The sequence below is a fragment of the Methanococcoides methylutens genome (assembly GCF_000765475.1).
In the GTDB taxonomy this organism is placed as follows: Archaea; Halobacteriota; Methanosarcinia; order Methanosarcinales; family Methanosarcinaceae; genus Methanococcoides; species Methanococcoides methylutens.
The window spans coordinates 230,687-346,029 of record NZ_JRHO01000014.1; the positions used below are offsets into that span (position 1 = coordinate 230,687).

The window sequence follows — 115,343 nt, forward strand, 5'->3', positions numbered from 1 at the left end:
TCAGACCATGGAAACTCTTGGTAAGAACATGGCATGGCTAATGGAAAAGATAAGAGATTGAAAGTCTGCAAAACAGACATTCTTTTTACGGTACCATAGGGAATGTTTCCCCATCGTCTTTTTTAAGTAATATATTGAAATTTATACATACAGTCATCATGCTTATATGTTTTTAAATATATAAAATGAGTAGCATATATAATTTTGACAGGGAATAAAGCAGGAGGAAAATATCATGGGATGGTTTGATGTCGTTGCGGGTGTTTGTACAGGCGGTTTATACACTCTCGGAAAAGCTGCTTACCAGGCAGGTAATGCTGCAGAGTCTGCCGGAGATGCAGCAGAACAAGCAGGACTGGCGATCGCAGTCATTGGTTCAACAATTGAAGCTGTGGGAGAACAGCTGGAATCAACACTTAAAGAAGCAGAAGAGCTGCTGACAATAAAAAGAATGACCCCAAGGGATGAAGATGATCTCTGGGATGAAGAAAAGGACAGGCTGAGTGCACTTCGACAGGAAGAGACACGTCTTGTGAACAAGCTTACCGAAATGGGAGTCGAAGACACAAACGATTTCAGCTTTGATTTCTGGGACATGATCAGTGATATGCAGAATGTCATTAAGAAGTTCCAGATAATGGCAAGGCTTGCAACTGTCAGGAAAGAGATCCATGACATATTCTATCAGGAACCGGGCGTCCTTGCCAACAGTATTTATAATGCCAAAGAAGCACTTGAGCGCTTCAATACCATTGAACAGCCAATGATCGAGGACATACTGGATTCCCTTGATGACAACTTGGAGGTCAGCGAGGAAGTACTTCAGGAAGTCAAAAAACTTTTTATTACGAAAAAGAAGGTTCCGGTTGCTATCACAGAACTCAGCCCCAGCATACAGGCCCATCTGGAAATGCTCCAGAAGGACAAGCAGTATTATCAAGGCCTGATCGCCAGAAAGGACACGGTCACTGCCCAGCTTTCAAATGTCATCGAGCAGTTCCCGGAGAAGAAGTTCGATATAAACATGGGGTCCATTGGTATCGCCGGAGCAAACATCCATGCAGGAGATATTGTACATGAAGGGACTCATGTAGGAAACCTCGGAGACATAGTAGCAGAAAAGCCATACAAGGATGATATTGTCAGGGAAGAAGATCGAACCGATATTAGAAATGCAGCTACGGATATCAGGCACGAAAGAATAACTGATGAGGATCTCATCGAAAAGGAAGAACCACACCGAGCCGATATCGAAAGAACAGGTACAGCGATCAGACATGAAAGGATAACTGACAATCATTTCATCAAGAGAGCAGAGAGAACCTCCGGAACGGATATTGACAGGGAAATTTCAAGAGACATGGCCGTAGAAGAACGTGAAATGCGTTCAGCAGCAGCCACTTACACTCCCGAGGCAGCAAAAGCCAGCATGGAGAACATGCATAAATTCAACATGGCTGTTGCGAAATCTCCTAAATACTCAATGCTCACAATGCAGCCACATGGTGCGAAAATATCTGCATCCCTTAGCACAAAATTCGATGGATACCAGAGAAACTACGACCTGCTCAAAGCCCAGAAGACCTTCTACTACAGACAGTCCCTGAAGCTCGAAAGGAAGTACGAACTCCTATCAAATAAGTGGGTGGAAGAGCCCGGAATAATCCCGAAGACGCTGGACGAACTTCACGGAGTGCTGGAAAATGTCAGGACAGAAGAGCAACCACGCATAGACCAGCTCCTTGACAACCTGAACGCGAACCTGACAGAGTCCCAGGAGACCCTTTCAAAAGCGAATGACACAATGGATTCCGTCCAGAATGCTCTGTCCTTCCTGAACATGGATACCGGAAAGATCAAGATGGGTGTCATGGTCATTGGCGGACTGGTCGTGCTCAACCTTTTAGTTGGACTGATAGTGCTGATCCGCATGGCACTTGGGTTCTAAGACTTTTTGTGGATTTATGGCGGGTGGTTTTTAGCCATCCGCTTTTCCATAAGGACACACGAGGTTGCAGATGGTGCATGATACAAAACCAAAATTGGAGATCTGTTGAAAGTGTTTTGCCCACTTATCTTCGAGATCCTTGTCAAATTTATGCGCCACCACGCACTTATCGCGGATCACCTTCTCACCGGGAGCTACCCCCTGAGAAGGACCTGGAATTATAGCCTGATATGGACAACTTTTGACACATATTGACCTTTCCTGACAGCGTGGTTGCTCTGCACAAAGATCATGAGCATATGGCTCATCCGGCTCGAGTTCTGCATCGGTCAATACTGCTATCCATCGAACTCTTGGACCATACTCAGAAGTTATTACCTGAGTATTGTGTCCGATAAAACCTAATCCTGCAAGATGTGCTGCTACCTTTATGTGTACATCATGGCTTGGTGTGGCATTATAGCCCATATCTTTAAGCCAGGATACGAGCCTCCAGGCACGAGCTTCGGTTACTTCATAATAAAGGATATGACATTCAGTATTTTCAGCCGATGATGACCCAGTATTCTATATAGCAGTATTCATTCCGTTATCACTTATAGCCATACCCAGAACAAACAGGGACCTTGCATCCGACATGACCTCAGATGGTCGCATAAGTCCGCGACCGGATGGAAATTCAACTTTTTCCAGCTTATTGATATCTGAAACACCAAAGAGCTGGAACCCCTCGGATAAAGCCTTTTTTGAAATCGAGGGCTTGCCCATAAAGTCCTCTTGACCACAAACTACGCAATTTGACCACAAAGTGCTACAGTTGACCATAAAGTCAAGTGGTATTACCATCTATTATTATCGATTCCTGAAAAATGTATCAAATTTCAGCATTTGTAATTCACAGTTGTCATATTTGTCCGATGTATTGATATACTACCAACTAAAATATATTCCCAATGTTGAGGAGTTGTTATAGATGCAAGTGAAATCACATCACATTTTTTACATTATAATGGCAATTGGTTTTTTAACTATGGTCACAGGTAGTGCTGCGGCAGATACGATTATTGTCGACGATAGTGGGACTGTAGATTATACTACCATACAGGCAGCCATCGACGCTGCAAATAATGGTGATACGATCTTTGTTTATCCTGGGAAGTATTCAGAAAACGTTGATGTAAACAAAGAATTAGCAATAGTTGCGGAATCTGGAAATCCAGATGATACGGCTGTTCAAGCCGCAGACTCAAATGATTCTGTATTTCATGTGACTGCAAATAACGTAACAATCAGCGGATTTAACATAAAAGGTGCCAATAGCACTGAAAAAAACAGTCCTGCCTATGGAATATATCTTGATGGAGTTCCTGTATTTGTTCCCGTAAAGGATACTGAGGTCCAAGGTTGTATTATTACTAACAATCGATTGTTCAACAATAGCATAGGTGTCTTTTTGGAGGGATCCAGCAATAATGTACTGAGTAATAATACTGCGTCAGGCAACCGTATCGCCATCTTTTTGTCGAGTTCCAACAACAGCGAACTGAGTAATAATGCTGTACTGAACAATGAAGGAGGCATCCTTATGTATGGAGGCTCTAATAACACATTTAACAATAACAACATTTCGAACAACGGGATTGCTATTGTTTTGCACTTTTATAGCAACGACAATACGTTTATCAATAACAGAGCTTCGGACAACGAACATGGTATCTACATTAGAGAAGCCTCAAATCTCACACTTATAAATAACACTGCAAACTTCAACAAACGTGACGGTATCTACCTTGATTCTTCTCATTACAACGTGCTGGAAGGCAACACAGCAAATTCAAACGGTGAACATGGAATCTATCTTAATGATTTTTCCTGGGGCAATTATCTGGGAAACAACACTGCTTCGAATAATGAGCACGGAATCCTGTTGTATTATTACAGCGACCATAACTCATTGATCAATAATACTGCAAATTCGAACGAACAATATGGTATCTATCTGAATGAAATCAGTAACAACAGTATCGAGGGAAACACTGCAAACTCGAACAAAGTGCATGGGATATACCTTAAGTCTTCCACCTTCAATACGATCATTGATAATACTGCAAACTTGAACGGTTATCACGGTATCAATCTTAATCAATCCAATAATAAAAGAGTGAATACCGATGTCATAACACATGATTTCAAATATTGCAAGTTCCTTGAAGATTCCAGCAATAACAATACCGTGAGTGGAAATCATCTATTCGACAATGGCAAAGGTCTCGTTGCAAATGTTTCTGAAAATAACATCGGTATCAACTACATCAACGACAGGGGAATTGCTGAGATGCCTTTCATCGGTTCCGTGCTGACATTGATTATGGTGGGAATCGCATTCATGATTATGAGAAGAGAATAAGATGCAACAGACTTGATAAAGAGACTGTTGAGAGTATGGGAAATGCTTAATTTGAAAACTATTAGGAAATTTGGTATAATCTTGTTGATTCTTGCATCTTTAGTGACTGCAGGATACATATTCGGAGATCATTTTACGAAAACAACCGAAATTCCAGATGAGAACAGAATATTTGAGAAAATCGATTATGACATAAGAACAATTGATAGATTCTCCTGGTTATTGAATGATTATGAAATTGTAGTTACCAATCCTGAAAAATTTAAGACATCTGCTGCCAATGGTACCGTGGAATTAAGATTGCTGGATGAAGATGTTGAAGTGGAGCTCCAGGAAACGATTACGTCCACTAATCCAGATATATCTTCACGTATCAAGACTTACAAAGGAAAAGTTATTGGAAGCTCAGACAGCTCTGCCCTATTAACAGTAGCAGATGATGTTATATTAGGCAAAATCGATACTGGATCTAAATCTTATTACATAGAGCAAACCAATAAAAAATATGATGGAAAAGTTGTCCATGTCATCTATAGTTCGGGTTCACTCAGAGCACCATTGCTTGGTTATGCGGTTACTTGTTTTGAAAGAACTATGAGTAAATTCATACCAAAAAACCAAAAGGGAGAATTGAATTTCACAGTCATTCCTGAAAAGACAATCGTTCTAAAGAACGAAACATTTGATATTCACTTAACATTGACAAACATTGGAGAAAATACTATCAATGTCTGGAATATGGAAGAACAAGTGAGTTATGATATTCATTTCTATGATTCAAACAATAATGAAGTCTGGTATGAGTGCGGGGTAATTTCAAGGGTTAGGTTAACAAATGAAGCTCTCGTAGAACTTCGACCAGCTCAATCCATCAATGATACGAGAAGCTCAAAATGCTGGAATTTGACAGAGGGAGAATACACACTTAATGCAGTGTACCATACTTCTATGGGCGAATCCATCACTGAGCCTTACTGGGTAGGAGAAGTGCAATCCAATAATGTAACGATAATTGTAGAATAAAAGATGTATTATTGGATAGGATTCACAAAAACACATCAATGGATGTTATGTTTTGCATCTTGTCCGAAAATTTATGTTGTTGTCCAATAAGTGTTCTATTTTTCGGGCAAAGTGGTAATATTGATGAAATTTGAATATCACATTTTACAACCAAATAATGATTTTCTGTCCTTGTAATAGTCGGAAATTGGTTGCCTATATGTAATTTGACCACAAAGTAGGCTATTTGACTATAAAGTGGGGCATTTGACCACAATGTAGGGGACTTTATGGGCAAGCCCTGAAATCGATCCCTTGAGATCCATGAGTTCGGTAGAAGGGATTCAAAATTATAAATGAATTCATTATAGAATTTATTTGGATTGTTGTAAATTGGATGTATAATTTGGGGTATTAATTACATTCTAATTGCCTGAGGTCTTGTCCTTCTTGTCCACTATGTACCAGATAGGGAGGAATGTATATATATATGAAAAAAAATGGTAGGGCGCCAAAGTTCATATTTGTTAAAAATCATACAATCTGAGTTTATTGAAATGGAATTAAGTAATATATCCCTGGGAAAAAAAGTATTTTTATATGTTACCTTAGGTGCTTTTTTAGTTCTGTCTGTATCTGCAATAGTTAGTATTTCTACAGTAACAGATCAACAGGAGGAAATGGCATATCAGCAGTCCATAGAACTTACCAAGAACTATGCAAATTATTTCGATGGTAATGCAAGAACAAACCAAGGTATTGTTAAAACGATCTCAACAGCAATGAGCAATTACGATTCAGCTGACAGGGATGAGGTCAACGATATGCTAAAAGGCATACTTCTGGAAAACCCCCAGCTGGTTGGAGTTTATGTTGGTTATGAACCAAATGCTTTTGATGGGAAGGATGCTGAATTTATAGGAGAGGAAGGTCATGATGAGACTGGACGGTTTATACCATTCTGGAACAGGATAAACGGTCTAATCAGTGTTGAACCTCTTGTGGATTATGAAACTTCAGAATATTACCAGCTTCCAAAAAAACTCAAACAAACCGTGGTCATAGAACCTTACTTTTACCGGGGAATACTGATGGTGAGCTATGATTCTCCTATTATCAGAAATGGTGAGTTCGTTGGAATTAGCGGGGTTGATGTGTCGCTAGAATATTTTGACGAGGTTGTTTCTAATATTGATGCTTTTGAGACTGGTTATGCTTTTGTTACAAGTAATAGTGGAATGCTATTGTCCCATCCGGAGCATAAGGAATGGATTGGTACAAAGACGCTAAATGACTTTGGTGTTCCAGAAATATCGGAGATGGCAACCGACATCAAAGAGGGGAAGAGTGGATACATCGAAACAATGGACCCTGACACGGGCAGAGAAATTGTGATGTTCTATGAACCTATTAATGAAGGGACCTATAGTTTTGTACTCTGTGCTCCAAAAGATGAAATGCTTGCAGGAGTAACGATTTTAAGGAATCGGCTCATCTTTATGTCGCTATTTTCAATTATTCTAGTGGGCGGGATCGCTTATATGATCTCACGGTCGACAGACCAGACCATAAAAAAGATGCTAAATGATTTTAAATTGATATCCGATAATGCATTAACTGGAAATTTTGATACAAGGGCTGATACCAATGTACAGGTTGATTTTAAGAAGATTCCTCTGGGCCTCAATCAAATGCTGGATAATATGAACAAGCTTACAAAGAGCAATGAAAAAGCAATTGTTGCTTTGCAGAGATCGGAATCTAAATTCAAATCATTTTTTAATAATTCTAATGATCCAATTATAATATACGATTCAGAAGGTACCATATTGGAAGTAAACGAAGTTGCTTGTGAATTCACAGGTTACAGCCGGGATGAAATACTGAGTATGACATTAAAGGATCTGGATTCTTCTGAATATGCATCAAAAGTATCCGATAGTATCAAACAATTACACGAGGATGGACATGCTATATTTGAAAGCATGGCTATCCGTAAGGACGGTACTCCCATTCCTATAGAAACAAGCAACCGTATTATTGAATATGCTGGCAAGCCAGCCATAATCTCCACTGCAAGAGATATTAGAGAGCATCAGAATGCAGTGGAAGCAATGCTAAAAGCAAAACTCGCTGCCGAAGATGCAAGCCGGGCCAAGTCAGAGTTCATCTCTAATATGAGCCATGAGCTAAGAACTCCTCTTACTTTGATCATCGGATTCTCTGATATACTTTCCAGTGAAAATTACGGCTCTTTGAATGAAGATCAGAAGAAATACATATCTAATGTTCTTAGACATGGAAACCATCTTTTGGAGCTGATCAATGATCTTCTTGACCTCTCAAATATCGAAAGCGGAAAAATGGAAGTTCAGATTAATGAATTCTTTGTATCCGATGCTATTGATGAAGTAGAAGCATTGATGGTACCTATTGCATCAAAGAAGGACATTGACCTGACATCTGACATCGATATTAAAGTGTCTACCATAAAAGCAGACATGCAAAAATTCAAGCAGATCCTTTACAACCTCTTGAGCAATGCCATAAAGTTCACAGATGAGGGAGGATCAGTGACAATCGAAGGAAAAGTCTCAGAGGACTTTGTGCATATTTCTGTAAAGGACAGTGGTATCGGCATTTCACCAGAAGACCAAGATAAACTGTTCAACCATTTCTATCAGGTGGATTCTTCAACTACCAGAGACTATGAGGGCACCGGCCTTGGCCTTGCACTCGTCAAGAAGTTTGTTGAAATGCATGATGGTGAGATCTGGGTCGAAAGTGAAGTTGGAAATGGAAGTACCTTCACATTCGCAGTTCCTATTGAGGGCAAAGTTCAATAAGATCCTATTCAGGAGTATTAGTGACATTATCACTGATTATCACTGACACTCATCGTTTGTAAAACACCCTATATTGAGATCAGTAATATCACTAAATCTGCTATTGCCATCGATATTGCCTTTAGCTATGCACCACCTGTTGATACCATTGATCTTACCGTGTAAGTTATACATTTACACTGATCCCGTTACCCCCATCCATTCAGCATAAAGCATGTCGATGATCATCTCCCTCAACAGATCCATCTTGGGGTCATCCAATAAATATATATTAAATTGAACACATTTTTTTATTGGGGAAATGCAATTTGGGGTATTTCAGATTTTCTGGATATACTGTATTTACGTTCATATTTATGCTGAGATCTATGCTGAAATATTGACGAAGAGAAATGATTCAGAAGATCAGTATCTGGCAGAAAGGTTATGCCCATTTCATGTGTTATGACCAACCTGTTGCACCCCCTGCAAGCAAACTGGACAAGTAGCTTCAATAAAGCATTGCGTGGAATATAAGTAGTTCATATGTGACAAAGGGAGGGAGACAAATGAAAAAAATAGATTTCAAAGGGCCAAGAGATATGCACAAATCAAAATGTACTAACTGCGGCCAGGAAACACACGTACCTTTCGTACCGGACCCAAAAAGACCGGTATACTGCAAGGAGTGCTTCCAGAAACACAAACCACCTAAAAAAGACTAAGTGGATGTGAATGATAATATTTTTTAAAAGCTCAAAGTGAAATGTGCGGTTAGATAGAACATTTCTATAATGATCGCACGATTTATTTTCGGATTAAATTTTGAAACTATTTTTTAAGCAGTCTTGCTTATGATTTGCAGGAGCCGTTCAGGTTCATTGTGGAATTGCTGTAACATCTTGGTTTTCATGTACATCCTCCACACTAAACATTCTCTTATACTCCAATATCATTACCTACCTCTACCTTCTAACTCATTGTAGCTGTTCATTATGAATTTAACATTTCAGGATTCTAGTTACTCAACATTCTAAGATTCAAAATTTGTGAGGTAAGTATTATATCTCAGAACTGCCTAAAGATTGTTGCTTGCTAACAGATGAAAATAAGTGATCTGTTGTTTTAATATATTCGAATAATAGGCGAGAACAATCATGATGTCTAAATTTAGAAATTTTTTGGCAATTAGTATACCAATAGCGATTATCATATTATTCATATCGTTATCTGAAAGATGGGATACAATTGGTCCTTTAAGCATTCTTTATATCTTAGTAGGTGGACTGTTCTGGAAATTTGTAAAATAAGCAGAACTTAATTGAGATGATTTTTGTATGAAACCTAAAATCGAAGTCTTGGCATATATTGAACAACTTGATAAGATGATTGAAAGATGTATGGAGTTAAAGGAATACAGTAGCTCAGACTTATTCTAGAGTAAAAAGCGCGGTGTGGAATGGACATTAAAAGAGAGCTGCCACAACGATTTCACAATATGGAAACCAGATCCTCACAGGAAAACCGAGGATGAAATCGCTGACCGCATATATGAGCTTAAACGGCTTATAGAACGTTGTAATAGATATGGGGAACCATCTGCAACGACATTTATAAAAAGTCAGCTCGAAGGTTTAGAATGGGTACTAGAAGACAGCAATCGTATGTCATATGAGAGAGGACGACGCTATCTCAAAAATCAAGAAAACAAAGAATGCAAGGATTAAATTTCAACCTTCCTACAATCTCGCACATTAATCGTTCTAAGAATTGTGGTAAAAATTTATTTAACAAATCTAATCATTTTTTAAGTGAAATGAGACCTGATAGATCATTAAGTGATATCATCGAAAGTTTGGTGATTGGACTTGTAGTTAGCAGAAGCCAAAAATATTTGCCGATCATCACATTATGCATTGGTGTGGTTGTACTATTCCTAATTTTAGATTGCTCCTCAAAAAGAGCATTAGATGCTGGTAAAGCTACGTGGGATATGATTATGCTGGCAACAATAACTCCTACCAAGCTTATTGTAAAGTCAATAATTCAGAGCATCTTTGATGTAATTCGTGGTTTTCATGGCTGATAATATTAATGTGCCTAATCTGTTAGACCTATTGAATCAATCCTTAAGCATTTTAAGGAATTCATCTCATCGATTCATGGATGAAACAGAATCGTTTTATTCAGGTAAAATCGAACTGCCAAACGGGGAGAAACAGCAGACATTCATATCATTAAACGAGCTTGGCAAGTACAGAATAATGCTACCAGAAGACTACTAAAAGCAACATAAATCTTCTTTTTTTTGATTTTCTGCATCACAAACATCCATAGAACGAAATCAAAAGCTTTATCAATGTTATGCATTATAATGCATAACTATGGGACGCCCGAGAAAAAGAAGAATGGTTAATTTCGACCACAATGTAAGGCATTTCAAACCATCAGGCACTTGCCTGAAAGATCTGGAAGAGGTCAACATAACTATTGATGAACTGGAAACCCTTAGGCTGAGCTATCTTGAAAAGATGAAGCAGGATAGTGCTGCCCAAACTATGGAAATACACCAGTCCACCTTTCAAAGGACGCTCCAGAGAACACTGCAAAAGATCGCAGATGCTCTTGTACATGGAAAATCAATTCGAGTAGAAGGAGGAGACTATACAATGCCAGGAAAGGACGGAACAGGACCGATGGGCCAGGGACCAGTCGGAGGACAGAATCAGGGTCAGGGTAGAGGACAGAGAGGCTTCCGCGGAGGAAAGGGAGCAGGAACTGCCGGACCCGGAGGAGAATGTAAATGCCCAAGCTGTGGTTATGAACAAGCTCATCAGCCAGGAGTTCCCTGTGCTCAGATGACCTGTCCCGAATGCGGGAAACCTATGATCAGGAAATGATCAGGCAGAGAAGCAAACTTGCAGGATCTCACAGGAACACCGGAATGCCATCAACAAAAGTGATCAAAATGAAATCAAGGATCATCTACGGACCTATACTTTCAAGAAGGCTTGGAAGATCGCTTGGAATCGACATTATCAAAAAGAGAGAGTTCAGGAAGAACTGCAATTTTGACTGTGTATACTGTCAGCTCGGACATGTGGACTGGAAAATATCGACCCCTTCAGACGTTACCGATCCCGTAACAACTGAAGAAGTGATCGATGGCATCACTAACTACCACAAGAAAGTGGATGATCTTGACTACATCACATTTTCAGGAACATGTGAACCTACACTGAACCTGGAACTGGGAAACATGATAGAGCAGATCAGACAGATCAGCGATATTCCCATTTGTGTGATCACGAACTCTTCACTCGTTAACAGGAAGGATGTCAGAGAAAATCTTTCGAAAGCAGACCTTGTGGTCGCGACCCTGGTCTCAGGGAACGAAAAGACATTCCAGGCCATCAACAGGCCAGCGGGAGGGATCGAACTTCAGGACATCATCGAAGGACTTCGGGAACTGCAGAAGATGAAGGGGCCGAAGGTTGCCATAGAGGTCATGCTGCTTGACTCGACCAACGACTATCCTGTTAATTCAAGCGACGAGGAGGTCGGGAAGCTGATCGAAGTCCTCAGATATATCGATCCGGATGAGATAGAAATTCTGACCACAAGCCGACCTCCGGCTGAAGATTTTATCATACCTGTTCCTGAGACAAGGCTCAAGGAGATCGCGCAGAAGTTCGATGAGGAGCTGGGAAGAGAAAGAGTCAGACTTGTACTTAAGGGACTCAAGAGAAAAAGATCGAACATAAAGCACGAGAACCTTGTGGACGAGGTATATGACCTCATACTCCGCAGGCCCTGTACATTTGAGCAGGTGGTGCAATCGCTGGATATCGGTAAGGAGGAGCTTGCCCCGATACTTGAAGGACTGGTCGGAGAACAGAAGATCATTGAGATCTTATCTGAGAACGGGACATACTATCGTCCCACATAACTTATTCAGTTTATTACAATTATTCGGGAGATATGTGGACCTCCGGGTAAATTGCACCCATCACACTCCGTGCAATGAACCTATTAGTCACAATATCTCCCGTCCATTCAAAATTTCCAAAAATTGGAAATTGTTTCATAGATAGGAATCCATAAACTCATAACTTCATATATTGCTCATATAGTATTCACCAAACGAATTTGCTGCTATCCATAGGACTAAATAGCCCGGCACACCACAAATAAAACAGAAATAACTAAGCAGGTGAGATACATGCTATTAAAATTCAAGGACAAGGGACCGATCGTTGCTGAAACTGCATTCATTGCAGATTCCGCAGACATCATCGGAGACGTGTTCGTAGGCGAGAACTCAAGCATCTGGTTCAATGCAGTCCTCCGGGCAGACATGGATAAAATAAAGATTGGAAACCGCACAAGCATCCAGGACAATTCAGTTATCCACACCGACCCCGCAACTCCAACCGAGATCGGGGACGATGTGACCGTAGGTCACGGGGCGGTCCTGCATAGCTGTAAGATCGGGGACAATGTTCTCATAGGCATGAACTCCACAGTACTTGACGAGGTCGAGATCGGAGAGAATTCCATCGTTGGTGCCAATGCACTTGTTCCACCAGGCAAGAAATTCCCGCCTAACAGCGTTATCACAGGAGTTCCCGGGAAAGTAAGAAGGGAAGCCACACCTGAGGATGCTGTAATGATAAGGGAAAATGCAGCAGAATATGTGAGGCTGGCAGCAGAATATAGGAAGCAGAAGAAGAACTGATCGATCATCACATATCCGTTAATTGATCCAAAGGAATGAGGTACTATGGAACAACAACTGAAAGAAGCCCTTCTGGAAAAATGCAGGGAAATGGAGATCCCTCTGGTAGGGGTGGCCAATGTTGAGCTCTGGGAAAAGCCCCGGTTCCATCCATGGATACCTGAAGAATTCCATCCTCAGTCCATCTACCCTGAAGCAAGGTCTGCAATAGTCATCGGACTGCCGGTAACACTCCCTGTGCTGGAGACGTCTCCGTCGATATACTACCGCGAGCTCTACAAGACAGTGAACAACCTGCTGGACCAGTACACCTACCGACTGTCAAACTTCCTTACTGAGAAAGGTTATCCTTCTATCTTCATTCCAAGGGATGGATACGGTTCTATCAAGGTACTTCTGGATAATCCCGTTGCTTTCTTTTCACACCGACATGCTGCATTCCTTGCAGGTCTTGGAAACTTCGGGGTCAACAATACCATCCTCACTCCTGGATACGGACCAAGGGTGCGCTTCGGCACGATCCTGACCACTGCCGAGCTCGAACCGGACAACATCATAGAAAAGCAGCTATGCAACCATTGCATGCGTTGTGTCAGGATGTGTCCGTCAAATACACTTGAGGAAAAGGACTATCCGGAAGGAATAACCGACAAGAAAGCCTGTGCATCCTTTAGCGATGAGCTGAACAAACGAGAGATTTCACCTTGCGGGATATGTATAAAGGTCTGTCCGATCGGAGAGGATCGCAAAACCTACGGAAGGGAAGATGCTTCAATGTATGAAAAGAAGGATAAGTTTAAAGATTACCATCGTGCCTGGGAACATGTCCGATCATATGGCGGAAAATAACTGAAAAATGGAAGGATAGGGAACAACTGACCTGTGCTGAGTGATAAGATCAGAAAGAAAAAAAGGAAAAAGATCAGAGGACATCCTTTAAAGCATTTGCAGCAACATAGACACTTCCGACACCGCAGATGTAATGAGTGACCTTTACTGCCTGCATAACCTCTTCTTTTGTAGCTCCTGCTTCCATTGCCTGTACTGCAAGGGATGTTACGCCGTTCACAGCACCTTTTGATGCATCAAGTACCATTGCCATAAGGAGCTTGTATTTTAACGGGATGCCATCTTCTTCGAAAGAAGTTATACGTGTATCCTCAAGAAGCTGGAAAAAGTCTGCATCGGAATCTATTATGACCTGAAGTGGATTTTCTGACATTTTATGATCACCTTCATTTTAAGACTGACAGGAATATATATGAATTTGTTCATAATCAAAATGGATGAAAAAGTTTCCCTTACCTGAAAAGACGGAGAACATTCTTCGGAAGAACGGGGAAAGCGGTTCCTTCTGGGAGGATAGGAAAGACCGTCACCATTGCGGTATCGACATTTATGCACCTGAAGGTGAACCTGTTATTGCTATTGAGAGTGGGGAAGTTATTGACGTCGGTATAATGACATCACCCGAAATGATATCTTACTGGAATGAAACACATTACATAATCATCAGAAACCATTCCGGACTTTTCTGCAAATATGGAGAACTTGGTTCCTCGAACGTAAAGGTAAGAGATACTGTTGAAGCCGGGCAGCTGATCGGATATGTCGGTACTGTGCTGAACAGTGACAAGATTGACGGGAATGCTCCCGAATACATTCAGAAACTAAAAGATAAAAATCCCAGCATGCTCCACTTAGAGCTGTGGGAAAAAGATCCTGTCGTTGAAGACAAGGATTATCTAGGAGGCAACTGGTTCGGAGACGAACGGCCAAAAAAGCTTCTCGACCCTACTGAATACCTTAGGTCTATTGAAAGTCATTAAAATAGAAAAGAAGGTGAAAATCTCAATAAATAATCACAGAACCCTGACCGTAAGGTCAAGGGTCTGCTCATATCCTGTAAGGTTCACTTCTGGTTGCATGTATATGGCAGAAATATTCTGCTCACCAGCTGCAATTGCCTCTATTTCCCATTCATGCTGTCCATAAAGGGAACCTTCAGATTGCGGGATGAACTCATCCCCTCTTACCTGGAGACCGTCCGTCAAGGTCATGTTCCAGACATAGGTATCTGCTGTTGATTCGAACAGCCTGATAAGCATCCATTCGCCTTCTTTTATCTCGATCGCATCTCCAAAATAGTAGCCATCTACGATGAAGGACGGATAAAATTCATTATCCCCTTCCACGACCAGGGTCATCTCGAAATCGTTCGGGACATAGGAGTCTCCATTCCAGGAATTGTATTCTGCCAATATTGATTTCTCACCAATGGACAATGTCCCAAAGGTCCATCCATATGCAGAATCATCATCCACAGGGCTGTATGTTGATGAGTATCCATATCCTTCTTCCATAATGGAAAGGTCATCGCGATCTGAAAGAGACCAGTAGCCTTCCGATGGTGCATCAACATCAATGCGTACTATACTTCCAGCTTTGACAGATACTGTAGTACCATTGTCCTCTTCTGTGAAAACATAGTCCGCCGGTATTTTCTCGATCTCAGGGAAAGCGAACTGATCATCCTCCGCCGGGGCCATTCCCACGGAAAGTGCAGCTATCACCACTCCAACGAGCATAAGAGGTAGAAGATAGCGTTTTACAGACCTCTTAGTAGAACTGCTGGCATTGTCATAGTAGCGTCCTTTTAACATCATTAGCAGGACAGCAAAAAGACATCCCAGGAAGAACCAGAGACCGATGTTATCGGAAAAGTTCGAAAAGAACGTATGAACGCTGTCCATCAGCTGGGGAGCAGCTTCCTCATGAACTACCTTTGCAACTTCTCCTGCAGCCTCATCAGCAACAAGCGAAGGAGCCATATCCATAGGTGCTTCACGCAGAACTTCCTCTTCCACATCATAAGCCATCATGGCAGGTGCTGAGAGCATGCCTCCATCCTCGATAGCAACAGGCCTTGACAAGTACTGAAGCCCTGCAGCACCAAGGAATGCAGCACCGATAACACCGATATACTGCTGTAGCATGCTGATTATGGAAGCCCTGTTGACATTCATGTTCCCGGGAGCCACTACGATCAGTTTCTGCACAGGCTCGTAGATCTTGACCTCACGACCTTTCTCACTCCATTTGATCCTGTGAACTTTGATAAGATCAGCTTCCAGCAAACTGTCAATGTTGTACTTAATAGTGGTAATTGAAAGACCGAGCTTTTTAGAGATATCCGTTGCAGACATCGGCTCTTCGGAAAGAAGGTCCAGGATCTTCAGGGACTTCTCATTGGAAAGCGTCTGCGTGATCTTCTTTGAATCCTCATTGAGCGGAAGTACAACTACATTGTCCGAACTGTCCTGATCTGCATCTTCAGTTTCAGCCTTGTTCTTATTTTCAACGTCTTTAGTGACCATGTTCGCACCAGAGGTTGATCTCATACAACCATGCTTTTGTCTTCAGAAGAGAATGCTACAAACCTTTTAGCAGGTCCGTAGATATCTTCTTTCCCCTCCAGACCGGAGGATCTGCTCTTTATCTCTACAAGATCGGACTCCATCAGGGCCATGACCTTAGCTTCAGCATCCACAAAGGGAAGACCGGTCTTCCGGGAAATTTCCCTGACAGAAAGCAAATCTTCAGAAAGCACTTCCAGTATCCTGAAAGAGCCTTCTCTTGAAAGCACTTCAGTTACGGTTCTTGACCCTTCAGAAATAGGAAGGATCAGGAACTTATCTACGTTTACGGGATTTGATGCACATTCCATGACGATAGTCCCCTTTTTTCTTTAGACGTTATTATCAGATCATTTCCACATGAACATCCAGATCATGTACTCCAGGTTCATTAGGCACCTTATGTGAAGTAGTAGTGTAGTAGTCACCGTTTGAAAGGCTTCCATCACCATCTACATCTACGTGTACTGAAAGTGAATATGTCATTCTTTCATCAAGCTCAGGATGATAGATCATGTATGGAACTGGCTGAATGTCACCAGCATCCATGGAAACATCATCAATGGTGTCTTCTGACATGACAACTGATGCAACGTCCTGAAGACTTACGTCATTAACCTTCAGATATATGGTAGCATTAGAGAAAGACTCCACAGGTTCGTCAAAGATTATCATTCCCTGAACACCATTTTCTCCCAGTGTCAGATCTCCATTATCTTCACCCGCTTCGTGATCGTTTACTTCATCAGTTTCACTAACGTCATCTGCTGGCCCATCTGAACCGTTTTCCGTGCAGCCCATTGAAAATGCAGCGGCCATTACTAACAAAAGTGTCAGGCTGAATACAAAATATTTTTTCATGTTGACCATTCCTCACTATTAACTAAATGAACAAATGATCCGTAGATATAAATCATTTATTTAAGCTACAAAATAATTCGTAGTCTTGGAATCGGGAAATTTAGTGAAAAAAGAGAGGAAATATCCATATCAGGCCTTTGTTGGCCTGAAGATATCTTCCTTAAGGATACCATAATCATCGAAACTTGAACGCATGGTCATAAATATACCAATGGCAACCGTCATTACGGTGGAAACATAGATCCCAACCATTATGGCCATCTGATATTTGATAGCGAGGATCGGACTGGAACCTGCTATTATCTGACCGGTCATCATCCCTGGCAGTGAGACGATACCAATTGTGGACATGCTTGCGATCGAGGGCTTCAATGCAAGGTTAAGACTTTTTCTGGCATAGGGAAGAATAGCTTCATGTTTTTTCGCACCCAGAGACAGACTGTACAGATAACGATTCTCGTTTCTCCGTATCGTATCATAGAAGTTACTGATGCTTACGAGATTTCCTCTCAGGGAATTTCCAAGGAACATGCCGAATATGGGTATCAGGTACCGGGCATCAAAGAGATTCTCAAGATCTACAACAAACGCATTGAAGTAAACGATTATCAGGAAGTTTCCTACTATAAATGAAGCAAGTGTCGGCAGTAGCAACTTTTTCAGGTCAAGACCAACATCATTTATGGTGGAATGAGTTGCTGCAAGGACCATTAACATTAACCACAAAAGATTCACGACTGAATTGTTCAGGTCAAAAAGCACTGTAAGGAAAAAACCCACAAAAGAAAGTTGTACGACCATTCTTGAAGCCGAAACAACTGTATCATGGATTATCCCGAGCTTAAGATAATGACTTACAAACAGAGGAATTGCAAGTAAAAGGAAACATGCCATGAGGGATAGATAGGTAATATCAACAGCTTCCATTCAAACACCCACCGGCACGATTCTTACATTTTGCTTTTCCCAGACATCATCATGGGATATCACCACGAGTGTCCATTCCTTGCGCTCCAGGAAATAATTAGCCACCTTTTCTTTCAGTGCAACATCAAGGGACGAAGTGATCTCATCGAGCAGGTAGACATCCTTTCCAATCAGCACTGACATGATTATGCCTATTCTCTGCTTCTCGCCACCGGACAGGTCCTCGAAATCCATTTCAAGAACGTCTTTCTCAAATCCCAGATAAACAAGAAGCCTTCTGAGCTTGGTCCTGTCCAGTTTTCCTTCATTGAAAGAATAGGAGAATACTTCCTCGATAAATTCGTTCACCGAACCTTCGTAGATATCAAGGTCCTGTGAAACATAAGCGATCCTTTTCCTTGCATCCCATACAGTATTGCTATCAAGCAACCGGTTGTTAAAATAGAGGCTTCCGCTTGTAGGATGGGCAAAGCCCATTGGCATCTTTAAAAGTGTGGACTTACCTGAACCGGACCTGCCTTTCAGCAGAATCCGATCCCCTTTCTTAATATCAAGGTTGAAGTGAGACAATACCTCCTTCTCCCCATAGCGGATGGAAATATCTTCATATTTCAAAAGTTCTGAGCTCATAAGCTTGTTTTCACCTTATTATTTGGAGATGATATTAGAATATATAACATTCAACAGGGTAACATATAAATCACTGTTGGCAAAGGACATAAAAGCTAGTGTACATGAATATTATATGAAAGTATTTATCCAAAAATTACTCTTTTTACACATCCATTAATACATATTTCACATTTCATGTTATTTTAGTTAAATCAAGATTATAGTAATAACATTAACTCATCAGATGGTTATTTGACAGAAATGAAGAACAATAAGCTTATCCAAATCCTGCTGAATGATCAATTTATCAGCATTTTTGAAATGAATTTGCCCTGACGTTACTTATATATTCCATCTTCTCAATACTTTTTAGTATGACAGCGTGGAAGAAAGCTTCAGAGGAACTTGGGGAACTGATGGGAGAAGCCGTTTCTGAATATGATGTTGAGTTTCGGAAGATGTTCGGCAGCCCTGTCTATTTTGTAAATGGCAACATGTTCATCGGTGTTCATGGTGACGGGATCATGCTGCGCCTGCAGGAAGAAGATCAGCAGAATCTCTATGAAGAATACGATGAAGCAGCACCTTTCACACCAAACGGCAGGCGCATGAGGGAATATGCCCTGATTCCACTGGCAGTATATGATGATGAGATCGAGTTCAGGAAATGGCTGGATATCTCGTATAGCTATGTGAGTTCCTTGCCGAAGAAAGAGAAAAAGGAAAAGAAGAAAAAGCAACTTCCGGGAAAACAAAAAAGAGCGAGAAATGATGCTGTGATCACATCTTTTCTTTTTTAGGTGATGTGAGATGTTTCAAGCCCTGAGAACTCGTAAGAGATTATCTATACTTGTTTTATTGTCCCTGTTAGCTATTTCCATCTATGTAGTATCCACATATCTGATAATTGGCCCGGGATTACCTCCTGCTGAGATCATGAAAGAATGGTATCTACCTGATAGAGCAAGTGATAATGAAGAAGATCTTTCTTTATTCCCAGCTATTTCTGAATACTCAGCAGCCGGAAGGTACTCAAATTCCACGATCATGTGTGTGTGGTATTTTGAAAAGGAATCTTCTTTTCTAGAAGGTGAGCAAAAATTATCAGAATATTTAAAGGAATCAGGACAGGTTGAAATTGTCGAAGTAAATATCACAAACGAGCTGAACAAAGTTATCAATGATCGCGGAAAAAATTGGCAACCTACCAACGGACCACGGGTATTTGATGTAACCAAATACCAAGGAACAAAAACATCAGGTTACTTCATCGTTTATAAAACCCCGTTCCTTGAAAAGAGCGAGGATTATTTCATAGCATATTACGGTACAAAAGACACGAACAATTTCACTACTAAGAAAAATGACCTTTTGTATCTGATAGCCCGGTCATATTATCTCGGAGAAGGAAATGTAACATCTCTGGATATCGAAAACAGCGAGAACAGGAAGAGCTCTCCCCTGTCCTCTTTAAAAGACTTTATTGGCTGGTACTATTGTCCTATTGCAATCTGACCTTGTTTTGCATCACATATCTTCCTTGATGTACTTGATCATCCTCGGCGTAAGCAGTGGAATGATCTGCGGAAGCATGTTAGGCATCAGGTTCTCCATTGACTGTGGCATGAGATCAGGCATCTGTTCCTTCATGTCATCGGACATCTGCACACGTTTCTCCACAGCCTTGAGCATGTCAGGCATGACCTTTGGCATTATGCCTGGTAGAAGCATTGGCATCATGACAGGCATCATTGGCTTCATCATGAGGTCCATACCAGGTACGTACTTGACCATCTTCATCATACCACGCAGTGGAGCAGGCATTGCAGCCATCATCTGTGGGAGGAGTTCCACCATCAGATCGGTCATGTTCTCAGGCTTGAGGAGGGCGATCATCTGGTCGAATGTAACCCATGCTGTGAGTGCGGTGTTCGTTGTATCAGGAATATCATATCCCATGCTACGGGCGACTGTTGCTGAAAGGTCCTGGACATCCACCGGACTGCCACTCTTCTCTGCAGCGATCCTCAGCTGTACCTGGCAGCATGGACAGGCAGCGACCATAATGTCAGCACCGATATCCTCAGCTTCCTTCAGCCTCATGTTACCAACGACGTTAGCGATAGCCGGGTCAGCGACCAGTGTCAGAACTGAACCACAGCAGTGACCTTCTGCCCTGTTGTGCTCCATTTCACGCAGTTCGACACCTGGAACAGATTTGATAAGATCCCTTGGTGGCTCATAGATACCACCGGCACGACCCATGTGGCATGCATCGTGGACTGTGACGACTTTGTCAAGAGGTGTTACGAACTTCTCGGAAAGTACGTCGAGCTTGTCCTGAAGCACCTGTGAGTAGTGCTTTGCCTCGAAATCGTATTCGATGCCAAGCTTCTCCGCCCACTGGCGATAGAAGGTGTCCCATACCAGCCAGCATGCAGGACAGGATGTGATAACGGTCTTTACACCTTTCTTCTTCATGTTCTCGATGTTCATCCTCATGATCTTCTCGAAAACATCCCACTTACCGGCAGCAAGCATAGGGATACCACAGCAGGACTCTTCCTTGCCGAGATATGTGATCTCCATTCCTGCATCTGTCAGCAGACGAACTGAAGCTTCAGCGATGTCCTTCTCAACAAAGGAAGCTGTACAGCCTGCGAAGTAAGCATATTCAGCCTTGTCCTTTATCTTGGGTTTAAGGTCCTCAGGCATCCATTCTTCCCTGTTCTTGAGGTACTCTCCCCAGATGTTCCTTTCCTTGAGCAGGCTGGAAGCCATGATCTCGAACGGTGGGATGGTCATCATGCCACGTTCCACGACAAGTTCTTCTCTCATGGTCATCCAGGAATCGTTGATCGGAAGGTCAAGCTGGCATCTGTGATCACAGAGCTCGCAGGTCGTACAGGCAAGGAAAGTATCCACTTGCTCCTGTGTCATCTTGTCCCTGCCGGCAAGGTATTCCTTGATAAAAAACCACTTACCTCTCGGGGACTGGGATTCCCAGCCGCGACCGTAGTACTGGTCACACTCTTCCACACAGTAACCACACTGTGCACAGGTGTATGCATGTGATACGATGTCTGCAGGGATATCTTTCTGCTTTTTGAAGGTCTCTTCACCTACACCGCTTCTGTTTCCGACGAACCTCATGATCGGCTCGAATGCCTTGGACATTGAGATACCGGCCTTGAGGATGCCTTTACCTGAAATTGTCTCCGGGTTCATGATATCATCCGGATCGACCTGCTGCTTGAGGACGAGCATCTTCTTCAGGCGGTCTCCGTAAACCTTCTCGGCCTCCTTTGCGAAGTAGAGACCTGAAGCGTATATCCTGCCACCATTCTCCTCGGCGATCTTGATGATGCTGATTCCAAGTGTGAATGCAAGGTTGAACTTGAAGGATCTCTCAGAGTGAGGAATGAAACAGAGCAGTATCACGTTTCCGTTCTTCTCCACCATACCTTCTATTAGTACAGGAAGATCTACCTTAGCTTTGATCTCATTGAAGACCTTGCCGACCTTGTCGACAGGAACAATTATCTCCGCAGGGATGAACGAAGGACCAAGCCTCTTGACCTTCATGGAGCGGAACCACTCGCCTGCTTCATGTTTGGATATTTCTTCAGAAAGGATCTTGCCACCATTACTGGTTATGATATTTTCAAGGGCACTAACATCCCTTGACTCAGGATAAATAAAGTTACAAATATATGACGCAGGCAATTCCGGTCTGTCCTCAACAACCGGTTCGCCGTGATGGGTTGAAAATGGCATTTCATTCTTCATGCCTGCCCAATCGGGATTTATAAATGATATTGACCAGAGTGGCACTTTTTCTGCAGCTACTGCCTGAAGGGCCTTCTGCATGGATTCTGAATCAGCAAATTCTGCTGAAATGGATGCAGTATCTTCCATATTGCGGACCTTAAGGGTGATCTGTGTAATGATACCGACAGTACCCATACTTCCGATGAGGCTGTCCATTTCATCGCCTGTGAAATCCCTGACCTCACCGTTTGGCAATACTGCCCTTGCAGATACCATGGTGTCCTGCGACCAGCCGTATTCATAGCTGCCGTATCCTATACCGTTCTGTGCAAGCCAGCCACCTACTGTTGCTGCGGGGGCACTTGAAGGCATGGCACATACAGAAAGGTCCTTTTCATTGAGCTTTTTCTCAAGGCGCTCCCATACGATACCTGCACCGACTGTAACGGTCATGTTCTCAGCATCGATGGATATGATGTCGTTCAACAGGTTGACATCTGCAATGATACCGCCCTTTGTAGGAATGACACCACCGTAACCGGATGATGCACCGGCACGAGGAACAATAGGAATGGAATGTTTACGGGCAAAGCCCATTAGCTTGACAATGTCTTCCTCTGTGCGAAGTTTTACTATCGCTGCAGGGTCGGTATTTCCTAACATCATCTTTGCCATTGACGGAAGTGCACCGACATCATGACAGTAGAAGTGTCTTTCTCGTTTGCTGAAATTCACGCGGTCGCCAAATATGCCACCGAGTTCTTCCTCCTGAGAGGAGGTGAGGTTTGCTGTGTTTTTTGCCATACGTTCTTCCCCCTTATAATGTGGGTCGTTTTTCAATATAAACTTATTACATTAATTGTGAGATTTATCCAATTTTAAAAAAGAAAAAATTGGAAAACATGTTCTTCATTTTAGAATGAAAGTGAATCCTTCGGACATTTGTCAACACATCTTCCGCATTTGATACAGTCAGGGTTGTTGCCGATATCGCGAACCTTCAATTGCATCGGACAGACCTTCTCACAGAGCTTGCAGTCAACACAGGTATCATGATCCATCTGAAGCTGGTATTTGTTACCGCCGATGATCCTCTGCATTGTTCCCATTGGACAGAAGTTACACCAGGACCTTGTGTTGAAATGCCCACCAAGGATTGTGCCGATGATTGTCGTCATAAGACATACCGAGACAAAGATGGTACCGATGAGATCAAAGGTGTTCTGTGCAGCAAATGTGACCGAGATACGATACATCATGAAAGTGATCATTGCTGTGAATACAGGGATCCTGAGCCACATGCTTGACAGGATCTTCGGGATCTTCCTTTTCTTTGATATCTTGATTATGCCGTAATCGAAGTAGCTTCCACGTGGACAGAGATTACCACAGAACCAGCGACCTCTGAAGATACTGGTGATGAACAGTGTTCCCATTACAACGAGCATAAAGTAACCCAGTATAGGATACCAGAGACCTCCAAGGGAGACTATGATGACCAGTGAGCCAAGATAAGGTCGTATTTTATCAAGATATGGTTTTGTGTTAAACATTTACCAGTCCTCCAGTTCCTGTTCGACCTTCGCCACCCATTTGCTGACAATGCCCATAATCAGCTCTTTTATCTCTGCTTTGTTGTTTATCCTGTAAATGAATGAATATCCGCCTCCATCGAGGTTGTTTTGTGATTTTGTGAGTATGCCTTTCTCATGCAGTTTCTTAACAGACCTCTGGACGGTTGAAAGGTCGAGTTCTGTCAGGGTTGCAATCTGTTCCGTTTTGCTCCAAATATCAGGCTCTTCAAAGAAGTACTCCAGCACTTTCATGTCAGCCCGTGTCAGGTTCAGAGCACATTTTATCACATCTTTAATTTTGAATTCCTTACATGCGAAATCGATCATTGAATCACCTTCATTTATTGTCAGTACTGCTAAATTCTCACAGTTGTATATAAACATGGTTAAGTACTGGAAAAAGAGGGATGGTTTTGGCAGTACCGTGGATAACTGCGAGGATCTGGCAGTCTCCAAAATGCACTAGTTATTTAACTTTGAATTGGATCCATATAAAGTGCCTCAAACAGTAAGTTTGTGCATTAGGAAGGCGGCTTAAAAACAACTCATATTTTCATTTACGACTCTAAAGCTGTATATCCCCACCTCATATCTTAAATTGGTATCATCAGACCTGTTCTCGGGTTTTGAATCACAAACACCAGGTTGCTGAAAATTCCAATATTTAAAATATCATCAGACCATGGCGAGATTTTTAAATAGTTATAATCTTATAGATAATTGGGGGTATTGAAATAAACAATCAAGTATCTTCAGATTGTGATTGTGAAAAAAACTCTTTAGAGCCTAAACGCATCGAAGATAAAGATTAGTCCGAAACAGATGTAGATGGGTGTGATTTCTCAGATTACATTATTAAAAATGTAATCTTTTCTAAGGAAGGTCAGCAAGGTAGAATACTTAATAATGTTATATTTAAAGGTGCTCAACTTGAAAATGTAACATTTGATAATGCATTTATAAAAAACTCCAATCTTGATTTATCAAAGATTAAAAATGTTACATTTAAAAAGAGTCAACTTGAAAATGTAACATTTGATAATGCAAATGTATAGGACTGTAATTTTAGTCTATCTAATATTAAAGATGTTACATTTAAAGGTGCTCAACTTGAAGATGTGAAATTTGATAATGCATTGATAAAAGATTGCAATTTTGATTCATCAGAAATCAAACATGTTACATTTAAAGATATACAACTTGAAAATGTAATATTTGATGATACACTTATCGAAGACTGTAATTATGACCCTTCGAATATTTATGATGTTACTTTTAAAAATGCTCAACTTGAAGATGTTACATTTGAGAAATCACTTTTAATAAACTGTAATTTTGATTTATCGGTACTTAAAAAGATTAACTTCAGGAGATGTGAACTAATAGAGTCTAGATTTCGTAAGGCTAAGGTCTCATGGGGTGATTTTAAATATTGTGATATAAATCTGGCAACATTTCAAGATTCAAATATTAAATATTGCGACTTTTATAGAGCTCTTTTTAAAAATGTAGTCGTTTTTCGACATTGTAAAATAAGAAATAGTAGCTTGTATTGTACGTATTTTAGCGAAGGTGCAACTATAAGAAAAGATAATCTTAAAGATGGCAAAATCTTACAGCAAGATGAAGATACTTACAGAGACTTTCTGGAATACTCAAAAGAGCGTGGCATTAAAAATAGAGATTGGAATTTGGAAAAATCATTAAATGATCGATTTTTAGATGCAGAAGATATCTTTAGATCTCTGAGTGGGTTTTGGTTGACTAAAGGTTATATGCACGATTCCAATTGGGCTTATGTACAAGCTAAAAGGATTGAACGCAAACGATTGAAAAACGAATTGGAGATTAAGAAGAAGAAGAGCTCATATTATGTAAAATTTAAAATGCATAATGAAATTTTTTGGAATTATATTGCTGACATTTCATGTAAATATGGCGAAAGTCTGACAAGAATAACACGAACGTTGTTTGCTACACTACTAATTTTTGCTCTTATATATTACATTGAACTATCTTTAACATCCATTAACCAAGCACTATGGATAAGTTTTCAAAGAATGGTGACAATCAATCCCGAAGAATTGACAAATGTACCTAATCTGATTCAATTAATTAGTCTAATACAAACAATAATAAGCATATTATTGATTGGATTACTTGGATTTATTTTAGGTAATAAAGTAAGACATCAATAATTATAGAGATATTGATAATGATAAAATGTGGATTACGAATATAATCCCATTTTACTTTTTTACAATTTATTAAAATCAAATATAGAATTGCAATCTAAGGGCATTATTCCTATTAAAAACTAAAAATTGAAACATAAAAAGTGAACAAAAGCTCTCAAATCCAATACATATACACCAACGTACAACAACAGACATTCCAAAAAAGAATCACCTGCCGGATTTTACCTACATATTTATCAATGATGGACTATTATCAAAACGGCAGGAGATTAACATGAGCACACGCGAGTATATGCTTGGAAACGTGGCGATCGCACGCGGTATTGTGGAAGGAGGAGGTAAAGTTATCTCCGGGTATCCCGGTACACCTTCTTCTGAGATCGTTGACACGTTATCTGCAATGAAAGAACGTGATTTTTACGTTGAATGGTCAGTTAATGAAAAAGTTGCTATGGAGGTTGCTGCAGGAGCTGCCATGACAGGTGTGCGTTCTGTGGTAACAATGAAACACGTCGGTCTAAACGTTGCAGCAGACCCTCTTATGACACTTGCCTACATGGGTGTCAAGGGTGGAATGATCATCATTGTCGCTGATGATCCTGCATGTCATTCATCACAGAATGAACAGGACACACGTAAGTATTCCGAATTCTCACTTATGCCATGTCTTGACCCTTCCACACCACAGGAAGCAAAGGACATGATCCCATACGCTTTCGAGCTTTCCGAGAAGTTCGAGATCCCTGTGATCTTCAGGCCAACAACAAGGATATCACACGGCAAGTCTGAGATCGAACTTGGAACCATCACCGACCACAAGATAGAGGCAAAGTTCGAGAAGGACACCTCACGCTGGGTAATGGTACCAAGCAATGCAGTAATTCGTCACCCACACCTTCTTGGAATACAGGAAGGCATCATGGAAGAGCTTGAGAACTCACCATGGAACGAGCTCAACATCAATGAAAACTCAAAGATCGGTGTCATCGCATCAGGTCTGGCCTCAGTATATGCTAAGGAAGCAATGGAGAACCTCGGTCTGGAAGCATCCTTCCTGAAGATCGGAGCATATCCTGTTCCTGAAGGTCTTATCAAGAAGATGTACGAGCAGTGTGATACAGTGCTTGTGATCGAAGAGCTTGAACCAATAGTCGAAGACCGCTGCAAGGTCCTCGCAAAGGATATTGACAGCCCTGTAAAGATACTCGGCAAGACAGGAGGATACATCCCAAGGGTCAGCGAGCTCAATACCGATGCCTGCGTAAGGGCAATTGGAAAAGCATTCAACATCGAAGTCGATGTTCCGGAGATCGCTGAAGCAGAACTTGAACTCCCACCAAGGCCACCAGCACTCTGTGCGGGATGTTCACACCGTGCTACCTATCACGCAATGAAGAAAGTGTTCGGCAAGAACGCTGTGTTCCCAAGTGACATCGGTTGTTACACACTCGGAGTTCAGAATGGAACAGTCGATACAACACTCTGTATGGGTGGCAGTATCACCGTTGCATCAGGCATCTACAATGCAGGCGAGAAGCAGCCTATCTGCTGCTCCATTGGAGATTCCACATTCTTCCATACAGGAATCAACGGACTGCTCAATGCTGTCTACAACAAGTCCAACATCACAATAGCCATCCTTGACAACCGCATCACCGCAATGACAGGACACCAGCCAAACCCAGGTATGGGACTCACATCCACAGGTGAGCCTACAAAGGAGATCGACATGGAACTCCTCTGCCGCGGACTCGGTGCAGAGTTCGTGGAAACGGTCGATCCATACGATGTCAAGGCAACAGAAGAAGTGTTCAAACGTGCAAAGGACTTTGAAGGTCCTTCCGTGGTGATCACCAGACAGGCATGTGTCATCCACGCACGCAGAGCAGGTGTCAGGCGCATTCCGTTCAGGGTAGATACAGAGAAATGTATCGGATGCAGAATGTGCGTCAACCTCGGATGTCCGGCAATCGAGTTCGATAAGGAAACAAAGAAAGCACATATCAATGCAATGTGCACAGGCTGTGGACTCTGCAGTGCGACCTGCAAGTTCGATGCTATCGTGGAGGTGCAGAAATGAGCAGCAAAGCTTCTGAATTCGATCTTGTGATCTCAGGTGTTGGCGGGCAGGGAACCATCCTTGCATCAGACATCATCGGAAGGTCAGCGGTCCTTGAAGGAAAAGGCGTAAGGGCAGCAGAGACCCACGGAATGGCACAGCGTGGCGGTTCAGTGGTCAATCACGTTCGTATCGGATGTGAGCTCGGTTCCATGATCCCACTCAAGGGAGCAGATTGCCTCCTGGCACTTGAACCCGTGGAAGCCCTGCGTTACATCGAGTACCTCGCAGACGACGGCGTGATCATAATGAACACCGAATCGGTTTACCCGGTAACTGTCACAACAGGAAAGGCAACTTACCCATCCGTTGACAGCATCGTGGAAAAGTTGAAGGAAACACACCGTGTCATCGCTTTCAATGCAAGCGAGAAGGCAGCAGAGGCTGGAAGCAGGCAGGCAATGAACGTCGTGCTTGTTGGAGCAGTCTCCAACTTCCTGCCGATCAAGACAGAAACCCTGCTAGATCGCGTTAAAGAAATGGTCCCTCCAAAGACCATTGACACGAACGTAAAGGCTTTCGAAATGGGAAGAAGCATGGTCGAGTAAGACCATACTTCAATTTCTTTTTGTTTTCAAGACCAGAGATGTACACCATCAAGACAGAAGATTTCGACCTGGATTATACGCTTGACTGCGGCCAGGTATTCCGCTGGGACAAGGACGGAGACTGGTGGACAGGAGTGGTCAACGGTGCCGTTGCACGCATAAACCAGGATCCTAAGACAGGTGAACTTCTGGTTGATTCATCCCTAGATGAAGATTTCTTTTATCATTACTTCAGGCTCGACGACGACCTGCCTGCAATTTTTGAGCAGATCAACAAGGACGAGCACATGGACATCGCGATCAACAAGTATCGCGGATTGCGTCTTATACGCCAGGACCCCTGGGAATGCCTGATCTCCTACATGCTTGCCACCGCCTCGAACATCCCGAGAATAAAGAAGAACATAGCCATGCTTTCAGCAATGTTCGGGAAAAAACTGGAAGACGGCCTTTACAGCTTCCCGAAAGCAGAAGACCTCGCTTCCACCTGCTGCGATGATCTCTGTGAATGCAAGATGGGATTCAGGACAGCCAGGATAATCAAGGCAGCATATGTTGTTGTCACCGAGGATATCGTTCTTGATAACCTCTTCAGACTTGACTACACCGCTGCAAAGAAGGAGCTGATGTCACTGGAGGGTATCGGTGAGAAGGTCGCCGACTGCATCCTGCTGTTCGCCTTTGACAAAATGGAAGGCTTCCCTGTGGATACCCATGTTGAGAAGATCGTCAGGACCTACTATGGCGACGATCCGTTCTTTGAAGGCAAGGCCACCAAAACAAAAATAGGGAACTGGGGCAGGCACTATTTCGGGAAATACTGCGGCTATGCACAGCAATATTTGTTTTACCAGAAGCGTCTCGAGGGACTTATCTAATCCTACTCAGTATATTCCCACGCTGTTCAAATAATTTGGTTAAAATTGCCCCGATTGTTAAACCATAGTTGCTGTCCTATACAAAAGTGAGATGGTTCGACTCCAACCCCCCGCATGGCACGTTGGGGATATATACAACGCTAGAAAAGTGAACGGGATTGTGTGAATCCACTATACAACCAATGCCTAAACATCAAAGTATAAATAAAATGTTTTTTCATGAAGTTGTGCATAATTTTTACAAATCACACTTTAGATTCTAGAACAAAAAATGCATATTAAAAATTTAGATATCTTTTTAAAATATGGTAACCATTCTAGATTACAATGAGTGAAAAGAATGAAAAGAGTGCTAAAAGTGCCACTCATGAAATTATGTCGTTAGCGGCATATTATCTAATTTTGCTTATAGTATACCAAGTAGTTCTATATTTTTTAGGGGACATTATAGTCTTTGATCGTTTCTCATCACTAATTTTAATCATATTCATTATATTGCCGTTGTTTTTGATATTTACCGAAATTGAAATATATGGGTTTAAAATTAAGAAAGAATTGGATGAGTTTAAAGATTCGGTGGTCACAAGGTTAGACCGTTTTGAAAATACTTTAACTCAATCATCAAATCAATATACGACAGTAATTGTTGATGGAAAAACATCTGAACCAAAACAGATTGATCTAAAAGATATTGATAATCTGGAATTTAAATTTAAGAAGGAATACGAAGATGCCAAAAGATGAATTTTCAGTTACTTTTTGGATTCGAATCTCGGAAAATCCAAAATGGAGTAATTTAAATAGTACAATTCGTTTTCCTCCAATCTATACGCAAGAGGGCGTTAGTATATTTATTACTAAATTGGGATCCCAATTGAGAGTTTTTGTACTTGACCCTGAAATAGGATATAGAAAGATTAAGACCGAAATAGCTACCTATATTAAAGATGATACTTTCGTTGCATTAGTTGTGAAAGGTGATTATACAACACTATATCTCAATGGTGAAAAAGTAGAAACCGTAGATAAAAAATCAATGGATAAAGAAGTTGAAATTGGAGACTATGTAATCGTTGATGTTAAAGAAGGAGACCTCTCTGGAGTTAAAATGACCAACGACTTTTCTGTTATGTTTCCAGCTGAAGTGAAACAAATATTTGGAGATAATGGGACTTTTTATTTCTTTGGTCTAAATCAAACTGTTGTTCTACCAATAAACAGAATACATCGTTGGTAAAAAAGTAAAGAATACCATCAAGCGTCGATAGTGAATATCTTCCTCATCACCTTTGTATCCAACTTAAAATTCCCTTCCCCTACTCGATCTTTTATTTTTCCAGCGTGCTCCTATGCTTGATTCCAATTTCCCTAGCTCCATCAGGAGTTTAAGATAGAATTGTCTTCTTAATCTCATCTTCATCAACAAATACCTGAGCCTGCCTCACATCCAATTCCTGCTTATCAATATTATTTGCTTCCTTCCCAATGTAAACAACACCATCAGCATGAACATGTCTCCTCTCAAGAATCCCAATCTCTCCATTAGACTTATGCTCAGGATGTTCCACATACTGCCCGATTGTCCTACTAAAATCGTTGAATTTGGATAGATTTTAATTTTGCTAAGGATCAAATTTATCTTTTTAAATACTGAAACAGTATAGTTATGGAACAAGATCTCTCTATTCCACCAGTAATTATCCGACCTGCAACCGAGATTGACACAGCCCAAATAATGATCTTCATCAGATCCCTTGCTGAATTCGAAAAATTAGCTCACACTCTGACCGCAACCGAAGATGACATGAAAACTTCTTTATTCGGAAAAGAACCATGTGTAGAAGCAGTGATAGCTGAGATCAACAACAACCCCGCCGGATTAGCACTCTATTTCCACAACTTTGCTGCATATATTGGAAAACGCGGACTCTACATTGAAGCTATATATGTTGATTCTAAATATCGCGGATTAGGGGTTGGAGAAGCACTTCTAAAACATTGTGCGAAGATTGCAAAAGAGAGAGATTGCGGGACAATGGATTGGGTGGTTTTGGACTGGAATCCTGCAAGGAAATTTTATGAGAAAATGGGTGCTAAAGCTGAAGATGAATGGGTTGTTCACACTCTGGATGCGAAAGGAATAGATGAGCTTGCAGAATGAATACATTCGTGTACGTTATTTCAAATTCATTTTCATCTATTTGATAGCTTCAAGACTCAGAGATCCACTTCTGCTATACACAGCAATACTATATCCCCTCAATTCTCTACTAGAGGTTGTAAAGTTATTAGATATTGAGAATAGTAAACAGGATTGAAAGTCAAAATTAATCAAAGGGCAATGTACAAAGATTTAAAAAAAGAAAACAGGAATATTCGGTCACTGGACCTTTGCCTGAATTTCCTTTGCAAATTCCTTTGCTTTCTGAACACGGGATTCATCGGGCTGTCCTTTTGTGGAAGGACCCATCTCACCAAATGTTTTCATCTGAGGGTCATCGGACTTTAAGAGCATATCAATAATAGGTTGTGCAAGTTCACCCTGACATTCAAATGTACCAAGATAATTTCCACTGGCTGCGAGATCCTTGCAGGAACCAGTCCATGAATGTATGGCTTCAAATCCTTCAGGAACAGCATGGGTCATGAAGAATGCTACGTTCTTGCCAGCTACATTCTCTTTTACGAATTTTGAAACATTCTCAGGAATGTTGAATTGCATTACCGGGAAGCCCACAAATACAAGATCATAAGCTTCAAAATTATTTACATCCTTAATGTCTTTGATGTCCTTTTCGCCAGCAATTTCACCATAAATAGCTTCTGCGATCTTCTTTGTGTTTCCTGTCTGTGTCATATATGCTACTAATGTTTTCATGAACTCACACCTTATGATTGATATAAAAACTAGGATATATACATTTATAAAGACAGAGGTTAGTAAAATGTACAAACATTAAATTAGTACAGAAAAATATACTATAATAAGGAATCTTTACAAACTTTATCCCCAACAAATCAGATCAACACCAACTTTTAATCTTAATAAAGCATTGATATATATTGCATTTCATTATTTTTCTAAAGTGCATTGCCAGGAGATGTATGTGTGTCGAGAAATATGTGTACATGGAAAAAAGACGACATCAGAGACAGGGAAGATGAATTCAAAGAACTTGTCACAGGCGCGAAATTCTACTGCAAAAACTGCGGAAGAGCATCAAATGATATGAAGTACCTTTGCAGACCGGGGAAACTATAAAGCGATCCCGGAACACATTGTCAATGTGATCATGGTTTCCTGAGGGGTAATTTCCATAAGTTTATCCGTCATTTCCAATAGCTTCTGCAGGACATGATTCCATGGCATATTCGCAATGCTTCTTTTCAGTATCATTCTCCGGCTGTTTGTATACGTAAGAATGTGAGAAGTTTTCGTTCATCCTGAAATTTTCCGGAGCTTCATCGATACATCTCTGACAAGCGATACACTGATCATCTACGTAAAAAAGTCCTTCCACATTTTCGGCTACTTTGTTATTTATATCTGCCATGAATAAGCCCCCCTAATAAGTATTTATGAAAGCTTTCAATTTTTGAAAGCTTTGTATGTACTTATTGATTTTCAGTAATTTATAGCACTCGCTTGGTTGCTGAAATCCAAAATAAAAAAGATTTGTCAGATGACTCTCAGAGCCATCCGTTGAGGAAGCTTCGCAATCCCTCATCCTTCAGATCAAGTATCTGTTCACCCTCGAGAACGGTGAAGCCTTCCCTTACGCTCTTAGAGATGTGCTTCCCGAGGGAACATCCGCCAACTTCGGATTCCAGAAATACAACTGCATCAGTATGTTTGCGTGGGATCTCGGCAACATAGAAACCATCCTGAATTGTCAGCGAATAGGCATCCGGGTTGTCCACATATTTTGCCCTGAACGCCTCGGCATGAGCTCGCACCCACACAGGTGGCCCCCTATGCCTTTTAACATCCGGCAGATTCTTTGACAACAGTTCCAGGAATACAACCGAATCCTCACCGCTCCACTTGCCTGCCTTCAGAACGGTAAATTCATTCTTCTCAAGCATTGGTACGATGGAATGCTCCATCTTCGCAAATTGCGGATAGAAAATATCATCCACAACATCAGGCGTCTTGAAAACAATTGCTACAAGCGATGTACCACGGAGGTCCATCCTGTCCAGCAACTCTGCATCAGAGATGGCAGGTTCTGCAGAAGCAAAGAACATGGTTTCATCGGGTTTCTCAAGGAAGCTCCTGGAAACATCTATGAAAGTGCAGAACTTGTCTAGGGACAGTGCAGCAGCCACATTCCTTCTGGGGTCTGTGGGATCGATGACAACAAGAGGGTCATCGAATTTCTGGGCACCGTGTTCCATGAGATCCAGAAGCAGACCCGGGCGCCACTCAGAGGCAGCCTCCAGCACTTTCTCGAAAGAACCGTAGTTGATCACCAGAAGCTCTGTTAGATAACCTGAGAATCCTTCGGTCTTCAGCTCGGAGCCATAGACACCTGTGCCTTTCATGAACTGCTTGAGCAACAGCACATCATCCTCGCGACCATTGAGATGAGCTTTTATGAACTCATTGTGGAAAGGTGTCCTGTCCACTGCAGAAAGGATGCACGATGCACTGGAAACACTGTAACATGGAACAAGATCGACATCAAAGCCACCGTATTTCATCTTCACATAAGGATGCTCTGCATAGTGCTCATCCCACTCCTGTGCCTCTTTTGCTATCTGGCGACCAACGGAAAGGCCATAGCTTTCAAGGTCCTCGCGGCTTGTGGTTTCAGGGAACATGATGAATATATCAAGATCATGGGTTCCGGATATCCAGGTACCCCTGGCTGCTGAGCCTACAAGTTGTGTTTTCACACCGGTCAGGCCGACCTTAAAGGTGATGCAATCGATCTTGTACATCAGCTCATCGGCCACTTTGGTCAGGTGCTCCCTTTCTTCATCTGATGGCTTGATCTTATCCAGAATTCTGTTTTTGATATCTTCCATGTTCACTCTCTCGATGATAGTCCTTGTACGTACTACTCCTCAAAGGTATAAAACCATTTGAGATGAACAATTTGATAGTCGAATAGATTCAGATTTAAAGGTGCTGTATCCCCATTCAAAATCTGCCAATACAGATAACCATTTATACAGATTGAAACTATATTTCAATGTACTTTCAGAAGAAAAATACCATTCGGAGGCTCAGGGGGAACACCGGAAATATCGGGGAGCCAGTTCTGGAATGGAAGAAGAAGAAGAAGAAGAAGAAGAATACATCACTACGGAGGAGTCTCTAAAATGATAAGTGAAAAGATGACAGATGCGCTTAACACGCAGATCAACAAGGAAATGTATTCCGCATATCTCTACATGGCAATGTCAGCTCACAGCTCTAACATCGGGCTTAACGGATTTGCGAACTGGTTCATGGTCCAGTACCAGGAAGAGATGCTCCACGCCATGAAGCTCTACAATTATGTTAGCGATCAGGGAGCACCTGTCAGGCTCATGCAGATCGACGAACCACCACAGGAGTTCGGCACTGCACTGGACATGCTCTATGCAACCCTTGAACATGAGCAGTTCATCACAAAGTCCATCAACGACCTCGTGGACCTTGCCATCGAAGAGAAGGACCATGCAACCCATATTTTCCTCCAATGGTACATCACCGAGCAAATCGAGGAAGAAGGCAATGACAATGAGATCATCGACAAGCTCAAACTTGCAGGCGAGGAAGGCAACGGCCTGTTCATTATCGATAAGGAACTCTCTGCAAGGGTATTCAACCCGCCTGCAGCAGTAACCGACTGGACACAGATCAGGTGATATCAATGACAGGAAATACAGAAGAAATAAAGCAGGTCAAAGGCTCCATGCCAAAGGCCATCAAGATGGCAAAAGAGATGGACGATGACTTCGGACAGGGACTTGCAGGATTCTACAAGGCCATCTGGAAGGACAGGGAAGACGGACTTTCAATGAAGAACAAGCACCTGATGGTCTTTGCCATAGCATGTTCAAAGAACAACACCAACAGTGCCAAGAAGATCCTAGTGAAGCTCAAGAAGCACGGTGCTACAAGAGCAGAGGTCCTGGACGCAATGATGATGGCAGCATGGACCGGCGGCATCCAGAACTTTACTGACATCAGCACCGATGTGCTGCCGGAAATGGATAAACTTGGATACTAAGACCTGATCCTGGTCTTAACTTTTTTTTTGATGTTAGCGTTCTCGATAGAACATTAGCACAGCTATCTGACCAATTATGTCAAAAAACAAACCCTGAAGAAAGACTTTTTTAGAACCGAATAATAAAAACAAGAATCGAAGAGCGAAAGCTCACTCTTCGCCGTCGTAATAACCGATCTCTTCTTTTGTCAGGTAGCATGCAGGGTCATCTGCCCAGACATTGTCATAAACAGCCTCGGCTCGTACACGGAAATTGCCATTGCAGACATCGAACCATTTGCACTTTGCACACCTGTCGGCATTTGCCTTGATGAGAGGTTTCCTGTCCTTAAGGCCTGCCATGAGTTCATCGTCAAGATCGGTCCAGATCTCGCTGAACTTCCTGTCCTTCACGTTTCCGAAGCTGTAGTGTCTCCAGAACTGATCAGGGTGTACTGAGCCGTCCCATGAAACGCAACCAAAGCCGATACCTGTGGAATTACCGCGGTTCATCTGCAGGAGCTCGTAGACATCATCTGCACGTTCCGGGTTCTCTTTTGCCAGTCGCATGTATATGTATGGACCATCACAGTGATTGTCCACTGTCAGTACCTCAACAGGCATTCCTTTCTCATGAAGCTGCTTTGTGCGGTCCATGATCAGGTCAACTGTCTTGCGGCTGTCCTCCAGTGAGAGGTCTTCGTCGATGATCTTGGTACCCCTTCCGGCATAGACCAGGTGGTAGAAACAGATACGAGGGATGTTCTCTTCCTCGAGCATATCGAATATCGCAGGAATGTCAGCTACATTCTGCTTGTTAATAGTAAAACGCAGTCCGACCTTGATGCCCTCTCTCTGGCAATTGCGAAGACCTGTCATTGCAGCATCAAAAGCACCTTTCATGCCACGGAACTTGTCGTTGGTCTCACGCACACCATCAATGGAGATCCCCACATATGAAAGACCGATCTCCTTGAGCGTCTTTGCCATCTCCTCATCGATAAGAGTACCGTTGGTAGAGATCACCGCACGCATTCCTTTGGAGATCGCGTATTCTGCCAATTCAGGAAGGTCCTTGCGCATCAGCGGTTCACCGCCTGAGAAAAGGATCACAGGGGAGCCGAACTCTGAAAGGTCGTCGATCAGTTCCTTGCCCTGCTCGGTAGTAAGTTCGTCCTTGAACTCGATGTCCTTTGCGTGTGCATAGCAGTGAACACAACGAAGGTTGCAGCGCCTGGTCATGTTCCAGACGACAACAGGCTTCTTGTCCTTTGCGAATTGCAGCAGGTGTGAAGGAAGTCGTTTTGAATCCCGCCCGTAACGAAGGGCGTCTGATGGTTCAACAGTTCCGCAATAGAGTTTTGAGATTCCTATCATTGTGATCCTCCTGCAATATTAGTTAATGAACAAAATTTCGTTTCTCATTTTAAATTTTTAATTTAGTTGTTATCAAGTGCTGCTTTTGCAACCTTGAGTATCTCTTTGAAAGTGTATTCATCCGGTGTGACGTTCACTTCAACATCATATTCCTTCAATGTATTGGCCGTAGGAATACCGATAGCAGCCACAAGTGAATCGGCAAGCACTTCCCTGATCTTTTCACCTGCACCCATTGCTGCTGCCTGGTCGAAGAAACTTCTTACCATCATGGAGCTTGTGAATGCAAAAACATCGATCTCTTTGTTGAGACTTCTGGTAATAAGCTCCTCCTGCAATGGTCCTTTGGGCATTGTCAGGGTGTAGACCTTTGTCTCAAGAACGTTCGCACCACAGTCCCGAAGTCCGGTAATAAGAAGTGTTGAACCGTATGCACTCCTTGCAGTATCTATGTTCTTACCCTTAACTTCAGGACAGAGGAATTCCACAAGTCCTTCTGAACTGTAAACACCAGGCATTCCCATTACTTCGATACCAAGATTTTCCAGTTGCTTCCGGGTCGTTGGACCAATAGCAATAACTTTGGTGATGTTGAGCGCTTCGATGAATTCATCACGCCTGTCCACCGGGATCTTCTCCAGGGTAAAATCAATGCCATTAGCACTTGTAAATATAACGTAATCGGACCTTCCGGAGAATACGTTCTCTGTGAACTCGTCGAAGTACTCGTCTTCCATAGCCTCAAGCTCGATCATGGGAACAGCCACTACATCGAACCCAAAGGATTCCGCAAGTTTTCTGGAACCCTCAACATATCCCTGAGGCCTCATTATTGCAATAACAGGCTTACGATCAGTTAGATCCATATGAACATCTCTTAAATATTTACGATTGATTTTCAGTTATCAGTAATATATCAATTACCAATTTATTATCACATAGCCGTCAGTGAACTCTTCAGATCATGGAACCCAGTATCTCATGGAGCTTGACAACATCACCAATTACGGTAAGTGCCGGTGCTTTTACATTCTGGTCCTTTGAGATCTGTGCGATTGTCTCAACTGTACCGAGAGTCACGCGCTGGTCAGGACGTGTTCCCCTTTCTACCATTGCAACAGGGGTCTTTGGATCCTTACCGAATTTCATGAGCTCGTTCATGTTGCGCTCAAGCATCTTGACACCCATGAAGATAACGATAGTACCACCAAAGGCTGCAAGGGTCTCCCAGTCGAGAGCTGTCTCTTCCTTGGTAGGGTCCTCGTGTCCGGTGATAAAAGTCACCATTGAAGCATGGTCCCTGTGAGTTACAGGAATACCTGCATAAGCAGTAGCTGCCAGTGCAGATGTTATGCCGGGCACAACTTCGAACTCAATGCCTGCCTTAACAAGCTCTTCAGCTTCTTCGCCACCACGGCCGAACATGTACGGATCCCCGCCTTTAAGACGGAGTACCATCTTGCCTTGCTTTGCTTTCTCAACGATCACATCGTTGATCTCGCTCTGAGTAAGTGTGTGATCGCCTGCATGCTTGCCTGCATCTACTTTCTCAGCTGCCTCCGGCATGGTATCCAGGATCTGCTTTCCCGGAAGCTGGTCATAAACTATGACATCAGCTGTATCCATAAGCCTGCGAGCTTTCACGGTCATCAGTTCAGGGTCGCCGGGGCCTGAGCCTACAAGATATACTTTTCCGTATTTTTGAGCCATATTACCAGATATCCTCAATTTCTATTTTGCTGATGGTAAGAACCTGATGTAATAAATAGATTGATATGCGTATCTTCCGGGATTACAAAAAGATGTTCAGAATAAAAGCTCTCATGATTTGGAAAATAGCACAACGTGTAGAAAAATGCCTATCGAAAAGAAAGAAGAGGTTACCCAATGAAAACTGAGTAACATGAAATGATCAGCTTTTGTCCAGAATATATAGAAGCATTTCCTTGTTCAGTTTTCCTTCACGTGAAAGCTTCGCAGCAATATCATCATTTACAATTCCTTCAGATTTCATCTCCTTGATCTTCTCAATGATCGCAGGTGAAATGCTGTAGTATTCATTTATATCCTTCCTGTGTCCCCAGACATCGCCTTCAATGAGCTTTATCTTCTGCATTTCAAGGAACATTTCAATCGACTTGGAAACAGTACGGCGGTATGATGCAGGTATCTGGATAACTTCTACATCCTTGCATCTTTTTATGAGATTGAAGATATCCTCATTCGATGGCCTGAATGCAAGATGGATCACTTTTTCGCCGGTGTCAAGATTTTGAATTTCATCTCTTTTGCTTACGACTCTGATTTTCATAGAAACACCTCATTATATTCAAACAGTCTGATTTAACTTATCAAATTTATTATTAATCGGCGACCTATTAAATAATTAACGACTGAAAATTTCTTTCGAAACCGATCAATCATTGAGGCGAAGTTTTACAGAATCAGCATGCGCCTGCAACCCTTCCTTTTCAGCAAGAGAGATTACCGTATCCCCGATAGAGCTTAAGCCTTCCTTCGAGATCTTCTGTATGGTAGAATACTTCAGGAAGTGGTGGATGTTCAGACCGGAGTATATCTTAGGATACCCAGCTGTCGGGAGTACGTGGTTCGTACCTGATGCATAATCACCTGCTGCCACAGGAGCATAGTTTCCCACAAAGATTGAACCTGCGTTCTCGATCCTCTCAAGTACGGAATCCTCATCTCTGACCATGATCTCAAGGTGCTCAGGTGCAAAGTCATTGGAGATCTCAATGCACTCATCCATGGTATCGGTCACGATGATAGCTGCATTCTCAAGGGAAGAATCAACTATCTCTTTACGGACAGCTGCATCTGCCTGTTTTTTGACCTCATCGTTCGTCTGCTCTGCAAGTTCAGAAGATGTTGTCACAAGCACTGAAACGGACTTTGGATCGTGTTCAGCCTGTGCAAGAATATCGGATGCGATCATAGCAGCATCGGCAGAATCATCGGCAATAATAAGCACTTCACTTGGACCTGCAGGGAAATCGATCTCTGCCTTATCACGCACCATCATCTTGGCAACGGTAACAAAGACATTTCCGGGTCCCACGATCTTATCGATCTTCAAAACAGATTCTGTACCATAGGCCATTGCTGCGATTGCCTGAACACCGCCAAGCTTGTAAATATGATCTGCACCTGCAACCTTAGCTGCTGCAAGTGTAAGCGGATTGATCTTGCCATCCGGACCCGGTGGTGTGCACATTACAACGCTCTTCACTCCTGCTACTTTTGCAGGAATGATGGTCATAAGTGCAGTGGAAGGATAGGAAGCCCTACCCCCTGGCACATAAGCACCAACTGATGCAAGCGGTGTTGCCATCTGGCCAAGCTTGATACCTGGAGTAGGTTCGATGAACCATGTCTTCTCCGGAAGTTGTGCTGCATGGAAGTTCCTGATGTTCTCTGCTGCGATCTTGAGATGTCTGATAAGTTCGGCATCGACAAGTTCCATTGCCTCTTCGATCTCTTCAGGAGTAACTTCTATGGCCTGGATATCTGCTTTGTCAAACTTCTTCGTGTATTCACGCAACCCATCGTCGCCTTTTTCCTGCACATCATGGAGTATTGCTGAAACGGTATCGGTTACGTCCATCAGCTCTCCTGTGCGATCAAGAAGCTTATCCATCTCTTCTTCGGTGACATCGGATAGGTGTTTATACAGCATGTGATCATCTCGTTTAAGGTTAGAAAGGACAGAAGCTGCACCACAGATCGCAGGTTTGTCCGCATCAAATTATTTTAACATTACTGGAAATCACTGAATGTTTTCTGGTCTTTGTCCAGTAATGTATCTAGAGTATTTGAATTTATAGGTGTGCTCTTATCCACCTGTTTCCTGACACGAACACCGATGTTTGAAAGGATATTTGCAGCCACATTAGGCCCAACAAGCTTCGATAATATTGAATAATCCGCCTTTTTAAGTTCTGCAAGTGAAACAAATCCGGCTTTGTGGAGCTTACGTGCACGCACACGTCCAACTCCCCTGATACCAACAAGCTCCATGAGCTCCGGACTGGCACCGTAATGTATCCGCTTCTCAAGTCCGCGTGCATATCCCAAATACTTCACGCCGATAAGTTCCGCTAGTTTCGTGGTCGCATGCATCAGCCACTCTGCAGTATCCGCAAGAGCATGAATGTCACCTTCACCCACATTGAAGTGTTGTGTTATGTCGTCTGCAGGAACCTCGGTGATCCACTCTTCAAGAAGCATGGCGGTCTTTACCTCACTCATGAACCATTCGTGATTAGCCTTCACCTCAGCCATGAGCCACTCATAATCAGCATCATCTAATTCATCAAGAAGATTATGGAAATCGTCATGAATCTTAGGGGGAGAATCAGAAACCTTATGGAATGCATCTGCAAGCTTATGAAATATAGAGTGAATGTTATAGAACTCATCATTATGGCTCATGATATATTCAGTAACTATTGTATAGTCAGCATTACGAAGATATAACTGCCTCATGTCAGGCGTACTGCATATCAAATGTAGAAGCGTAAGATCAGTAACATTGACAGCCTTTTTCAGCCCGTCCACGATCTTTGCCCCTGACATCGGATCAATATAAAGCATCGAGATAAGCTTCCCGAGCTGGGTCGAGCTTAAAGAGATCGAATCCGGCGTTTCATTCTTCACGATCATGTCATTGTCAGCCAGGAAATCGATACAATCGTCAATAACATCCTCAAGGCTCCAGGTATCCTGCTGGAATGCAAAGAACGTCGCACCCATGAATTCCATGAGCTCTGCCCGATCAGATGCAAATCCGTTCACAATGGTGGAAAGAACGTGTGTCCTCAGAGCATTTTCAGTACCAAGCTTCGACCATATATCCTCTGCATCAGCTTCCACATAGTTTTCCAGCAACTGCTCGAATTCCGCATACTCCTTAGCAAGCAGCACGGATTCCCCATAAGGATCGAGATGGGGACGTCCCGCCCTTCCGGCCATCTGCTTATATTCAAGCACAGGGATCGGTTTCATCCCGAAATTTGAATCGAACCTGCGATAGTTCCTGATGACCACCCTTCTGGCAGGAAGGTTCAGGCCAGCCGCCAGTGTCGGAGTGCTCGAGATTACCTTGATAAGGTTCTGCCTGAAACCGTCTTCCACAATCTTCCTATGGGATGAGTTAAGCCCCGCATGATGGAAAGCCACACCCTTCCTTATACAATTCGCAAGCACCTTTGCAGTATCTGTCTCACCGGTAGATTCCACTTCATCCGCCATTTGTGCCAGTTTCCCGCGAACATCAGAATCAAGCAATTTCACAACCTTGTTCGAGGAAGATTTTGCAAACCCCGTACAATTTCGGCGGCTGCTCTCAAAAACAAGGCATTGCCCGCCTTCAATGATGGTATCAAGCACAAGATTTGTGGCATTATCCTTGTCCCGCCGTTCAATCTTTTTCTGTTTTCCTAAGAAATTGATGGCCTCTCCAAAGAAAACGCCTTCATGCAGATCTGTGGGTCTCCATTCGCTCAGGACAAGAGCTGCATCAAGCCAGTCTGCCATCTCCCGGGCATTGCCAACAGTGGCCGACAGCGCGATTATCTGGCAATCCGGATTCAGACGCATGAGTTTTGTTATGGTGACCTCAAGGGTCGGCCCCCTGTTCTTAGAATCCAGCAGGTGGACCTCATCAACAACGATAGTTGTGATCTCTTCCATCCATGAGGTCCCATTGCGGAGAAGAGAATCGGTCTTTTCAGAAGTTGCCACTATGATGTCATTTACGCCAAGCCATTCATCCCTTGATTCAAAATCGCCTGTGGATATGCCAACCTTGATACCAAAAGGTGCAAGCTCCCTGAAACGATCGAACTTCTCAGAAGCAAGAGCCCTAAGCGGAACTATGTATAGTGCTTTCCCACCATTACGGATCGCCTTGAGCATTGCAAGCTCTGCCAGAAGCGTCTTTCCTGAAGCAGTTGGTATTGCAGCAAGAAGGTTCTTCCTTTCAAGAAGACCATTATCGACAGCCTCAGCCTGTGGAGGGTAAAGCTCCTTGATACCGGAATCTTCGTAGAAACGGATTATATCATCGGGAATGTCAAGCTCTCTTATCAGCATGGGAATTTCACATCACTTTACAGCGATTGCTCCAGTATCGTATAAGTAATTTCTTAAAACCGGAAAATTAGTCCCACCACAAAAGATTAAATTACCAGGGACCTTTCACTATCTGATGGACGTCGAAGAGATCATTTCCCGCCTTAAGAAATTGTATCCGAAAGGTTATTTTCACATTAACAGAGACCCTTACTACCTTCTTATTTCCACAGTATTGTCCCAGCGAACCCGGGATGAAGTAACGATCCCGACAACCCAGAAACTCTTTTCTGTTTTCGACACTCCTCAGAAAATGGCAAGTGCCGACGTAGATGAAATTCGGGAACTGATAAGGGAAGTAGGATTCTATAACGTCAAGGCACAGCGTCTGATAGAGATCTCACGTGTGCTTCTGGATGAATACGACGGCATCGTTCCGGATGATATCGATGAGCTTGTTAAGCTCCCGGGAGTTGGCAGGAAAACAGCTAATTGTGTCCTTACCTATGCTTTTGATAAAGATGCCATTGCTGTGGATACCCATGTACATCGCATATCCAACAGGATGGGACTCGTTGAAACAGATACTCCGGAGGAAACGGAGATCGAGCTTGAAAAAGTGGTCGATAAGGAAATGTGGAAGGATATCAACGGGCTGATGGTACTATTCGGAAAGAGCATCTGTCGGCCAGTATCGCCAAAGTGTGATGTATGCATTATGAATGATATTTGCCCGAAGCTGATCTGAAGACCAGCAATTGGATCAGGTGACAATAGTGTTCATTCAAATGTAACAGGTTCACCATCTATGAGAAGCTGTTTTATAACGGGTGAACAGCCCGGACCAACTGAAACTATTACTGATGCGTTTTCCATCTGCATCTGTATCGGGATACCTTCACCTTCAGGTACAAAGTAGCTTTCAATACCCCATCTAACGTGAAGCGTATCGTCGTAATTACCCGTAACCACTCCCTTCATGCATACTTTCTTATCACTAATATCAGGTCTTGTATGACTTATCGAATCTATCATCCAGTAATTTTCTTTTTCAGAAAGCGTGGCGTATACTGACTCGCCAAACAGAAAATCACGATCATAAGGAGTTTTGTCAAGGTCTATTGTGGAGATTTCATAGTTCAGGTTAACATAGTCTCCCCGGAACACATCCCTTGGGTCCACAGGTTCGGTTTTCAGTAAAATATCATCACCAAAGCTCAATGCAACCATCTTTGGCAGGAATATCAATGTAATTATGATCAGAGAATAGACCATAAGCATAAGAAATCTCTTTGAGTTCATGCAACAGGACCTCCTCTGATCTCGTTTATGATCGAACGCCTCTTATTTTCCAGATACCATCCAAGTGTGATCAATATCAGACCCCCGGCAATGAAAGCAAGAGACCTTGGCAATAGTTCGTAAAGCGTTGTAAAATACAGATGCAGCACACCCAGCACAAAGAAGAACATACCGATATTGACGAACGGTACTGTAGCTTTATAATATCCGATCAGGATGCTGCCGACGGATAGTATAAAGAATATCAGGTTGAACAATATGAATAATAATGTAGCTATTGTCGGGTCTATTCGAGTGTAGGTATGACCATATTCTGTGACCGATGTTGTCAATGAATTTATGAAGAAGGTTAGCAGCCATGCACCTATCCACCCTGAAAATGCCAGTGCAAGTACGATGAGCTCGTATTTTGTATTCTTGACCTTTCGGTACATTGAAATGTTCGATATCAAAAAGATAACTGATGTTACTGCAAATAACAGGAAGAACAACTGGACCTGCCAGTTTACCGGCGTGAGCCGTGTCAGGATGTCCCTGTATGGTGTTTCTAAACTAAAATAGAAGTATGAGATCAGGATGAAGAACAGACCAAAGCCCTGATGGATGATCCTGAAATGAGCATATTTTTCAAATTTCAGATGCAATTGCCCAAGACCATAGAGATTGATACCTAATAGCAGGTATAACATGAATATCTCGAAGCTGCTCAGTGCCAGATACCTGGCCTGTGAGATATAGAACGTTGTCCAGAGAGCAAATGTGACTATATTCAAAGATATAATAATTGAAGACCTGAAAGCATAACCGAACGGAAGTATTGCCAGGAACCACACCAGTAAAAGCCAGTGCTCATTGGCATTCACATTGAATATCTGGGCAGTCAGGAATATGGTTGCACCAACGAACAACGAAGCAAGGAAAAGCAATGCTTCACCCATTGCAGGATGTGTTCTCCTGTTAAATTTCAATTCCCATCCAATGAAGTAAGTTCCATACGTTGTACCAAGCAGAAGCACCATTTTTACAATGGTAGGAATCTTTTGCCAGTTCGATGCAACAAATAGTATTCCGCCGATGCCGATCAGGAAGGCACCCAATATTGAAAGTACTGTGACAAGTTGTGATGCATCTTTTTTATTGCTGAGGTTTTTATTGCTGGAAGGTGCCTCAGTAAGTCCGTATCTTGATAGGATCAGCTTTGCCTGATGATCGTCAATTATTCCTTCCCTGTTCCAGTCCTCAACCTCTTGCTGAAGCCACATTTTATGCTCATGTTCCCCCATTGCAATACTATTAAAGAATTTATGGATATTTAATGTTTTTGTTACGATGTTGTAATAAGAACTTCTTTTTGAAACTTTGAGTGAGATATTATGACAAAATGATCAAATCGTACAAAAGAAAACAAACTATCTTTTGAAAGGGGTTAGAAATATCAATTTTGGTATGTAAAAAAAGAAATGATTGGCCCATATCAGGCCATCATGCTTATTTTCAGGTATTTATGGTATGGTTATGACTTGGGATCTGACGAACCGTTAAGGTCACAGTCTCAACTCCACCTTTTTGACCCAAGATTATTGGCGTAAGTCCAGGCCCAGGTTCCGGTCCTGCATGTACTGGAGCACGTCCTCGCATATCTGGGAGTGCGAAAGTGGTCCGTCCATCGCCGCCATAGGTTGTACCAAGGATGACATATAATAGCGGATAGTCACTAACCTGCAAAAGTCGTCCATCACAGTAAGCCCAGCCATCCGGCTCATAATTTCCTGCAAACATTCGAATTTCACCAACATATGGCCCTGGACCTGAACCACCATTAAGATCACCACGTGGAGGAAAATCCCCATTACCGCAAATAATATAGTTTACGCCCAGATAAGGATCCCTATTTTCATGAGACTCACCTTCGCCTGCCAAGCCTGTTGATTCTGGAACCTCACCGGGGTCACCCTGGAGACCTTGGGGGCCTTGGGGGCCAACATCGCCTTGATCACCCTGAAGACCCTGGGGTCCTTGAGGACCCTGAGGACCGACAGGACCAGTTTCACCTTGATCACCCTGAAGGCCTTGAGGACCCTGAGGACCGACAGGACCAGCTTCACCTTGATCACCCTGAAGGCCTTGAGGACCCTGAGAACCGACAGGACCAGTTTCGCCTTGATCACCCTGGGAACCTTGAGGACCAGTCTCACCCTGCGGACCCGTTGAACCTACTGCACCTGTTGCACCAGTTGGACCAGGTTCACCCTGAAGACCCTGCTCACCTTGAGGACCAATCGCACCCTGTGACCCCGTTGGACCAACATCGCCTTGTGGACCCGTTGGACCTCGTGAACCCCGCGAGCCTTGTTCGCCCTGAAGACCGACCTCACCTTGAGGACCTGCTGGACCAGTATCACCCTGAGGACCAGGAATTTGTTCACCACTGCCACTTGGCCCTCTTAAGTTATCTAAACCACCAAATAATGCACCCCACATGTCAAAGAATGTGCGGCCTTGAGTTCCATTATTCTGTTGATCGCCATTGTCCACAGCTGATGCCGGGATCGCTATCATTGCAATAGCAAGAATAATGGAAACTATGAGTACTACTTTTTTCACCATAATTTTACCTATTTGAGTTTTTATAATTACATGAATCTTAGTCATCCACCTAACAAAAGTTGCATGATATGAAATATATATTCAAAATGAAATTAATTTCATGTGGCTTAAATAGAGTATTTAACAACATATAAAGGTGATCACAGATAAATTTTATTTTATGGAAGTATAAAATGAATAGAATAGATAATCAAAAAATAAGAACAATAGGTTCAAAAAGAAGAGTTCTGAACCATAAATGTAAAGAAGAAATTCCCAGTCAATGTTCCTATTAAAACAGCAAATTACAGCAACAAAAAGCGAGCACATAGTGCTACTAGTATTATAAAAGAAGGAAGTAAAATTAAAAAAGAAAGGAAAGGAACACGGCTGTTAAGCCGCTTTCCAGAATTAATCGTTGCTAAGCTGGCCGCTGAAGTACTTATCGTAAGAGTACATATCGAAGTGACCGTGGCCGCTAAGGCAGAACAGGATGGTCTTCTCTTCGCCGGTCTGCTTGCACTTGAGAGCCTCATCGATAGCGCATTTGATAGCGTGGGTGGACTCTGGTGCTGGTGGAATACCTTCACTGCGGGCGAACATAACGCCTGCTTCGAATACCTCTACCTGATGGTAGCTGGTAGCTTCCATAAGTTTGTCTGCGGTCAACTGGCTGATTATTGGTGAGCAACCGTGATATCTCAAGCCGCCTGCATGGATGGCAGGTGGGATGAAATCGAATCCCAGTGAATACATCTTAAGGAGTGGGGTCAGTTTTGCCATGTCACCATAGTCATACTGGAATTTGCCATCACAAAGAGTCGGACAGGCAGAAGGCTCCACAGCAATGATACGTGGATCGTGGGTTCCTTCGATCTTATCCCTCATGTATGGAAGGCTGATACCTGCAAGGTTACTTCCTCCACCACAGCATCCGATGACGATATCAGGATATTCCTCGACCTTGTCGAGCTGCTGCTGGGCTTCAAGACCTATGACGGTCTGGTGTAACATGACATGGTTGAGCACACTGCCAAGAGCATATTTTGTGTTATCGTGCTTCACAGCATCTTCTACAGCTTCTCCGATAGCAATACCAAGACTGCCTGTTGTGTCTGGGTATTTTTCAAGCATGTGACGTCCAAACTCAGTGTCAGGACTTGGTGAAGGCACTACCTGTGCACCCCAGAGATTGATCAGGGATTTACGGTATGGTTTCTGCTCGAAGCTGGAGCGTACCATATAGACCTTACATTCAATATCAAAATAATTACAGCTAAGTGAAAGTGCACTTCCCCACTGACCGGCTCCGGTCTCGGTGGTTATCCTTTCAGTGCCTTCTTTCATATTATAGTAAACCTGTGCCACAGAGGTATTTGGTTTGTGACTGCCTGCAGGACTGACACCCTCATATTTGTAGTAGATCTTTGCAGGAGTGTCAAGTAATTTTTCAAGCCTGTGTGCACGGAACAGAGGAGCAGGTCTCCAGAGCTTGTAGATCTCAAGAACCTCATCAGGGATATCAATATATCTCTCACTGCTCATTTCCTGTTTGATGAGCTCCATCGGGAAAAGAGGAGCTAGGTCCTCTGGATTCAGTGGCTCATTATTTGCAGGATTAAGTGGAGGAGCCAATGGAGTGGGCATATCCGGAAGGATATTATACCATTTTTTTGGCATCTCGTTTTCATCAAGTAGGATCTTAGTCTGTTCCATAGATATTCCTCATATAATGCACAAATAAGTACTATGATGTAGATTTAATTATGATATATAGATGTTGTGTTCTAAAATGAGCAGACATTCCAAGAAACGACTGCATAATAACTAAAAATATCACAGAAAAGATAGCATTAAAGGCATTAGCAGAACAAAAAAATCAGAAAAACTAAATTGTTTATCTGAAGTTATCTACCTGAAACCGGATAATGATATTGCCATCATGATTTATGATTAGATATTATGGTTATATATTGGTTAGATGTTGTTGAGGATCTAGTTAGAAATTAGGGTTTACATCCAAGAGATATCCGTTCTTCAGGAGAAAGTGACAGATAAAAATCAATTACCTGAAAATCATTGAATTCATTTTCATGCAATGAGTCAAAGAACCTGTCAAGAGTTTGGATGGTCTTTTTATCCATTGGTTCCGTCGAAGCAAGTTTTTGTGCCTCTTTTTCCAGACCGATCTTGCTCAGACTTGAGGTTATGCGTTCGATTGCCTCATTGTCATGTTTAATAAAATCCTTTCTGATCCTGTCAAGGTCGCCATATCCGGGATTAATGCTGAAACCTGAACCATTGGAATTGCTAAGTTCCATTTCCCTGCAATCCTTTGCAGTTATGTCAGAATAAAGATTATTATACCTACGGGTCAGATCACTATGCTTTTCAAGATACCAAGCCCAAAAACCATTGGTATTATTATGGTCAGTCATCTCCTGATAGACTTCTAGCTGCCTGGACTTCGCATTTTCTACGATCCATTCCTTGCGCCATTTATTGAACTCCTCTTTAGAATTGGAGTCTAACCTGGCAACATGACCCATTGTAAGACTGTTCGAATTAATCATTCAATACCACCTATGTAAACACATGCCCTGAATTCTCTATAAAGAACACATAGACAAGTGCAATTAATCCTTGAATGACAACAACCAAACCGCTGAATTACGGTTCGTTTCATCCCTCTCTTGTGAACCCATACCAGAGATATGGCTTCCTTAAAAATATTGGTATTTTAATATTTAAGCTTATCTGCACTTCAGTTAATACTAATCATCATCATTATAGATAGAGGAAACTATTTAACCAATTTACAAAAGAGGATAAAACAGAGAAAGAAGTCGTTTGATGCTGATTTACGGAATATGAACCTATAAATATCATCAAATACTATAATCAGCGACCAATAACAGGAATTTATTGAACATATTTTTACCGAACTGCGGAAAAATATTCATTCTAAGATCATCTGGCATTAACAATCTACATCATACAAAAGGGGAATACCATGGCATCAAACACCGAACCCACATTTAACGAAGAGGAATTGATTGAGAAAATCGTATCAGGAGAGATCCCCCTAAGGAAGATCGATGCATATACAGACAAGGATACTGCGATCAGGCTGAGGAAATGTGCGATCGAGAAGATGGCAGGTGTCCAGTTCGAACATGTTCAGAACTATACAATTGATGCCGAATCAGTTACAAAGCGCAATATTGAAAATATGATCGGTGCCATACAGATCCCCCTTGGAGTTGCAGGAGCCATTAAAATAAACGGCGAATATGCTAACGATGAGTTCATGCTTCCACTTGCCACCACCGAAGGAGCACTTGTTGCAAGTACCAACCGCGGATGTTCTGCCATTACAGCTTCCGGCGGTGCCACTGTCAGGATATTCCAGGATCAGATGACACGTGCACCTGTTTTCAAAATGGACAATGTTGCACATGCAAGGAAATTCGTGGACTGGATAAGAAAGCCTGAGACATTTGAAAAGATGAAGGAAAAGGCCGGCGGAACAACACGCTTTGGTGAACTGCTCAGCGTTGAACCATACGTTACAGGAAACACCGTTTTCTTAAGGTTCGCCTATGATACAAAAGATGCAATGGGAATGAACATGGTAACCATTGCCACCGATGCGATACTCAACCTCATCTCCGATGAATTCGGAGCTTACCCAATATCCCTTTCAGGGAACATGTGCACTGACAAGAAACCTGCAGCCATCAATAATATACTTGGCAGAGGAAAGACAGTTGCAGCCGATGTAACGATCCCAAAGGAGCTTGTCGAGAAAAAACTAAAGACAACTCCGAAAATGATGGAAGAGGTGAACTACAGGAAGAACCTCCTTGGTTCTGCAAGAGCAGGAGCACTTGGTTTCAATGCACATGCCGCTAACATCGTAGCAGCATTATACCTTGCATGCGGACAGGATGCAGCTCACGTCGTGGAAGGCAGTACCGCCATCACAACAATGGAAGTAAATGAATATGGAGACCTCTATTGTGCAGTTACCATGCCATCCGTGCAGGTAGGTACAGTGGGAGGAGGAACAAGTATCGGCACCCAGAGAGATTGTCTGAACCTATTAGGAGTTGCAGGAGCTGGCGAAGTTCCAGGCGAGAACTCAAAGAAACTGGCAGAAATAGTAGCAGCAGCAGTCCTTGCAGGCGAGATATCACTGATAGGCGCACAGGCTGCCGGACATCTGGCAAGAGCTCATGCCGAGCTCGGCAGATGAACTTTTTTTAATACTAAATAAAAAATAACTTAACCCGATCATAATTTAATATCATCATATTAAATTATGATTTGGCTTTGATCTTTAGTTTTGATCTTTAGTTTTGATCTTTAACTTCTTTGAGCAAGATAGATACTCTCGATACGCTCAAGGGTCTCGGCTTCTTCAGGGGACTTGTCTTCCCTGACATTCACAAGCCTTGGGAACCTCAATGCATATCCGGATTCATAATTAGTGCTCTTCTGGATCTCCTCGAAGGCGACCTCGAACACTACTTCTGGTTTTAGCTCGATCTCCCTTCCGGATTCAACAACGATCAGATCGGACAGAAGCTCTGTCAGTTCTGCAAGTTGTTCATCTGAAAAACCGGTAGCTACCTTTCCTATTGGAAGAAAAGTGCCTGCATCTGGATCAAAACATGCCAGTGCATAGGAACCAATAAGGTTTGCACGCCTTCCATAACCCCATTCCGCACCAATGACCACAAGGTCGAGAGTTTCCATGATAGGTTTCTTCTTTAACCAGTTCTTGCCCCTTTTGCCGGGTGAATAGGGAGCATTTGGATTTTTGATCATGACACCTTCATGACCTGCAGCCAGTGCCGCAGAGTAGATATCGTTCACTTTTTCGGCATCATCGGTAAGCACCTGCTCATCGACCATTATACTACTTGTGTTTTCAACACATCCTACCAGAGCATTTCTCCTGTCGGAAAGTGACATATCGATCAGCACTTCACCATTAAGATAGAGAATATCAAAAAGGTTCAGCTTAAGAGGGATCTCACGAACCGTGGTATCAACATCATACTTCCTCCTGAAGCGCTTAAGGATATCCTGAAATGCACGAGGATTTCCATCCTCATCCACAGCAACAGCCTCACCCTCAAGAATTGCAGAATCTGCCTTTACATTATTCTTCACAGCTTCAACGATATCTGGTAATGAACCTGTAACATTCTCAAGACGTCTTGAGAAGATGTTGATGTTATCCCCATCCTTGTGTATCTGCACCCTGGCACCATCGAACTTCCATTCAACAGCCACAACACCAAGATCATTGATAGCGGTTTCAATACTTGGCGTGACCTGTGCCAGCATCATCTTGATCGGTCGGTTCAGTTCCATACCAAGCTTTGAAACAGCCTCCAAACCACCTTCTTTTGCAGCAATTGCCACAAGGCCGAGATCATTTGTAAGCATAAAGCCACGTTCAATATCCCCTGCAGGCACTCCGAATGCTTTGGAGATGGCATCCCTTACGATACCTTCACCAACACCAATTCGAAGATCTTCTATTGCCAGCCTTGCGAGATAACGGGCCTCCTCCGGAGTTGCTGAATTGAAAAGATACTGCAAATTCTTTATCTTGGTCGTCTGTGAACCTTTTCCGTTTGTCCTTGAAATGTTGTTGAACCTCTCAAATACTTCCATGATAGAAAGCGATGGAGTATCATCCATGAAAGCAGAGAAAGTTGCCTGATTCTTAGTTTCTTTTTTCAGTGCTGCAATTGCAGTCTCACCGATATCCCCGGTATTTCGCACGAGGTTCTCGATCTCTTTTTGCGAGAGACCTGACGATCTGGACAGAGCTGTGTAAAGAAGACTCGGACCAACTCCAAGCTGCTCTGTGCTCCATGCAGGGAAAACATCGCCCATAACAAAATGAGCAACAACCGGAAGTTCTTCACTGGAAACCGAATATAACATCTCAGAGACGATATCCGTCATATCCAGTGAGCCTGCAGTATGTTCTATTTTCTTACATACATCAGCGAATTCTTTGAAATCAGTCATGCAGATAACTTCCTGTAAATATTCCCCAATAACAGCATGGAAAGAATTTCTTATTCCCTGTAAATGGATATGACATCACTCAATATCGCACTTGCAGTTTCAATGGAACCTGCACCCCTTCCGGCAACCGTGACGGTGCCTGCAAGATCGGTACGTACTGATGCAACATTAAGTGTCCCGCCAACCGCCAGCGGATGGGAAGCCGGTACAAGACGTGGTGATACACGGAGGCGATCCTTCCTGACCTCTCCAATGAGCTTGATAACATAGCCCTCATCATACGCAAGAGAAAGTGATTCAGGTGTTATCTTGGTAATTCCGGTGACCTCAACGTCCTGGAAAGTGGCATTCTGCCCAAAGATTGAATTTGAAAGAATTACCAGCTTGCATGCAGCATCGATACCCTCTACATCGTAGGTAGGATCGGTCTCAGCAATGCCCAGTTCCTTGGATTCAGCCAGCATTTGCTCATATGATGCTTTTTCTTCCATCATACGCGTAAGTATGTAATTGCACGTACCATTAAGGATACCTTCGATGCTCTGGATCTCGTTACCGGCAAGTGTGCCTTTTATAAGATTGATGATAGGCATTGCACCGCCTACGGTAGCCTCAAACATGAACTTACAGTCTGCATCACTTGCAGCCTTCATAAGCTCCTGGTATTTCAGTGTAAGAGGACCCTTGTTAGAGGTTACAACGTCCCTGCCATTTTCAAATGCTGCAAGCATATTGACAAGTCCGGTACCACCGGTCTCAATATCGGTAGGTGTCGTCTCGATGACAAGATCATGATCAACATTCCTGATGACGTATTCACCGGTGAGATCTTCAACGGCCACAGTACCGGTTTCATTTTTCCTTGCAAGAGCAGCATTAAGATCGATGCCTTCGGAGTTGACCTCAGCCCCCCTAGAATCGGCTATTGCAACAACATCAAGGTCGATACCAAGAGACTTCAGTTCATCATCCTTTTGCAGTATGACCTCTGCAACACCCCGTCCCACTGAACCAAATCCAATAATGGATGCGCGTACTTTTCTCATTGAAATATCACCTTTATGCAACTTCGGCCTCTATTGGCTCTATGACCAGAAGGTCCTTTTTCTCTGCTACTTTCTTTAAGACAGCCATTGCTTCATGAAGCTCTTTCCTGCCAACAGCATCGATCTTCAGGGAAGCGGATGACCGCTTGTCGATATGAGGCATTGAAAGACAAATGTCCACAACTTCTGCAAAACCTGTCTTGTCAATAGTATCGATAGTGTCCTGTATATCGGTATGTACAATGTGACCTATCAAAATGACCGCACCATGTTCCATAAAGCGCTTTTCATCAACCCTGGCAACACCGATACCGTTCTCTTCAAGACGTGAAATAATAGGATCGAGGTTCTCATGTTCCACCTCGAACACAAGCTGAACAGGAATAGTACTTCTTGGAGTACGATCTTCATGGTGGTGTACGATGGACTTAAGGTTCCCTTTTAGCTCTGAGATCGGATTCAGAGCCAGAAGCAACTGTCCCGGAGCATCCTTTAGTTCGATATCCATTGAAACTCTCATGTGTTCCCTCTTAGTTATTTCTCATATAAATGTATTGATAAGAAAAGTCCATAGCTTTAGAAATAAGGGAATTGCGCAGGAAAACATCCGAAAAACATCCCATGATCGATCCAGAGATCCATCATGGAAAAGGATTCGGGAAAATTGTATCCAGGATCATCTCTGGTCATCAGGAATTATTATGATATTGCCCCTTCCTTTTTTGAACTTCTCCACAAGTCCCCGGTTCTCAAGGTCTGAAACGATCAGACTTACTTTTGCTTCAGAATAGCTCACCTTTGAACGCAGGTCTTTCTGAGTGATCCGCCCGCCACCTGACCGGATTATATCAAGCACTTCCTGCAGGTCCGAAGGCAATGATTCCACATCTACCACACCGGAAGTTTCTGGTTCCGATCTTTCGGACCCATCCATTTCACCGGAAGGGACCTCATCCTTATTTTCCATAGACACACCATCTGTCACAGCAAGGATTTGCTCCCCCTCCTCAGCTTTTTTATTTCCGTTCTTCTTTGAGAACAGATAAAGACCGGTTCCGGCCACTAAAAGAACGATAAGAACTGCAACATAGTATAGTGTGCGATCATCTGCTCCATTTTCAATTGCTTCAGAGTCAGCTTCCAACGAAGTGGTGATGTTCAAAAGATCAGGATCTTCGGTAAGGTCACTATCATACGAAGGAAGAAGTATCAGGTCTATAATATAGTCACCATCATCAGTTATTGTAATAAGTTCCTGAGTAGAGGCCGTCAAAGTGTTGTTCTCGTAATAACTTGCAGTTACCACGTACTCACCAGGGACCAGGTTCATGGAATACACACCATATTTTGCCACAATGGACTGTGGGGGTGTGGAGTTTACCTCAACGATAACATTTTCCATCAGCTCAAAAGTGTCCCATTCATAGATGGCACCATGTATGGTCGCCGTTCCTTCGGCACTGACCGGAGCTATTGATAAAAGACATGCAGAAATACAAATGCTGAAAATAAATAATGTCCTGATCTTCACAGTGTAATATTACCGGATTCAACTATTATAGTTTGTTGTTTACCCCGAACCTATTTTTCGATCATTTTCATATAACATCGCAATACATGACACACATCAAAGGAAACAGAACATCGTAAAGACAAAATAATCGATAAAAAAATAATCATATGCTTTTAATTCCAATTAAAAGACATATTAATTTTTATTTTTGACAAATAAACAATAATCAAGTTTTATTAAAAATATTATGCTTGAATATATCCCGAAATTACAGGTACAGATTATCTGAAAGAATTATTTCTAAAGTAAGCTTATATTCAAAGATACCAAATATTATTTTGTAAGTTTATTTCAGATTAATGGAGGGATCAAAGATGAAGAAAGGAACAATAAAAGGTTTGGCATTAATTGCTGCTGTGCTCATGGTAGCAAGTATTCTGCCGATCACTGCACTTGCAGACAGTGGAAATAGCCCAGAGACTGCACCAGGACCATTGGAAAAGAATAATCCCAGTGACACTTTTGACCCTGTACTAGACAGGGACAGAGATAGTGGCGTGGACATGGATATGGAGAGAGAGAGGGACAGAGATAGTCTAAATACCCAGAAAAGGACGAATATCCAGGATGCTAAGAATGACTATAATAAGATGACATCTGAATTCCAGATGATAAAGGACAAGCAGGCAAGGGGTCAGCTGACATCTGAAGAGATGTTCGATGAATCTAAAGACTACCTCAATGGTACTATCGACTATATGATCATACGCCTTGACGATCTCAAAGAGAGTGGAGATTATTCACAAGAGGTGAACGACACTATTGATGATCACATTGCAGAACTCGAAGAGATCAGAGTAGATGTTAAAGACGCCGAAACTAGAAATGACCTTTCCGATGCAAGCAAGGATATCAGGAATGTCTGGAAAGATGCTATCAAGGATATTAAAAACTCCAGCGCCATTAACGTCAACAATGGACTTCAGAATTATCTTGCTAAAACCAATCGTGTATCCGAACGCTTACAGAACGAAATAAATCGCATGGAGCAGAACGGACAGGACACCGATGAACTTCAGAAGATGCTCGATGATTACAATGCCCTGATACAGCAAGCTAACGAAGAGCAGGAACGTGCAAGGATAGCATACCAGAACGGTGATCCTGAAGCAAGGGAATACCTTGGAGAATGCGTTCAGACAACCAATGAAGCAAACAATGTCCTCAGAGAGCTCTTGCAGGAGATGAAGCAGTCCAGGCGTGGTTTTGTGAACATGGAAGGCGAGGGACCACTTAATGCAGAAGGCGACGGTACTATCGTCCTTTCCGGACAGCTTAATGTCACCATCAATGCAACAGAAGCAAGGCTTGTGATCAAAGACCTTGCAGGAGATGCGGAGATAAATATCACCGGAGAATATGAACTGGTCAATGAGGACAGGAAAACAGACGAATGCTGCTCCTTTGTATATGACGACTTTACAGGTGATGCCTTCATTAACGGAACAAGACTTACCATCATGGTGCGCGGAGAGGATATAAAAATCTTCGCAGAAGGAACCGGAAGTGCTTCACTCTCAGGAGAGGGATCATACCTGATCGGTGAAGGTGACGATGCGCTTGAGATGGAGTTTGCAGATGATGACAGCTCAGACGACGACAGCTCAGATGATGACAGCTCAGAAGACGACAGCTCAGAAGACGATAGCTCAGAAGACGATAGCTCAGATGATGACAGCTCAGAAGACGACAGCTCAGAAGACGATAGCTCAGAAGACGATAGCTCAGAAGACGACAGCTCAGAAGACGATAGCTCAGAAGACGATAGCTCAGACGATGACAGCTCAGACGACGACAGCTCAGACGATGACAGCAAGGGGGTGTGATCATGGCCAATATTAAACACATTGGAATTATCGCCATCCTTCTGATCGGACTTGCTTTCTCAGGTTGTGTAGATGACCAGGTTGCAGATGATGAGGTAAATGCCGAAGCACCAACTGCAGACGAGATACTTGCAGAGGAAGGCGTTGGACTGACCGATTCAGAAATAGAGGATCTCGAAAGTGAACTTGATGAGCTGGAAGCCACACTTTCAGAACTTGATGAGGACGAGAACCTTACTATTGAAGAGGTCTGAACTGATAACAGTTCAGGCCTATTTTTCTTTTTCTTGTTTAGCCACGATAGATTGTGGTGATGGTGGCGTTTTCACTTCAACGATAACATTTTCCAGCAGTTCAAAAGTGTCCCACTCGCAGATGGCACCATGGATGGCAGCCGTTCCTTCGGCACTTAACGTAGCTGCTGAAAAGAGGCATGCAAAAATACACATGGTGAAAACAAATAAACTCCTGATCTTCAAAGTGTGATATTATCGGATTAAACGATTATAGTTTATTGTTACCCTATAACTTATTTTACAATCATTTTCATTAAGACCGCAATACATGATAAACATCATAGGGAACTGAACATCGAAACAACATTATCATGTGTCGAAATACTATCTTAAAGTCTTAATTCAAATTAAAAAGCTTTTAAAAACTTATTACTAATAAATAAGCAGTTATAAAGTATCATTCCAGATATTATGCTTTAAAGTTCTTGTAATTTTTATGAAGCCGGAGTCCTGAACGATCAAGTTCTAAAGTAAGTTTATATTCAAATATCCCAAATATTGCTTTGTAAGTTAATTTCATGATAATGGAGGAATCCGTAAATGAAGAGAGGAACGATGAAAGGTTTTGCAATTATCGCTGCTGTGCTGATGGTAGTCAGCTTACTTCCAATGACAGCACTTGCGAATAATGGAAATGGGTTTGAGAACGCACCCGGACAGATGAAGAAAAATGCTACCGGAGAGACAGTAGGTATACAGGACCAGGACAGGTTAAGGACAAATTACCAGGAAGCTAAGAATATACAGGCTGCCAAGAACGACTACAACAAGATGACATCTGAGTTCCAGATGATAAAGAGGCAGCAGGCAAGAGGTAATCTTACAACTGAAGAAATGGTCAACGAATCAAAGATTTACCTCAATAGCACTATCGACTACATGATCATTCGCCTTGAGAATATCAAAGACGAAGGCGGCTATTCTGATGAAGTGAATGATACAATTGACGATTACATTTCACAATTTGATGATATTAAAGAAGACGTTGGAGATGCTGAAACAAGAAAAGACCTATCAGATGCACTGAAGGACATCAGGAAGCTCTGGAAAGATGCAATAAAGGACATTAGAAAAAGCACAAGAGAGAGAGTGGGCGATGGACTTGAAACATACCTTGAGAAATCCGATGATGTTTCCGAAAGTCTACAAGATGAAGTCGACCAAGTGGAAGATGAAGAGCAAGCTGCCGAGCTTCAGGAACTTCTCGATGAATACAACCGCCTGATAGCTGAAGCTAAGGCACTGCTGGAAGAAGGAAACCTTGAGGATGCAATCGATAAAACCAAAGAAGCAAACGAGGTTCTTAGAGAAATTCTGGATGAAATGAAGGAATCCAGAGACGGTTATGTTAACATGGCAGGCGAGGGTGCTCTCAATGCAGAGGGTGACGGGACCATTGTTCTTTCCGGACAGTTTAACGTTACCATCAATGCAACAGATGCAATGCTTGTGATCAAGGACCTTGCAGGGGATGCAGATATTGATATCAGCGGAGCATCATACGATGTCGTGAATCAGCAGACAGAAGACGGATATCGTGCCTCTGTATATGATAACTTCACAGGTGACGCCCTCATTAATGGAACAAGGCTTACCGTCATGGTAAGTGGAGAGGATATAACAATCTTCGCAGAAGGAACCGGAAGTGCTTCACTCTCAGGAGAAGGAACATATCAGATCGGCGAAGGTGAAGAGATGCAGTTTGCAGAAGTCGAAGAGGATGAAGAAGTCACTGCAACAACTGATTCCACTGAAGAAGAAACCGATGAAGAGGATGAAGAAGACGATGAGATCGAAATCGAGATTGAAGTAAAGATCTTTGAAATCAACTCATCTGCAACAGTGGAGATCAATGATACTGTAACCGAATACATATTCGAGACCATCGATGAAGAAGAGATCAAGAACGAGATCGTGAACGAAACTTCATTGACATATGAACAGGTGAACAACACCATAAAGTTCGAGATAGAGGATTTTACCTCATCTTCAGCAAGTGATGCAGAAGAAGATGATGAAGAGACTGAAGAGCAGGAGGACTAATCGTGGTCAGCTTTAAACACATTGGAATTGTCGCCATCCTTCTGATCGGATTAACCTTCTCAGGTTGTGTGGGCGACCAGGCAGCAGATGACGAGGTTGAAGCAGAAGCACCAACTGCAGATGAAGTACTTGCAGAGGAAGGGGTAGGGCTGACCGATTCAGAGATAGAGGACCTCGAAAGTGACCTTGACGAACTGGAAGCCACGCTTTCAGAACTTGATGATGACGAGAACCTGACCATTGAAGAAGTCTGAGCTGCTCGCAGTTCAGTCTTCTTTTTTCTTTTTCTTATTAGCCTTGTTTCTTTTTTGTCTTCTGATATATTGTAGTAGCATTGTAGTAGCATTGTAGTAGCATTGTAGTAGCATTGTAGTAGCATTGTAGTGGCAGAAGTATAGATAGAATAGATAGCCGTTCTTTAAATAATGCACCAATTCGTTTATATAGAATTACAATTCAATGGATTACAGGGTATGTGTGGACATATTAATGGTAGTTAATTCGATCAAAAACATCCACCCCAAAATGAGGTAGAAAATGAAAAATATGTTTAAGACCACATTATTGCTGGCATCCCTGACAGGACTGCTGGTCATTGTAGGTAACCTTATTGGCGGCACTAGCGGAATGATCATAGCTTTTGCTTTTGCTGTCATCCTGAACTTCGGTAGTTACTGGTACAGTGACAAGATCGTCCTGAAGATGTACCATGCAAAAGAAGTAACAGAATCTGAAAGTCCTAAACTTTATGAGATTGTCCGCAAGCTTGCAATGCGTGCAGACCTTCCAATGCCTAAAGTTTACATTGTGGAAACATCCATGCCAAATGCATTCGCAACCGGAAGAGACCCAAAACATGCAGCTGTTGCGGCTACTACAGGCATCCTTAATCTTCTGACACCGGAAGAGATCGAAGGTGTACTGGCACACGAGCTTGCACACGTAAAGAACCGAGACACACTTATCAGTGCAGTTGCAGCGACCATTGCAGGTGTTATAACAATGCTTGCAACATGGGCAAGATGGGCTGCTATCTTCGGAGGTATCGGAGGAAGGGACGACAATGGAGGAAGCAATATCGTAGGATTCATTGCACTCGCAATTGTGGCACCACTCGCTGCGACCATAATCCAGCTTGCGATCTCCCGTTCACGTGAGTTCGCAGCAGATGCAGAAGGAGCACGCATATCACAGAAACCATGGGCACTTGCCAGCGCACTCTCCAAACTGGAGTCAGGTGCACAGAACTACCACCCTCGCAGGAATGATGTACAGCCATCCGAGAATACGGCACATATGTTTATCGTCAACCCTCTGAGAGGTAGCAAAATGATGAATCTTTTCAGGACACATCCAACCACAGAAGAAAGGATCCGTCGTTTGAACTCAATGTAAGCACAAGCCAATACAATTAGAAACTGAAAAGGTCTGCCTGACCGGGATTGGTCAGGTGGATAACTCTTATTCCACTGGATTCCAGTTCATTTGACAGCTTATACCTGTGGCAGTTCTTCGGATTTTTCTCAGCACACATAAGGACAACATCAGAGCCGTTGCTATTTACTTCTTTTATCTTGCCGATCAATTTTGTGAAAAATTCCCGGAACTCATCCGTTCCGATATAATTGATATAGCTTTCTTCCCGCAAACCTCCAAGCCCGGGACAATGGGAATAAGCAATATCATATTTCGGCAATACGATCTCGAGGTTCTCCTTATTGAACTCTTCACGTACCGAATGCGGATAGCTGCGAATATCAACCAGATATGAGAGGTCATACTGTTGTAGTATATCGATAAATTCTTCCAGTGACCTGTTTCCATATCCAACGGTATAGCATCGGGCATCTTCATCCATCGGGATGACTGAATGGATGTGAAGTTTATTACTTTTTCTGTGTTCATTATCAGCAAAGCTTAGTTCAGCGATTGAGCAGAAATACAAATCCCCTTCGTGACGATTCCCGGATTATTTTTAAATAGATAGCTATATTAGAGGATAATGCTTACTTTAGTACACTATAGGGAGAATTTGTCATGACGCAGGATGCGGCAATTGGAAGGATCATAAAAGCTCAGACCATCAGTGATGCATGGTACCGCGGACTCAATGTAATATGGAATCACGGTAAGGTCATTACAGATGAGAGAGGAAGCCAGATACGAGAGTTCATGAACCTGATGGTCGTGATAGAGGATCCGTACAGGGATGAGATCCCTGCAGATATAGCATGGAACCATGAAAGGCTGGAAGAATATGCAAAGCAGCTTATCACCGGTGAAAATGCACAGGATTTCGAGTATACATACGGCCAGAGGCTTCGCAACTGGGATGAAAAAACAGACCAGATCGCCTATGTAATTGAAAAACTGAAGAACAACAAAACAACACGAAGGGCTACAGCAGTCACATGGATCCCAACTGTGGATACCCATGTTGATGAAGTACCCTGTATGATACTTGACGATTTTAAGATCAGGGATGAAAAGGTCCACCTGACAACAGTATTCCGCAGCCACGACTTTGCAGGGGCTTATCCCGCTAATCTCTATGGCCTTTCCAAGCTTCTTGAGTACGTTGCCGAACATGTGGGACTGGAAGCTGGAACCATCACCACGATGAGCATCTCTGCACACATATATGACCATGACTGGGACAAGATCGAGAACATTGTAAAAGGAGTGCAATAAATGAAAGTAACAGTTGGAAGATCCGATGTGCATGGAGAGGTATTCGCACCTCCTTCAAAGAGCTATACCCACAGAGCCATCACCATAGCCGCTCTTTCAAGAGAGGCAACCATCCACAGACCACTGCTATCTGCAGATACACAATCCACCATTCGCGCTAGTGAGATGTTCGGTGCATATATTGAAAAGGATGGAGAAGACCTTCTGATCAGCGGTGTCAATGGAGTTCCGCAAATCCCCGAGGATATAATAGATGTAGCAAACTCAGGAACCACACTTAGGTTCATGACCGCCATCTCTGCACTTACAGAAGGAACTACTGTGCTCACAGGCGACAATTCCATAAGGTCAAGACCAAATGACCCCCTCCTAAGGGTCCTGAAGGATCTTGGTGTTGATGCCTATTCTACCCGTAACAACGGCTGTGCACCAATTGTGGTCACCGGTGGACTTACAGGCGCTATCGTCAAAATAGACGGGTCCATCAGTTCACAGTTCATATCAGCATTACTGCTTGCATGCCCGCTTACAAGGAACAGTACAACCCTCTCTATCAAGGGCGAACTAAAATCCAAACCTTACATTGATGTCACACTGGATGTCATTGAAAAGGCAGGTGTTGAGATCCTAGTTGAAGATCATAACAACCCTAAGTTCATAATTCCCGGTAACCAGAGCTATAACCTTGAGGAATACACAGTACCGGGTGATTTCTCATCTGCATCATACCTTCTTGCAGCCGCTGCAATGACGAACTCCACCCTGACGGTCAAGAACCTGTTCCCTTCAATGCAGGGCGATATAGCCATCATAAACATACTGAAAGAGATGGGGGCAAATATATACTGGGACATGGAAGAAGGAACAGCCACCGTAAGAGGCGGAGACCTCCACGGGATAACCATGGATGCAGGTGCCACCCCTGATCTCGTACCAACAATTGCCGTCCTTGGAGCTATGGCAAAAGGTGATACCATAATAACCAATGCTGAGCATGTGCGCTACAAGGAGACGGACAGACTTCATGCAATGGCTGTGGAACTTGAGAAGATGGGAATATTCTGCAAGGAAGAAAAGGATAGCCTGACCATAAGAGGAGGGGAATTCAAGGGTGCAGAAGTACACGGATGGCACGACCATCGTATCGTAATGGCTTTGACACTCGCAGGTATGGTGGCCGGAAATACCATTATCGATACCGCAGAATCTATCTTCATTTCATACCCTAACTTCTTTGATGCAATGCGTTCAATAGGTGCTGACGTCATACTTAGTGAGCAATGAGAACGAAACATTGTTCATTTTATTCTTTTTACTTTTTGAGTTGTCCTCATGATCTATGATGTTGTCGTGGTCGGAGCCGGGCCTACGGGATCCACAGCTGCACGTTATGCTACCAGATACGGTGCAAAGGTGCTCATGATCGAGGAACATTCATCCATCGGCACACCCGTAGAATGCACCGGACTACTGAGTACACGTGCTGTGGCGGAATGTGATATTAAGCCAGATGACGAATTCGTACTGAACAGTGTACGTGGTGCTTTTGTCCATTCACCAAATGGAACCTGCCTTCCCATAGACGGCAGGAAGACAAAGGCATATGTCGTTTCCAGGAAGATCTTTGACCGAGACCTTGTTTCAATGGCAGTGGATGCAGGTGCAGAACTGATGCTAAAGGGACGTGTGACCGGCCTTCTGGAAAAGGATGGAATCCAGTTTCTTTCAGTAATGCATATGGGAAGACCAACCACCATAAAAGCCAGGGTTGTCATCGGAGCAGACGGTGTAAAGAGTACTATCGCCAGATCTGCAGGCCTTGGAAGAGTTGACAGGGTCCTGTCAGGAGTACAAATAGAAGCACCTTACAGATCAAGAGGTGATGATTTTGTAGAGCTTTTCGTGGGATCGAATGCACCTGGTTTTTTTGCATGGACCGTACCCGTCAGCGAGAAGATATCAAGAATAGGACTTGCTGTTGAACCAGGCAACGAACAAAATGCAATTAACTATCTCAAAGGAGTTATTTCTTCAAATCCTCAGCTTTCCACCGGTCACTCCGGATGTATGCTTGATCTTGTGGTGGGTGGGATCCCCATCGGTCCCCTTAAGAGAACTTACGGTAATGGCGTACTCATTGCAGGAGATGCTGCAGGACAGGTAAAACCTACTTCCGGAGGTGGCATATATACCGGAGCTGCCTGTGCGAAGATCGCAGGAGAGGTTGCAGCAAAAGCCGCACTTGACGGTGATGTTTCCGGGGAGAGGCTAAGTTCATACGAAAAACGATGGAAGGCCGAACTTGGACGTGAACTTGGCATCGGGATGAAGATACATGATTTTGTCGCCGGACTAAACGATGATCAGCTGAATGAACTGATAGGATCGATGAACAATCCTGCCATACTTGAAATGATAACAAAGTATGGGGATATGGACCATCCCTCGATACTGGTCAAAAAGTTATTGAATCCAATGAACTCAAGACACCTGATAGGTGTTTTCAGAGCATTTGCAAAAGCAGTACTGTGACCCTTTTATGTCTTTACTTTTTTAATTTTCAGTATATGCTGACACCTTTGACACCTTGAAGATCAAGGATGTCACTAACAAGTTCACCAGGGATCTTTGAGTCGGTGATGATAGTCAGTTTTGCTTCATTATTAAAATAGGGATCATCGGATACTGCCTGCCTGATACTGAGACCGTGGTCGGAAATTACTTTTGAAACGTTAGAAAGGATACCTACATTTGCAGCATCATCCGGCGTGATTATGATAACACCAAGACCCAGGGACGGAGCAACATCACGAAGGAATGGTATAGATTTTACATTCTGGAAAATGTTAGTCAAAAGTTCATCTGTGAGAATGGTATCCGTAGTAGCATCGACCACCCTGCGGTCCACGCCTGCTTCCTTTGCAAGTTGTGTGTGAGGGATCTCAATTGAACCTGATGTCACTTTTCCCTCATCATTCACCTGAAATCCACGTTCAAAAAGGATCTTTATGACCTTTTGCTGTGCAGGATGTTTTTCGAACTTTTTGAGTACTGTGCTCCACATGATTACCATCTTGTTTCCCAAATTATAAAGATTTAAGCTCTAACCCATACTAAAAGGCAGTTAATAAATGTTCCGTTATTAAAGAAAGTTGTAAACTATATGACATTTACTCAAAACTATTTTGATGAAGAAAAAGAAAGACATTTTAAGGATAAAGTATTACAGGAGCTAAATCAAAGAGAACACTCAATCAGATGATGATGTTTTTTACAAGCAGGTTCTGTTCAGAAAACGGACTGTTCTTAAACCGTTTTGTCACTAAGAAATATAAAGGACCTGTGATAGCTTTAACCACATATTTCGCAGTTGATTACGTCCAAGGAGGTATTTTATGAATATATACAAAACTTATGAAGATCTTCCAAAGATCAAACTCCCACTGGGACAGGAAGTAAGCATAAGTGACAGTACCATTCGTGATGGAGCACAGATGCCTGGTATTGTCTTAAAAGCAGATCACAAGCTCCAGATATACGAGTATCTGCATCAGATAGGAATTGAAAAACTGGAAACATTTGTCTACAATGAGCGTGACAGGAACGCAGTTAAGATGATGTTCGACAGGGGCTATGAATCACCCGAGATCACCGGCTGGGCAAGAGCCGTACCTGCAGATATAGACATGGTTTTGGATATTGAAGAAATTGAAGAGACCGGAGTATTGATGTCAGTCTCCGATGCCCATATCATAGATAAGATGGGACTTCCAAACAGGGAAGCAGCAGAAGAGAAGTACCTGAACGCACTCCAGTATGCAGTGGACCATGGTCTTCGCACCCGTGCACATATCGAGGATATGACACGAGCTGACAATACTTATTTCGTATACCCACTTATCGAAAAGATACTTGAGATCGATCCGAATTGTACGATCCGTCTTTGTGACACCATCGGTTTTGGAGTTCCATTTATAGATGTGGATGAACCTTTCGGCATACCCGAAATGGTGAAACATTTGAAAAATGACCTTAATGTAAAGAACATTGAGACTCATTGCCACGATGATTTTGGCCTGGCAGTTGCCAACTCCATTGCAGGATACTGGCACGGTGCAAACTGGTCCAATGTAACTTTCCTCGGAATTGGAGAAAGGGCTGGAAATGCGGAAATGGAAAAGTTGTTGCTTTTCCTTAGCCGCCGTGTTGAAGGTTTTGACAAATATAACCTTGAATGTCTTGCAGAGTTTGCAAAATTCATGCAGACGGAAATTGGTATCAGGATACCAAGGAACAAGTCTGTCGTCGGGAAAAATGTTTTCGCCCACGAGTCAGGCATCCACACTGCAGGCGTCATCAAGAACCCATTCACCTACGAACCATACCCACCAGAGATCGTAGGCGGAACCAGAGCTTTCCTTATAGGCGATTCATCAGGTATCGAAGTACTTCGTTTCAAAGTACAGGATACACTGAACGAACTTATTGGCGTTCAGATAACCGTCGAAAAGAACGACTCACGCCTGAGGTCGATACAGAACGATATACACGCACTTTATGACAAGGAAAAGCGTGTTTCCTGCATCTCTGATGAAGAGATACAAGCATACGTGGAGAAGTATTTCCTCTTCGAGCCTATAGTCGAGAAGAACATGGGCAGAAAAACGGCCTGAAGCTTGTCCGCTTTTTAGCGGATAAGTATCTCTTTTTTAATATCAGTTATTGATTTTTTATGCAATCTCGGTTTTGAAGTGCTACTTATATCACAGGAAATGCCCATTAAAGATTTTTGTTGAAGAACAAGATCAAGCATCATTCGAATTAATAATAACATCTTCACCCAGAATCTTTCTTTCGGTTTCACGTTTTGAGTGTTCAAAGCGTTCTTGCATTGCTGGTTTCTTGCTGCCCACCCATTTATCCATGATCACACAGGTTACAAGATCCCCGGTGACGTTCACAGATGTGCGGCACATGTCAAGGATCCTGTCCACACCAATAATAAGTGCAATACCTGCAGTCGGTATGCCAACACTGCTCAGTATCATTGCAAGTATAACGATACCAACCCCCGGAGTGGAAGGTGTACCGATAGAAGCACCCACCACGGTGATCATGATCAACAGAAGAGCACCAAATCCAAGTTCCACACCAAACACTTGTGCAAGGAAAACTGCTGCTATGCTCTGGTAAAGAGCGGTTCCATTCATGTTTATAGTTGCACCAAGTGGGATGACAAATTGAGAAATAGAAGGTCTGACACCTAATTTATCCTCAGCGGTCTTAATGGACAAAGGCATGACAACAGCAGAGCTGGATGTTGAGAATGCAAGTAACAGTACATCCCTTACAGATCTCAGGAAATCAATCGGACCTTTTCTTGAAATAATGAAAACTACCAGCAAGTAAAAAATAAGTAGTGACAGGAGCCCAAAAAGTACAGTACCCACATAGACCAGCATTCCCAGAAGCGCAGCGAGCCCAAGATTCAGCGTGAACTTGCTTATAAGACCAAAAACAGCAAGAGGAGCAAGTAACATACTCCATCGCACAACTGTCATGCTCACTTCCTGAAGCGAACCCAGCAGATCAAGTAAAGGTTTTGACTGTGTGGGTGACATCGAAACCAGAGCCAAGCCTATTATGACAGAGAACACAACCACTTGAAGCATCTGTCCGGTAGCTAGTGATCCGAGCGGATTCGTAGGCAGGATCGTTGTGATCATACCCGGAACATCTGCAATGCCAGGAGTTGTAACAGCAGCTTCATTGACTTGAGGAATTTCCGACCCCATTGTACTCTGGACCAGTTCACTGCTGATATAGCTACCCGGGTTTATCATTAAAGCAAGGCTGAGACCGATAATTATGGCAAGTGCTGTGGTTGCGATGAAATAGCCAACGGTACGTACCCCGATCATTTTGAGCTGCTCCATATCTTCCCCGGAAGCAATACCCCTGATTATAGATGCAAAAACAAGAGGAACAACTATCATCTGCAGCAGTGCCAGGAATATGTATCCCGGTAATGCAAGCCATTCACCTATCGCATATGAAACATTTTGACTTACCATTCCAGTCGATGGTCCAAGTATCAGGCCGGTAACGATTCCCAATGCCATTCCGATAAGTATCTTGAGCCAGAGTCTGCCCCTAACGAATGTCTGAAGCTGGAAGCTAAGATGCTTTAATGAACGTGGATGTATCAGAGATAGGGGTTCAGGAATGCGATATATTCTTGACATGATCACAACTTTGCTTACGTTTTTAAGGATTTGAGCGTTAACTAGCACACATCGTGATCCATATTTTTATAGATCCCTTCTGAAAATGATTTTTTGCATAATTAACCGTTATAATATTGAAGCACTGCCCGGTATAAATGCCTATTGTAGAGGAATATGGAAATAATTAGCAAAGATTGAAGTCGATATATTATTGGTACATGGATCGAGAAATTTTATTGTGACTTCGAAAAAACACCGTTGTAAAATAAATTCAAAATATGAGGAGTAGCATTTGGATTAAATTATGACCCCACAATTTACCAAAGGCATGAGATAAAAAGAAAAGAATAGTGTAAAGGATCCGCAGATCCTATACACCTCAAGTCCCATTCTCGCCAGAGTCGGGCTTACTTACGTATAATATTGTTTTACAGTTTTGCGATGATAGCATCAGTCATTCCGCTAAGGGATGCATCTCCACCCATATTATAGGTAAGATACTTGCCTTCTCCAATGACATCTTCTGTTGCCTTGAAGATAGCATCTGCCTTCCCAACCCAAGCAGAAGCTTTAGCTGCCTAATCACATTGCTTATTTAGATACTAAAAAGCCCCGGCCGAAACCGGGGCTTTCCTTTTGTTTCCAAAATAAAATTAAATAGAATCGATAATCCCATTCAAAGTCGCACTAGGTCTCATGGCCTGGGATTTCAACTCCTCATCTGGAGCGTAGTATCCTTTGATATCCATAGCTTTGCCCTGAGCTTCTAACAACTCATTGGCAATCTTCTCTTCATTTTCCATCAGAGCTTTAGCTACAGGTTCAAAAATCGCTTTTAATTCGCTATCTTTCTCCTGATCAGCCAGAGCCTGAGCCCAATACATTGCCAGATAAAAATGAGATCCTCTGTTATCAATCTCATTCACTTTTCGGGAAGGTGATTTTCTGTTTTCCAGAACCAGCTCTGTCGCTTTATCCAATGCTTCTGCTAAAACCAGAGCTTTAGGATTATCAAAACTGTTGCCCAGATGCTCCAGAGAAGCAGTTAAGGCCAGGAATTCTCCTAGAGAGTCCCAACGCAAGTGACCTTCCGATTCAAATTGCTGTGCGTGTTTGGGTGCCGAACCGCCGGCACCTGTCTCGAAAAGTCCACCGCCATTCATTAGGGGGACGATTGATAGCGTTTTCGCACTGGTTCCCACTTCCAAAATGGGAAAGAGGTCTGTAAGATAATCTCTCAAAACATTTCCAGTCACAGAGATTGTATCTTTGCCCTCTTTAATTCTCTCCAATGAAAACCTGGTCGCTTCAACGGGAGCTTTGATCAATAGTTCCAGGTCATCGATATCATAATCTTTCAAGTATTTGTTCACTTTTTTAATGAGCTGTGAATCGTGAGCTCTTTTCTCATCGAGCCAGAAGACTGCAGGATTGCCTGTCGCTTTGGCTCGTTTAACGGCCAGCTTGATCCAGTCCTGAACGGGTGCGTCTTTCACCTGACACATGCGGAAGATATCTCCTTCCCCTACCGGCTGTTCAATGAGTACATTATTGTTGTCATCGATAACCTGAACTTTTCCTGTACCAGTCATCTCAAAGGTCTTGTCATGTGAGCCATATTCTTCAGCTTGTTGAGCCATAAGCCCCACATTGGAAACGCTTCCCATTTTTGATGGATCAAAGGCACCGTGTTTTTGACAGAACTCAATAGTTTCCTGATACACTCCCGAATAAGAGCGGTCTGGAATTATGGCTTTCATATCTTTCAGTTTCCCGTCTGGTCCCCACATGCAGCCTGATGAGCGGATTGCTGCAGGCATGGAAGCGTCGACGATAACATCGCTGGGAACATGGAGATTGGTAATTCCCTTATCGGAGTTAACCATAGCCAATGCCGGTCTCCTGGCATACACAGCTTCTATATCTGCTTTGATTTCAGCCTGTTTGCCTTCAGGCAGATTCTGGATTTTTGTATAGAGATCTCCCAGTCCATGATTGGGATCTACACCCAATTCAGAAAGCAGATCACCATATTTATCAAATATCTCTTTAAAGAAGACCTTAACCACATGACCGAAGATAATAGGGTCGGAAACTTTCATCATTGTCGCTTTCAAATGAACGGAGAATAATACATCTTTAGCTTTGGCATCTTCTATCTGTTCAACCAGAAATACCTGAAGCGCTTTTTTGTTCATAACAGCTGCATCAATGATTTCCCCGGACTGAAGAGGGGCTTTGTCTTTTAATAGTGTTTTATTACCAGCGTCATCTGTAAAGAAAATTCTGAAATTGGTAGCCTCTTCAATTTCAACAGATTCTTCACTGCCGTAAAAATCTCCGCCGTTCATGCTGGCTACATGGGATTTGGAATCAGACTTCCATTCTCCCATGGAATGGGGATGTTTTTTCGCATAATTTTTTACAGCTTTAGGAACTCTGCGGTCAGAATTCCCTTCTCTCAATACAGGGTTAACAGCACTACCCTTGACAATATCGAATTTCGCTTTGATCGCCTTTTCTTCATCATTAGAAGGATCTTCGGGATAATCGGGCAGATCATACCCTTTAGCCTGGAGTTCTGCGACTGTCGCTTTAATCTGGGGAACTGAAGCGCTGATATTGGGTAGTTTGATAATGTTGGCTTCCGGAGTTAAGACCATCTCTCCCAATTCGGAAAGGGTATCGGAAATCTTCTGGTCCTCTGTCAGTCTTTCGGGAAACTGGGCAATGATTCTTCCCGCCAGAGAGATATCCCTCGCTTCCATAGTGATTCCGACGTTTTTCACATAAGCCTGTACAATAGGCAGGAGCGAACTGGTTGCCAAAGCCGGAGCTTCATCGGTTTTCGTATAAATGATTGTCGATTTCTGTGCCATGTTAATCCTTTCCTATGTAAATTAATAATATTTTATCGAATCGAAGCGCTTTATTCTATATAAAGAGACCCCATCCCTTTTTACCCAGGAATTCGTCATTTTGCACAATGATCTCTCCGCGGCTCATTGTCATCTCCGGCCAACCTGTTATTTTCTGGTTTTTATAGGGTGTCCATTGAGCTTTTTCATGAAGTGTCTCTTCGGTAAGTATTTCGAGATCCTTCTTATGTCAAAAGGGATGTTAAAACCAACACAAAGGGTTTCTAGCTCAAACACTTCTGGATAAAATACCTTATCAATAAACTCATTTAGAAGGTAAAGAGAGATCTCATTTTTTCTTGCATAACTTAAAAAAGCCTCTTTTTCTTTTTCAGCGAGCATTGAAGGATCATAGAATAACCCCTCATGTTGAATGAAACCTTCATGATATATCTGGAAAGAACCGATCTTGAAATTCTGGTATTGATCCATTGTTGTTTCAGTATCAAAGACCAATACCCTATCATGCCTTAATGGATCTTCTCTTGGTTTGAAGAAGGAGTTACTTGTAGGCCCTTCAACCTCCTGAGTATATTCCCTTACAGCGATCTTAGACATCTTCCCCATCTCCCATCCAAGAGTGATTAAACGCTGTCCTAGTTCCTTTAACAAAGCTCCAATTGAAATGATATTGTAAGCTCTCTTGTTATGAGAAGATGTTTTGCTAGATCTTATTTTAGCCGAGTGGTGGGTTGGTGTTAGGAAAGGTCTTGACAGGACGGACATTTGCATAAAGGTTGTATTTCTGCCTGATGGATACTGCCACACTTCTTGGGGAACCTGCTCCGCCAGGTGTTGTGGTAGGACCCTTGTAACATGCATCTGCTTCGTCAAGGATAGACCATGTCTCATCAGGAACAAGGGAAGTTCCACCGTTCTTCTCCCACCATTCTGCTCCTGCTTCACATTTCACGAACTCGACATTTGTGCCAATGGCCTCTGCCACTTTAAGCATAGCATCTACGAGTTCCGGTCCGACTCCATCTCCTTCAATTACTGCTCAGTTTTGCTCATATTATTGATTCCATTTTGTCGTTTAGAATAGTATTAAAATTAAGCTAATTGTGTTATCTATGTAACACATCGTCTGGTTGCCTCTTAATCCCACATACAATATATAAGGCATGGAAAATCAAATTCCTGACATATATTCACCAAGGATATAAAATTGATGGAAAAAAGGAACATAAGGGTCAAACCATTGAACTATCCACAGTATGTATCGAAGGTAGCTCAATTACAAAAGAAGCTCCTTTTGGAATATTATCCGATACAGATACAGTACCATTGTATCTTTCAATTGTCTTTTTTACAATATAAAGTCCAAGACCAGTATTGCCGGTACCACCGTACTTGAAACCCTCACCGAAAATATACGCTTTGATCTTATCCGGAATCCCGACACCATTGTCCATGATGCAGATCTTACAATTGATTTGGTCATCATCTATGGTTACATGAATACTATCTGCTTTACCGTGGACCTGTGCATTCCTTATTATGTTCTCGATAACTGAGGGCAGAGCGTTGTCTGCCATAATGAGGGCATTACCTTCTATCGAACTTTTAATATCGAAATGCATGCATGCACCTTTAATTAAATCGTGGACATGATAAGGTAAAAGATCCTGGCTATCTAATAAGAATTGACTTTCAATATCTTTCATATTCCTGATCGTTTCTACACTCCGATGTGCAGAACTCTGTGCCATTTCAAGGAACTTCGCATCATTTTTGAGGTTATATAGCTCGATCGCATTTATTTCCACATTCAGATTATTTGCAATATCATGCCTCAGGATCTTGTTAACTACCTTCAGGGTATCGGCAAGGTCTTGTTGTCGCTTCCTGGATTCAAGTATCTCCTGGTACCTTCGGATATTAGACACTACAAGAGATGAAGCATTTGCAATGATAAGAGCTGTATTCAGGTATTCGTTTATATCCCCGGGATAAGAAAATCCTTTAACTTCAACAGTTGCCATGACATCTGCCTGATTTTTTATCTTCAACAAGAAACCATCTCGGTTCTCGCTTATCAGGTATTTTTTATCTGTTTTTAGGAAATCCCTGTTCAGCTCATTATCAGGATCAGAGCTTGTCGAAAATTCCGATTGAACAAGTCCATCATCTAATGAGATATAACTGACCTTTTCTGGTGCAAACAGGACATTGTACATCTGAGTTATTTTCTCTGCGACTTCTTTCTCATCCTTAAGTTCCACAAGTTCCTTTATGATCTCAATGGACATGGAAAAGGAAGCCATCTTCTCTGTTGCCTCTTTTAACTTCCGGGTCTTACTAACGCAATCATGTTCAAGAACAATATTTTCCAGACTCAGCCCCATGAAATCAACATCCACATGCATCGTCCTGAATGGTTTTCCCACTGCCTCAGAAAATTTCTCTAAATTCTTAGAACTACCTTCATAGAATCCAGTCTCAAGATGAAGGATGGAGGAACAAGATGAATCAATGCATTTCCTGATCCTTTCAATCCCCAGTTCATCATTTTCTACCTGGCTTAGGATCTTATCAAGCCATCCTGATGAAATTATGAACTCACTATTGTACTCTTCCAGTTCTCTGCTACTTAACATCAGCTCGTACAGGTTCTCCATTCCATGAGTATAAAGTGTCCCTTTACATTCAGGAGACTTTATTATATCAGGACATTCAGAACCATGGATCAGTAAAGCCTTGTAAAAACATTCAGAGCTCTCAAGTGCCTGTTGGATCAAACCGCAGTTCACATAATCACATTTCTGTTCGAGGAGATCAGTGTAAGGCACCCCAATCACATTGACATTTTTAAAAAGGTCATTATTGCCTGCAATATACTCGACCTCCCTGATGATACCTTCAGGAACAAGTAAACACATATTATCGATCAATAATTTTCACCTGTTTATTGGATAATTCCCATACTTACGAACTGCATCAGAAATAGCCATAAGAACTTCGTGTGGCACCTGACATGGGATCTCACCATGGTTGTCCGAAAGGATGAAACCTCCCCCTTTTGCAGCTTTATCAATGGCTTCTCTTACACTATATTCTGTTGTTTCAACAGTCCAGTTCCTCATATCGATACCATTCAGATTTCCAAGTACAGACATTCTTCCTTTGCATGCTGCTTTGACCTCTGCAAGGTCCTCCGTTGCACTTGTACAGACAACTGAAGCTCCTGTATCTGCAATATCATCTATGATCGGTAAAGCACTTCCTGATGCAAGATGCACCGCAGCAGGCCCTTTTAAGCTGGAGATCACCTTTTGCTCTACCAGTTTTCCAGTTTCCATATACAGCTCCTTTGGAACTATTGTTGGTGAAGATATAGGATCAAAATAACAAATAGTCGTAGCACCTGCTTCCAATTGTGCATTTGCCCATTCGATGCAGAAATCAGTATTTAATCCCATGAGTCTGTTGAACAATTCACGGTTTTCATACATGAGATCAAAATATTTGCTAAAACCAAGCTGCATAGGTGGTACAGAAAATGGAGACATGACCACTCCAATTATAGGCACATCCTCTCCGGAATCTTCTTTTAACAATTCAATGGTTTTTAGGACCTTAAGAAGCTGAGGACTATCCCACACATCGGGAGCTTCGAGACTTTCTATATCTTCCATACTCTTAATGAAAGGTGCCCCTGCATTAGCGGGTCCGTCCTCGTAGAATATAGTCTTGCCCCCCCAGGCTTCGGTCTCAAGTGACGCATAATAGAAAGGATAATAACAATCATGCCCGTATCTTTCCCTCATACGAATCTGCCCTTTAGCTACATATTCAGGCCTGGAAAAATATTCCTTAATTGACATACCCAGCTCTTTGGCACCATGCATGGTAAGTAAAAGGAAGTAAGGCACCCTGTCAGGTTCCTCCTGTCCAAGTGTGGTAAGTACACGTTCCATAGATGTCATTTCTTCGTTGACCATCAGAATTCCCCAATAAGTTCCTGAGCTATATGCATACCTTCCACAGCAGTTCTGGCCATTGCACTGGCATTGACCTCTTTCCATAATTCATCATCAAAAAGGAAAGGTGCACCACCTACTATGACCTTTGTGCCGTTTTTTTCCTTTTCTATGAACTCGGTAACCTCTTTTACTCTGAGTGCGTGGTTCAGCATAAGGGTGGAAATAAAAAGAACTTCGACTTTGTCAGATGCTATCTTTTTCTTGATCTTTTCAATAGACATACTGCCATAATCGATGAAATTGAACCCCATTGAACTGATCAGGGCCTTTAGGATCTGTTTTCCAAGCATGTGTTGGTCTTCAAGGGTCGTGATACCTATGACAGCTCTTGAAGTCCTCTGCGAACTTTCAACTGGAAGCGTTTTACTGGTTAACTCTTCTGCGATCTTGCTTGCCATATATTCCTGTGAAAGTGCGATGTCACCATGTTCCCACTTATATCCAATGCTTTCAAGTGCAGGTGAGATGATAGTATCAATTACCTTAAAAATATCTCCATTCTCATCAGCTAAAGCTTTTTTAATGATGTTCTCTGCTGCTATCCTGTCAATATTAAGCAAAGCATTCTCAAACCCTATAGCTAATCTTTTGTCAATACCCATATTCAAGTCCCTGAAATGTATTAATCCTAGAACTCATCATTCTACCAATATTAATAATAAATTTAAGAATTGAATCATATTAAGCATATCGCTATGATCCAAACCTATCGGCAAATATAGATTTTTCAATCAAAATAAGAGCAACTATAATTACATTGGGAGAACAATGCACATTTGGCACACCTAAATGAGTCCTTGTTGCCAATAAATATCTCATTTTTCATCGCCCCATTGGAATTGTAAATGTGAACTTGCTACCTTTGCCCGGTTCACTCTCGACCCAGACATCGCCGCTATGCATTTTAACATATTCCTTAACAAGCATGAGACCAAGTCCGGTACCACCATATTTACGAGTAGTTGACCCATCTAACTGCACAAAGGGCTTGAATATAGTTTCCAAATCCCCTTTTGAGATACCAATACCAGTATCAGTAATTGATATTTGTACATGATCTGTTTTTCGGACAGCATTGATAGTCACCATCCCACCAGTCGGTGTAAACTTAATGGCATTATCTACAAGAGCAGAAAGGATCTCTTTGACCTTGAACGCATCAGCAACAACCTCCGCTATCTGTGGGTCAACATGTGCCTCCAATAGTATACCTCCCCTCGATGCCATGTCAGCTTTTGAATCTTTTACTTCCGCAATGGCATTTTGCAGATCAAAAACATCACGTTTAAGACTCACATTACCAGATTCGATCTTGCACAAATCGAGTATATGATTGATGAACTCCAGCAGTTGGACACCATTACGTTTGATATTAGAAGCATATCTTTTCTGCTTCTTGCTAAGCTCACCAGCCATTTCATTGGCCAGGATGTCTGAAAATCCAATGATAGGATTAAGAGGTGTTCTTAGTTCATGACTAATATTCGCAATAAATTCTGATTTTGCCTTATTTGCATCTTCAGCTGCAATCTTAGCATTTATCAATGCCTCCTTTGCTTCCATCCAAATTGTGACGTCCCTGAGAATTGCCATCGTTGCCGGAAAACCCTGATACTGTATAATAGATGCACTTACATTTACAGGAATAGCAGTCCTATTTTTAGAGATTATATCTACATCATAATGATTTGAAATTCTTTCCCCATTTAATCTTCTCTTATACTTTTCCATTATAAGATCGATATATTCAGGTGAAACAAATTCAATAAAACTCTTATCGACTATTGCTTCATAAGAATATCCAGACATTTCCTGCATTGTTTTGTTCGCATATTTGATCGCATCACCCTGAAGGATAATTATCCCATCATTACTATTTTCCACGAGACTTGAATACTTTTTCTCACTCTCATACAGTTTTATATCGGCCTTTTTGCGTTCAGTGATGTCAAGTCCAGTAAAAGTAACTCCTTTTAATAGATCGTCCGGGTCTATAGGTGATGAACTAAGTATTAAGTCAATTATCTTGCCATCTTTTCTCTTCCATTGAGTTTCTACAGTTCCGATGCCCTGTTTTTGTATCTGGGAATATTTTTCCCTCCCGACATACTCAAATTCATCATCTGTAGGATAGAGTATCCTTGAACTCTGACCAAGCAATTCATCTCTTGAGTATCCTGTCATTTTACAAATCCGGTCATTAACTTCCCTGAGGATCCGCTCCTGAACAACACCTACACCAGTAGGTACAGCCCTGAAAATACTATTAAATCGATTTTCCCTTTCGCGGATATGTTCTTCTGCAACTTTGCGATCAGTGATATCAATATGCTGTAAAAGAACATTTGAAGGATAAGTTTTCGAAAGTGGTGTGACCTTCAGCAAAAACCAGCATTTTTCATCAGGACTGTGACAGGTGTACTCAATTTTAAAAACATTTTTTGTCCCATTTATGACATCAATTATACCTTTTGTTGCAGTAGAAACATCAATTGACTAATTACCATTTGGCCCATCGCATACTTTCAAGTAATTAGTGCCTTCATTGTATTTTACCGGATCAAAACCATTGTCTTTAGCAAACTGTTTCCAACTTTGATTCGTATAAATAAGAAGGCCATCGGGAGAGATGATTGCAATATGATCATCCCACATATCAAACAAAGAAGCTGTCTTTAAAATATCTTCAAAACCAGATCTATAAGTGTTAACCCCTGATGAATTATGGTCGTATTTTGTCATTAGCCACCAAACAAATATTATTGAAAATAAAATATAAGCAGTAATTTAATCATCACATATAATTTTTACTACAATATGAAATTATCCATATAAAACTAATATAAAATTATACGAATGGCATAATTATATAGCAACCAGAGAATTTCCATACAAGTTTAATAGAGCTGCGAAATTAAATAAATTCATTTAAGTTTTTAAAAAACTACCAAATATATTGAGAACATTTTCCCGACAAAAGTACCAACTCTTAAGAAACAGTAACATTATTTGCCTTCACCACATCTATTAACACATGAACACGTCACCAAAGATGCCTATAACCGATGAGCACATGCACATCGACCCCCGCGCAAAGGGACTGAAAGCTGTCAAAGAGTTCCAGAATGCAGGGGGAACCCACATCATTCTCGTTACAAAACCCACATGGACCATCGGCGTGGAGGTCACAAGACCGGAGGACTACAGGATCGTCTTCGATGAGACCGTTGACCTTGCCAGACAGATCAACGAGACCGGCGTGAAGGCGTTCCCGGTACTTGGTGTACACCCTGCTGAGATCACAAAACTGACCGAACGCATGGAACTTGAAAGGGCTGTTGAGCTTATGAAGAGTGGTCTCGAGATAGCTGCAAAGTACGTCGATGAAGGCCTTGCCGTGGGACTCAAGAGCGGGCGGCCTCACTACCCCGTTTCAGATGAGATATGGGATGCATCCAATGTCATCATGGAACATGGATTTATGCTTGCTAAGGAACAGGACTGTGCGATCCAGTTGCACACAGAGAGTGTCGAGGAACCGGAACTTATCGATATTACAGAAAGGGCAAAGAGAACAGGCATCCAGCTGAATAAGGTGGTTAAGCATTACGCCCCCCCTCTTGTAAATGTTTGTGAGAAGCTGGGTATCTTCCCGGGAATACTTGCAGGCAAAGGTGCCATCGAGCAGGCCCTTGAAGAGGGAACACGTTTCATGATGGAGACCGATTACATTGATGATCCTGAAAGACCGGGGGCTGTACTGGGACCAAAGACGATTCCCCGAAGGACATTGAAGCTTGTGGAATAGCACGGTGAAGAGCCGTTCTGGAAAATTCACAAGGAAAATGTTGAAGAGGTCTATGAAGTGGAGATCGAGCTATGAAGCTTGAATATTAAGTATTAAATCCCAAACTTTTTATTTTTAATTTTTAAACCCCGAAACCTTCCTGCAGACATTTTTCCCTTCTGCATCCGGCTGTTAACCTTAGCTCCTCACGTATCTTGATACAATTCTGCCACACCCCGTGGACATTGCAGTATGCAATGGCACAGAATTCCCGGTACTTACCAAAATTCACCAATCCGAACACAACCTCCGGTTTTACTCCCGGACCGAAGGTTGCTCTTCCGATGGTGACAGTATTCATCATCTTGGTGCGACCATACAGTTCAATGTATTCGATATGATGTTCCGGAGTGTTCGGATGTTTCACGTTTTCCCCCACAACAACCCGAATGTATTCCCTCCCTGTATTGTCGTAATTCCTGAGGACATCGATAGTGGGGATGTGTCTTTCTTTTGAACGGTCATCGACATTGTTTGTGTCTTCGGATCTTATGATGTCACTAAATTCCATGATGTCACCTGCTGGTTGTTGTGTTGTATTTTTTGGATCAAGGGCTATATGTAGGTGATTGCTGGGCACTGGAAATTACAAGCCCTACTCGTAAATTCAGATTCTCTTTTTTCTTTCAAGAGAAAAGGTCATGGCTAACATGAGCACTGCAATAACTACACTAAATCCGGGTGTTTTTTCAGGAGGAGATTCTGGCACAGATGCTAATGATGATGCAGGTCTGGATACCAGTTCTTCATCAAGAACAATTACTGATATTGCTAATCTGTCGCCCTTTATTGCTGTCGAAACAATTTTGTCCCCTTTTGGTGACCACTGAAGCATCAAACCTTCACCAATTCGAATCTGGTCAGTTCCATCACTGTTCATGATCCAGATTCCATATTCTCCAATGCTCCCGGAATTGAAAACAATTTTACTTCCATCAGGCGACCAGTCTGGATAAGACTGTGATACAAAATACTCGGAATTATTGGTAAGAGGTTTTTTATTACTACCATCACCATCTATTACCCATATGCTTGATGTATAATTTTCATGATCACCCTTTACATAAACTATTTTTGTACCATCAGGGGACCAGTCAATATTGTAAGCAGATCCGTCTACAAGTTGTATTTTATCGGATCCGTCTTTGTTCATTACCCAGATTCCACCATTGCCGGATTCATTTGATACAAAAGCTATTTTTTCCCCATCTGGTCGCCATGTTGCCCCGATATTATCTTTTCCACTGGTGGTGAGCTTTAGATTATTACTACCATCGTGATCAACAATCCAGATATCGTAATCTTTAGAAACTTTAGAAATATTGAATATTGGTTCTTTTTTGCCATTTATTTCTACGGTTTCCCAAACATTCCTGTTTTCAGAAGATGCAGAAACATAAACAATCTGTGAACTGTCTGGACTCCACGAAATGCCCCATCTGCCCGTCAATCCAAGCAAATTGTTTTCAAGATGTGCTCCGTGAGTTAATTGTTTCTTATTTGAACCGTTGACATTCATGATCCAAAGCTCATGATCACCTGTGCTGTTTGAAATGAACAGGAATTGTGTTCCATCGGGAGATAAAGGATTATTAAATCCAAGTCCGAGTATAGTATCTCCAGACGTGAGTTGAGTTTTGTTACTTCCATCAGCATCCATCATCCAAAAATCTACAACCCAATCTCCTGACGTTATGGTTTCGAGATCCGATGAAGTGTAAATGATCCTGTCACCATCAGGAGACCATTGAGGGAATCCGATGGATTCGGTGTCATTGGTAAGTTGCAATATTTCACTTGCATCAACAATGTTGATTGTGAAAAAACAAAGAAAGAAGATCAAGACGAGTTTTGTTTTCATAGCTTCATATCCAAGAGATAATTCTTTGAATTTCATTTTATAGATTTAACTAAGAATTTATATAATTATATGTATAAATTGTGATAATCAATGATATTATTTTAAATGATATGATTCAAATTATGAATTTGAGAACTGTTCCCGAGATGTTTAAGCAGAATTGGTATTGTCATCAATAACACAACATAACACGAATTAGAATTACATGATTTTTCCATACTGAGCTTTATTTTATAGAATTGATAGTTGCATTTATTGTAAAAAGTATGAAAAGACCTTTGATTAATATATTCTGAAAACTACATCCAGTGAAAATGAAAAAATGAACTTAAAAACATTGCTACATGATATACTATAAAGTGAGAACGTATAAGGCGTACAACTGCCGAATCAAATTCCGGTAATATTTCACCTCAACAGCAAACCTTTAATCCTGTCACCCAAATATCTCAAATCCGAACATATCCTTAAAAATACTACTTTCCACAAAACATGTCCCTCAAAAATATAATCGTCAAAGGTGCCAAAGAGCACAACCTCAAGAATGTCGACCTAGTCCTACCCCGTGATAAACTGATAGTCATCACAGGTCTCAGCGGATCAGGAAAATCATCCCTTGCTTTTGATACCATATATGCAGAAGGGCAGAGGCGATATGTTGAATCGCTCTCAGCTTATGCAAGGCAATTCCTGGGACTTATGGAAAAACCGGATGTTGAGTACATAGAAGGACTTTCCCCTGCGATATCCATCGAGCAGAAGACCACCAGCAAAAACCCTCGTTCCACAGTGGGAACAGTTACCGAGATCTATGATTACCTGAGGCTGCTCTATGCAAGGATAGGCATCAGGCACTGCCCTAAATGTGGCAAGGTCATCGAACCTCAAAGTGTCGACCAGATCGTTGACAGCATCATGAAAATAGAGGAAGGCTCAAAGGTCCATATCCTTGCACCTCTTGTGCGTGAGAGAAAGGGAGAGTACAAGAAACTGCTCACGGACCTCAGGGGAGAAGGATTTGCACGTGCAAGGGTGGATGGCGAGATCGTTGAACTGGATGATGCCGAAACCATCGAACTGGGACGCTACTACAAACACAACATCGAGGTAGTGGTAGACCGGCTTGTCATAAAGAAAGGAATGGAAGAAAGATTATCGGATTCCGTGGAAACCGCACTTGAGAAAAGCGGCGGGACACTGATGGTACATGTCCTTGACGGCGAAGAGATGGTGTTCAGTGAAAACCTGGCATGTACGGACTGCGGGATCGGGTTCGAGGAAATGGAACCTTCTGCATTCTCATTTAACAGCCCGCAGGGTGCCTGTGAAGAATGTCATGGACTTGGGACTTCAATGGAGTTCGACCCTGAACTTATCGTCCCTGACCCCACCCTTACATTGAGAGAAGGTGCAGTTGAGACCTGGAACAAGAAAGACGGTTACTACATGCAAGCCCTGGAGTCCGTGGGGAAGCGTTTCGGATTCTCACTCGATGTGCCCTTCGAGGAACTTGGACAGGAGCACAAGGATATAATCTTCAACGGCACCACCGAAATGGTCGATTTCGTGCATGTCGGTAAGAACGGTGGCATGTGGAAGCACAAAGGACGTTTCCGGGGAGTCATCTCCAACATCTCAAAGACGTATGATAATACTGAGTCAGAGAACACAAAGGACAGGCTGAGGAAGTACATCACCACCAAACCCTGTACGACCTGCACAGGCAACAGGCTAAAACCTGCCAGCCTTGCTGTGAGCATCAATGAAAGCAACATCATTGAGGTCACGCAAATGTCTGTGGAAACTGCATTGCATTTCTTTGAAGAACTTGAACCAAACCTTACGCCTCGCGAATATTCCATCGCAAGGCTGATCCTTAAGGAAATAAAGGCAAGGCTCGGGTTCCTCATGGACGTCGGACTTGATTACCTTACATTGAGCCGCTCGGCTGCGACCCTTTCAGGAGGAGAGGCACAGCGTATAAGGCTCGCAACACAGATTGGATCCAGTCTTATGGGCGTGCTGTATATTCTGGATGAGCCCAGCATAGGGCTGCACCAGAGAGACAATCTCAGACTTATCAATACATTGAAACATCTTCGTGATATCGGCAACACAGTTGTGGTTGTGGAACATGATGAAGAGACAATCCTCAATTCCGATCATGTGGTGGACATGGGACCAGGGGCCGGCATTCATGGTGGAGAGGTTGTAGCAGAAGGCACACCTGAACAGATCATGGAACACCCGGATTCACTTACCGGACAATACATGAGCGGAAAACTTGAGATAGCCGTCCCAAAGAAAAGACGCAAGCCCACAGGCAAACTGATCCTCAGGGGTGCATCACAGAACAACCTCAAAGGCATAGATGTGGAATTCCCACTCGGGGTCATGGCATGTGTCTCAGGCGTATCAGGTTCAGGAAAAAGCACCCTCATCAATGAGACCCTCAATAAGGTGCTTGCCCAGAAATTGCATCGTGCAAGGGACAGACCGGGCAAATATAAGGACATAAAGGGTCTCGACCAGATAGACAAGGTCATAACCATCGACCAGTCGCCTATCGGAAGGACACCACGTTCCAATCCGGCCACATATACTAACCTTTTCACACCCATACGGGAACTCTTTGCACAGACAAAGATGTCAAAATCCCGCGGATACAAACCTGGAAGATTCAGCTTCAATGTGCGCGGAGGCAGATGTGAGACCTGTTCAGGTGACGGAATCATAACTATTGAAATGCACTTTTTGCCTGATGTTTATGTGCCCTGTGAGGTCTGCCACGGGAAGCGATACAACCGTGAGACACTTGAGGTCACCTACAAGGAAAAGACCATCGCTGATGTACTTGATATGACCGTAGAGGAAGCAGTGGAATTCTTTGAAAATATTCCAAAGATAAAGAACAAGCTTCAGACACTCTACGATGTTGGTCTTGGTTACATCAAACTTGGCCAGTCCTCGACAACCCTCTCAGGAGGAGAGGCACAGCGTGTGAAGCTTGCAACAGAGCTTAGCAGGCGTTCCACCGGAAAGACAGTTTATATTCTTGATGAACCGACAACGGGACTACACTTTGACGATGTGAACAAGTTACTTGACGTGCTCCAGCGACTTGTGGATGCAGGCAATACGGTCATTGTCATAGAACACAACCTTGACGTTATCAAGACAGCAGACTGGGTGATAGATCTGGGTCCGGAAGGTGGAGAACGTGGTGGCAGTATTATTGCCAAAGGTACACCCGAGAAAATAGCAAAGAGCAAAGTATCCTATACAGGAGAATTCCTGAAAAGAGTGCTCAAAAAATAAGTTTAAAACTTAAAAGTGATTAAAAAGTAAAGAACTTGGAAACTTAAAGAGTTAAAAAAGATATCTGACCAACGTCAGATATCATGACCTTCAAAGCAGGAAAGACAGACCATATTCCCATCTTTTACACGAAGGCGTGTTTCCATAGTTTCCTCACCGCACTCCGTACATGCAATGGAACGATATACCATTGCTTTTTCAGGCGGTTCTATCTCAACCCTTGTTGCAGTGAACAACTCATCAGCTGGAATATCAAGAATTGCAAGACCTCTTTCAGCATGCCTTTTCCTGAACTCTTCCTGTTCCTCATCTGTTGCAGTGCCATTTCTTACTTTGGGGAAAAGCTCATTGTAACGTGGGTCTTCCCGGCGCTGGCGCGGATTGATCGATATCCGAAGTGCTTCGCTCTCTCCCCTTTTGAAGAAAGTATATACGTGCTTGCCGAGGTCCTTGAAGACAAGGTTTCCTTTTCCAAAGGTACATCCATTGATTACCTGAATGGCATCCACGCTGCATGACTTGTTCTCAACGACAGCCACAAGTTCCTCATCCTCTGAGCGGTCCTTGAACTGCTCGGCTGCATAGGTTGCAACCCTGTAACCAATAACAAGTCCCGGGCAGAGGTGCCCATGGAACTTTATTGCATCTTCCAGTTCCATGATCTCACCTTAGAACTGGCTTCTTATCTTTGCAGCTACGTTCTCGACCTGCTCCACAGCAGTACCGATGTACCTATCAGGGTTCACCAGGTCTGTGATATCGGATTCACTTAAGTATTGTGTGACTTCCGGTTTGCCAAGAAGAACATCCTTAAGGTGCATTCCTGATTCGTGTGCCTCCATTGCGGAGCTTCTGACGATCTCATGAGCTTCCTGCCTGCCGACACCACGCTTTGCAAGTTCGATCATGACAGACTCACCCATGTTAAGTCCACGAAGGAGATCAAGGTTCTTGCGTATGTTCTCAGGATAGAACCTGAGGTTCTCGATAACGCCAATAGCCAGTTTGAGAAGGTGATCTGTCAGCACACAGCTTTCAGGGAAAACGATCCTTTCGCATGAGGAGTTAGTAAGATCACGTTCATCCCATAGAGTGTTGTTAAGCAGTTCAGGCTCGACCATTGAGCGAACGATACGTGCCAGACCACTTATCTGCTCTGACTTGATCGGATTCCTCTTGTGAGGCATGGTGGAAGAACCTACCTGTTTCTTGCGGAAGCTCTCCTCTACCTCTGCGATCTCGCTCCTCTGGAGGGATCTGATCTCCACTGCGATCTTATCCAGAGTTGTTACTGTATTCGCCATCCACATAACGAATTCTGCATGACGGTCACGCTGGATGATCTGATTTGAAACATCAACGCTGCCAAGACCAAGATATTCCATTGCGTACTTTTGTATTTCGATACCGTCTTTTCCGAATGCTGCCTGTGTACCTACAGCTCCGGTCATCTGGCCTACCAGAAGACGTGGTGTAAGCTGGCCCAGACGTTCAAGGTGTCTTGCCATCTCACTTGCCCAGATCGCAAATCTGAGACCATATGTTGTTGGTACACCTATCTGACCATGTGTCCTTCCTGCACAGACAGTGTTCTTGTGCTCTTCTGCCTTTGTGAGCAAGACGTCCAGAAGTGTACGTACCTTATCCTCAAGGATAGCAACAGCATCCATCATCTGAAGTGCAGTAGCTGTATCCAGGATGTCGTTGGATGTTGCACCAAAGTGCACCCACTTAGCAGCATCCTCTGTACACTGCTCAGATATCGCAAGAACGATAGCCATCATATCATGGTGGATCTCATCTTCTATCTCTGTTACCCTTTCAAGTTTTACCTGATTTATGCTTTTCTCGATCTGTGCTGCAGCTTCAGCAGGAACAACACCGATCTTTGCTTCAGCTTGTGAAAGTGCTGCTTCGGTCTTTAGGAGCTTTTCAAGGCGATTTGCCTCACTCCAGACATATTTCATTTCGTCAGTACCGTAACGATATTCAATAGGATGGATTGCCATATATTTTGGTCTCCTTGGATTATGAAACTAAATTTACCAATGAACTATATGGGGTAGATAAACAACAAACCCATAAATAAGCTTTGAGCATGGAATCCCATTCTGCCTTAGAATGAGGTACTTAAGGACCATCAAGAAGGTAATATTTATCTATTGATAGACACCATAAATTATATTGTAGACAGGGGGAAATGATCGTGGAAAAATTATATGTATTTCTTGAAAAGCTCGACAAGAATGAATTTACCGGACAGGATATCGCCCTACTTTTAAAACAAATGGAAGAAGATTCAAGGCAGGGTATCATTGCATTAACAAAGGATGACATGCAATGGCTCGAAACATACGCATTCGGGTTGCAGCAATTTGAAGTTATGTGTAGCAAGGATCCATCCAAAATGAGAGCTGGTGACTGGAGACAGGTTGTTCATGATTTCAGCAAGGTCAGATTCTTTGTGGATGACATGGAAGAGAGAGGCCTGGTTAAGAACGTATTCTGGAATGTGGAAGGAATTGTTACATTTGATATTCCCGACAACTTCGGTTACAGGAATTTTATATATTGCAGGATAAAAAGCTATCTTGAGAAACTCTACAATCTACAAAAATGATCAGAATAATTGAATATGAATTGATTATAAATTGATTCGTTAATATTCAATTCAAGTAGATTATAGAACGGGCCTGCCGGGAATCGAACCCGGGTTCTAAGCTCCGGAGGCTAAAGTGATATCCACTACACCACAGGCCCATAAACATAACTATGTGTAATATATGTCATCACGTTAGTGACAAAAGTAACTGATTGTAGGATAAACCAATTATTATATTATTGTTTTGGGATTAGAACCTGACAAATGAACATATTTTCACAAAACACTCATATTTTGGAACACTTCAAGCATAATTATCAAGAATATACTCTTAAATGAGAAGCTTTCTGCATAATAAGAATCAAACTTCTCAATCAGGAAGTAGTTCATTGGTATAATAGTATCCCATGGAATAGAATATATCATTGATATAACATTATTTTTGAAAACATATTAATACACATTTTAATACATTAAAGCAAAGGTATAATTTGAACTAAACCCAACATCATTGCAAAAACGACTCCAGTTTACAGAAAAATGACAATGGAAAATAAAGATATAGGTTCTGAAAAGATCAACGATCTGAAACAGACTATCAAGGACCTCAGAAATGAGATCGAACTGGTCAACAAGGAAGCCAGGGAAAAAGAAGATTTTTATAAGCTTCATGTTGAGAATCTCAATGATGTTATCTTTAGTGTCGACAAAAACGGAAACTTTACATATATAAGCCCGGCTATTGAAATTTTTACCGGCTACATGCCAGAAGAAGTAATCGGCACATCTTTTATGAAATATGTACACCCGAAGGATCTTCCGGGTCTTCTTGAAGATATGAACCTGACCCTTAAAGGTGAACACAAGCCATATATGTTCAGAGTTATTGCAAAATCAGGCAAGGTAACACACGTACACACATCTTCCAAAGGAATCATCAGGAACGGAGAAGTAATTGGTCTAAATGGGATCATGGTAAATATCGACCAACTCAAGAAAGTTGAGTTCGAGCTGATGAAAGAAAAAGAAAAAGCACAGCATTATCTTAATGTGTCTAATGTTATGTTCGTTGTTCTTGACAAGAACCAGAAGATCAAACTCGTGAATAAAAAAGCTGCAGAGACCGTTGGTTATTCCGAAAAGGAACTAATTGGCAGGAACTGGTTTGACATCTTCATACCTGAAAACATTCATGCAAATGTAAAGGCTGTGTTTAACAAAATTATTTCAGGAGATTCCAAAACATTTGAATATTACGATAATTCGATCATCACAAGATCTGGTGAAGAAAAGGTTATTTCCTGGAATAATTCGATACTTTATGATCAGGATGGAAATGTCAGTGGTTTACTTTCTTCAGGAATCGATGTTACTGAAAAGAAGATTGCAGAAAGGGCGCTAATATCTGCAAAAAATGAGGCTGAAACTGCAAATCAAGCAAAGAGCACATTTATTGCAAACATGAGCCATGAATTGCGGACACCTCTTAACTCAGTAATCGGATTCTCTGAAATTCTTCTTGAAAAGAAGTTCGGAGATATTAATGAAAAACAGGAAAGATACCTTCACAATATATTCTCCAGTGGTAAACACCTTCTTGACGTTTTTAATTTAATGCTGGAAGTTTCAAGGATTGAGTCCGAAGTGCTTGAACTTAATTATAGGAAAGTAGAATTAGTCGGATTTATGGAAGATATCCGGAAATATGTGGTTCCACAAGTTCAGGATAAAGAGCAGAGAATATTATTTAACATCAACACAGATATCAAATATGTTGTAGCAGATATCAAAAAGGTAGAACAGAGCATCACTCATCTGATTGAAAATGCCAGCAAATTTTCAGAAAATGGTAGCCCCATTACAGTTGAAATCAGGAGTACTGATAAGGATCTGGTTTTTAATGTATCAGATAATGGGATAGGGATCTCAGAGAAAGATATTGATACACTTTTTAGCCCCTTCACTCAGATCGATTCATCTTCAACAAGAAGCCATGGAGGAATTGGAATCGGACTATGCCTTGCCAAAAAATACTCCGAATTGCATGGTGGATCCCTGTATGTCAGAAGTAAGATAAACGAAGGTAGCAGCTTTTACCTTACAATACCACTAAACCCTGACATAGAAAAAGATAATTTATCAAAAAAAGAGAATTAAAAAGGAAAGAATCATTCCTTTGAAACATCGTAGTAGCATCTTTTAGGAGAGTAAACAAGACCCTTTTTCTTTAGTGATGCAATTGTTTTACTAACCAGTTTACTGTCCAGACCAGTAGACTCTGCAATATCACCAGGCCTCAAGGATTTGTCAGAGCCTTCCAGAGCATTTAGTACTGTTGATTCATTTTCAGTTAATGTTTCTTCACTCATGATATAACCTCACATTGATATGAAATGTGTAAGATATAAACATTATCAATAGATAAATAGAGTACTGACCAATAATCAATAGCATTGGAACTCAGTTTAAGATTTAAAGTTTAAAAATAATTAAAGAAATAGGGAGGAGAACTGTTACAGATCGAAATCTGTAACATAGTCCCAGGTCCTTTTGAATAATATCGAAGTACTTAATTCTGAAGTACAATCTCGATATTGATGTCTTTTGGAACCTGAATCCTCATGAGCTGCCTTAATGCGCGCTCGTCAGCTGCGATGTCAATAAGTCTTTTGTGGACACGCATCTCCCAGTGGTCCCATGATGCTGTACCATCGCCACTAGGGCTCTTCCTTACAGGAACTACCAATTTCTTAGTAGGTAGTGGTACTGGACCGGATATGCTTACTCCAGTGCGGTTTGCGATGGCTTTCACCTGATCACAAACACCATCCAGATTCACAGGGCTTGTGCCTGATAATCGTATTCTTGCTTTCTGTGCCATTTTTATCTCCTCTAAAAAGAAAGAGAAGAGTGTTACTGCTTGTTTTTAACACTCATGCACATACCGGCAGCGATTGTCATACCCATATCACGGATAGCAAATCTGCCGAGCTGTGGAATCTCTTTTACAGGCTCAATGCACATTGGCCTGGTTGGTCTGATTGTAACGATCGCTGCATCTCCAGCCTTGATGAAGGTTGGGTTCTCTTCCTTGACCTGACCGGACTTTGGATCCAGCTTCTTGTCGATGGACATGAGAGTACATGCAGTCTGGGTGGTGTGGCAGTGGAATACAGGAGTGTATCCGACTGTGATAGCGGATGGGTGCTGAAGGACAACGATCTGTCCGGCAAACTCTTCAGCTACCGATGGTGGCTTCTCTGCAGGACCACATACGTCACCTCTTCTGACATCGTTCTTTCCGATACCTCTTACATTCCAACCAATGTTGTCACCAGGTACAGCCTGATCGACCTCTTCGTGGTGCATCTCGATTGACTTGACCTCACCAGTTGCGCCGCTTGGCATGAATGTGACCTTCTGGCCTTTCTTCATGATACCGGTCTCTACCCTACCTACTGGAACGGTACCGATACCGGAGATAGTGTATGCATCCTGTACTGGGATACGGAGTGGAAGTGTATCTGGCTTTTCTGGTGTCTTAAGATCGTTAAGGCAGTCAAGCAATGATGGACCAGTGTACCATGGAGTGTTCTCACTTGACTTTGTGATGTTGTCACCCTCGAATGCAGATGTTGGGACGAATGGGACATCGTCTGCCTTGAATCCTACCATACCGAGAAGCTGTGATACTTCTGCCTTGACCTCGTTGTACCTGTCCTCACTGTATTCAGCTGCGTCCATTTTGTTCACAGCGACAATGAGCTGGTTGATACCAAGGGTCCTAGAAAGGAACACGTGCTCCTTTGTCTGAGCCATTACTCCATCAGGTGCTGCAACTACAAGTACAGCTGCATCTGCCTGGGAAGCACCGGTGATCATGTTCTTTACGAAGTCACGGTGACCTGGGCAGTCCACTACTGTAAAGTAGAACTTGTCGGTATCGAATCTCTTGTGTGAGATATCGATTGTAACTCCTCTCTCACGCTCTTCCTTGAGTGAGTCCATAACCCATGCGAAAGCGAAGGATTCTTTTCCTTTCTCTTTTGCTTCTGCCTTGTATTTTTCGATAAGGTGAGCAGGTACTGCTCCTGTCTCGAACATCAATCTACCGACAAAGGTTGACTTGCCGTGGTCAACGTGACCAATAACTGCTAAATTCATGTGTGGTTTCTCAGCCATATTATATTCTCCTTTATTTTTGATTGTTAGATGTAATATCTATAATTTTGACCTAAATTGTTGTTTCTACTCTTAAACCTTTCCAAAGGATAGGATATTTCATAAAAATAAGATGGATAAAATATCCACCTTACATGCTCATGAAGTCCTGTGCCTGTGGGAGGTCCTTCTTGAGTCCTTTTCGCTCACGGATGCCAGAAACAACTTCGGTGATCATGTTAGTTGGAAGTGGTTCAAAGCCTACGAACTCTGTACTCCACATAGCACGACCCTCTGTTGCGGATCTGATATCGCCGGCAAATCCGAACAATTCGGACACTGGTGCCTTGGATTCGATGATCGTTGTGTCACCCTCGGATGTCATATCAATAATGATACCACGGCGACCCTGGATCTCCTTTGTAGCTCCACCCATCTGTTCCTGTGGTGTCTGGATGAATACCTTCTGGTATGGCTCAAAGAGCGTATCGTCTGCCATGAGCATTGCTGCCTGGATTGCCTGCCTGGATGCAGGAATGACCTGTGCAGGACCTCTGTGGACAGCATCCTCGTGGAGCTTTGCGTCCATGAGCTTTACCTTTACACCCATGCATGGTTCTTTTGAAAGCGGACCTGCTTTCATAACTTCGACGAAACCTTCAAGGACCAGTTCCATTGTCTCGTTCAGGTGCTGGATACCTTTGGTCATATCAAAGTAAGCATTGCTCTCAAAGATGTCTGCGATCCTCTTTGCTTCATCCTTGTCAAGACCTGCTGCAATAAGCTTCTCCCTTCTCTCAAGTTCAGGCATCCTCATGGAGATCTCGCCCTCACGGATAAGCTCACGTACTTCAGGCTCGAGTGGCTCGACAACAACATAGAATCTGTTGTGCCTGTTAGGGGACTTTCCTTCAACAGGACCTGCTGTTCCTGTGATGGTCTCACGATATACCACAATAGGAGGTGTTGTTGAGATCTCTACACCCTTGTCACGCTCGATCCTGTGAGCAATGACCTCAAGGTGAAGTTCACCCATACCTGCCATCAAGTGTTCACCGGTCTCTTCGTCCAGTGTGATCTTAAGTGTTGGGTCTTCCTTTGCGACCTGACGCAGAACCTCAACAAGCTTTGGAAGGTCTTTCATGTGCTTTGCTTCCACAGCCACGGTCACTACAGGCTCACTTGCGTGTCTGATGCTCTCGAATGGAGACATGCCATCGAGGGTTGTTACAGTAGAACCTACAATAGCATCCCTAAGACCTGTAACTGCAGCAATGTTACCTGCAGGGATCTTATCCACTTCAAGTCTCTCCGGACCCATGAAAACACCAACCTGCTGGATCCTGTTCGGCTTTGCTGCACCTGATACGTAAACTTCCATACCACGTGAAAGTGAACCACTGAAAAGTCTTCCTGTTGAAACTTCTCCTGCATGTGGGTCCATGGAAATATCAGTTACCATGAATGCAAGGTCGCCCGTCGCATCAGCAACAGCCATCTGCTTTCCAATACCAGCCTCAAGATCGCCGTGCCAGATGACACCGACCCTGTCTTCCTGGGCATCGATAGGACTTGGAAGGAACCTGATGACCATGTCGTTTACAGCTTCGTGGAGTGGACATTTCTCACCAAGTGATTTCATATCTTCAGCACGGCAGTAGTCAAATACCTCACCAAAGCTGACACCGGTCTTCTGCATCATAGGAACACTGATAGCCCAGTTGTAAAGTGCTGAACCGAATGCTACTGTACCTTCTGCAGCGTCAACTCTCCAGCCCTGGTTATAGCGTTCTTCGTTCATACCTTTGATAAGCTTGTTGACGTGGTCAATGAGCTTACCGAGCCTTATCTGCATCTCCTGTGCATCGACCTGTAACTCGTTGATAAGACGGTCTACCTTGTTAATGAAAAGTACTGGTCTTACGTGCTCTTTCAGTGCCTGTCTCAGAACGGTCTCGGTCTGAGGCATGGTACCTTCTACAGCATCAATGACTACAACTGCACCATCTACTGCACGCATAGCACGTGTAACGTCACCACCAAAGTCAACGTGACCTGGTGTGTCGATAAGGTTGATGAGGTACTCTTCATCCTCGAACTCGTGCACCATTGAAACGTTTGCGGAGTCGATCGTAATACCTCTTTCCTGCTCCTCTTCATCAGAGTCCATGAACAACTGGCGACCTGCAAGGTCCTTGGAGATCATACCAGCGCCTGCAAGAAGATTATCTGAAAGGGTAGTTTTTCCGTGATCGATGTGAGCAATAATTGCGATGTTCCTGATCATTACCGGGTTGCTCATCAGCGCTGTTACACGCTCAACCATTTTTTTCCTTCGTCCCATAATAAAACCTACAATTGAATATTTATGAAAAAATAAAGAACAACACGATTAACGTGCTGCCTTTGCGACTCTTTCCTTTCCGTCCTTTCTGTTAATAGAGAAGCACTTTGCATCACGGTTGGAAGCTGCGATCAGCTCGGATGCAAGGCATTCGGATGCAGAGCGCTTTGATTTGAATGCTGACTGGTTTGCACCTATTGCGATATGCCTCAATGCAGTGTCAATACGCCTCTGTGGTGCAGTATCTACTGCTTTTGGTACAGAGATACCACCGTATTTGAGTCTTACAACTTCTTCCCTTGGACCAGCATTACCAATGGCTTCCACAAGTACCTGGACAGGGTTCTTTTGTGTCCTCTTATTGATCACATCAAACGCATCGTCCACAATACGCATAGCGATCTGCTTCTTACCAGTGTTCTGCGCATTGCGCATCACATTGTTGACAAGACGCTCAACGATACATAGATCAGATTTGTTGAACTGCTGTCTTGCGTGCTTACCTGATGTGTGTGGTATGATCACAGGATCAAGGTTCACGTATCTCTTGATACCAGCATCATTAACTTCTACCTCTGAAAGGTCCCATTTTCCGAATAACTTATACATGGAATTATCTCCTTGGCTTTTCCTTTCTTCCAATGACCATTTCTCTCAAACAAACATTGTTAACTGCAGTAACCTTGAAGCGCACTCCGGGAATATCACCCATCGCACCACCCATGCGGCCACCGATCCTTTCCACGGTCACTTCATCGTGCTCATCAATGAAGTTGATAGCACCGTCACCCGGACAGAATGCTGTTGCCTGACGGCCATTCTTGATCAACTGGATCCTTACACATTTCCTGATAGCAGAGTTAGGCTGTTTTGCCTCAACACCTACCTTTTCAAGTACAATTCCACGACCCTGTGGCGCGCCACTGAGCGGGTCAGATTTAACGTCCAGACCTAAGGTACGTCTGCTGTAGCTGGTGTCTTTCCACCTGGCATCTTTGCGAACCTGTTGAAGTCTGTGAGCTGCATATTTTCCATTTGGCATATATTATCCTCCCAATAGTGTTCCGTACATAATGAGTTGAAATTATTAATCATTTAGCGAACGAAAGTTCACTCTAAGATCACATCATCGATATCGTGATGGCGACTAACTACCATTTTTACTTTTTCAATGTTGCTTCCATTACGTCCGATAGCAAGCCCTTTATCACTCGCGGATACATCCACATAGGCGATTTTTTTGTCACCCTTACTGGATATATTGACGGACTTTATAGACACAGTACCGAAAGCATTCTTTATAAATGTAACCGGCTCATCCGAGTATTCGATAAGTTCTATGTGTTTATCAACGGACCTTTTGACCCGATTAATGTTGTCTCCACGTTTCCCAATAGCAGCACCCATGTCACCAGTATTCACGACATAGATGACCCTGCCATCATCGATAATACAATCCTTAATTGAAGCGTCGGTCATACTTTCAAACAGTGCAATATATCTTACACATTCAGTTGAAAGCCTGATCTCGCTCAAATAATACAACTCCTGATCTTAAGCTACTGCAAGTATATCAGATTCTCCTACATCCATTATAGCCATTGCAGCAATAGTGAATGGCTTACCGCATGCAGGACCAAGATCTACACTTGTCCCAGTATAGTTCAGGACCGGCACTTTTGTTGCTTCGATCTGTTCCCTCACGTGTGCAGGACAATTGGATGCAAGAACTATCATCTTTGCCTCGTTCTTGACAGCTGCATCAATGGTGCGGTTTGCCCCGATGATAACAGAGCCTGTCCTGATAACTTTGATCAGTGCTTTATCAACATTAATATCCATTTTACATCAACTCATATATATTGTCAATTTGAGATTTGTATTCTAATAACTGATTCCTTATATCTACTTTCTGGTTGTACTTACTCTTCATCAAGTTTAGCAAGAGGATTTCTAGCCACCAGATGAACGTCACCAGTACCAAGTTTTATAGGCTGACCAACAATGATGTTCTCAGTAACACCATTGAGTTCATCAATGTCACCGCGCATTCCCGCATCAAGTAAGTGGTTAACAGTAACCTCGAATGCAGCACGGGCGAAGACACTGGCCTTCTCTCCGGAAATTCCATGACGACCGATCTGTTTTACTTCACCATCACAGGTCATGATATCTGATACAAGCATTATGTGACGAATATCCACAGTAAGACCCTGCTCACGCAGAGTATCACTTGCTTCTTTTATGATGGAATTACGAGCAGCTTCGATTCCGAATACCTCATAGATCTCACCAATGTTGTTGGTGTACGTCCTTGTAATATCCACACCTTCAACATTGAGAACTTCCTTCAGTACTGAGCCTTCTGTATAGAGGGTATATTCCTCACCATCTTTCCTGATAACTACCCTCTTGATACCTTCAATACCTTTGAGAGTGATAGTATGGATCTTCTTGGCAAGCTGAAGAAGCTCCCTGTATGATGGCTCGTTTGGCTGAGCAATTATCTGATTGCTCACAGCACCTGAAACCTTAACTGAAACTCCAAGCTCCTCCTCGAGCTTCTCTGCAATATCATCCACAGCGATAGCCCTCTGGACGAGCATTTTTTCGTTAAGGTCAATAACAAGGTTCATGTTGGCAAGATCAGTGGTCACATCTGCAAGATGTGCAATGTGAGTTGCTTCGATCTCCCATGCGACCTTCCTTGCAAGATCCCTGTCATTTGCATGGTCTTTGTCAAGTGCAACTGTCATCATAGGAGTACTTGGAGTCTTTCTCGCATCCACGATCTCGATAAGACGTGGCAAACCCAATGTAACGTTGATCTCAGCGACACCAGCGTAGTGGAAAGTACGCATGGTCATCTGAGTGCCCGGTTCACCAATGGACTGAGCAGATACCACACCCACGGCTTCACAAGGTTCAACACATGCATATTCATAATCCGTCATGACACGTTCGATGATCTCTTCCAGCTCTTTCTTGGTTACTCCGACCTTCATTACATCATCTTTGAGGGTCGCAAGCGTAGTCATTGGAAGTGGAAGACCACCTATCATTGAATCAATAGTAGCTTCACTGATGGACATTATGCCACCTCCTTTCCCGTAACAGCCCTGACAACACGGTGTATTGCCTCAGGCTTACTGTAATCACTCTTAGTGGAGTCAATACCATCTTCCCCATATTTGAACTGTACAATGACCCCTCTGGTCTCGCGTACAGATCGGTCATACTGGACCTCAAGGTCCTGAAGTGCATTCACAAGACGCCTCTGCAGGTAACCTGACTGGGAAGTACGTACCGCAGTATCCACAAGACCTTCACGACCTCCAATTGCGTGGAAGAAGTATTCAGTCGGATTCAGTCCGCTCTTGTAACTTGCTTTGACGAAACCGTGTGCATCTGCAGCAAGGTCACCCTTATAGAAGTGAGGTAATGTCCTTCCGGCATAGCCCCTTCTTATACGCTCACCACGAACAGCCTGCTGTCCGACACAAGCAGCCATCTGAGTCAGGTTCAAAATAGAACCACGAGCACCAGACCTTGCCATGATAACCGCAGAGTTCTCCAGACCAAGCTGGTTGTCAGCGATCCTACCAGTATCATCTCTTGCCTTACCCAGGGTCTGCATGATCCTCATTTCAATGGTCTCTGCAAGGGTCCTACCTGGCAATGGTTCAAGTTCCTTGGCCTCATATGCACCGATAAGTTTAGAGACCTCTTCTTCAGCTTCCTTAAGCCTTGCTGCGATCTCGACCTTAGCATTTTTAGGAATATCCTCATCACTTATACCGAAACTCAGCCCGGTATGCATTACACCCCTGATAGCAAGCCTTGTGAAATCATCTACGAACTTAGCACCAGCTGCAGGGCCATATTCCTTGACCACCTTATCAAGAATCAGACCTTTGAAAGCACCAATGGACTGTTCATCAATGGTACCCTGAAGCAGTTCACCATCTTCAATAACAACATAAGCATCGTTTTCACAGCCTGCCTTCTTACAAACGTCACACTTGGAACAGACCTGAGCAGGGAATTCTACGTAAAGACCCTTAGGAAGGATCTGACTGAAGATCTGTTTACCGTTCCAGTAAGGAGCACCATCTTCAAGATGTCCTGCAGGTTCTGGGAGCTCACGTAACTCAGCCTTGCGGAGAAGTTCCAGAGCATCATTCTTGCTGATGAAATTCTCATTCCTTGTCAAAAGGAACAGACCTGAAATGTGATCGTGAATACCACCTATGATCGGACCACCGAAACGTGGAGAAAGAATGTTCTCCTGTACCTGCATGAGGATACTTGCCTCTGCACGAGACTCCTCGGTCTGGAGTACGTGCATGTTCATCTCATCACCATCAAAATCAGCATTGTATGGCGGACATACTGCCGGATTGAGCTTAAAGGTCTTTCCAGGAAGTACCTTTATGCGGTGTGCCATGATACTCATCTTGTGAAGAGAAGGCTGCCTGTTGAACAGAACGATATCCCCGTCCTGCATTTGCCTTTCAACTACCCATCCTGGCTCAAGTTTCTCCAGAAGTTCCTCAGTGTTGAGATCGGTCACCTTGATACGGCGACCATCCTCACGAATAACATAGTTCGCACCTGGATGGACCTTCTTCCCACGACGGACATATTCCTTCATGAGCTCGAGATTCCTGGAGATAACCCTTACAGGGATCGTCATATGCTTTGCAATTTCAAAAGGCACACCAACTTCATTTATACTAAGGTTAGGATCCGGGGAAACTACCGTACGTGCAGAGAAATTAACACGCTTACCGGACAGACTGCCTCTGAAACGTCCTTCTTTACCCTTAAGACGCTGGGTCAGTGTCTTAAGAGGCCTTCCTGACCTGTGCCTTGCAGGAGGTACACCTGAAACTTCATTATCGAAATATGTTGTAACGTGATATTGCAACAGCTCCCACAGATCCTCAATGATAAGCTGTGGAGCACCTGCATCCCTGTTCTCCTGGAAACGCTGGTTGATACGTATGATATCTACAAGCTTATGTGTCAGGTCATCTTCACTTCGCTGACCGGACTCAAGTGTAATAGAAGGTCTCACCGTGACCGGAGGAACCGGAAGTACAGTCAGTATCATCCATTCAGGCCGGGCAGTATCAGGGTTCATACCCATGACACGAATATCATCATCAGAGACGTTCTCGAACCTGTCACGGATTTCAGTAGGAGTAAGTTTGTGACCATCTTCGATATATTCACTTGGCTTCTCGAACTTGATATCAAGTTGTGCCTCGCCACAATATGGACAGACCTTTGGCTTTCTTGCCTCTTTAAAAACATCATTGATGACATCATCAGGAAGATGTCCCATATCCTTATACTTGGAAAGCTGTTCGAGGTAATCCTTCTTCTTGCTCTCTTCAAGCATTAGAGCGCTGCATTTGCAACAAACTGAACGTAAGATCTTACGAATGGTCTTGTTAAAGCCTACATGTATCACAGGGGCCACAAGTTCAATGTGACCGAAGTGACCAGGGCATTCCCCAGCGCGGCTTCCACAGCTCTTACATTTAAGACCCGGGTCAATAACACCAAGGCGCAGGTCCATGAGACCCATATCGATAGGGTACCCGTCATCATCGTAAGTGTCCGCAGTTATGATCGATGTGACACTCATCTTCCTGACTTCACGAGGGGAGATCAGACCGAATTTGATCGCACCGATCCTTTTTGGTATTGAAGGTATCATATTATCCATCTGTATCACCATCACACTGCATCATCAAGTCTAAGTCTTGGAGCAACTCCCAGAGATTTGATCTCATCAAGGAGCAACTTGAAAGCATAGCTCATTTCTACCGGGTGAATATCTGTTTCCGCACCACAGTTCGAACAGTACCTTATGTTACGTGTCCTGTCAAAGGTAGCAACCATTCCACAGTGTCCACATACAAGCTCAACAACCTTGTCAGATTCATCAAGCAACCTTTCCTTCAGGGTCATTGCAGCACCGTGTCCGATCAGTACATCTCTTTCCATTTCACCAAACCTCAGACCACCCTCACGAGCACGTCCTTCTGTTGGCTGACGGGTCAATACCTGTACAGGGCCTCTGGACCTGGCATGTATCTTTGATGCGACCATGTGATGCAGTTTCTGGTAAAGGATCACACCAACGAACACATCTGCCTGGATCTTCTTTCCGGTTACACCATCAGAGAATACTTCCTTTCCTGTGTGTGAGAAACCATGTTTCTTCAGACCATCACGAATGTCATCCTCGGTTTCACCTGAGAAAGCAGTTGCATTAATGCGGTGACCTTCGATACAACCAACCTTACCTCCGATCATTTCAAGAACGTGAGCAACAGTCATACGTGAAGGGATTGCGTGTGGATTAATAACAAGATCAGGAACCATACCGCCTTCAGTGAATGGCATATCCTGATATGGAACTATCAAACCGATAACTCCTTTCTGACCGTGTCTTGATGCAAATTTGTCACCGATCTCAGGGATCCTCTGATCCCTTATCTTAACCTTTGTAAGACGGGTTCCGTTAATAGATTCTGTAAGAATGACAGTGTCCACGATACCTTTCTCGTTGGAACGCATGGTAATTGCACTTTCCCTGCGCTGCTCAACAGTTATACCGAAATCAGACTGCTCTTCAAGGAACCTTGGAGGACTGGTCTTTCCGATAAGAACAGCGTTTGGACCTACAATGGTCTCAGGGTTTACAAGACCGTCAATGTCAAGATTTGCATATGCTTCTGCACTGCGGGCACCCCTGAACTCAGAGTCAGGTATCTCGAACTTGTCTTCCTGACCACCAGGATAACGTCGTTCTTCACCCTCGAATGTCCTCAGGAAGTGGCTCCTTCCAAGACCCCTCTGAATAGAACCTTTGTTGAAAACAAGTGCATCCTCAATATTGTGACCTTCGTAGGACATGACAGCAACTACGAAGTTCTGCCCTGCAGGACGGTCATCAAAGTGAATGGACTCACATGTGTGAGTTCGTGTAAGTGCCTTTTGAGGATAGTGAAGAACGTGTGCGCGCGTGTCTGGCCTAAGCTTGATGTTAGAGGTGGAGACACCGATACACTGCTTGATCATCGCTGCACCCATTGTGTTCCTCGGAGAAGCGTTGTGTTCCGGATATGGGACCATACCGGTACAGATACCAAGGATCAGTGAAGGGTCGATCTCAAGATGGGTGTGCTTTGGAGTAAGGTCCTCTTCGTAAAGACCAATGAAAGCATTCTCCTCTTCTTCAGCATCCAGATATTCAACACATCCCTGCGCTACAAGATCGACAAAGGATATTTCACCAGCATTAAGTTTCTCTACGTGTTCACCTGTGACCAGAGGAACACCATCTTCTACAACAATGACCGGCCTTCGGGCACGACCCATGTCTGAACTGAGGATAACTTCATGAATGTCCTCGTAAAGAGTCACATTCAGCTGACTGGACAGCATCCCATTACGACGCTGCTTCCTTATATCTGCGACCAGCTCTACCGGATTGTTATGTGTTCCGATAAGTTCTCCGTCAAGGAAGACCTTTGCTTCAGTCATTAAAGAACCTCCCCTGGTTTATCATCGCCGATAGGATCAGCGTTCTCATCCATAATATCATGATATTCAACCTCTGGTTTTACAGTCTCTTCAGGCACTATATCAAGCTCCTCTGCATAGACCGCATCAACGGAGTAGTCAAGCACCTTCTCAGGGACATATAATTCAACAGGAGCAACTCCAACTCCATAAAGGATGTTCTTGATAGCATCAATCTCTTCAGCACCTGTGGAGAGTTCGACCATCTGGGCAAAGTTCTTCACAAGACCACAGTTTGGACCTTCAGGAGTCTCTGACGGACAAAGACGACCCCACTGGGTTGGGTGCAGATCACGGGCCTCGAAGTGAGGCTGTGCCCTTGACAATGGTGATATCACACGTCTTAAGTGAGACAGAGTGGAAATATAGTCAGTACGGTCAAGCAACTGTGAAACACCACTTCTTCCGCCTACCCAGTTACCTGTAGCAAGAGGATGCTGCAGACGGTCAGTAAGTACATCTGCACGAACAAGGGTGGCTACATTCAGTTCCCTGTTTCTCATGTTAGCTCTCTCGAGCTGGTATTTTACATCGCGTGCAAGACGGTTGAATGCTACCCTGAACAGATCTTCCATCAGGTCACCTGTAAGTTTCAACCTCTTGTTAGAATAGTGATCCTTGTCATCGCCAGCTCGCCTTCCAAGTGCAAGTTCGAAGCATGATTCTGCCATCCTTCCAAGGAAGTGAGCTTTTGCTATCCTGTCTGCAGGATCGTTACCCAGATGTGGGAGCAGATAACGGTCAATGACGTAATTTGCACGCTTCATCTGGTATTCCCTTGCCTGACCTGAAGCAACACGGCCACCGATCTTCTCGATAGCATCCTCAATGGTGTCCACTTCGGCTTCCTCAAGGTTCTCGAACATGAACTTCATGATCTCCTGATCGGTAGAGACAACTTTCACAACATCCTCATCGGTCTCGATTCCAAGAGCACGAATCAATGTGATGAAGTTTATACGACCGGATATGGATGGGAAAGACACTTCCAGAAGGGATTTGCGTCCTCTTTCCACAACTACCAGAGCTCTGTAACCTCTTCTCTGAGAGAATACTTTTGCAACCTCGATAGTATCACCGTAACGCTCACCGAACTCGGCAAGTATCTTGTTAGGTGCAAGGTCCTCGAGAGTCATTACAACACGCTCGGTACCATTTACGATGAAATATCCTCCAGGATCAAGCGGATCCTCACCATGTTGGATCATTTCAGTGTCATTTATGCCAACAAGGTTACAGATATCCGATTTGATCATTACGGGGAGCTGTCCGATTTTGGCTTCCCTTGGTTCTTGTTCCTCACCATTCTGTACAACAGACATCTCCAGGAAAAGGGGAGCTGAATAAGAAAGGTTACGTAACCTTCCTTCATTTGGATACAATTTCTCAATTGCACCGTCAGCTTCCTTAACTACTGGATTTTCCACCCTTATCTTACCAAGTTTTACATAGATATCTTCAAGATCTGTCTCGATTATACCCTGCTCATCAATGATCTTCTGGAGACCAGATCTGGTGAACTTGTTGTAAGAGTCAATGTGATGCTGCACAATCTTGTCCTTTGTGAAATAGGCCTCTGATAGTATGCTTGTATCTAATGCGATGATAGCACCCTCTTTTAGTTAATTGGATATTTAAGAGAAATAAAGCGATTATGATCATTAGTAGCGTTCAATGGGATGAACACAGTATTGACTAGACCGGCCGTAATATGGGAAATGTGCAGTATATTGCGACCAAAAAAAGTACGTAAAAAATAAACGAAATGCCTCAAATTTGAAAACCTCGTGTTCACTCTATTACATATCTGTAATACAGTGCTTCACCTGCAGTCTGACTTTTGCGAGTGATCTTAACAACATCACCAGGCACCGCATCAATCTCCTGTGCAATAGGATCGGTTACTTTTAATTTTGGCAACTGCTCCCTCTCTACATTAAAGTGCTTCAGGACAGTCCTTAATTCATCCTCATCCATAATCTCATGATTGGGGATCAATTCGTGGTCAAGCAGGCTGAACTTACTCAAATATACTCCTCCTTAAAAATATGCAAGCAATTATTCCAGGATTGCTGGCGGGCTCGTAGGGATTTGAACCCTAGGCCGTCTGGTTAAAAGCCAGACGCTCTGCCTGACTAAGCTACGAGCCCATGACGATACATAGTACGAGTGCCACATATTGCATGCCTCGTACGACGGCACAAAGAGGGACTAATACTATTTAAGGATTTCTATGAAACTGCCTTTGCATTTTGTAATTGACCCATAAACAGTAGAGAGATATAAAAGACATATGATTGCATCAATAATCAGGCATGCAATAATTCAATACATATATATAATATAATTTCGGACTTTTACAAAGTTACAAGTCTGAATTAAGTAATCAAAATAATACCGCATTCTTTTTTTTATAATTAGGCAACTTGTGCCACTAACGCATCATATCCCACTAATGGACATATGCAATTCTAATCCAACCAGACTTAGAGAAGTTTTAAACATTTGTAAGCCAGATTTAAAAATGAAGGGGAAACACAATCATAAAAAATAATGCAGGACAATTATGTCCCGCACTCCCAGCCTTCCATGTATTCAGTCTGATGGGATTCAAGTTCATCGATCTCGATTCCGAGTGACTTAAGCTTCAACTCAGCAACATAAATGTCAAGATCACGAGGAACAGGGTGTACTCCAGCCTCCAGCTTGTTATCAGCAATATACTTAACGCACTGTGCCTGGTTCGCGAAGCTCATGTCCATTACCTCTGCAGGGTGGCCGTCACCTGCTGCAAGGTTCACAAGCCTTCCATCAGCAAGTACATTGATCTTCCTGCCGGCAACATTATACTCCTTGATGTTCTTCCTGACGATATTGATAGAATCTGCCATCGCAGTGAGCTCTTCAAGGTTGATCTCCACATTGAAGTGACCGGAGTTTGCAAGAATTGCACCATCCTTCATAACTTCAAAGTGCTTTCTTGTAAGGACATCCACGTTACCGGTAGTTGTCACAAAGATATCACCATATTTTGCAGCTTCTGACATTGACATCACACGGTGGCCATCCATACGTGCCTCGAGTGCCCTTATAGGATCGATCTCGGTCACAACGACGTCTGCACCAAGTCCGGATGCGCGCATTGCTGCACCCTTTCCACACCAGCCATATCCACCAATGACAACAGTCTTTCCTGCAACAAGCAGATTAGTGGTCCTCATGATACCATCCCATGAAGACTGACCGGTACCATAGCGGTTATCGAAAAGGAACTTGGTCATTGCATCGTTGACAGCAATTACCGGCATCTTCAGAGCACCGTCCTTTTCCATTGCCTTAAGCCTGTGGATACCAGTCGTGGTTTCCTCACAGCCACCAAGGATCTCAGGAAGCATGTCCTGACGTTCGGTGTGAAGCTTGAAAATAAGATCTGCACCATCATCAATAGTGATGTCAGGTTTCATATCAAGTACTTTGTCAATGGCTTCATAATATTCATCGCCACAGCAATCGTATTTAGCATAACAATCAATGTTGTCCCTTGTATTGAGAGCAGCTGAGACATCATCCTGTGTACTCAGTGGATTGCAGCCGGTAATAGCTACTTCCGCACCACCTATTGCAAGGGTCTCAACAAGAGCGGCGGTCTTTGCCTCGACATGAAGCGCCATTGCGATCTTATGTCCTTTAAGAGGCTGCTCGCGCTCAAAGTTCTCCCTTATGATAGATAGCACAGGCATGTGATTACGCACCCAGCCGATCTTCATATCACCGGATTCTATCAGTTCTTTTTCACTCATATTCGAATCTCCAATTTAAAGCGTAAAATATAATTTAATATGAACAATGTAATTGAACAAATGACAAATTATTTCTTCGCATCCACGCGGGACATCAGTTTCTCTGCTGCATCCCGACCCTCATCGATGACCTTCTGCTCATCCATGCAAAGGACCCTGTAATCATCCATAAGCACTCTACCATTTACAATAGTGGTTCTCACATCACTGCTACCAGCCGAGTACACAAGGTGAGAAGGAACATCATACAATGGATTCAAATGTGCTTTGTTCATGTCAACAATAATAACATCTGCATTATAATCTTTCCTTATCATTCCGCTGTTGAGGTCAAGTGCCTTTGCACCGTTGACTGTGGCCATCTCAAGCACCTGCCTTGCAGGAAGTGCCATCGGATCCATGGTCTCGACCTTCTGGAGCAAAGCTGCGGTCTTCATCTCCTCGAACATGCCAAGATTATTGTTGGAAGCGCATCCATCCGTTCCAAGACAGACATTCGCCCCGCGATCAAGCAACTTCGTAACAGGAGCAATACCTGATGCCAGCTTCATATTGCTTACAGGATTATGTGAAATATTGACATTATTGTTACGGAGAATATCCATATCACCATCAGAGAGCCATACACAGTGTGCAGCAAGGACATCGGGACCAAAGAAATCGATCTCGTCCAGCATGTTAACAGAGCACATACCATACTGATCTTTCATCTGGTTAAGTTCCGCTTCTGTCTCAAGAACATGGATGTGGATCTTTGCATTGTCCTCGGTTGCCTGCTCCCTTACCTTCATAAGGAACTCTTTTGAGCAGGTATTTGGAGCATGCGGACCATACATGGCAGATATCCTGCCATCGGCTTTTCCATCCCACTCATTAATGAATGCTTTGCCTTTCTTCAGCTCAGCCTTGCCTTTTTCTTCATCCCATAGCTCAATCATCCCATAGGACAGGGCAGCACGAAGACCTGAATCTTCAACCACCTTTCCAACCTCTTCCATGAAGAAGTACATATCAGCAAATGCAATAGTCCCGCTTTTAATCATTTCAAGGCATGCAAGACGAGTGCCTGCATAAACATCAGAAGCTGTCAGTTCAGCTTCTGCCGGCCAGATATGGTTCTCGAGCCAGTCAGAAAGAGCAAGATCATCAGCATATCCCCTGAAAAGTGTCATTCCTGCATGGGTGTGAGTGTTCACAAAACCAGGCATCACAACGCTGCCCTGCGCATCTATTACAGTATCAGCAGTCTCCTCTGTATTTTCGCATACATCCGTGATCCTGCCATCTTCTATAACAACAACACCATTTTTGATGCTCTCCAACGAAGGATCCATCGTCAGAATATAACCGTTCTTTATTATGATATCAGCCATTATGACACCTGTAAATGTTATCTTAAGGACGTCTCGTCCTCCAATGCATTAAGATATTGATGCATTATCTTAAGCCTATCCTCTGCGATCTCCCTTGCAGCGGCAGTATTCAATCTGTTTATTATTTTAAAAGGTTTCATTTCCATATATTCGGCAAAGCCATCCAGAGGGTCTTCTGCATATGCATTCTTTGAAGAGCTTTTCTCAACACCGCTGGCATGCTTCAGGCATCGCAATGCACCCATGGACATAACTGCCCTGAATACACCAATAGCGCCAAGGGCATCGATACGATCTGCATCCTGCAATATTTGCCCCTCAAGGGATTCCGCCTTATGCCCACGGCTGAACCTGTGAGTTATTATGCAGGATACCACGTGGTCGATCGTGGACCTATCCAAACCTTCACTAAAAAGAAAATCACGGGCGATCTCTGAACTGAATTCAGCATGGTCGCCACCCTCACGATGTTCCCTTACGACACCAACATCATGAAGCAAGGCTGCAAGCCTGATGACCTGAAGATCACCACCTTCCTCTGCCTGTATCTTCATGCAAGTGGATTCCACACGCTCGATGTGTGACATCTCATGAGAACTCGGTTCATCTGCAAGCACGCAAGCAACAAATTCCCGAGTCCTGTCGATCAGATCCATGAGATACATCACGTATCTGAAAGTTCTTCAAGTTTTCTTATCATCTGCCGTACTGCATCGGAAAGTGTACGAGAATTGTCATAGTCATTGACAATTTTTCGTAGTTCAGCCTCATCAAGCCCTTTCAGCTCAGAGGAAAGGTCTATCATATTGTCCACAGCACGGACCACATTATCCACAATTGTCACTGTGGCAGTACGGGATGTCCGCGATAGCGGATTAAGGTCGATCGTGATAACACTTTTACCCATATCCACAAGCGCCTGACATCGGTCACCATCTTCAAGCGGGACAAGTACCACATCCGCATTGTAGATGCCCTCGCTGTCAACGATCCCCCTGCTGTGCTGTAATTCAAGACGGGCATCTGCCTTGCTGCCAAGAACCTCTGATGCACCGTTGTCTTTAAGGTGGTCGATTATCCGGTTGACACGCTCCTCAGTCCTGTGGAACAGATTCACCTCAAGGGGCGCACCGGTCACGTCAGAGAGCTTTACAAGAGAATCGGGAACAAGTGCAGCAGCATTGCCATTCACCGATAGTACCGGTCGCTCTGCAAGGAGCAACATGGCAACACTAACCTTCTCTGCCAAAAAAGCAGAGGCAGTGGTCTGCTCACCGGTCAGGTAATCGAAGCATTCACCCCGACCCTGTGCGACCAGACCCTGCTGACTTGTGATTCCAATTTCAACACCTTCGACTATCTTCTCCCTTGTTAAGAGGGAAGCATATCTTGGATGATCTTTCGGGATCTCGCTCATATTACATACCGCACTGATCAAGCAGTAGCATCCAGGATAATTCCCTGGTCAGAAGGAACTACCAATGTCTGAACTTCCTGTCCCTCGAGCATCTGGATATACTTGTAGTTGATAAGTTTCGGATTCTTTGCAAGTTCCGCATTAATCAGACGCAAAGCCTCTGCTTCTCCGGTTGCCCGAACAATGGTCGCATTAGCAGCACCATTAGCCTCGATTATTTTCCTTTCAGCTTCAAGCTGTTCCTTCTGCTTCACAAAGACCATCCTCTGAGCTTCCTGATCCGCCTGAAGTTTGGACTCGATAGCATCAGCCACCTTTTCCGGCAACCTGACGTTCCTTAGAAGAACCTCTTCAACGATTATACCATCCTCAAGAAGAGCAGCTTCCATCTCCTCAACCATTTCGGTTGCGACCAGTTCTCTTTGTTCACCATACACTTCCATGGCAGTATTTCTGGAAACAACTTCCCTGATAACGGACTTTATCGTAGGTCTGATGATCTTTTCTGCATAGCCGGTACCAAGCTTTTTGTGGACCTCACTTGCATCCTCTGCAACAAGCCTGTACCTTACACTGATATCGAGACCAAGGGTCAATCCTTCATTTGTAAGTGCATTGATCTGGTCATCGCCCACAACTTCACCTTCTGAAGTCCTTGCACTCATTGTGTAAACCTCGCTCCTTACAGAATACTTGGTAACACTTACCCACGGAGGTACAATATGTAGACCTTCACCAAGTTCGTCATCCTGGACACCACCGAACTGGCTGAATTTTACACCAACTTCACCAGCACCAATAGACACGAATATCGATCCAAAAACTACAGAAAAGATGATCAATATCGTTAAAACAATAGCTGCCCCACGAAGAGCCACTACTGCAATTGGAGGGATCTTAATTTCAGGCATAGGGGATTCCTTGCCCTCACTGGGACCTTTAATGTCCCATTCATCTTCCATTACCATAATAATTTACTCCTGATTTGTATATAATGATCTAACTGAATTAAAGAATACATCCTATTTATTAATAGTCTTTCGTATCATTGCGAACAAATGCGATGAGAAACTTAAAATTATCCAGGATGTTGATAACACGAAGTAACATTATAAGTAGTAACCTCTGCAAAAGTTGAAAGTGCTTCCAAAACGTCTTCTTTTACACTTCCATCCGAGCAGGCAAAAACGGTCTCACCCAACATTGCCTGAGAAGCCATGCCACCTGCTGCACCTACTGCCTCGATAGCATCAATTACACGATCACTTGCAAGCCCACATTTCAACGTGAACTGCTTCGAAAGCTCCATGAAATTCGCAATTGTAGGACGTGAAAGTAAAGAACGCAACGCGGACCTACCTGCAGAATTGATCTCCCTCATAAATCCCCCATCATTTAGCACCGAACCTGTAGAAAGTTCACCAAGTACGATACAATGAACCTCAAAGGAAGGCGAAGGTACACGGTCAAGAACACCATAAGGAGGACAACCCGGAACTTTCCTGATCGGGACACCACCGAAATACTGAGCTTCAACATCCCCCATACCACTGCCGTTGCTGACCTCTGCGATATGAACAGCTTCCACAAGCTGATTGGAAGTCAATCCCAGTGAGAAGGCATCGTTGAGCGCATAAGCAGTACTGAGAGCACCAGCAGCGGATGCACCGAATCCGCAACCTATTGGAATTGAAGAGGTGCATTCCACATGGACAGGAAGATCCACGATTTGTTCTATCAAAGAGCGAGTGGTGTCTGCATTAACAGAAACACCATCGAGAGAGATCTCGGTCTTTTCCTCGCCCGGAGTGACAATGGCAGCAATGCCACCATCAATGACAACACCACAACCAGTTGATCCTTTCCTGCGTGGATCAGGATCATCATGAATCTCAAAAAAACCTGTAATATGACCAGGAGCAAAGGCTTTACCAACAGAACTTTCAATTGACATCGGAATCTCTTTTCCTGAAAATAGCTTCTACATTATCTGCCAGTGTTTCAGCGATCAGCCTCTTATTTCCACTGACATGGGCGATCCCACCATCCATTGCAGATATTATATGAACGTCATTCTCCACAGTCCCCATCCCGGTGATGCTTACCTCGTTTGCAACCACCATGTCAAGTTCAGCGGCATTCAGGGACTCCTTTGCGCGTGTGATCAGCTCATCCTCTGTTATGCCGGCCTCTGCCTTGAATCCAACAATAGAAATATCAGGATAAGCATCACGCACTTCCCTTATCAGTTTACGCGTACTCCTGAATTTCAGATTAAGGTCACCACCTGACTTGATCTTATTGTCCTGGGCATCAAGGGTGTAATCAGAGATCGCCGCTGCACTTATCAGCATGTCATAGCCATGTTCAAGTTCCCTGAGAGTTGCATCGATCATCTCCCCTGCACTTTCGACCAGTATCTCGTTAACACCTTCCGAGTCAAGCCTGCCATTGTGGACCACTGTGACCTCTGCACCCCTGCGATAGAATTCAAGAGCGATCTCCCTGCCGGTACGACCTGATGCACGATTGGTTATCACCCGGATAGGATCAATAGCCTCTGCAGTTGCACCACTTGTTATGAGCACTTTTTTCCCTGCAAGTGTACTGCTGCCAAGGGAACGTTCTACTGCAAGTACGATCTGCTCATTGGATGCTATCTTTGCAATTCCTTCATTGAGATGCGGACCTACAAATGTTATGTCCCAATCCTGAAGCTTGTTTATATTTTCCATCACGGCCGGATGTTCATACATTGAATTGTGCATTGCAGGAACAACGATCACAGGCGTACCTTCCCCCATGGCAGTTGTTGCGAAGGTCGTTACAGGAGTATCATCTATCCCACATGCCATCTTACCGATGGTATTGGCAGTTGCAGGTGCAACCAGGAGAAGATCTGCACATCCTTCCGAGCCGAAGAACTTCACATGCTCGACCTCACCGGTGATCTTAATGATAACATCGTGACCGGTGGCATAATGCAATGCATAGGGATGAAGGATATGCTGTGCCTCTTTGCTCATTACAGCATAGACCTCTGCACCATTGCGTATAAGCTCACGTGCAAGTTCAACAACACGTACTGCAGCGATACTGCCGGTAACAGCAATAACAATGACCTTTCCGGAAAGGGAAGCACTGCTCTGCCCTTTTATCCACATAGTAGGATGACGTGACATTTTCATCAAAACCACTTTGTGTTCTAATGATAAGTAGCTTACTGAAAGTTTTTCGAAAAAAGGCATTCATTTTATTCTACGCTGTTTGAACACATCGGTTAAAAAATACCCAAAACTTAAGATAGGGTTTATCAGACTAAATAAAAAAGAGAAATCCCGATATCTCCCCAGCATAGTCTTTGGGAGAATAATGCAAATAAAATATGTGATGTGGAAATTCACAGATCACGAAACGTGATAACCAATGACAAAACAGATGGACAACGTTACTTTAGTACGTCTTCCTTTGTTGTTCTTTGTTTCCACTCACCACAATACAGATCTTTAGTAGTAACGGGAAAATATAGGTTACCAGTTCTAAAATGTTGTTCACTCTCAGCACAGGGAGGATATCGCCTACACTCACCACGATCCCCACCTAATTCATTTTCGACTCTCCAATAATAACATGTTGAACATTTTACCTGACTATCCATGTAATGTACCCCATTGAACAGATTCATTTTAAATATCTTTAACCTTTCCTTTCGCCATTAATTTATTCATTAATTCACTGCAACAATGCATAGCAAAGCAACTTATTTTCCATCAACACAGACGAAACAACCCCATCATAGAACAGATGGTCGCAGTTGATCCCACCCTTGTAGAACTCACCTTTTACAGTGATCGTTCTAATTACTAAATAACCGGGCACTCATAAACAGCTACATGCCCATAAAATTATTTTACATATATCGAGAAAATACTAAATAGTTAGCACGTGCTAACAGAAGTATTAATAGCATCCTGAAACACTTAACTTGAGATTAATGGCTGGAACAAAGAAAGTCGCAGGAAACCTGAACACGTTTTTCAAAAAGTATTCAGGAAAGGAAAAGCTGGAGGAAGAGATCGACAAGCTCCAGTCACACATACTTGAGCTGGAGATCGACAGGAAGAGGTTTGAGAAGAACGAGACCAATGCAAAACGTGCCCTTGCTGCAAAACAGGAAGCAGAGGAAAAACTCAAGGCTGCCAACGTAAAGATCGAAACACTCACACACCAGCTTGAGGAGAAGAAAGAAGAAGTCTCAGAAGAGATCTCATTTGCCCTTATCGAAGAGGTCACACCTTCACAGATGACATCCTACATTGACCAGCTGAGATCCATAAGATCTGATCGCGAATCACTCCTAACTGCATACATTACTGAAAAAGAGATGAATTTGAACTCAGGGTTCTCAAAGGATGCCATGAAAGACCTGGACCAGAATAGCCAGTACCTTATACAGAAGATCAAAAGCGACACAGGGTATGCACTTTTCTATGACAGTATGCAGATGCTAAAGGAGGTTGTAGTTCCTGCACTTCCATTTGAAAGAAGTTCTGTAGAGAGGTCCAATTCATTTGTAACCGGGGCGCTAAAAAACTCACTTGCAAAGGATATTAGCGTATGCATCCTCGCAGCCCACGCCGGAGAATCACTTATAGGAATATCTTCCGACAAGACTGGATTTGACGAAGATATGATCATCCGAAGCAGTGTCAAAGCCAAACATACAAAGGGTGGTTTTAGCCAGAGGCGCTTTGAAAGGCTCAGGGATGAAGATATTGACCATCATGTGGAAAAGGTCAGGAACTCACTGAAGAACATGCTTGAGCATGCTCCCATTGATATTGATATGATAATCATATGCGGCGACACTGTACTGGCAAATTATATCCTTGAAGATATCGACTCGGAAATACCCATCATGGAAAGGAACATTGACGCAAAGATCGAAAAACATGATACTGATAGTATAATAAGAAGTATCTTCAGTTGCCGCCGATACAAACTGTAACAGGAGCTAACATGGTAGAACCGGAAGAGATTGAAGGCATGGCAGACGCACTTGGAGCTGTCACACATGACGAAATTGTAGAACTTGCCCAGGAACTTGCATATAAAAGAGAAGAGAATATACCTGACGAGGAAGAGATCACAATAATGCTGGAAAAGGCAGTCTCCAAACACCTGCTTGAAGCAATATCCATTGAAGAACTTAGTGAAGCTGATGCTAAGAACAGTGAAGATGTTAACTATTATATTGTAGGTCCGCATGCGTTCCCGAAGTTTCCATTCGATCTGAGCGAGGTCATAGATATCCTGAAACTGGCCAGGCGAGAGGTGGATCCGTATAAGATCACAAAGAGATTTTCCGGAAGATTGAAAGCCAGAATTACAAAACTCAGACACAATATAGAGGACTTTGCTAATGGAGATAACGATAGCATTGACATCCCAACCCTCGAAAACAGATACAGTGACCTGTTAAATCTCTACTATGATTACGATTCATGGCTTGAGGGAGAGATCACAGAGATGGAGGATGAGATACTGGACATTAGCAAACAGATCGATGCCCTGGGAGCAGCACAAGATATTTGATGTTTGTATGCGATGAGAGGTGAAGATAGATATGGCAAGGCATAGAAAAGATACCTATTACTGGCGTGCAAAAGAAGAAGGATATCGTTCGAGGGCAGCCTATAAGCTTTTCCAGATCAACGAGAAATTCAAGGTCATAAAGGAAGGGGACACCATTGTGGATCTTGGAGCTGCACCTGGTGGGTGGCTCGAGGTCGCAAAGAAGCTCTCAGAAGGGAAGGTAGTCGGAGTGGACCTTCGCCGCATTAAAGAAATAGAAGGCGTTGACACAATAAAAGGAGATATTACATCCGATGTGACCATCAGGAAGATCATCGACATGGTCGGAGAAGATGGAGCCGATGTTGTCATCTGTGATGCCGCACCAAACCTTTCAGGCAACTGGAGCCTTGACCATGCACGTTCCATAGACCTTACAACTTCCGCACTGGAATGCGCAAAGAAGATACTCAAGCCTCAGGGACATTTTATTGTGAAGGTTTTCCAGGGAGATATGTTCAAGGATTACATGGACGAGGTTCGAAAAAACTTCACATTTACCAAGGCATACTCACCACATGCATCAAGGGATGAAAGCGCAGAGATCTATGTGATCGGTAAGAAGTTCCTTACTGCTCCTTTACACAAGAACGATGAATTTGATGTCGTCATCAATAAAATAGGAGATGGCGGAGATGGCATTGCCCATGTTGAGGATTTCGTGGTTTTTGTTAAAGAGGTCGATAAAGGGGACTCGGTGAAGATCCAGATAACAGATGTCAAGCCGAACTTTGCCTTTGCAAAGGTCATTGAACGTTATGCAGAGGAAGAAACAAAATAAAATGGTTCAACTCTTTGTATCAAATCGATCAATTAAATTAATTGAATCAGTAAATGAATAACAAAATGGTTGCCCTTCAGCGATCCTGAAGGGTTTCCACTTCTTCTACAAGTCTATTGCCTGCAGCCACTTCATCTATGCTGTGCACAACTGCACCAAGATTTTCGATGGATTGCCTTATCACATTATAGTCGATCTGATCGCCTTCAATAGTGATCTTGATGTTCTCTGTTTTCTGGTCAACCTCATACAAACCGATGTTAACGCCTGTAACACCATCAATTACACTCAAATTCTCTGCCAGTTCAATGGTAGAGGGATGATGAGGTTTCAATACATCCAGAACCAATCTTCTTATTCCCGTCAATTTGTTCATCCTTCCCAAAGTTTCCGATAGCTACGAGAGTTATAGAAATATAGATAGAATAATATGATAACCAGATATTAGATTTTGTCAGCAAACCTTATATAAATATTGACATGAATACTGTTCGTACACAAACGATTTATATTGGAATGACATTTAGAGACCATTCATTTTATACATTTTTGCAGGTG

General features: G+C 43.0%; 112 protein-coding genes, 2 tRNA genes and 2 pseudogenes (1 of these 116 cut by a window edge). 45 read left to right on the forward strand and 71 right to left on the reverse strand.

Features of this window, described 5'->3' with window-relative positions; translation table 11 throughout:
- Window positions 1-61, forward strand: the final stretch of a protein-coding gene (locus tag LI82_RS08330; protein WP_048194965.1) for a flavodoxin family protein. 515 nt of this gene lie to the left of the window's left edge; 61 of the gene's 576 nt are visible here — the last part of the coding sequence; its start codon lies off the left edge, out of view; its stop codon occupies window positions 59-61.
- Window positions 62-235: 174 nt separating this feature from the next.
- Window positions 236-1,948: a hypothetical protein gene (locus tag LI82_RS08335; RefSeq protein WP_048194967.1), complete on the forward strand. Its 1,713-nt coding sequence runs from the start codon at window positions 236-238 to the stop codon at window positions 1,946-1,948.
- Window positions 1,949-1,978: 30 nt separating this feature from the next.
- Here the strand turns inward: LI82_RS08335 and LI82_RS13420 are convergent, their stop codons facing one another.
- On the reverse strand, window positions 1,979-2,416 hold the full coding sequence (locus LI82_RS13420; protein ID WP_236622718.1) for a 4Fe-4S double cluster binding domain-containing protein: 438 nt from the start codon (window positions 2,414-2,416) through the stop codon (window positions 1,979-1,981).
- A 99-nt stretch (window positions 2,417-2,515) separates the two neighbouring features.
- Window positions 2,516-2,716: a hypothetical protein gene (locus tag LI82_RS13425; RefSeq protein ID WP_236622719.1), complete on the reverse strand. Its 201-nt coding sequence runs from the start codon at window positions 2,714-2,716 to the stop codon at window positions 2,516-2,518.
- A gap of 205 nt (window positions 2,717-2,921) precedes the next feature.
- Here LI82_RS13425 and LI82_RS08345 point away from each other — a divergent pair, with 205 nt between their 5' ends.
- From LI82_RS08345 to LI82_RS08385, 10 genes are all read left to right on the forward strand, one after another.
- Window positions 2,922-4,355 (forward strand): right-handed parallel beta-helix repeat-containing protein, encoded by a 1,434-nt coding sequence (locus LI82_RS08345; RefSeq protein ID WP_048194968.1) that lies wholly within the window; start codon window positions 2,922-2,924, stop codon window positions 4,353-4,355.
- Window positions 4,356-4,397: 42 nt separating this feature from the next.
- Entirely contained in the window at window positions 4,398-5,378 is a 981-nt protein-coding gene (locus LI82_RS12515; RefSeq protein ID WP_052402842.1) for a hypothetical protein, read from the forward strand.
- 659 nt (window positions 5,379-6,037) lie between these two features.
- The gene (locus tag LI82_RS08355; RefSeq protein WP_052402844.1) at window positions 6,038-8,203 is read left to right on the forward strand and encodes an ATP-binding protein; all 2,166 of its coding nucleotides are present in this window, start codon (window positions 6,038-6,040) and stop codon (window positions 8,201-8,203) included.
- A gap of 548 nt (window positions 8,204-8,751) precedes the next feature.
- Window positions 8,752-8,907 (forward strand): CxxC-x17-CxxC domain-containing protein, encoded by a 156-nt coding sequence (locus LI82_RS12780; RefSeq protein ID WP_081955793.1) that lies wholly within the window; start codon window positions 8,752-8,754, stop codon window positions 8,905-8,907.
- Between the two features lie 989 nt (window positions 8,908-9,896).
- Window positions 9,897-10,268, forward strand: a complete 372-nt coding sequence (locus LI82_RS08365; RefSeq protein ID WP_048194974.1) for a hypothetical protein — start codon at window positions 9,897-9,899, stop codon at window positions 10,266-10,268.
- Between the two features lie 76 nt (window positions 10,269-10,344).
- Window positions 10,345-10,467: a hypothetical protein gene (locus LI82_RS13575; protein ID WP_269078523.1), complete on the forward strand. Its 123-nt coding sequence runs from the start codon at window positions 10,345-10,347 to the stop codon at window positions 10,465-10,467.
- Window positions 10,468-10,566: 99 nt separating this feature from the next.
- Window positions 10,567-11,082 carry a DUF134 domain-containing protein gene (locus LI82_RS08370; protein WP_048194976.1) on the forward strand — a complete coding sequence of 172 codons (516 nt, stop codon included), beginning with the start codon at window positions 10,567-10,569 and terminating at the stop codon, window positions 11,080-11,082.
- Window positions 11,083-11,150: 68 nt separating this feature from the next.
- On the forward strand, window positions 11,151-12,131 hold the full coding sequence (locus LI82_RS08375) for a radical SAM protein (RefSeq protein ID WP_048196155.1): 981 nt from the start codon (window positions 11,151-11,153) through the stop codon (window positions 12,129-12,131).
- Window positions 12,132-12,404: 273 nt separating this feature from the next.
- Window positions 12,405-12,920: a gamma carbonic anhydrase family protein gene (locus LI82_RS08380; protein WP_048194978.1), complete on the forward strand. Its 516-nt coding sequence runs from the start codon at window positions 12,405-12,407 to the stop codon at window positions 12,918-12,920.
- A gap of 45 nt (window positions 12,921-12,965) precedes the next feature.
- Window positions 12,966-13,769 carry an epoxyqueuosine reductase gene (locus tag LI82_RS08385; RefSeq protein WP_048194979.1) on the forward strand — a complete coding sequence of 268 codons (804 nt, stop codon included), beginning with the start codon at window positions 12,966-12,968 and terminating at the stop codon, window positions 13,767-13,769.
- A 73-nt stretch (window positions 13,770-13,842) separates the two neighbouring features.
- Here the strand turns inward: LI82_RS08385 and LI82_RS08390 are convergent, their stop codons facing one another.
- Window positions 13,843-14,142 carry a carboxymuconolactone decarboxylase family protein gene (locus LI82_RS08390; protein ID WP_048194980.1) on the reverse strand — a complete coding sequence of 100 codons (300 nt, stop codon included), beginning with the start codon at window positions 14,140-14,142 and terminating at the stop codon, window positions 13,843-13,845.
- A 64-nt stretch (window positions 14,143-14,206) separates the two neighbouring features.
- On the opposite strand from LI82_RS08390, the gene LI82_RS08395 reads away from it, so the two are divergent.
- Window positions 14,207-14,749 carry a M23 family metallopeptidase gene (locus LI82_RS08395; protein WP_048194982.1) on the forward strand — a complete coding sequence of 181 codons (543 nt, stop codon included), beginning with the start codon at window positions 14,207-14,209 and terminating at the stop codon, window positions 14,747-14,749.
- Between the two features lie 33 nt (window positions 14,750-14,782).
- Here the strand turns inward: LI82_RS08395 and LI82_RS12785 are convergent, their stop codons facing one another.
- The 5 genes from LI82_RS12785 to LI82_RS08420 all read right to left on the reverse strand — a co-directional run bounded on the left by LI82_RS12785 (window position 14,783) and on the right by LI82_RS08420 (window position 18,754).
- Entirely contained in the window at window positions 14,783-16,297 is a 1,515-nt protein-coding gene (locus tag LI82_RS12785) for a protease inhibitor I42 family protein (RefSeq protein ID WP_081955794.1), read from the reverse strand.
- 20 nt (window positions 16,298-16,317) lie between these two features.
- The gene (locus tag LI82_RS08405) at window positions 16,318-16,647 is read right to left on the reverse strand and encodes a hypothetical protein (RefSeq protein WP_048194984.1); all 330 of its coding nucleotides are present in this window, start codon (window positions 16,645-16,647) and stop codon (window positions 16,318-16,320) included.
- Between the two features lie 34 nt (window positions 16,648-16,681).
- Complete coding sequence (locus LI82_RS08410) at window positions 16,682-17,197, reverse strand: YbaY family lipoprotein (RefSeq protein WP_048194986.1); 516 nt, start codon at window positions 17,195-17,197, stop codon at window positions 16,682-16,684.
- 129 nt (window positions 17,198-17,326) lie between these two features.
- Entirely contained in the window at window positions 17,327-18,124 is a 798-nt protein-coding gene (locus tag LI82_RS08415; RefSeq protein WP_048194987.1) for an ABC transporter permease, read from the reverse strand.
- The gene (locus tag LI82_RS08420) at window positions 18,125-18,754 is read right to left on the reverse strand and encodes an ABC transporter ATP-binding protein (RefSeq protein WP_048194989.1); all 630 of its coding nucleotides are present in this window, start codon (window positions 18,752-18,754) and stop codon (window positions 18,125-18,127) included.
- A 356-nt stretch (window positions 18,755-19,110) separates the two neighbouring features.
- Here LI82_RS08420 and LI82_RS12520 point away from each other — a divergent pair, with 356 nt between their 5' ends.
- Both LI82_RS12520 and LI82_RS08430 read left to right on the forward strand, forming a co-directional pair.
- Window positions 19,111-19,536: a TfoX/Sxy family protein gene (locus LI82_RS12520; protein WP_081955796.1), complete on the forward strand. Its 426-nt coding sequence runs from the start codon at window positions 19,111-19,113 to the stop codon at window positions 19,534-19,536.
- A gap of 10 nt (window positions 19,537-19,546) precedes the next feature.
- Window positions 19,547-20,251, forward strand: coding sequence for a hypothetical protein (locus LI82_RS08430; RefSeq protein ID WP_048194991.1), 705 nt, complete (start codon window positions 19,547-19,549; stop codon window positions 20,249-20,251).
- A gap of 12 nt (window positions 20,252-20,263) precedes the next feature.
- On the opposite strand, the gene LI82_RS08435 is transcribed toward LI82_RS08430, so the two are convergent.
- The 3 genes from LI82_RS08435 to LI82_RS08445 all read right to left on the reverse strand — a co-directional run bounded on the left by LI82_RS08435 (window position 20,264) and on the right by LI82_RS08445 (window position 24,408).
- Window positions 20,264-23,311 (reverse strand): FAD-binding and (Fe-S)-binding domain-containing protein, encoded by a 3,048-nt coding sequence (locus LI82_RS08435; protein ID WP_048194993.1) that lies wholly within the window; start codon window positions 23,309-23,311, stop codon window positions 20,264-20,266.
- A gap of 110 nt (window positions 23,312-23,421) precedes the next feature.
- Window positions 23,422-24,060 carry a 4Fe-4S binding protein gene (locus LI82_RS08440; protein ID WP_201770316.1) on the reverse strand — a complete coding sequence of 213 codons (639 nt, stop codon included), beginning with the start codon at window positions 24,058-24,060 and terminating at the stop codon, window positions 23,422-23,424.
- On the reverse strand, window positions 24,061-24,408 hold the full coding sequence (locus LI82_RS08445) for a TrmB family transcriptional regulator (protein ID WP_048194994.1): 348 nt from the start codon (window positions 24,406-24,408) through the stop codon (window positions 24,061-24,063).
- 584 nt (window positions 24,409-24,992) lie between these two features.
- Between LI82_RS08445 and LI82_RS13695 the strand changes: the two genes are divergently transcribed.
- From LI82_RS13695 to LI82_RS08475, 7 genes are all read left to right on the forward strand, one after another.
- The gene (locus LI82_RS13695) at window positions 24,993-25,136 is read left to right on the forward strand and encodes a hypothetical protein (RefSeq protein WP_449405413.1); all 144 of its coding nucleotides are present in this window, start codon (window positions 24,993-24,995) and stop codon (window positions 25,134-25,136) included.
- 63 nt (window positions 25,137-25,199) lie between these two features.
- A complete protein-coding gene (locus tag LI82_RS12525) occupies window positions 25,200-26,279 on the forward strand; it encodes a pentapeptide repeat-containing protein (RefSeq protein ID WP_052402848.1) in 1,080 nt (359 codons plus the stop codon).
- Window positions 26,280-26,553: 274 nt separating this feature from the next.
- On the forward strand, window positions 26,554-28,359 hold the full coding sequence (gene iorA / locus LI82_RS08455) for an indolepyruvate ferredoxin oxidoreductase subunit alpha (RefSeq protein ID WP_048194996.1): 1,806 nt from the start codon (window positions 26,554-26,556) through the stop codon (window positions 28,357-28,359).
- Window positions 28,356-28,946 carry an indolepyruvate oxidoreductase subunit beta gene (locus LI82_RS08460; protein ID WP_048194998.1) on the forward strand — a complete coding sequence of 197 codons (591 nt, stop codon included), beginning with the start codon at window positions 28,356-28,358 and terminating at the stop codon, window positions 28,944-28,946. Before iorA ends, LI82_RS08460 begins: the two co-directional genes overlap by 4 nt.
- Window positions 28,947-28,984: 38 nt before the next feature.
- On the forward strand, window positions 28,985-29,824 hold the full coding sequence (locus tag LI82_RS08465; RefSeq protein WP_048196164.1) for a DNA-3-methyladenine glycosylase family protein: 840 nt from the start codon (window positions 28,985-28,987) through the stop codon (window positions 29,822-29,824).
- Between the two features lie 327 nt (window positions 29,825-30,151).
- Entirely contained in the window at window positions 30,152-30,568 is a 417-nt protein-coding gene (locus tag LI82_RS08470; protein ID WP_048195000.1) for a hypothetical protein, read from the forward strand.
- The gene (locus tag LI82_RS08475; RefSeq protein WP_048195002.1) at window positions 30,555-31,061 is read left to right on the forward strand and encodes a LamG-like jellyroll fold domain-containing protein; all 507 of its coding nucleotides are present in this window, start codon (window positions 30,555-30,557) and stop codon (window positions 31,059-31,061) included. The genes LI82_RS08470 and LI82_RS08475 overlap by 14 nt, the downstream gene beginning before the upstream one ends.
- A 148-nt stretch (window positions 31,062-31,209) precedes the next feature.
- Here the strand turns inward: LI82_RS08475 and LI82_RS08480 are convergent, their stop codons facing one another.
- Window positions 31,210-31,392, reverse strand: a complete 183-nt coding sequence (locus tag LI82_RS08480) for a hypothetical protein (protein WP_048195004.1) — start codon at window positions 31,390-31,392, stop codon at window positions 31,210-31,212.
- A 98-nt stretch (window positions 31,393-31,490) separates the two neighbouring features.
- Between LI82_RS08480 and LI82_RS08485 the strand changes: the two genes are divergently transcribed.
- Entirely contained in the window at window positions 31,491-31,985 is a 495-nt protein-coding gene (locus LI82_RS08485; protein WP_048195006.1) for a GNAT family N-acetyltransferase, read from the forward strand.
- 219 nt (window positions 31,986-32,204) lie between these two features.
- Here the strand turns inward: LI82_RS08485 and LI82_RS08490 are convergent, their stop codons facing one another.
- A complete protein-coding gene (locus tag LI82_RS08490; RefSeq protein ID WP_048195008.1) occupies window positions 32,205-32,702 on the reverse strand; it encodes a flavodoxin family protein in 498 nt (165 codons plus the stop codon).
- Between the two features lie 231 nt (window positions 32,703-32,933).
- Between LI82_RS08490 and LI82_RS13205 the strand changes: the two genes are divergently transcribed.
- Window positions 32,934-33,086, forward strand: coding sequence for a hypothetical protein (locus LI82_RS13205; RefSeq protein WP_167879770.1), 153 nt, complete (start codon window positions 32,934-32,936; stop codon window positions 33,084-33,086).
- A 61-nt stretch (window positions 33,087-33,147) separates the two neighbouring features.
- Here LI82_RS13205 and LI82_RS08495 read toward each other — a convergent pair whose 3' ends face one another.
- Both LI82_RS08495 and cca read right to left on the reverse strand, forming a co-directional pair.
- Window positions 33,148-33,378, reverse strand: coding sequence for a ferredoxin (locus LI82_RS08495; protein WP_048195010.1), 231 nt, complete (start codon window positions 33,376-33,378; stop codon window positions 33,148-33,150).
- A gap of 136 nt (window positions 33,379-33,514) precedes the next feature.
- The gene (gene cca / locus LI82_RS08500) at window positions 33,515-34,855 is read right to left on the reverse strand and encodes a CCA tRNA nucleotidyltransferase (protein ID WP_048196166.1); all 1,341 of its coding nucleotides are present in this window, start codon (window positions 34,853-34,855) and stop codon (window positions 33,515-33,517) included.
- A gap of 151 nt (window positions 34,856-35,006) precedes the next feature.
- Here cca and LI82_RS13125 point away from each other — a divergent pair, with 151 nt between their 5' ends.
- From LI82_RS13125 to LI82_RS08515, 3 genes are read left to right on the forward strand one after another with little or no spacing between them, the layout of a single operon-like run.
- Window positions 35,007-35,156: a hypothetical protein gene (locus LI82_RS13125; protein ID WP_160174968.1), complete on the forward strand. Its 150-nt coding sequence runs from the start codon at window positions 35,007-35,009 to the stop codon at window positions 35,154-35,156.
- Window positions 35,153-35,683 (forward strand): ferritin, encoded by a 531-nt coding sequence (locus LI82_RS08510; RefSeq protein WP_048195013.1) that lies wholly within the window; start codon window positions 35,153-35,155, stop codon window positions 35,681-35,683. Before LI82_RS13125 ends, LI82_RS08510 begins: the two co-directional genes overlap by 4 nt.
- Window positions 35,684-35,688: 5 nt before the next feature.
- Window positions 35,689-36,048 (forward strand): carboxymuconolactone decarboxylase family protein, encoded by a 360-nt coding sequence (locus LI82_RS08515; RefSeq protein ID WP_048195014.1) that lies wholly within the window; start codon window positions 35,689-35,691, stop codon window positions 36,046-36,048.
- Between the two features lie 150 nt (window positions 36,049-36,198).
- Here the strand turns inward: LI82_RS08515 and ahbC are convergent, their stop codons facing one another.
- The 6 genes from ahbC to LI82_RS08545 form a co-directional block, all read right to left on the reverse strand.
- A complete protein-coding gene (gene ahbC / locus LI82_RS08520) occupies window positions 36,199-37,404 on the reverse strand; it encodes a 12,18-didecarboxysiroheme deacetylase (RefSeq protein WP_048195015.1) in 1,206 nt (401 codons plus the stop codon).
- A gap of 62 nt (window positions 37,405-37,466) precedes the next feature.
- On the reverse strand, window positions 37,467-38,270 hold the full coding sequence (locus LI82_RS08525) for a uroporphyrinogen-III synthase (protein ID WP_048195016.1): 804 nt from the start codon (window positions 38,268-38,270) through the stop codon (window positions 37,467-37,469).
- Between the two features lie 91 nt (window positions 38,271-38,361).
- The gene (gene cobA, locus LI82_RS08530) at window positions 38,362-39,114 is read right to left on the reverse strand and encodes a uroporphyrinogen-III C-methyltransferase (protein ID WP_048195018.1); all 753 of its coding nucleotides are present in this window, start codon (window positions 39,112-39,114) and stop codon (window positions 38,362-38,364) included.
- A gap of 202 nt (window positions 39,115-39,316) precedes the next feature.
- Window positions 39,317-39,715: a DUF1699 family protein gene (locus LI82_RS08535; RefSeq protein WP_048195020.1), complete on the reverse strand. Its 399-nt coding sequence runs from the start codon at window positions 39,713-39,715 to the stop codon at window positions 39,317-39,319.
- A gap of 105 nt (window positions 39,716-39,820) precedes the next feature.
- Window positions 39,821-41,101 carry a histidinol dehydrogenase gene (hisD, locus tag LI82_RS08540; protein WP_048195022.1) on the reverse strand — a complete coding sequence of 427 codons (1,281 nt, stop codon included), beginning with the start codon at window positions 41,099-41,101 and terminating at the stop codon, window positions 39,821-39,823.
- 80 nt (window positions 41,102-41,181) lie between these two features.
- Complete coding sequence (locus LI82_RS08545) at window positions 41,182-43,518, reverse strand: ATP-dependent DNA helicase (RefSeq protein WP_048195024.1); 2,337 nt, start codon at window positions 43,516-43,518, stop codon at window positions 41,182-41,184.
- A gap of 115 nt (window positions 43,519-43,633) precedes the next feature.
- On the opposite strand from LI82_RS08545, the gene nth reads away from it, so the two are divergent.
- Window positions 43,634-44,245 carry an endonuclease III gene (gene nth / locus LI82_RS08550; RefSeq protein ID WP_048195025.1) on the forward strand — a complete coding sequence of 204 codons (612 nt, stop codon included), beginning with the start codon at window positions 43,634-43,636 and terminating at the stop codon, window positions 44,243-44,245.
- A 32-nt stretch (window positions 44,246-44,277) separates the two neighbouring features.
- On the opposite strand, the gene LI82_RS08555 is transcribed toward nth, so the two are convergent.
- The 5 genes from LI82_RS08555 to LI82_RS08575 form a co-directional block, all read right to left on the reverse strand.
- The gene (locus LI82_RS08555; protein ID WP_048195026.1) at window positions 44,278-44,799 is read right to left on the reverse strand and encodes a GDYXXLXY domain-containing protein; all 522 of its coding nucleotides are present in this window, start codon (window positions 44,797-44,799) and stop codon (window positions 44,278-44,280) included.
- Window positions 44,796-46,082: a DUF2157 domain-containing protein gene (locus tag LI82_RS08560; RefSeq protein ID WP_081955797.1), complete on the reverse strand. Its 1,287-nt coding sequence runs from the start codon at window positions 46,080-46,082 to the stop codon at window positions 44,796-44,798. Before LI82_RS08560 ends, LI82_RS08555 begins: the two co-directional genes overlap by 4 nt.
- A gap of 211 nt (window positions 46,083-46,293) precedes the next feature.
- Window positions 46,294-47,403 (reverse strand): tail fiber protein, encoded by a 1,110-nt coding sequence (locus LI82_RS13585; RefSeq protein ID WP_269078525.1) that lies wholly within the window; start codon window positions 47,401-47,403, stop codon window positions 46,294-46,296.
- Window positions 47,404-47,796: 393 nt separating this feature from the next.
- A complete protein-coding gene (locus tag LI82_RS08570) occupies window positions 47,797-49,101 on the reverse strand; it encodes a TrpB-like pyridoxal phosphate-dependent enzyme (protein ID WP_048195028.1) in 1,305 nt (434 codons plus the stop codon).
- 290 nt (window positions 49,102-49,391) lie between these two features.
- On the reverse strand, window positions 49,392-49,958 hold the full coding sequence (locus LI82_RS08575) for a hypothetical protein (RefSeq protein ID WP_048195030.1): 567 nt from the start codon (window positions 49,956-49,958) through the stop codon (window positions 49,392-49,394).
- Between the two features lie 440 nt (window positions 49,959-50,398).
- Between LI82_RS08575 and hmgA the strand changes: the two genes are divergently transcribed.
- Window positions 50,399-51,643, forward strand: a complete 1,245-nt coding sequence (gene hmgA / locus LI82_RS08580; RefSeq protein WP_048195032.1) for a hydroxymethylglutaryl-CoA reductase (NADPH) — start codon at window positions 50,399-50,401, stop codon at window positions 51,641-51,643.
- A gap of 110 nt (window positions 51,644-51,753) precedes the next feature.
- Here the strand turns inward: hmgA and LI82_RS08585 are convergent, their stop codons facing one another.
- From LI82_RS08585 to LI82_RS08600, 4 genes are all read right to left on the reverse strand, one after another.
- Window positions 51,754-53,439 (reverse strand): ATP-dependent DNA ligase, encoded by a 1,686-nt coding sequence (locus tag LI82_RS08585; protein WP_048195034.1) that lies wholly within the window; start codon window positions 53,437-53,439, stop codon window positions 51,754-51,756.
- 50 nt (window positions 53,440-53,489) lie between these two features.
- Window positions 53,490-54,485: a homoserine dehydrogenase gene (locus tag LI82_RS08590; protein WP_048195035.1), complete on the reverse strand. Its 996-nt coding sequence runs from the start codon at window positions 54,483-54,485 to the stop codon at window positions 53,490-53,492.
- A gap of 13 nt (window positions 54,486-54,498) precedes the next feature.
- Entirely contained in the window at window positions 54,499-55,005 is a 507-nt protein-coding gene (locus LI82_RS08595; protein ID WP_048195037.1) for an amino acid-binding protein, read from the reverse strand.
- A 156-nt stretch (window positions 55,006-55,161) separates the two neighbouring features.
- Complete coding sequence (locus LI82_RS08600; protein ID WP_048195040.1) at window positions 55,162-56,016, reverse strand: helix-turn-helix transcriptional regulator; 855 nt, start codon at window positions 56,014-56,016, stop codon at window positions 55,162-55,164.
- Window positions 56,017-57,669: 1,653 nt separating this feature from the next.
- On the opposite strand from LI82_RS08600, the gene LI82_RS13700 reads away from it, so the two are divergent.
- Entirely contained in the window at window positions 57,670-57,900 is a 231-nt protein-coding gene (locus tag LI82_RS13700) for a hypothetical protein (protein ID WP_160174970.1), read from the forward strand.
- Window positions 57,887-58,138 (forward strand): hypothetical protein, encoded by a 252-nt coding sequence (locus tag LI82_RS08610; protein ID WP_048195042.1) that lies wholly within the window; start codon window positions 57,887-57,889, stop codon window positions 58,136-58,138. The genes LI82_RS13700 and LI82_RS08610 overlap by 14 nt, the downstream gene beginning before the upstream one ends.
- Window positions 58,139-58,156: 18 nt before the next feature.
- Here LI82_RS08610 and LI82_RS13130 read toward each other — a convergent pair whose 3' ends face one another.
- Window positions 58,157-58,363, reverse strand: coding sequence for a hypothetical protein (locus LI82_RS13130; protein ID WP_160174971.1), 207 nt, complete (start codon window positions 58,361-58,363; stop codon window positions 58,157-58,159).
- Between the two features lie 357 nt (window positions 58,364-58,720).
- On the opposite strand from LI82_RS13130, the gene LI82_RS08615 reads away from it, so the two are divergent.
- From LI82_RS08615 to htpX, 3 genes are all read left to right on the forward strand, one after another.
- Window positions 58,721-60,223 carry a coiled-coil domain-containing protein gene (locus tag LI82_RS08615; protein WP_048195044.1) on the forward strand — a complete coding sequence of 501 codons (1,503 nt, stop codon included), beginning with the start codon at window positions 58,721-58,723 and terminating at the stop codon, window positions 60,221-60,223.
- A 2-nt stretch (window positions 60,224-60,225) separates the two neighbouring features.
- Window positions 60,226-60,477: a hypothetical protein gene (locus LI82_RS08620; protein ID WP_048195046.1), complete on the forward strand. Its 252-nt coding sequence runs from the start codon at window positions 60,226-60,228 to the stop codon at window positions 60,475-60,477.
- A 283-nt stretch (window positions 60,478-60,760) separates the two neighbouring features.
- On the forward strand, window positions 60,761-61,618 hold the full coding sequence (gene htpX, locus LI82_RS08625; protein ID WP_048195048.1) for a zinc metalloprotease HtpX: 858 nt from the start codon (window positions 60,761-60,763) through the stop codon (window positions 61,616-61,618).
- 16 nt (window positions 61,619-61,634) lie between these two features.
- Here htpX and LI82_RS08630 read toward each other — a convergent pair whose 3' ends face one another.
- The gene (locus LI82_RS08630; RefSeq protein WP_048196172.1) at window positions 61,635-62,081 is read right to left on the reverse strand and encodes a DUF488 domain-containing protein; all 447 of its coding nucleotides are present in this window, start codon (window positions 62,079-62,081) and stop codon (window positions 61,635-61,637) included.
- A gap of 179 nt (window positions 62,082-62,260) precedes the next feature.
- On the opposite strand from LI82_RS08630, the gene LI82_RS08635 reads away from it, so the two are divergent.
- From LI82_RS08635 to LI82_RS08645, 3 genes are read left to right on the forward strand one after another with little or no spacing between them, the layout of a single operon-like run.
- On the forward strand, window positions 62,261-62,914 hold the full coding sequence (locus LI82_RS08635) for a thymidylate synthase (RefSeq protein ID WP_048195050.1): 654 nt from the start codon (window positions 62,261-62,263) through the stop codon (window positions 62,912-62,914).
- Window positions 62,915-64,198 carry a 3-phosphoshikimate 1-carboxyvinyltransferase gene (gene aroA / locus LI82_RS08640; RefSeq protein ID WP_048195052.1) on the forward strand — a complete coding sequence of 428 codons (1,284 nt, stop codon included), beginning with the start codon at window positions 62,915-62,917 and terminating at the stop codon, window positions 64,196-64,198. It abuts the gene before it with no gap.
- Window positions 64,199-64,246: 48 nt separating this feature from the next.
- Window positions 64,247-65,446 (forward strand): geranylgeranyl reductase family protein, encoded by a 1,200-nt coding sequence (locus LI82_RS08645; protein WP_048195054.1) that lies wholly within the window; start codon window positions 64,247-64,249, stop codon window positions 65,444-65,446.
- A 28-nt stretch (window positions 65,447-65,474) separates the two neighbouring features.
- On the opposite strand, the gene LI82_RS08650 is transcribed toward LI82_RS08645, so the two are convergent.
- Window positions 65,475-65,978 carry an amino acid-binding protein gene (locus LI82_RS08650; protein ID WP_048196173.1) on the reverse strand — a complete coding sequence of 168 codons (504 nt, stop codon included), beginning with the start codon at window positions 65,976-65,978 and terminating at the stop codon, window positions 65,475-65,477.
- A gap of 331 nt (window positions 65,979-66,309) precedes the next feature.
- Between LI82_RS08650 and LI82_RS08655 the strand changes: the two genes are divergently transcribed.
- Window positions 66,310-67,587 (forward strand): homocitrate synthase/isopropylmalate synthase family protein, encoded by a 1,278-nt coding sequence (locus LI82_RS08655; protein WP_048195056.1) that lies wholly within the window; start codon window positions 66,310-66,312, stop codon window positions 67,585-67,587.
- A 132-nt stretch (window positions 67,588-67,719) separates the two neighbouring features.
- Here the strand turns inward: LI82_RS08655 and LI82_RS08660 are convergent, their stop codons facing one another.
- The 9 genes and pseudogenes from LI82_RS08660 to LI82_RS08700 form a co-directional block, all read right to left on the reverse strand.
- Window positions 67,720-69,159 (reverse strand): dicarboxylate/amino acid:cation symporter, encoded by a 1,440-nt coding sequence (locus LI82_RS08660; RefSeq protein WP_048195058.1) that lies wholly within the window; start codon window positions 69,157-69,159, stop codon window positions 67,720-67,722.
- Between the two features lie 635 nt (window positions 69,160-69,794).
- Window positions 69,795-72,020 carry an NADP-dependent isocitrate dehydrogenase gene (locus tag LI82_RS08665; protein WP_048195060.1) on the reverse strand — a complete coding sequence of 742 codons (2,226 nt, stop codon included), beginning with the start codon at window positions 72,018-72,020 and terminating at the stop codon, window positions 69,795-69,797.
- A 147-nt stretch (window positions 72,021-72,167) separates the two neighbouring features.
- The gene (locus tag LI82_RS08670) at window positions 72,168-72,785 is read right to left on the reverse strand and encodes a hypothetical protein (RefSeq protein ID WP_135607208.1); all 618 of its coding nucleotides are present in this window, start codon (window positions 72,783-72,785) and stop codon (window positions 72,168-72,170) included.
- Window positions 72,739-73,073: pseudogene (locus LI82_RS08675) on the reverse strand (isocitrate/isopropylmalate family dehydrogenase); the annotation flags it as partial. The gene LI82_RS08670 and the pseudogene LI82_RS08675, both read right to left, overlap by 47 nt.
- A gap of 179 nt (window positions 73,074-73,252) precedes the next feature.
- Window positions 73,253-74,953 (reverse strand): sensor histidine kinase, encoded by a 1,701-nt coding sequence (locus LI82_RS08680; RefSeq protein WP_048195066.1) that lies wholly within the window; start codon window positions 74,951-74,953, stop codon window positions 73,253-73,255.
- 6 nt (window positions 74,954-74,959) lie between these two features.
- Window positions 74,960-76,003, reverse strand: coding sequence for a uroporphyrinogen decarboxylase family protein (locus LI82_RS08685; RefSeq protein ID WP_048195068.1), 1,044 nt, complete (start codon window positions 76,001-76,003; stop codon window positions 74,960-74,962).
- Window positions 76,003-76,647: a cobalamin B12-binding domain-containing protein gene (locus tag LI82_RS08690; RefSeq protein WP_048195070.1), complete on the reverse strand. Its 645-nt coding sequence runs from the start codon at window positions 76,645-76,647 to the stop codon at window positions 76,003-76,005. Before LI82_RS08690 ends, LI82_RS08685 begins: the two co-directional genes overlap by 1 nt.
- A 220-nt stretch (window positions 76,648-76,867) precedes the next feature.
- Complete coding sequence (locus LI82_RS08695; protein WP_048195072.1) at window positions 76,868-78,430, reverse strand: PAS domain-containing sensor histidine kinase; 1,563 nt, start codon at window positions 78,428-78,430, stop codon at window positions 76,868-76,870.
- Window positions 78,431-78,541: 111 nt separating this feature from the next.
- Window positions 78,542-78,787, reverse strand: coding sequence for a hypothetical protein (locus tag LI82_RS08700; protein ID WP_048195074.1), 246 nt, complete (start codon window positions 78,785-78,787; stop codon window positions 78,542-78,544).
- 292 nt (window positions 78,788-79,079) lie between these two features.
- Here LI82_RS08700 and LI82_RS08705 point away from each other — a divergent pair.
- Window positions 79,080-79,928 (forward strand): annotated as a pseudogene (locus LI82_RS08705) (TatD family hydrolase).
- A gap of 46 nt (window positions 79,929-79,974) precedes the next feature.
- Here LI82_RS08705 and LI82_RS08710 read toward each other — a convergent pair.
- The gene (locus LI82_RS08710) at window positions 79,975-80,403 is read right to left on the reverse strand and encodes a desulfoferrodoxin family protein (protein WP_052402853.1); all 429 of its coding nucleotides are present in this window, start codon (window positions 80,401-80,403) and stop codon (window positions 79,975-79,977) included.
- Window positions 80,404-80,499: 96 nt separating this feature from the next.
- A complete protein-coding gene (locus LI82_RS08715) occupies window positions 80,500-81,789 on the reverse strand; it encodes a TolB family protein (RefSeq protein ID WP_048195076.1) in 1,290 nt (429 codons plus the stop codon).
- Between the two features lie 456 nt (window positions 81,790-82,245).
- Here LI82_RS08715 and uvrA point away from each other — a divergent pair, with 456 nt between their 5' ends.
- Complete coding sequence (uvrA, locus tag LI82_RS08720) at window positions 82,246-85,071, forward strand: excinuclease ABC subunit UvrA (RefSeq protein ID WP_048195078.1); 2,826 nt, start codon at window positions 82,246-82,248, stop codon at window positions 85,069-85,071.
- A gap of 74 nt (window positions 85,072-85,145) precedes the next feature.
- On the opposite strand, the gene LI82_RS08725 is transcribed toward uvrA, so the two are convergent.
- Entirely contained in the window at window positions 85,146-85,730 is a 585-nt protein-coding gene (locus tag LI82_RS08725; protein WP_048195080.1) for an FmdE family protein, read from the reverse strand.
- Window positions 85,731-85,739: 9 nt separating this feature from the next.
- Complete coding sequence (gene purB / locus LI82_RS08730; protein ID WP_048195082.1) at window positions 85,740-87,080, reverse strand: adenylosuccinate lyase; 1,341 nt, start codon at window positions 87,078-87,080, stop codon at window positions 85,740-85,742.
- A 197-nt stretch (window positions 87,081-87,277) separates the two neighbouring features.
- Here purB and LI82_RS08735 point away from each other — a divergent pair, with 197 nt between their 5' ends.
- A complete protein-coding gene (locus LI82_RS08735; protein WP_048196177.1) occupies window positions 87,278-87,691 on the forward strand; it encodes a hypothetical protein in 414 nt (137 codons plus the stop codon).
- A gap of 68 nt (window positions 87,692-87,759) precedes the next feature.
- Here LI82_RS08735 and LI82_RS08740 read toward each other — a convergent pair.
- Window positions 87,760-87,831: transfer RNA gene (locus LI82_RS08740), tRNA-Arg, on the reverse strand.
- Window positions 87,832-88,213: 382 nt separating this feature from the next.
- Here LI82_RS08740 and LI82_RS08745 point away from each other — a divergent pair.
- The gene (locus LI82_RS08745) at window positions 88,214-89,830 is read left to right on the forward strand and encodes a PAS domain-containing sensor histidine kinase (protein WP_081955798.1); all 1,617 of its coding nucleotides are present in this window, start codon (window positions 88,214-88,216) and stop codon (window positions 89,828-89,830) included.
- Window positions 89,831-89,841: 11 nt separating this feature from the next.
- On the opposite strand, the gene LI82_RS08750 is transcribed toward LI82_RS08745, so the two are convergent.
- From LI82_RS08750 to LI82_RS13135, 23 genes are all read right to left on the reverse strand, one after another.
- Window positions 89,842-90,042, reverse strand: a complete 201-nt coding sequence (locus LI82_RS08750) for a MarR family transcriptional regulator (RefSeq protein ID WP_048195084.1) — start codon at window positions 90,040-90,042, stop codon at window positions 89,842-89,844.
- 200 nt (window positions 90,043-90,242) lie between these two features.
- On the reverse strand, window positions 90,243-90,554 hold the full coding sequence (gene rpsJ, locus LI82_RS08755; protein WP_048195085.1) for a 30S ribosomal protein S10: 312 nt from the start codon (window positions 90,552-90,554) through the stop codon (window positions 90,243-90,245).
- A 32-nt stretch (window positions 90,555-90,586) separates the two neighbouring features.
- On the reverse strand, window positions 90,587-91,855 hold the full coding sequence (gene tuf, locus LI82_RS08760) for a translation elongation factor EF-1 subunit alpha (protein WP_048195087.1): 1,269 nt from the start codon (window positions 91,853-91,855) through the stop codon (window positions 90,587-90,589).
- A gap of 130 nt (window positions 91,856-91,985) precedes the next feature.
- Complete coding sequence (locus LI82_RS08765) at window positions 91,986-94,178, reverse strand: elongation factor EF-2 (protein WP_048195088.1); 2,193 nt, start codon at window positions 94,176-94,178, stop codon at window positions 91,986-91,988.
- A 48-nt stretch (window positions 94,179-94,226) separates the two neighbouring features.
- On the reverse strand, window positions 94,227-94,787 hold the full coding sequence (locus tag LI82_RS08770) for a 30S ribosomal protein S7 (RefSeq protein WP_048195089.1): 561 nt from the start codon (window positions 94,785-94,787) through the stop codon (window positions 94,227-94,229).
- Between the two features lie 4 nt (window positions 94,788-94,791).
- Entirely contained in the window at window positions 94,792-95,220 is a 429-nt protein-coding gene (locus tag LI82_RS08775) for a 30S ribosomal protein S12 (RefSeq protein WP_048195090.1), read from the reverse strand.
- Between the two features lie 68 nt (window positions 95,221-95,288).
- Complete coding sequence (locus LI82_RS08780; RefSeq protein ID WP_048195091.1) at window positions 95,289-95,714, reverse strand: NusA-like transcription termination signal-binding factor; 426 nt, start codon at window positions 95,712-95,714, stop codon at window positions 95,289-95,291.
- A gap of 18 nt (window positions 95,715-95,732) precedes the next feature.
- Window positions 95,733-96,020 (reverse strand): 50S ribosomal protein L30e, encoded by a 288-nt coding sequence (locus LI82_RS08785; protein ID WP_048195093.1) that lies wholly within the window; start codon window positions 96,018-96,020, stop codon window positions 95,733-95,735.
- 80 nt (window positions 96,021-96,100) lie between these two features.
- Complete coding sequence (gene rpoA2, locus LI82_RS08790; protein WP_048195096.1) at window positions 96,101-97,270, reverse strand: DNA-directed RNA polymerase subunit A''; 1,170 nt, start codon at window positions 97,268-97,270, stop codon at window positions 96,101-96,103.
- On the reverse strand, window positions 97,270-99,915 hold the full coding sequence (locus LI82_RS08795; RefSeq protein ID WP_048196181.1) for a DNA-directed RNA polymerase subunit A': 2,646 nt from the start codon (window positions 99,913-99,915) through the stop codon (window positions 97,270-97,272). The genes rpoA2 and LI82_RS08795 overlap by 1 nt, the downstream gene beginning before the upstream one ends.
- An 11-nt stretch (window positions 99,916-99,926) precedes the next feature.
- The gene (gene rpoB, locus LI82_RS08800) at window positions 99,927-101,741 is read right to left on the reverse strand and encodes a DNA-directed RNA polymerase subunit B (protein WP_048195098.1); all 1,815 of its coding nucleotides are present in this window, start codon (window positions 101,739-101,741) and stop codon (window positions 99,927-99,929) included.
- Window positions 101,741-103,330 (reverse strand): DNA-directed RNA polymerase subunit B'', encoded by a 1,590-nt coding sequence (locus LI82_RS08805; RefSeq protein WP_048195100.1) that lies wholly within the window; start codon window positions 103,328-103,330, stop codon window positions 101,741-101,743. Before LI82_RS08805 ends, rpoB begins: the two co-directional genes overlap by 1 nt.
- A gap of 241 nt (window positions 103,331-103,571) precedes the next feature.
- The gene (locus LI82_RS08810) at window positions 103,572-103,808 is read right to left on the reverse strand and encodes a DNA-directed RNA polymerase subunit H (protein ID WP_048195102.1); all 237 of its coding nucleotides are present in this window, start codon (window positions 103,806-103,808) and stop codon (window positions 103,572-103,574) included.
- A 45-nt stretch (window positions 103,809-103,853) separates the two neighbouring features.
- Window positions 103,854-103,930: transfer RNA gene (locus tag LI82_RS08815), tRNA-Lys, on the reverse strand.
- A gap of 414 nt (window positions 103,931-104,344) precedes the next feature.
- Complete coding sequence (locus LI82_RS08820) at window positions 104,345-105,580, reverse strand: adenosylhomocysteinase (RefSeq protein ID WP_048195104.1); 1,236 nt, start codon at window positions 105,578-105,580, stop codon at window positions 104,345-104,347.
- Window positions 105,581-105,648: 68 nt separating this feature from the next.
- A complete protein-coding gene (locus LI82_RS08825) occupies window positions 105,649-106,953 on the reverse strand; it encodes an amidohydrolase family protein (protein WP_048195106.1) in 1,305 nt (434 codons plus the stop codon).
- 17 nt (window positions 106,954-106,970) lie between these two features.
- Window positions 106,971-107,609 carry an HD domain-containing protein gene (locus LI82_RS08830; protein WP_048196183.1) on the reverse strand — a complete coding sequence of 213 codons (639 nt, stop codon included), beginning with the start codon at window positions 107,607-107,609 and terminating at the stop codon, window positions 106,971-106,973.
- 8 nt (window positions 107,610-107,617) lie between these two features.
- Complete coding sequence (locus tag LI82_RS08835; protein ID WP_048195108.1) at window positions 107,618-108,370, reverse strand: 4-phosphopantoate--beta-alanine ligase; 753 nt, start codon at window positions 108,368-108,370, stop codon at window positions 107,618-107,620.
- A gap of 17 nt (window positions 108,371-108,387) precedes the next feature.
- Window positions 108,388-109,338, reverse strand: coding sequence for a prohibitin family protein (locus LI82_RS08840; RefSeq protein WP_048195109.1), 951 nt, complete (start codon window positions 109,336-109,338; stop codon window positions 108,388-108,390).
- A gap of 110 nt (window positions 109,339-109,448) precedes the next feature.
- Window positions 109,449-110,324 carry a pantoate kinase gene (locus LI82_RS08845; protein WP_048195110.1) on the reverse strand — a complete coding sequence of 292 codons (876 nt, stop codon included), beginning with the start codon at window positions 110,322-110,324 and terminating at the stop codon, window positions 109,449-109,451.
- Entirely contained in the window at window positions 110,314-111,558 is a 1,245-nt protein-coding gene (gene coaBC, locus LI82_RS08850) for a bifunctional phosphopantothenoylcysteine decarboxylase/phosphopantothenate--cysteine ligase CoaBC (protein WP_048196186.1), read from the reverse strand. The genes LI82_RS08845 and coaBC overlap by 11 nt, the downstream gene beginning before the upstream one ends.
- A gap of 265 nt (window positions 111,559-111,823) precedes the next feature.
- On the reverse strand, window positions 111,824-111,961 hold the full coding sequence (locus LI82_RS13445) for a hypothetical protein (RefSeq protein ID WP_167879769.1): 138 nt from the start codon (window positions 111,959-111,961) through the stop codon (window positions 111,824-111,826).
- Window positions 111,962-112,102: 141 nt separating this feature from the next.
- Window positions 112,103-112,249 (reverse strand): hypothetical protein, encoded by a 147-nt coding sequence (locus tag LI82_RS13135; RefSeq protein ID WP_160174972.1) that lies wholly within the window; start codon window positions 112,247-112,249, stop codon window positions 112,103-112,105.
- A gap of 115 nt (window positions 112,250-112,364) precedes the next feature.
- Here LI82_RS13135 and LI82_RS08860 point away from each other — a divergent pair, with 115 nt between their 5' ends.
- The 3 genes from LI82_RS08860 to LI82_RS08870 are packed head-to-tail and all read left to right on the forward strand — an operon-like array spanning window position 112,365 to window position 114,785.
- On the forward strand, window positions 112,365-113,378 hold the full coding sequence (locus LI82_RS08860; protein ID WP_048195112.1) for a Vms1/Ankzf1 family peptidyl-tRNA hydrolase: 1,014 nt from the start codon (window positions 112,365-112,367) through the stop codon (window positions 113,376-113,378).
- An 11-nt stretch (window positions 113,379-113,389) separates the two neighbouring features.
- Complete coding sequence (locus tag LI82_RS08865; RefSeq protein ID WP_048195114.1) at window positions 113,390-113,965, forward strand: DUF7109 family protein; 576 nt, start codon at window positions 113,390-113,392, stop codon at window positions 113,963-113,965.
- 31 nt (window positions 113,966-113,996) lie between these two features.
- The gene (locus tag LI82_RS08870) at window positions 113,997-114,785 is read left to right on the forward strand and encodes a 23S rRNA (uridine(2552)-2'-O)-methyltransferase (protein ID WP_048195115.1); all 789 of its coding nucleotides are present in this window, start codon (window positions 113,997-113,999) and stop codon (window positions 114,783-114,785) included.
- Window positions 114,786-114,861: 76 nt separating this feature from the next.
- On the opposite strand, the gene LI82_RS08875 is transcribed toward LI82_RS08870, so the two are convergent.
- Window positions 114,862-115,161 (reverse strand): DUF211 domain-containing protein, encoded by a 300-nt coding sequence (locus tag LI82_RS08875; RefSeq protein WP_167879274.1) that lies wholly within the window; start codon window positions 115,159-115,161, stop codon window positions 114,862-114,864.
- Window positions 115,162-115,343 lie beyond the last annotated feature (182 nt).

Excerpts from the sequence above, each read along its gene's own strand:
- purB (WP_048195082.1), bottom strand. The coding sequence starts at position 87,080 with ATGGCAATCCATCCTATTGAATATCGTTACGGTACTGACGAAATGAAA.
- LI82_RS08770 (WP_048195089.1), bottom strand. The coding sequence starts at position 94,787 with ATGTATAAGTTATTCGGAAAATGGGACCTTTCAGAGGTAGAAGTTAAT.
- LI82_RS08430 (WP_048194991.1), top strand. The coding sequence starts at position 19,547 with ATGTTTCAAGCCCTGAGAACTCGTAAGAGATTATCTATACTTGTTTTA.
- LI82_RS08845 (WP_048195110.1), bottom strand. The coding sequence starts at position 110,324 with ATGTCAATTGAAAGTTCTGTTGGTAAAGCCTTTGCTCCTGGTCATATT.
- tuf (WP_048195087.1), bottom strand. The coding sequence starts at position 91,855 with ATGGCTGAGAAACCACACATGAATTTAGCAGTTATTGGTCACGTTGAC.
- nth (WP_048195025.1), top strand. The coding sequence starts at position 43,634 with ATGGACGTCGAAGAGATCATTTCCCGCCTTAAGAAATTGTATCCGAAA.
- LI82_RS08645 (WP_048195054.1), top strand. The coding sequence starts at position 64,247 with ATGATCTATGATGTTGTCGTGGTCGGAGCCGGGCCTACGGGATCCACA.
- LI82_RS08775 (WP_048195090.1), bottom strand. The coding sequence starts at position 95,220 with ATGCCAAATGGAAAATATGCAGCTCACAGACTTCAACAGGTTCGCAAA.
- LI82_RS08700 (WP_048195074.1), bottom strand. The coding sequence starts at position 78,787 with ATGACAAAATACGACCATAATTCATCAGGGGTTAACACTTATAGATCT.
- LI82_RS13425 (WP_236622719.1), bottom strand. The coding sequence starts at position 2,716 with ATGGGCAAGCCCTCGATTTCAAAAAAGGCTTTATCCGAGGGGTTCCAG.
- LI82_RS08375 (WP_048196155.1), top strand. The coding sequence starts at position 11,151 with ATGAAATCAAGGATCATCTACGGACCTATACTTTCAAGAAGGCTTGGA.
- LI82_RS08615 (WP_048195044.1), top strand. The coding sequence starts at position 58,721 with ATGAAGAGAGGAACGATGAAAGGTTTTGCAATTATCGCTGCTGTGCTG.
- LI82_RS08465 (WP_048196164.1), top strand. The coding sequence starts at position 28,985 with ATGTACACCATCAAGACAGAAGATTTCGACCTGGATTATACGCTTGAC.
- LI82_RS08590 (WP_048195035.1), bottom strand. The coding sequence starts at position 54,485 with ATGAGAAAAGTACGCGCATCCATTATTGGATTTGGTTCAGTGGGACGG.
- LI82_RS08650 (WP_048196173.1), bottom strand. The coding sequence starts at position 65,978 with ATGTGGAGCACAGTACTCAAAAAGTTCGAAAAACATCCTGCACAGCAA.
- cca (WP_048196166.1), bottom strand. The coding sequence starts at position 34,855 with ATGGAAGATATCAAAAACAGAATTCTGGATAAGATCAAGCCATCAGAT.
- LI82_RS08535 (WP_048195020.1), bottom strand. The coding sequence starts at position 39,715 with ATGAAAATCAGAGTCGTAAGCAAAAGAGATGAAATTCAAAATCTTGAC.
- LI82_RS08665 (WP_048195060.1), bottom strand. The coding sequence starts at position 72,020 with ATGGCACAGAAATCGACAATCATTTATACGAAAACCGATGAAGCTCCG.
- LI82_RS08745 (WP_081955798.1), top strand. The coding sequence starts at position 88,214 with ATGACAATGGAAAATAAAGATATAGGTTCTGAAAAGATCAACGATCTG.
- LI82_RS13575 (WP_269078523.1), top strand. The coding sequence starts at position 10,345 with ATGGATGAAACAGAATCGTTTTATTCAGGTAAAATCGAACTGCCAAAC.
- ahbC (WP_048195015.1), bottom strand. The coding sequence starts at position 37,404 with ATGATAGGAATCTCAAAACTCTATTGCGGAACTGTTGAACCATCAGAC.
- LI82_RS08635 (WP_048195050.1), top strand. The coding sequence starts at position 62,261 with ATGACGCAGGATGCGGCAATTGGAAGGATCATAAAAGCTCAGACCATC.
- hmgA (WP_048195032.1), top strand. The coding sequence starts at position 50,399 with ATGGCATCAAACACCGAACCCACATTTAACGAAGAGGAATTGATTGAG.
- LI82_RS08865 (WP_048195114.1), top strand. The coding sequence starts at position 113,390 with ATGGTAGAACCGGAAGAGATTGAAGGCATGGCAGACGCACTTGGAGCT.
- LI82_RS12520 (WP_081955796.1), top strand. The coding sequence starts at position 19,111 with ATGACAGCGTGGAAGAAAGCTTCAGAGGAACTTGGGGAACTGATGGGA.
- rpoB (WP_048195098.1), bottom strand. The coding sequence starts at position 101,741 with ATGACTGAAGCAAAGGTCTTCCTTGACGGAGAACTTATCGGAACACAT.
- LI82_RS08595 (WP_048195037.1), bottom strand. The coding sequence starts at position 55,005 with ATGAGAGTTTCAATGGATATCGAACTAAAGGATGCTCCGGGACAGTTG.
- rpoA2 (WP_048195096.1), bottom strand. The coding sequence starts at position 97,270 with ATGTCCATCAGTGAAGCTACTATTGATTCAATGATAGGTGGTCTTCCA.
- LI82_RS08440 (WP_201770316.1), bottom strand. The coding sequence starts at position 24,060 with ATGTTTAACACAAAACCATATCTTGATAAAATACGACCTTATCTTGGC.
- LI82_RS13700 (WP_160174970.1), top strand. The coding sequence starts at position 57,670 with ATGACAGCTCAGAAGACGACAGCTCAGAAGACGATAGCTCAGAAGACG.
- LI82_RS08835 (WP_048195108.1), bottom strand. The coding sequence starts at position 108,370 with ATGAGCGAGATCCCGAAAGATCATCCAAGATATGCTTCCCTCTTAACA.
- LI82_RS08475 (WP_048195002.1), top strand. The coding sequence starts at position 30,555 with ATGCCAAAAGATGAATTTTCAGTTACTTTTTGGATTCGAATCTCGGAA.
- cobA (WP_048195018.1), bottom strand. The coding sequence starts at position 39,114 with ATGGCTCAAAAATACGGAAAAGTATATCTTGTAGGCTCAGGCCCCGGC.
- LI82_RS08445 (WP_048194994.1), bottom strand. The coding sequence starts at position 24,408 with ATGATCGATTTCGCATGTAAGGAATTCAAAATTAAAGATGTGATAAAA.
- LI82_RS12515 (WP_052402842.1), top strand. The coding sequence starts at position 4,398 with ATGCTTAATTTGAAAACTATTAGGAAATTTGGTATAATCTTGTTGATT.
- LI82_RS08765 (WP_048195088.1), bottom strand. The coding sequence starts at position 94,178 with ATGGGACGAAGGAAAAAAATGGTTGAGCGTGTAACAGCGCTGATGAGC.
- aroA (WP_048195052.1), top strand. The coding sequence starts at position 62,915 with ATGAAAGTAACAGTTGGAAGATCCGATGTGCATGGAGAGGTATTCGCA.
- LI82_RS08510 (WP_048195013.1), top strand. The coding sequence starts at position 35,153 with ATGATAAGTGAAAAGATGACAGATGCGCTTAACACGCAGATCAACAAG.
- coaBC (WP_048196186.1), bottom strand. The coding sequence starts at position 111,558 with ATGAAAATGTCACGTCATCCTACTATGTGGATAAAAGGGCAGAGCAGT.
- LI82_RS08630 (WP_048196172.1), bottom strand. The coding sequence starts at position 62,081 with ATGGATGAAGATGCCCGATGCTATACCGTTGGATATGGAAACAGGTCA.
- LI82_RS08410 (WP_048194986.1), bottom strand. The coding sequence starts at position 17,197 with ATGAAAAAATATTTTGTATTCAGCCTGACACTTTTGTTAGTAATGGCC.
- LI82_RS12785 (WP_081955794.1), bottom strand. The coding sequence starts at position 16,297 with ATGGTCACTAAAGACGTTGAAAATAAGAACAAGGCTGAAACTGAAGAT.
- LI82_RS08715 (WP_048195076.1), bottom strand. The coding sequence starts at position 81,789 with ATGAAATTCAAAGAATTATCTCTTGGATATGAAGCTATGAAAACAAAA.
- LI82_RS08840 (WP_048195109.1), bottom strand. The coding sequence starts at position 109,338 with ATGGTAATGGAAGATGAATGGGACATTAAAGGTCCCAGTGAGGGCAAG.
- LI82_RS08545 (WP_048195024.1), bottom strand. The coding sequence starts at position 43,518 with ATGCTGATAAGAGAGCTTGACATTCCCGATGATATAATCCGTTTCTAC.
- uvrA (WP_048195078.1), top strand. The coding sequence starts at position 82,246 with ATGTCCCTCAAAAATATAATCGTCAAAGGTGCCAAAGAGCACAACCTC.
- LI82_RS08655 (WP_048195056.1), top strand. The coding sequence starts at position 66,310 with ATGAATATATACAAAACTTATGAAGATCTTCCAAAGATCAAACTCCCA.
- LI82_RS08345 (WP_048194968.1), top strand. The coding sequence starts at position 2,922 with ATGCAAGTGAAATCACATCACATTTTTTACATTATAATGGCAATTGGT.
- LI82_RS08795 (WP_048196181.1), bottom strand. The coding sequence starts at position 99,915 with ATGGATAATATGATACCTTCAATACCAAAAAGGATCGGTGCGATCAAA.
- LI82_RS08710 (WP_052402853.1), bottom strand. The coding sequence starts at position 80,403 with ATGGAATTTAGTGACATCATAAGATCCGAAGACACAAACAATGTCGAT.
- LI82_RS08575 (WP_048195030.1), bottom strand. The coding sequence starts at position 49,958 with ATGATTAATTCGAACAGTCTTACAATGGGTCATGTTGCCAGGTTAGAC.
- LI82_RS08685 (WP_048195068.1), bottom strand. The coding sequence starts at position 76,003 with ATGGTCAACGAAGAAATGACATCTATGGAACGTGTACTTACCACACTT.
- hisD (WP_048195022.1), bottom strand. The coding sequence starts at position 41,101 with ATGCTGTATAAACACCTATCCGATGTCACCGAAGAAGAGATGGATAAG.
- LI82_RS12780 (WP_081955793.1), top strand. The coding sequence starts at position 8,752 with ATGAAAAAAATAGATTTCAAAGGGCCAAGAGATATGCACAAATCAAAA.
- LI82_RS13420 (WP_236622718.1), bottom strand. The coding sequence starts at position 2,416 with ATGGGCTATAATGCCACACCAAGCCATGATGTACACATAAAGGTAGCA.
- LI82_RS08380 (WP_048194978.1), top strand. The coding sequence starts at position 12,405 with ATGCTATTAAAATTCAAGGACAAGGGACCGATCGTTGCTGAAACTGCA.
- LI82_RS08365 (WP_048194974.1), top strand. The coding sequence starts at position 9,897 with ATGCAAGGATTAAATTTCAACCTTCCTACAATCTCGCACATTAATCGT.
- LI82_RS08555 (WP_048195026.1), bottom strand. The coding sequence starts at position 44,799 with ATGAACTCAAAGAGATTTCTTATGCTTATGGTCTATTCTCTGATCATA.
- LI82_RS08560 (WP_081955797.1), bottom strand. The coding sequence starts at position 46,082 with ATGGGGGAACATGAGCATAAAATGTGGCTTCAGCAAGAGGTTGAGGAC.
- LI82_RS08405 (WP_048194984.1), bottom strand. The coding sequence starts at position 16,647 with ATGGAATGTGCATCAAATCCCGTAAACGTAGATAAGTTCCTGATCCTT.
- LI82_RS08875 (WP_167879274.1), bottom strand. The coding sequence starts at position 115,161 with ATGAACAAATTGACGGGAATAAGAAGATTGGTTCTGGATGTATTGAAA.
- LI82_RS08490 (WP_048195008.1), bottom strand. The coding sequence starts at position 32,702 with ATGAAAACATTAGTAGCATATATGACACAGACAGGAAACACAAAGAAG.
- LI82_RS08460 (WP_048194998.1), top strand. The coding sequence starts at position 28,356 with ATGAGCAGCAAAGCTTCTGAATTCGATCTTGTGATCTCAGGTGTTGGC.
- LI82_RS08525 (WP_048195016.1), bottom strand. The coding sequence starts at position 38,270 with ATGGATCTAACTGATCGTAAGCCTGTTATTGCAATAATGAGGCCTCAG.
- LI82_RS08385 (WP_048194979.1), top strand. The coding sequence starts at position 12,966 with ATGGAACAACAACTGAAAGAAGCCCTTCTGGAAAAATGCAGGGAAATG.
- rpsJ (WP_048195085.1), bottom strand. The coding sequence starts at position 90,554 with ATGGCACAGAAAGCAAGAATACGATTATCAGGCACAAGCCCTGTGAAT.
- LI82_RS08570 (WP_048195028.1), bottom strand. The coding sequence starts at position 49,101 with ATGGAACAGACTAAGATCCTACTTGATGAAAACGAGATGCCAAAAAAA.
- LI82_RS08670 (WP_135607208.1), bottom strand. The coding sequence starts at position 72,785 with ATGTCCGTCCTGTCAAGACCTTTCCTAACACCAACCCACCACTCGGCT.
- LI82_RS08435 (WP_048194993.1), bottom strand. The coding sequence starts at position 23,311 with ATGGCAAAAAACACAGCAAACCTCACCTCCTCTCAGGAGGAAGAACTC.
- LI82_RS08355 (WP_052402844.1), top strand. The coding sequence starts at position 6,038 with ATGGCATATCAGCAGTCCATAGAACTTACCAAGAACTATGCAAATTAT.
- LI82_RS08660 (WP_048195058.1), bottom strand. The coding sequence starts at position 69,159 with ATGTCAAGAATATATCGCATTCCTGAACCCCTATCTCTGATACATCCA.
- LI82_RS08870 (WP_048195115.1), top strand. The coding sequence starts at position 113,997 with ATGGCAAGGCATAGAAAAGATACCTATTACTGGCGTGCAAAAGAAGAA.
- LI82_RS08495 (WP_048195010.1), bottom strand. The coding sequence starts at position 33,378 with ATGGCAGATATAAATAACAAAGTAGCCGAAAATGTGGAAGGACTTTTT.
- LI82_RS08820 (WP_048195104.1), bottom strand. The coding sequence starts at position 105,580 with ATGAGTGAAAAAGAACTGATAGAATCCGGTGATATGAAGATCGGCTGG.
- LI82_RS08825 (WP_048195106.1), bottom strand. The coding sequence starts at position 106,953 with ATGGCTGATATCATAATAAAGAACGGTTATATTCTGACGATGGATCCT.
- LI82_RS08370 (WP_048194976.1), top strand. The coding sequence starts at position 10,567 with ATGGGACGCCCGAGAAAAAGAAGAATGGTTAATTTCGACCACAATGTA.
- LI82_RS08485 (WP_048195006.1), top strand. The coding sequence starts at position 31,491 with ATGGAACAAGATCTCTCTATTCCACCAGTAATTATCCGACCTGCAACC.
- LI82_RS08725 (WP_048195080.1), bottom strand. The coding sequence starts at position 85,730 with ATGGAACTGGAAGATGCAATAAAGTTCCATGGGCACCTCTGCCCGGGA.
- LI82_RS08785 (WP_048195093.1), bottom strand. The coding sequence starts at position 96,020 with ATGGATATTAATGTTGATAAAGCACTGATCAAAGTTATCAGGACAGGC.
- LI82_RS08470 (WP_048195000.1), top strand. The coding sequence starts at position 30,152 with ATGAGTGAAAAGAATGAAAAGAGTGCTAAAAGTGCCACTCATGAAATT.
- LI82_RS08335 (WP_048194967.1), top strand. The coding sequence starts at position 236 with ATGGGATGGTTTGATGTCGTTGCGGGTGTTTGTACAGGCGGTTTATAC.
- LI82_RS08860 (WP_048195112.1), top strand. The coding sequence starts at position 112,365 with ATGGCTGGAACAAAGAAAGTCGCAGGAAACCTGAACACGTTTTTCAAA.
- LI82_RS08415 (WP_048194987.1), bottom strand. The coding sequence starts at position 18,124 with ATGGAAGCTGTTGATATTACCTATCTATCCCTCATGGCATGTTTCCTT.
- LI82_RS08420 (WP_048194989.1), bottom strand. The coding sequence starts at position 18,754 with ATGAGCTCAGAACTTTTGAAATATGAAGATATTTCCATCCGCTATGGG.
- LI82_RS08830 (WP_048196183.1), bottom strand. The coding sequence starts at position 107,609 with ATGGATCTGATCGACAGGACTCGGGAATTTGTTGCTTGCGTGCTTGCA.
- LI82_RS08395 (WP_048194982.1), top strand. The coding sequence starts at position 14,207 with ATGAAAAAGTTTCCCTTACCTGAAAAGACGGAGAACATTCTTCGGAAG.
- LI82_RS08515 (WP_048195014.1), top strand. The coding sequence starts at position 35,689 with ATGACAGGAAATACAGAAGAAATAAAGCAGGTCAAAGGCTCCATGCCA.
- LI82_RS08750 (WP_048195084.1), bottom strand. The coding sequence starts at position 90,042 with ATGAGTGAAGAAACATTAACTGAAAATGAATCAACAGTACTAAATGCT.
- LI82_RS08690 (WP_048195070.1), bottom strand. The coding sequence starts at position 76,647 with ATGGGTATTGACAAAAGATTAGCTATAGGGTTTGAGAATGCTTTGCTT.
- htpX (WP_048195048.1), top strand. The coding sequence starts at position 60,761 with ATGAAAAATATGTTTAAGACCACATTATTGCTGGCATCCCTGACAGGA.
- LI82_RS08585 (WP_048195034.1), bottom strand. The coding sequence starts at position 53,439 with ATGACTGATTTCAAAGAATTCGCTGATGTATGTAAGAAAATAGAACAT.
- iorA (WP_048194996.1), top strand. The coding sequence starts at position 26,554 with ATGAGCACACGCGAGTATATGCTTGGAAACGTGGCGATCGCACGCGGT.
- LI82_RS08390 (WP_048194980.1), bottom strand. The coding sequence starts at position 14,142 with ATGTCAGAAAATCCACTTCAGGTCATAATAGATTCCGATGCAGACTTT.
- LI82_RS08610 (WP_048195042.1), top strand. The coding sequence starts at position 57,887 with ATGGCCAATATTAAACACATTGGAATTATCGCCATCCTTCTGATCGGA.